This is a genomic window from Streptomyces natalensis ATCC 27448 (genome assembly GCF_000935125.1).
Classification (GTDB): Bacteria; Actinomycetota; Actinomycetes; order Streptomycetales; family Streptomycetaceae; genus Streptomyces; species Streptomyces natalensis.
In genome coordinates this window covers 1-113,296 of sequence record NZ_JRKI01000025.1, presented here as the reverse complement: position 1 = coordinate 113,296, position 113,296 = coordinate 1, and the positions used below count along the sequence as shown (strand labels likewise).

Sequence of the window (113,296 nt, the reverse complement as noted above, 5' to 3'; positions counted from 1 at the left end):
GGCCGAACTGTCCCCGGAGGCACGCGAGGTGCTCGGCAACCGCGCGATCATCGCCGTCGACCAGGACCCGCTCGGCCGGCAGGGCGAGGTCATCGCGCAGGACGACGGCTTCACGGTGATGTCCAAGCGGCTGCACAACGGCGACCGTGCGGTGGCGCTGTTCAACTCCGGCGATACGCCGCGGACGCTGTCCACCACGGCCGAGGCGGCGGGGCTGCCGGAGGCGTCGTCGTACTGGCTGCGCAATCTGGTCACCGGGCGCGGCCGGCACAGCGACGGGCGGATCGCGGCGCGGGTGCCCGCGCACGGCACCGTCCTCTACCGGATCACCGCACGCTCCTGACCGCCCCTGCACCACACGCCCCGACCGGCCCTCGCCTCGCACGTGAGGAGACCGGCTACCGCCGGGCGGCGCGCTCCTGGCGCAGTGCCGCGACCCGGCGGTAGAGGGCGGTGGCCTCGTCCGTACGGCCGAGCTGTTCCAGGCACTGCGCCTCGTCCGTACGGCTGGCCAGCGCATCGAGATGGCCGGGGCCCAGGACGCGTTCGCGGGCGTCGGCGACCTGGCGGTAGTCGCCCAGCGCCTCGGCCCAGCGGCCCAGCCAGCCCAGCGCCACCGCGATCTCCCGGCGGCTGACGAGGGTGTCGGGGTGGTCGCCGCCCAGCACCCGCCCGCGCGCCGCCGCCACCGCACGGGCCTCGGCCAGGGCCTCCTCCCAGCGTCCCAGACGCCCGAGGTTGACGCCCAGGCCGTGCCGGGCGCGCAGCGTCTCGGGGTCGTCGGCGCCCCAGGCACGCGTACGGGCGGCCACCACATCGCGGTAGACCGCCAGGGCCTCGGCGCTGCGGCCCAGCCGGCCCAGGGTGATACCGGTCTCGTAACGGGCGGCGAGGGTGTCGTTATGGGCGGGGCCGAAGACCTCGGCACGGGCCGCGGCCACCTCCCGGTACGTCCGCAGCGCCTCCTCCCAGTGCCCCAGCCGGCCCATCACATGGGCGTGTTCGTAGCGGGTGACCAGGGTGTCGGGGTGCCGGGGGCCGAGCACCCGGGCGCGGGCCCGGGCCACCTCGTGGGCCATGGCGTAGCAGTCCTCCAGGCGGCCCAGGTCGGCGAGGCCGAAGGCGAGGTGGTGGCGGCAGGCGAGGGTGTCGGGGTGGTCGGGGCCCAGGAGGCGTTCGCGTCCGGCCAGCACCGCGACGCAGATCTGGTGCGCCTCGAAGTGCCGGCCCCGTCCGCCCAGCGCCAGCCCCGCCTCCAGGCGGGCGGTGAGGGCGTCGGGGTCGTCGTCGGGCAGCACCGGCCGGGGAATCCCGGCGGCCGGGGAGACCTCCTCGCGACGGCCCTTGTCGCCGGTCCAGGTGTCGGTGAGGACGGCGGTGGCCGGGTCGGCCGGGGGACGGCGGACCGGATGGGCCGGGGAGCCGAGGGTCATGCCCCGCGTCCACGAGGGCTGCCGCCGGGCCACCGTACCGCCGTCGCCCGCGAGCGGGGCGGTCCCGGGGGCGACCTGGCGGGCGTCGGCAAGGCGTTTACCCAGCTCGTCGGCGTCCTGCGGACGGTCGTCCGGGTCCTTGGCGAGCAGGTCGAGGATGATGCGCTCATACGGCTCGGGGAGCTCGGGGCGGTGGGTGCGGGGCGGTTCGGGGGCGGTGTCGCGGTGGCCGACGAGGACCGCCCAGGCGTCGCCGCTGCCGAACGGCGGGGCGCCGGTGGCGATCTCGTAGAGCACACAGCCCAGCGAGTACAGATCGCTGCGGTCGTCGACGGTGTCCGCGCCGATCTGTTCGGGGGACATGTAGTCCGGGCTGCCCATGGCCACGCCGGTGCCGGTCAGCCGGGCCGTGAAGCCGATGTCATGGCCGAGCCGGGCGATGCCGAAGTCGCAGATCTTGACCGTGCCGTCCAGGGTGCGCACGATGTTCGCCGGTTTGAGGTCGCGGTGCACGATGGCCTGGGCATGGGTGTAGGCGAGTGCCGCGGCGACCTGCTCGGCGATGTCGATGACGTCCGGGACGGGCAGCGGCCGGCGCCCGTTGTCGTCCATCAGCTGGCTGAGGTTGCGGCCGCTGAGCAGCTCCATGACGAGGAAGAGGGTGCCCTCGTCCTCACCGAAGTCATGGACGACGGTGATGCCGCGGTGCTGGAGGCCGCCTGCGGCCCGCGCCTCGCGGCGGAAGCGCTCCCGCAGCACGGTGACGAAGCCCGGCTCCTGCCGCGGCCCCCTGGGCTTGAGGCATTTGACGGCGACCTGCCGGCCGAGCGCTTCGTCCCGGGCCCGCCAGACCTCGCCCATCCCCCCGCGTCCGATGACGTCGAGCAGCCGGTAGCGCCCCTGGAGCAGCCGGTCCTTCGTCATCGCGTCTCGTCACCCCCGTCCTGATACCCGCGTTCAGTGGTCCCCCTGCGGGCCCTCCCCTCCGTCCAGTATGGCGGCCGACCGGCGCAGCTTGTAGGGCGCTGGGCGGGTGTCGGGGCCGAGCCGTTCGACCGCGCGCAGGATATGACGCGGTGGGAGCCGCCAGCGCGCGGAGGGGGGAATGGCGCGAAGGAGTCGGCCGGTGGCGCGCAGCCGGCGGGTGACGGTGGCGGGCCGGGGCGCGGGGCGTCCGTACAGGTCATGGGCGTACGACGGGAGCGCACCGTAGGCCAGCGCGGCCACCCGGTGCCACACCAGGGCGCGGGCGGGGACGAGCGGGGCGGGGGTCGGCGGTCTGCGCAGGAAGGCGTCGACCTGGCGCGCCCCGCGGGTCAGGTCGAGCCGTGGCCGTACGGACGCGAAGTAGGCGGCGTACCCGGCCCGGTCACCGGGGACTCGCTCCGGGTCGAGTCCGACCAGCCGGGCGCTGGTGCGCTGCTCGTCCAGATAGGCGTCGGCCTGGGCGTCGGTGAGCGGAAAGCCGGAACGCCACAGGACGTGCAGGTAGGAGGCTGCCTCGGCGCAGTGCACCCACAGCAGCAGCTCCGGATCGTCGATGCGGAAGTGCTCGCCGGTGGCGGTGTCGACGGCGGACAGCCGGCGGTGGAGGCCGCGGACGCCTGCGCCGGCCCGCTCGGCGGCCGCGGTGGTGCCGTAGGTGACGGTTCCGACGAAGTGCGCGGTACGCATCAGCCGGCCCCAGGCATCGCGTCTGCCCCTCGTATTCTGCTGGAAAGCGGCGGAGTTCTGGATGACGCCGGCCACGGCGCGCGGGTGCAGCGCCTGGAGGTACAGCGCGCGGACGCCCGCGATCCACATCATCGGGTCGCCGTGCATCTGCCAGGTCACCGAACGCGGCCCGAAGAGCCCGGGGTCGCCTGCCATCACCGCACCTCCGTCGCGGTCAGCGCCGCACGCGGGGCATGCCGAGGCCGATCCAGGAGATGATCTCGCGCTGGATCTCGTTGTTGCCGCCGCCGAAGGTGAAGATGACGGCGGAGCGGTAGCCGCGTTCCAGTTCGCCGCGCAGCACCGCACCGGCCGAACCCTCCTTGAGCGGGCCCGCGGAGCCGGCGATCTCCATCAGCCAGGCGTAGGCGTCGCGCCGGGCCTCGGAGCCGTAGACCTTGACCGCGGAGGCGTCGTGCGGGGTGAGCGTGGAGCGCTGGAGCGCGTCGACCATCTGCCAGTTCATCAGCTTCATCGCCTCCAGCCGGGTGTGGGTACGGGCCAGCCGGCCGCGCACCCAGCCCAGGTCGATGACCCGGCGGCCGTCGGCGAGCTTGGTCCGGGCGGCCCAGCGCTGGACGTTGTGGAGCGCGCGGATGGCCATGGTGCCGTGGGCGGCGAGGGTGACCCGTTCGTGGTTGAGCTGGTGGGTGATGATCCGCCATCCCTTGTTCTCCTGGCCGACGCGGCGGGAGGCGGGGACGGTGATGTTCTCGTAGTAGCTGGCGGTGGTGTCGTGCGAGGCGAGGGTGTTGATCAGGGTGCAGGAGTAGCCAGGGTCGCTGGTGGGGACCAGGAGCATGGTGATGCCCTTGTGCGGCGGCGCGTCCGGGTCGGTGCGTACGGCCAGCCACACCCAGTCCGCGGTGTCGCCGTTGGTCGTCCAGATCTTCTGGCCGTTGACGACGTAGTGGCCGCTTTCCTCGTCGCCCTCCCGTACGGCGCGGGTTTTGAGGGCGGCGAGGTCGGTCCCGGCGTCCGGTTCGCTGTAGCCGATGGCGAAGTCGATCTCGCCCGAGAGGATCCGGGGCAGGAAGAAAGCCTTCTGTTCGTCGGTGCCGAACTGCATGATCGTCGGGCCGACGGTGTTGAGAGCCATCAGCGGCAGCGGTACGCCCGCCTGCGCGGCCTCGTCGAAGAAGACGAACTGTTCCATCGGGGTCATCCCGCGTCCGCCGAACTCCTTGGGCCAGCCGACGCCGAGCCAGCCGTCGGCGCCCAGCCGGCGGACCGTCGCGCGGTAGAAGCGCTTCTGGGCGGCGGGGTCGGCGTACTGGGTGTGGGCGTCGTCCGGCACCAGTTCGGCGAAGTACGTGCGCAGCTCGGCGCGCAACTGCTGTTGCTCGGGGGTGTATTCGAGGTGCACGGCCCCTCCAGTTCGTCCGGTCCGGCCGGCCGGACGGGCGCACCTCACCGTTCTGACGGCGCGTCGGATGCCGGCCCGAGGGGCACAGTAGAACTTGTTTCAGAAATACGGAAGGGTCCGCCGCCGGAACGCACGGAAGCCCGGCCCGGCACCCTTGCGGTACCGGGCCGGGCCCTGCCGGGACGATCAGCCCGCGGCGTGCTTCGGCGACTTCGGAGACTTCGGCGACTTGGACGGCTTCGGCGGCTTGGACATCCTCGGTGCGCTGCTCACCGGGACGTGGTTGCGCCCGACGTCCTTGCAGAATTTGACGTTGCCGCTGTTGTTGACGTGCTTCGCCGAGACCCAGGTGTCCTCGTAGTCACGGATCAGGTACCAGATGCTGTTGCCGCCGATGCTCTGCCCGCGCACCTTGCACTGGAGGCCGACTTTCGCCTGGTGGCGGAAGTGCCCCCGGATCATGGCGTCGGTGCTGGGGTCCTGACGGAAGTTCAGGCCGCCACTGGCGGTGATGACGCCGTACGGCTCACCCTGGGGCGGCCCGGGGGGTGCGGAAGCCTGAGCCGGAGCGGCGGCGAGCAAGGTCGCCCCCAGAGCGAGGGCCGCGGTCAGCGCGCCCGCGCCGGCCGCCAGCTGCCTGCCCCGGACCGCGAGGATATCGGACGTGGACATATCGGTTCTCCTGTTCTTGACGCGCAATGCCACCCATTGGCGCGATGGGGACATTACGGGCAAAAAACGGGAATCAGACGACGCAACGACGACCGAGGAGCTATTCGTGTGACAAAAACATTTTTGCTCGGGGATTGCCGCATTCGGGCGGCAAGTGCGCCCGCAGAGAAGGAAGTCGGCGCCCTGCGGGCCCGCTCCGTCAGGCCCCGAGGCCGCCCCAGCCCTGCTCCAGAAGGGTGAAGATACGGTCCACCGCCGCGGCGGGGTCCTCGCTGCCGCCGGCCAGCCGGGGCGCGGCCAGGGCGTAGTGGGCCAGCGCGCGCACCGTCACCTCGTCCGCGTCCCGGCCGGTCTCCTCGGCGAGCGCCTCGGCCAGCGCCGTCTCGTGGCGCAGCCACATCCGGTGCGCATACTCACTGAGCGCGGGTGTGCCATCGATCAGCTCCCGGAACCCGCGGAACTCGGGATCCTGCACCTTGAGCACCCGCTCCCGCAGATGGCCGCACAGCCCCTCCAGCACCGACCGGCCCGGCGCCCGGTCCCGTACGGCCGCGACCAGCGCCTCGCCCCGCTCGCCGTCCCGGTCGAACACCAGGGCCTCTTTGCCGCTGAAATGCTTGAACAGGGTGGTCACCGAGACATCCGCGGCCTCCGCCACGTCCTTGACGCCCACCTGGTCGTAGCCGTGCTCCAGGAACAGCCGGAGGGCGGCGTCCGCGAGCGCCTTGCGGGTCCGGGCCTTCTTGCGCTCGCGACGGCCGGTCGTCGGATGGGTCATCACGTCTCACTCCCAGGGGTGAACGGGCCGGAGCGTGGATCCGGCGGGGCACCGGCAACGGTCAGTGGCGGCGGGCCAGATGGCGCAGCGTGCCCCGCGGCGCATCCGCGGCGAGGGCGGCGTCCAGACCACGTGCGGCGCCCTCGGCGGCCGCGGCCGCGCGGGGCAGCATGACGGCCTCGTAGGCGCGCACGGCCTCGTCCGCATCGGCGTGCCGGGCGAGGGACTCGGCCAGGTCACAGCCGTCGAGCAGGGCGAGGTTGGCGCCCCTCGCGGAGAACGGCGGCATCAGGTGCGCGGCGTCACCCAGCAGCGTCAGGCCCGGGGTGTGGGTCCAGGTGTGGGGCACCGGCAGCGCGTACAGCGGGCGGTTGACGAATCCGGCGCCGGTGTCGCGCAGCAGCGCCAGCAGCCGGTCGTCCCAGCCGGAGAAGCGCCGGAGCAGTGCGGCCCGTACGGCTTCGGGGTCGGCGAGATCCACCCCCTGCTCCAGCGCCCAGTCCTGGGAGCCCCGGAAGGCCGCGTACACGCGGATCCGGCCGCGGCCGGTGCGCCGGGCGAGCAGGGCCTTGTTGTCGTACGCGGCCATCATGCTGCCGTCGCCGACGAGGCGGGCGACGTCCGGGTGACGGCTGTCGGCGTCGTCGATTCCGGTCTCGACGAAGGTGACGCCGCAGTAGTGCGGGGTGTCGTCCGAGAGCAGCGGACGCACCCGCGACCAGGCTCCGTCGGCGCCGATGACCAGGTCGAAGGTGTCGTCCGGGCCGTCGTCGAACTCGGCCCGGTGCGGGCCGCCGCCGAGCGGGTGGAGCGTGCGCAGATAGCGGCCCCAGCGGACGGTGCCGGGCGCGAGCGCATCCAGCAGCAGGCGGCGCAGCTGGACGCGGTCGATCTCGGGCCTGCTCTCCTCGCCGGCCTCCGGGCGGTGCCGGAAGAGCAGCGCGCCGGTGTGGTCCAGCAGCCGCATCTCCTGCCCCTCGGGACGGGCCACGGCGGCACATTCCCGGTCCAGACCCGCTGCGCGCAGGGCCACTTGGCCGGTGTCCTCGTGCAGATCGAGGGTGCCTCCCTGGGGGCGGTCTTCGGCGTACGCATCGCGGTCGAAGACGGTGACGGGGATGCCGTGCCGCTGGAGGGCCCGGGCGCAGAGCAGCCCGCCGGGCCCGGCGCCGATGATCGCGATACGGGGCGTGGTCGTCATGACTCCAGAACAGCACACCCACTACGAAGGTGCCATCACTACACTTTTTCATCGACTCAACCGGCCCCTTTCAACCTTCGAAAAGCAGGCCGTACCCCCAAGTCCGCCAACAAAAGGGATTGTTGACCGCATCCCGCCCCGACGCTTGCACATTTAGGTATGCCTAACCTAACGTAGCGACGCGTGTCGATGACCAAACCATCTGCCACGTCAACCGCCGCGTCGGGCCCACACGCCGCCGCGCCGGCCTGGCGGCGCATCCCGCTCTTCGCGGTCGGACTGTGCGCGCTCGCGGCCTGTGCCGCGCTGAGTCTCGCGCTGGGAACCCGTTCCGTACCGCTGTCCACCGTGTTCGACGCCCTGACCGGCACCGCACACGGGCGGGACGCCCTCGTGGTGACGGGCCTTCGGGTGCCGCGGACCCTCATCGGCCTCGCGGTCGGCGCGGCGCTCGGCGTCGCCGGGGCCGTAGTCCAGGGCATCACCCGTAACCCGCTCGCCTCGCCGACCACCCTCGGCATCAACGCCGGCGCCGGCTTCGCCGTGGTCGTCGCCATCTACGCGCTGCATCTGAACCAGCCCGCCGAATACCTCTGGTTCGCCTTCGCCGGCGCCGCGGCCGCCGCGCTGTTCGCCCAGGCGCTGGCCCGCCGGGCCGGCGACCTCGACCCCGTACGGCTCGCACTGGGCGGCACCGTCCTCCAGCTCGTCCTGACGTCCTGGACATCGACGGTCATGCTGGCCAGCAAGCGCTCGCTGGACGAGGCCCGCTTCTGGCTCGCCGGTTCACTGGCCGAACGCCCGCTGTCGGTGCTCTGGCCGGTGCTGCCGCCGCTGCTGATCGGACTGGTCGTCGCCCTGGCCGTCACCCCGGCGCTCAACACCCTGGCGCTGGGCGACGATACGGCGCAGGCGCTCGGGGTGCCGGTCTCCCGCATCCGCCTGGCCGGCGGCCTCGCCGTCGTCCTGCTCGCCGCCTCGGCCGTCGCCGTCTCCGGTCTGCTGTCGTTCATCGGCCTGGCCGCACCGCATCTCGTACGGCAGACCTTGCGCACCTCCGACCACCGCATGGTGATCCCCGGCTGTCTGATCGCCGGACCGCTGCTGGTGCTCGCCGCCGACATCCTCGGACGGCTCGTCATCCGGCCGTCGGAGCTCCAGGTCGGCATCATCAGTGCGTTCCTCGGCGCCCCGCTGCTGGCCCTGCTGGCCCGGAAGGTGGCCCGATGACCGACGTCCTGCGTCCCGCCCCGCCAACCGCCGTGCACCGGCGCACCGTTCGCCGTATGCCGCTGCTCACCCTCGGCACCTCCGTGGTGCTGCTCGTCCTGGTGACGATGTCGGTGTCCACCGGTGATATGCCGCTGGCGCCCCTCGATGCACTGCGGGGGCTGTTCGGGGTGGGCGATACGGCCACCGTGCTGATCGTCCAGGAGTTCCGTGCCCCGCGGATGGCCGCCGCTGTCCTCGCGGGGGCCGGTCTTGCGGTGGCCGGTGCGCTGCTGCAACGGCTGTTCCGTAATCCGCTCGCCTCCCCGGATGTGATGGGGGTGACCGGCGGCGCCTCGTTCGGCGCGGTGGTGATGCTGGCCGCGGGCGCCTCGCAGGCGCTGATGCCGCTGGCCGCACTCGGCGGCGGGCTGCTCGCCGCGGTACTGCTGGGGCTGCTCGGCTGGCGCTCGGGCACCAGCGTGACCCGGCTGGTGCTGGTGGGCCTCGCCGTCCAGGCCGGACTGACCGCCGCAGTGAACTTCATGGTCGTCCGCTTCCCCACCGAACTGGCGGGCTCCGCCCTCCAGTGGACCACCGGCTCGGTGTACGGGCGGACCTGGACCGAGGTGTGGGCCGCGGGGGCCGCGGTCGCCGTGGCGCTGGTCGCCGCCTTCGCGCTGCACCGGCGGCTGGCCGTCCTCGACCTGGGCGACGACTCGGCCGGCGCGCTCGGCCTGAACACCGACGCCGCCCGCCTCCAGGTCCTGGTGACCGCGATCGTGCTGGCCTCGGTCGCCGCCGCGCTCGCCGGCCCGGTCGCCTTCGTCGCACTGGCCGTACCGCACCTGGTGCGGTTCCTGGCCGGCCCGCCCACCGCCGGCACGCTGGCCCTGTCCGGCCTCGCCGGCGCCGTACTGCTGCTCGCCTCCGACCTGGTGGCGCAGCACCTGCTGCCGATCAGCGGCCTGCCGGTCGGGGTGGTCACGGCCACCCTGGGCGCGCCCTGGCTGCTGGTGCTGATGATCCGTCAGAGCAGTTCCCTGAACACCCTGAACAGGAGTGCCCGATGACCGCCGAACAGCTCTCCCCGCATGGCGGCAGCCGTGGTGACGGCCGTAGTGAGGGCCGTGGCAACGGCCGGGGGTCGATGTCTGGGGGCGATGGGGGTACTTCGGTGGGTGGGGGGCTCGCGGGCTCGGGGAGTGGGGACGAGCAGGGGTCGGCTCACGGGAACACGCCGGTGGCGGCTCCCGGGGAGCGGCAGGTATCGGTGCCCGGGGACGGGCAGGCGTCAAATCCCGCGAGCGAGCGGGCGGCGACTTCCGGAGGCGGGCACGTGTCAGCTTCCGGAGGCGGGCAGGTGTCAGCTTCCGGAGGCGGGCAGGTGCCGGCTCCCGGTAACCAGCTCTCCGCGCACGGACTCGATCTGCGTTACGGCGACCAGCTGATCGTCGGCGGTCTCGACCTGGTGCTGCCCGGCGGCGCCGTCACCGCCGTCGTGGGCCCCAACGCCTGCGGGAAGTCCACCCTCTTGCGTGGGCTGACCCGGCTGCTGGCCCCCGCCGCCGGCACCGTCATGCTGGACGGCTCGGACATCCACCGCATGTCGGCACGGGCGCTGGCGCTGCGGATGGGACTGCTCCCCCAGCAGCCGGTCACCCCGGACGCGATCACCGTCGAGGCACTCGTACGGCTCGGCCGCTATCCGCACCAGAAACTGCTGAGGCCCTGGTCGGCGGCCGACCAGCAGGCCGTGGAGGAAGCCCTGGAACGCACCGGAACCGCCGAACTGCGCGACCAGCCCGTCGACCGCCTCTCCGGCGGACAGCGGCAGCGCGCCTGGATCGCCCTGGCACTGGCCCAGGACACCGATCTGCTGCTGCTCGACGAGCCCACCACCTTCCTGGACCTACGGCACCAGCTCGATGTCCTCGACCTGGTCGCCGAGTTGCACGCCGAGGCGGGCCGCACCGTGGTGATGGTGCTGCACGACCTCGGGCAGGCGGCCCGCTACGCCGATCACCTGGTGGTCCTCAAGGCCGGCCGACTTGCGGCGGCCGGCGCCCCGGCGGACGTCCTCGACGCCGAGCTGGTCAAGTCCGTCTTCGACGTGGACTGCCGGGTCATCCCCGACCCGGAGACCGGCACCCCCCTCGTCATCCCCAAAGGCACCACCAAACGCCCCACCAGCACACCCGCCTGACCGACCTCAGCTGCCCTGACCCCACCTACACCTACCTCGCCCAGCATGCCCGGGGCACCGGCCCCACCGGACACACCTGCCCCACTGGCCGACGACACCGACCCCGCACTTGCCCTCCCGGCTCGCCCCTTCAGCCCCACGCCAGCCCAACTGGGCCACCACACCGACCTCATTGACCACACCAGCCCCACAAACTCCCCGCTCTCACTCCACCCACCGCGCTCTCCCCCTCTTCTCTCCGCCCCCCACCCCTCGTCCACTCGTCCGCTCGCAAAGGAAGTCGAACCCTCATGTCCCTCATGCTGACCCGAACCGCATCCCGCGGCGCCCGTAGGCTGCCGGCCGCCCTGCTCGCCGTCGCCGTGGGGACCGCCGCGCTCACCGCTTGCGGCGGCGGCAAGTCCTCGGCCGACGGCTCGGCGAAGGCCGGCGCCGGATTCCCGCGCACCCTGAAGACCGCCATGGGCGACGTGTCGATCCCCGGCAAGCCCAAGCGCGTTGTCGTCCTCGACACCGGTGAGCTCGACGACGTCACCACCCTCGGTGTGAAGCCGGTCGGCGCGGTTTCGCCGCATATGAAGTCCGAGGGCGGCTTCCCCAGCTACCTCAAGGGCGAGATCGGGGGCGTCAAGGACGTCGGCCCGCTGCTGGAGCCCAACCTCGAGAAGATCATCTCCCTCAAGCCCGATCTGATCCTTTCGTCCAAGGTCCGGCACGGGAAGATCTACGACAAGCTCAAGGACATCGCGCCGACCGTCTTCACCGAGACCACCGGCGGCCCCTGGAAGGCCAATCTGAAGGTCCACGCCAAGGCGCTGGGCCTGGAGAAGGAAGCCGACCAGAAGCTCAAGGAGTACGAGTCGCGGGCCAAGGCGCTGGGTGCGGAGATCAAGAAGAAGTACCACGGCACGATGCCGTCGGCCTCCGTGGTCCGCTTTGTCGCCGGCCCGACCCGCCTGTACCAGAAGTCCTCCTACAGCGGCGTCGTCCTCGACGACATCGGCCTGGCCCGTCCGAAGTCGCAGAGCTCCACCGACCCGGCCAAGACGATGCTCGACGTCAGCCCCGAGGAGATCGACAAGGCCGATGCCGACCTGGTGTTTGTGACGGTCGCGGATCTGCCTGACAAGACCCAGAAGAAGGACGTCACCTCCAACCCGGTCTGGAAGGCGCTGCCGGCCGTCAAGAACCACAAGGTTTTTGACGTGCCCGACGAGACCTGGATGTCCGGCATCGGCATTCAGGCCGCCGAGCACATGCTGGCCGATGTGGCGAAGGCGACCGGCGTCCCGGTGCCCAACGCCTGAGCCGATGCAAAGCCTGTAGCCAATGCCATGCCGGTTCAGCGCAAGCCGGTTCAGCGTGGGCTTGCGGCACGCGGGCCTCGGTGAGGCATCGCGAGGCACAGGCACCGGTCACGTCGTACCGGGGGCTCGCGTGTGGTTCGTGTGCGGTGTCTGGGGTGCTCCATGTACATCCCGGTGCGCCATCTCTGCTGCGCCATACCTGCGCCATATCTCGGCCTTGTACCTCCCCGGTGGGTTGTACGTCTCGAAGGTCGTACGTCTCGAAGTGGGGTGGGTGTCGCGGGGTTTGGGGCGTTGGGCGTCTGCCGCGTGCCTTGTCCTGTGCCTCGCGATGCCTCCTTGTTCCGGCAACGAATACGGAGAGTGATTCATTCCCTCCGGTGTGTTGTTTTGCTCCGGTGCATCCGATGTTCCTCCGGAAAGGCACGCGGCAGCCGGGATGTTGATCCGGAGCATCCGAGGGCCGGAGCAACCCATGAGGTGTCGACGCTGCGGTGGAGTAGCCGATCCGGGTTTCTTCTCGATCCGGGTTTCTTGTCTGGTGTTTGGCCGTTGGGCGCGCCGGTCTTGGTTTCGTTCGATAGTGACTCTGAAGGGGTCCCGCTCATGCGGATGTATTTGCTCGCCCTCAACCCCACCGACTCGGTCACCGAGGGGTTTCTGCCTGCCGCTGCGCGTCTCGGTGTTGAGGTCACGATCCTGACCGATCAGCCCGAGGCGCACCGGAGTGACGTCCCACGGGGGACGGAGGTCCTGGAGTGCGATGTTCGTGACTTCCGGGCCGTGATCACCTGTGTGGCAGGTCGGCGGCCCGCCGATGCGATCTTCACCAACAGCGATCACCTCCAGGTCCAAGCAGCCCTGGCTGCCGACTACTTCGGGCTGCCCGGCAAGGACTGGCGGGCCGCGTTGTGTGCCAAGAACAAGGCCGAGATGCGGCGGCGGCTCGCGGTGGCCGGGGTGGACACCGTACGGACCGTGGAGCTGGAGCCCGGGCAGGACCCGAGCGTGCTGGCCGCCGCCGAGCTTCCGTATCCGTGTGTGATCAAGCCGCGGGAGGGGGTGGCCAGCGAGGATGTGATGCTCGTCGACGGGCCCGGCGAACTGGTCGTATGTGCCAAGGAGATCCAGACGCGGCGGCCCGAGGTGGCGCTGGTCGCGGAGGAGTTCCTGCCGGGGCAGCTGTACACGCTGGAGACGCTCGGTGACGGGCGGCTGCGCCATGTCCTGGGTGGGTTCCGTACCGCCGTTTCCGCGCCGCCGACCTTCATCGAGACGGGGCTTGAGTTCGTTGCGGCCCATCCGCAGTCCATTACCGATCAGGTGCTGGCGCAGCTTGATGCGCTGGGCGTCGGGTTCGGCGCCTGTCATACGGAGTTCGTGGTGCACGAGGGCCGGGCGCGGCTCATCGAGGTGAACTACCGCGTCATTGGCGATCAGTGCGATCTGTTGCTGGCGCATGTTCTCGGCATACCTCTCTTCGAGCTCATTCTGCGGGCGCATTTGGGCGAGCCACTGCCTGCGGACCTCGGTGCCCGGCACGGCGGTGCGGCTCGGGTGGAGTACGCCCTCGCCGACCGGGCGGGGACGCTGGTCTCGGCGCCCGGCGCCGTGGACCGCACCGTCGACGGTGTGCGGCTTGCCTACCGGCCGCTGCGCGCGGTCGGTTCCGAGGAGCCGCACTACCGCACCAACCGCGACTACATAGGCGTCGTCCGGGCCTTCGGTACCGAGCACGGTGCGGTGGTCCGCGCGGTGGAGGGCTTCTTCGCCACCGAGAGGTGGGAGATCGCGTGATGAGTGACGTGATGAGTTTGTCCGATCAGCCGGATCCCGAGTCGGGGCTGCTCGTGCGGGTGCTGAGTGCGCTCCTGCGGGAAGACGTTGTGGGGTTGCGTACGCGCGGTGCCGTGCTGGAGCGGCCGGACGGTCCCTGGCTGCGGTTGCCCGCGGGCGCAGCGGAAGGCGCGCTGTTGCTTCCGCTGGGTCCCGACGGCTATCAGAGCCGTTATGCCGCCCGGCTGCCGTTGCTGGTGCGCGAGGCCGACGGCGCCCGGCTGACCACGCTCGACGAGGTCATCTCCGCGCTGCGCGCGCTGGCGGACCCCGTCGACCGTCCCGGTTTCGATGCGTTCGCCGAGGAGTGCCGGCAGACGCTGGTGACGATGCGGCTGCACGCCCGGACACGGGATGAGGCCGACGGGGAGTTGGTGGAGCGTCATGGACGTGAGGTTGGAGGCTGGTTGGGGTTGGGTGGGGGGCTGGCCTTTGATGCGCTGGCGGCGCGTCTTGACCATCCTGTGTACCCGACCTCCCGGGGGCGGGCCGGCCTGGACGAAACGCAGGTGCGGGCGTACGCGCCGGAGTTCCGGCCGGACTTCGCGTTGCACTGGCTCGGCGTGCCGCGGGCCGCGGTGGCCGTGGCGGGCGGCGAGGCGGCGCTGCCCGACTGGTGGCCGACGCCTGCTGAGGTGGGGCTGGCACATCTCGGGGACGGGCATCTGTGTCTTCCGGTGCATCCGTTGACGCTGGGCGAACCGCTGCGCGGCGCGCTGCGCGAGAGCGGGCTGGAGGGTGCGGCGGTGCTGTCCGAGCACGCCTGGGTCGGTGTCGTACCGACGTTGTCGATGCGCACCGTGGCGGTGGCCGACGATCCCGCCCTGCATCTGAAGCTGCCGCTGGCCACCTCGACGCTGGGGCTGCGCAACCGGCGCACCATCAAGCCTCGTACGTTGATCGACGGCGCCGAGGGGCAGCGGCTGCTGGAGAAGGTGATCGCCCGCGAACCGCGGTTCGCGGAGTCGGTTCTTCAGGCCGATGAGACCGTGTATGCGCATGCCGGTCATGAGCTGCTGGCCGTGCTGTGCCGCCGCTACCCGGCCGGTCTGGACGGGAGTGTCGTGGTGCCGATGGCCGCGCTGCTGAGCCGGGCGCCGGGCGGGGGGCTGGTGATCGACCGTCTCGCCGACCGTTTCTACGGCGGCGATCCGCTCGCCCTGCTGGACGCCTGTCTCACCCTGCTCTTCGACTGGCAGACCACGCTCTTCGGCTACGGCATCGGTCTGGAGTCCCATCAGCAGAACATCTCGCTGGTGCTGGACCCGACGGCCGGCGGCACCCGGCTGCGGCTCCTGTTCAAGGACAATGACGGGCCGCGGATCAACGCCGTACGACTGCGGGAGGCACTGGGTGCGGACGCCCCCGACCCCGCGGATTTCACCGACCCGAGGATATTCGGGGACGGTGACCGGCCGGTGCTGGATCTGTTCACGACCATCACGCTGCACCTGTGTGCGGGCTCCTACGCCTTCGGGCTCGCGCGGCACGGGCGGGCGCCGCTCGGGCGGCTGCTGGGGCTCGTCCGCGACCGGCTTGCCGAGGCCGTCGAGCGGCAGGGCACGGGGGCGGGCGAGCCGGGGGCGGCACTGCGCGCTGCCGTGTTGGACGCGCCCGAGCTGCCGATCAAGGCCATGGTCAGCGCCGGGACCTTGCTCTCCAAGGAGCGGTCGGGTGCGGCCGACATCAACAAGCACTATGCGAGCGGGCCCAATTACCTGCTGATGCGGGCGGGGGCCGTGCCCGGGGATACGCGGGGGTCCGGCCCTCCGCTGCCGCAGTCTCTGACGTCGACGGGGAGCGCTTGATGGCCACCTCCATGTCTCGTATGACCCCAACGTCCAGTTCCACGTCCAAGTCCACGTCCAGTTCCACATCCACACCCGCGCCCAAGCACAGTCCCGCGCCCAGTCCCAAGTCCAGTTCCAGTCCCAGTTCCGCATCCGCCCCCACATCCGTCTCCGCCTCCTCCGCTCCCGCGACTGCGGCTCCAGCGACCGCTGCTACTTCAAAGAACACCGTTCGGTCACAGAGAGTTGCAGGATCGCGGACGGGCGCCGCGGACGCCGTCGAGGTCGCGTCGCGGCCGGGGATCGGGCGGCGGCAGGTGTATGCGGTGGCCGGGTGTTATTTCGTGGCGTCGTTCGCCGCGCTCGGGCTGCCGCCGTATCTGACCGAGATCCTGCCGGAGCTGGGGGACGGCGCGGCCCGCTGGGCCGGTCTGCTGTATGTCGTACCGACCATCTTCGGTGCGATAGGCGCCCCGCTGTGGGGCCGTCTTGCCGACCGTTTCGGACGTAAACGGCTGCTGTTGCGGGCGCAGTTGGGGCTGGCGGCGGCGTTTCTGCTGGCCGGCTGGGCGGATTCGCTCGGTGCGTTCGCCGCGGCGCTGGTCCTTCAGGGCGTGCTGGGCGGCACCTTTGCCGCATCGAACGGCTACCTGGGGGCGTCCCTGGAGGGCGGTGCGCTGTCCCGGGCGCTGACGCTGATGCAGGGCAGTGCCCGTGCGGCGCTGGTGTTCGCGCCGATCGTGGTCGGCGCGCTGTCGCCGTGGCTCTCGCCGCACCGCCAGTACGCGTTGCTGGCCGTCCTGCCGCTGACCGCCGCCGTGATGCTGGCGGCGCTCCCGGAGCCGCCGGCGAGCGACACTTCGACGACGCCGTCCCCGACGGACGCTGCGGCGACGCCGTCCCCGGAGGACGCCAGGGCGGCCGTACGGGCGGACCTTGCGTCCCCGGCTCCCGACGCCGGGGCGGCCGCCGCTCTGCGCAGGCTCTATGTCCTGGAGTTCGCGTTCGTCTTCTCGACGGTGATTTCGTTCCCGTATCTGATCTCGCTGATCAAGGAGCGCATACCCGGCACCGGGCCGTTGGTGTCCGGCGTGCTGTTCGCCCTGCCGCATATGTGCTATCTGGTCGCGGCGATGGCGGTCCACGCACTGTTCCGTACCCGCCCGCGGCTCGGTATCGCATGTGGCTTCGGCGCCATCGCGATCGGGCTGGCCGGGCATGGCGTCGTCGACTCCCTCGTCGGGTTCGTCGTGGTGCGGCTGGTGCTCGGCGCCGGTCTCACGCTGGGCCTGGTGTGTCTGTCCGTCCTGGCCGCCGACTGCGCCAAGGGCCGGGCCCCCGGCGGGCTCTTCGGCTCCATCGAATTCTTCTCCAAGGCCGGTGCGGTCGCCGCCGGTCTGGCCGCCGCGGCGGGCAACGACTGGTTCGGTCCGGCCGCGCCGCTGGTGATCGGCACCGGGATCGCCCTGGTCACCGTGCTGGCGACGGTCCTCCCGTCGCTCCTCCCGTCGGTCCTCCCCTCGCGCCTCCTCGCGCACTTCCGTCTCCCCCGCACCCGCAGGAGCCCTTGATGCCCCCGCTGAGCAATTCCCCCACCACTGCCCAGGACCCCGCCACCGCCCAGGACGCCGGCACCGCCCGGACCCCCGAGCCCCCCGCGACCACCGGCCCCACCCAGGCCACCCCTATGACCCCAGCCCCAGCCCCCGCCCCGCCCCCCGCCGGTCCGCCCACCGCAGACCACGCCGTCGCCCACACTCTCCTGAACTGCCTGCTGCGCGAGGTCTCCGGCCCCGAGCACCAGACGGCCGTCGACGCCGGCCATCTGCTGCTGCGGCTGCCGCGCCGTGGCGTTCTGCTGCGGGTCACGTTGCGCCGTACCTCACTGATCGGCGCGCACCGCTTCGCCGGCCCGGTGACGGAGGAGGCCGACGGCGGCTGGCGGGAGGTCGGCTGGCGGCGGCTGGCCGAGTACGTCCATGCGGAGCTGTCGCTGCGGACCGGGGTGCACAACGACGAGTTCCTGGACCAGATCGCCTCCAGCCATCAGGCCGTGGCCACCGCGCTCGACAGCCGGGCGCCGGGCGGCCGCGCGCCGGGCGGCCGGACACCGGACAGGCGGGCGCTCGCCCCCCAGGCTCTCGCCACCGGGGCAGCCGGCAGCACGGCACCCGACGCGGACCGGCAAGCCACCTACCTGGCGTCCGAGCAGTCCCTCGTCCTCGGCCACCGTTTCCATCCCACCCCCAAGGCCCGCTCCGGCGACCCCGTCTCCTGGCGGTCGTACGCGCCGGAAGCCGGGGCGTCGTTCCCGCTGCTGCTGCTCGCCGTACGCGAGGAGCTGATCGTTGAGGAGGCCGCCGACGAGGGCGCCGCCGCGCCTCTGGATGCGCTGCATCGTGGTGTCCCGGACGGCTTCCGGCTGCTGCCGGTCCACCCCTGGCAGTACGAGCTGCTGTGCGGCCATCCGGGTCTGAAGGAGGCGCTGGGCCGTGGCGACCTCCGCGTCCTGGGAGCCAGTGAGACTGTCTTCGCAGCGACCGCGTCCGTGCGCACGCTCTACGACGGCGCGTCCTTCCTCAAGTTCAGCCTGAACGTCAGGATCACCAACTGCCTGCGGAAGAACGCCAGTTATGAGCTGTCGGGCGCCGTGGCGCTCACCCGGCTGCTGGCGCCGGTGTTCGCCGATCTGGCCGCGCGCTTCCCGGGGAGCGCGGTGCTGCGCGAGCCCGCCTACCGCAGTCTTGCGCTGCCGGGCCCGGACGGCCGCCCCGACACCGGGCTGCTCGAAGGGTTCGGCGTGATCGTCCGCGAGGGCCTGTCCCAGCGGCTGCTGCCCGGCACCACGCCGCTGCTGGCCGCCGCGGTCGCCGACGAGTACCCGCACAGCCCGGCGCATGTCTCGCGTCTCCTGGACGGCGCCGGTCCGCAGGCCGCGCTCGACTGGTGGGCCGCCTACCTGAATCTGCTGCTGCCGCCGGTGCTCGCCGCGTACTTCGACCACGGGGTGGTGCTGGAGCCGCACCTTCAGAACGTCCTGGTCTGTGTGGACGGCGACGGTATGCCCGCCCAGGTGCTCTTCCGCGACCTGGAGGGCACCAAGCTGGTCCCCGAACACCATGCCGGGCTGCTGGCCTCGCTCCCGGAGGACGTCGCCGGGCCGATGACGTACGACGCACAGCGCGGCTGGGACCGGGTCGTGTACTGCCTGCTGGTCAATCACGTCGCCGAGATGCTCGCCGCGCTGGCCGATCTGCATCCGGGCACCGAGGCGGACCTGTGGGCGCAGGTGCGGCGCACCCTCCAGGTCCATGCGGACCGCCACGGCTGCCCACCCCGGCTCGCCGCGCTGCTGGCGGGCGTCCCGCTGCCCGCCAAGGCCAATCTGCTGACCCGGTGGGAGCGCAAGGCCGACCGGGAGGCCGGTTACGTTCGGCTGCCCTCGCCGCTGGCCGAGTCGGTCCTGAACGGCGCCGTGCGCACCGATGACACCGTACGCACCGATGACACCCCCTCCTGGAGCACCCGATGACCGCCCCCACTCCCCCGGTACGCGACCTGGTCCGCACTCTGCGCTCCGAGGAGCTCCCGGCCTATGTGTATGACCTGACGGCCCTTCGGGAGCACCTGGCCGGTGTCCGGGCCGCGCTTCCGTCCTCCGTGGAGCTCTATTACGCCGCGAAGGCGAACCCGGAGCCGGAGATCCTGACGGCGCTGCGCCCGTATGTCGACGGCTACGAGGTGTCCTCGGGCGGGGAGCTGATGCATGTCGGCAAGGCGGTCCCCGGGGCGCCGCTGGCGTTCGGTGGTCCCGGCAAGACGCCGGCGGAGATCGGCGAGGCGCTGGAGCGGGGCGTCGAGCGCTTCCATGTGGAGAGCGTGTACGAGCTGCGCATGCTGGCCGAGCTGGCCGCCCGGCACGCCGGTGACCGGCGGATCGCCGTACTGCCGCGGTTCAACCTCCCGGTGGGCGGCGGCGCCCTGGACGGCAGTGCGCTGGCGATGGGCGGTCGCCCGACGCCCTTCGGTCTGGATCCCGCGCAGGCGGACGAGGTCGTCGCGCTGCTGACCGACGGCGGCCTTCCGCATCTCGAACTGCGCGGCGTGCACGCCCACTTGGCGAGCGGGCTGGAGGCGCCCGAGCAGCTGGCCGTGGCCGGGGCGATCGTCACCTGGGCGGTGCGGCTGGCCGCGCGGCACGGGTTCCCGCTCACCGAGGTGACGCTCGGCGGCGGGATGGCCGTCGACTATGCGGATCCCGGTGCCCGTTTCGACTGGACGGCCTACGGGGTGGGGCTTGCCCGGCTCGCCGCGGCGCACCCGGGGCTGACGCTGCGGATCGAGCCGGGCCGTGCGCTCACCGCGTACTGCGGCTGGTACGCCACCGAGGTGCTGGATGTGAAGCGCAGTCACGGTGCGGAGTTCGCGGTGGTGCGCGGCGGTACCCACCATCTGCGGACCCCGGCGACCAAGGGCCATGACCAGCCCTGCACGGTGCTGCCGTCAAACGAGCCGTGGCCGCATGCGTGGCCCCGGCCGGAGGCGTCGGGCGACCGGGTGACGCTGGCCGGTCAGCTGTGCACGCCGAAGGACGTGCTGGCGCGGGAGGTGCCGGCGCCGGGGCTGCGGGCCGGTGACCGGGTGGTCTTCGGGGTGGCAGGGGCGTACGCGTGGAACATCTCGCACCATGACTTCCTGATGCATCCGCGGCCCGGTTTCCACTTCCTGGGCGCGGGCACGGGGGACGGTGCCGCGGCTGACGAGGTCTGACGCGCTCGGCCCCCGGCAACACCTTCGGCGGGATCGGCCCGGCCGCTCAGTGGGTACCTGTGGCCTGAAGTACGGGATCAAGGGAGCTGAGCGGGAATGGCCACGAGCAATGCGTTGGTGATCGCCGGAGCGGGGCTGGCCGGCGCCAAGGCGGCGGAGACATTGCGGGCGGAGGGGTTCGACGGGCCGCTGGTGCTGCTGGGTGACGAGAGCGAGCGCCCGTACGAGCGGCCGCCGCTGTCCAAGGGGTATCTCATGGGCACGTCGGAGCGCGAGTCGGTGTATGTGCATCCGGCGCGGTGGTACGAGGACCATGACGTCGATCTGCGGCTGGGGACGGCGGTCACCGCCCTCGATGCGGCGGCCCATGAGCTGACCCTGGCCGACGGGAGCCGTCAGGGCTACGCCAAGCTGCTGCTGGCCACGGGGGCCACGCCGCGCCCGCTCGCGGTGCCGGGGGCGGAGCTCGACGGGGTGCTGTTGCTGCGTCAGCTGGCGGACAGCGACCGGATCAAGGACGCCCTGCCGGCGGCGCAGCAGATCGTGGTGGTCGGCGGGGGCTGGATCGGGCTGGAGACCGCGGCCGCCGCCCGGGCCGCGGGGGTGGCGGTGACGGTGGTGGAGACGGCGGAGCTGCCGCTGCTCGGGGTGCTGGGCCGCGAGGTCGCGCAGATCTTCGCGGATCTGCACACCGATCACGGTGTCACCTTCCGTTACGGCGCCGAGGTCGCGGAGATCACCGGCACGCTCGGCCATGCGGACGGGGTGCGGCTGGCGGACGGCACCCAGATCCCCGCGGATGCGGTGATCGTAGGCATCGGGGTCACGCCCAACAGCCTGCTGGCCGAGGGCGCCGGGCTGGAGGTGGACAACGGTGTGGTGGTCGATGCGCAGCTGCGTTCCTCGCATCCGGACATCCATGCCGCGGGCGATGTGGCGAACGCCTTCCATCCGTTCCTGGGCAGGCATCTGCGCGTCGAGCACTGGGCGAACGCCCTCCATCAGCCGCAGGCCGCGGCCAGGGCGATGCTCGGGCAGGACGTGGCGTACGACCGGCTGCCGTACTTCTTCACCGACCAGTACGACCTGGGGATGGAGTACACCGGCCATGTGGAGCGGGGCGGCTATGACCGGGTCGTCTTCCGCGGCGATACGGCGCGCCGCGAGTTCATCGCGTTCTGGCTCTCCGGTGGCCGGGTGTTGGCGGGGATGAATGTGAACGTCTGGGATGTGGTGGAGCCGATCCGGGCGCTGGTGACCAGCGGCCGGACGGTTGATACGGAGCGGCTGGCGGACCCGGGCGTGCCGTTGACGGAGCTGGTGTGAGCCGCGGCGGGATCCGCGCCCGGTTTCTGGCCACGTTTACCCCTCTGGTCGTCGGTTAGCCGCCCGGCATGACCGCGCGCAGCTGCTTGGGCGCGCGCACCATGGTTGAGGAAGGAGGGGCGCCATGACCACCGAGCCGACACCTGACGGACCGGGCCCCGTGCCGCGCGAGCCGGATCCGTTGCCGCGCGATCCCCGCCCGGCCGAGCCGGAACCGGAGCCGGGGGGACCGGGCCCGAAGGAACCGCCGGGCACGGGGCCGGGCGAGCACCCGGCGCCGGAACCGCCCGACTGAGCGGTCCGCCCGACCGGGCAGACCGCCGGCCGAGCGGACCACCCGACCGACCGACACCGCCGGCCGGCACCACCGACCGGCACAGGGTGCCTCCGGTTGCGTGCGCCGGGTGACGGGTCCACCGTGGGACATCCCACCTCCGGTTGGCGCGAGGCGCCTGCGGGAGGGTTTCGGGACGGGCCTCGGGAGCGCTCACCACGCGGGAGACAGCATGCTGCTGCCGGACAAGACCGTGCTCGCCTCGCATCTGCGGCGCTACCGGCTCTGGGAGGACCTGGTGCACGCCGAGCCCCGCGATCCGGCCAGGCGCCGCCGGCTGGAGGATGTCGCCTACACCCTGTGCGTTCTGACGGGCCGCCGCACCGCCCGCGAGGCGGTCACCGCGGCGGAGAGCTATCTCGCGAGGAGATGAGCATGCGCGACGCAGCGACGCCGCCCGCCCCGACCCACCTCGACCCCGCCGAACTGCGCACCCTGGACGCCCACTGGCGGGCGGCCAACTATCTGGCCGTCGGCCAGATCTATCTGATGGCCAATCCCCTGCTGACCGAGCCGCTGCGCCCCGAGCACATCAAACCGCGGCTGCTCGGCCACTGGGGCACCTCGCCGGGCCTCAACCTCGTGTACACCCACCTCAATCGCGTCATCAAGGCCCGCGATCTGGAGGCGCTGTGCATCTGGGGGCCGGGCCACGGCGGTCCTGCCGTCCTGGCCAATTCCTGGCTCGACGGCACGTACGGCGAGACCTACCCGGATGTCGGCCGGGACCGTGCGGGCATGGAGCGGCTCTTCCGTCAGTTCTCGTTCCCCGGCGGGGTCCCCAGCCATGTCGCGCCGGAGACGCCGGGCTCGATTCATGAGGGCGGTGAGCTGGGCTATTCCCTCGCCCATGCCTACGGGGCGGCGTTCGACAATCCGCGGCTGCTGGTGGCCTGTGTGATCGGGGACGGCGAGGCGGAGACGGGGCCGCTGGCCGCGTCCTGGCACGCCACCAAGTTCCTCAACCCGGTCCATGACGGCGCGGTCCTGCCGATCCTGCACCTCAACGGCTACAAGATCGCCAACCCGTCCGTGCTGGCCCGGATCCCGCACGACGAGCTGGACGCCCTGCTGCGCGGCTACGGCCACGATCCGCTCTACGTCGTCGGCAACGACCCCGCGACCGTGCACGATGCGCTGGCCGCCGCCATGGACCGGGCGCTGGACCGGATCGGCGACATCCAGCGCCGCGCCCGTTCCGGCGGCGAGACGGAGCGCCCGCACTGGCCGGCGATCGTGCTGCGGACGCCCAAGGGCTGGACGGGCCCCCGCGAGGTCGACGGGCTGCCCGTCGAGGGCACCTGGCGGGCGCACCAGGTGCCGCTGGCGGGCGTACGCGACCATGTCGACCACCGCCGTCAGCTGGAGGGCTGGCTGCGCTCGTACCGGCCGGAGGAGCTCTTCGACGCCGCGGGCGCGCCGCGGCCGGACGTGCTGGCGTGTGTGCCCGAGGGGTCCCGGCGGCTGGGCGCCTCCCCGCACGCCAACGGCGGGCTGCTGCTGCGCGAGCTGCCGCTGCCGCCTCTGGAGCGGCATGCGGTGGACGTCGACAAGCCCGGCACCGTGCTGCACGAGCCGACCCGGGTGCTCGGCGGCATGCTGCGGGCGGTCATGGCGGCTACCGCGCGGCGCCGTGACTTCCGCGTCGTCGGCCCCGACGAAACGGCCTCCAACCGTCTGGAGGCCCTCTACGAAGCCACCGGCAAGGACTGGCAGGCCGAAACGGTCGGCACCGACGAGCATCTGTCGCGCGAGGGCCGGGTCATGGAGGTGCTCTCGGAGCATCTGTGCCAGGGCTGGCTGGAGGGCTATCTGCTCACCGGGCGGCACGGGCTGTTCTCCAGTTACGAGGCGTTCGCGCACATCGTCGACTCGATGGTCAACCAGCACATCAAGTGGCTGCGCACCGCCCGCCGGCTCCCCTGGCGGCGTCCCGTCGCCTCGCTGAACTATCTGCTGACGTCCCATGTCTGGCGCCAGGACCACAACGGCTTCTCCCACCAGGACCCCGGTTTCGTCGACCACATCCTCAACAAGAGCCCGGAGGTCGTGCGCGTCTATCTGCCGCCGGACGCCAACACCCTGCTCTGCGTGGCCGAGCACGCGCTGCGCAGCCGTGATTACGTCAATGTCATCGTGGCCGGCAAGCAGCCGTGCTTCGACTGGCTCACGCTGGAGGAGGCGCGCGCCCACTGCGCCCGCGGCGCCGGGGCGTGGGCGTGGGCGGGCACCGAGGACGGCGGCGACCTCGATGTGGTGCTGGCCTGCGCCGGGGACGTGCCGACCCAGGAGACCCTGGCCGCCGCCGGTCTGCTGCGCCGTCATCTGCCCGAGCTGACGGTGCGGGTGGTCAATGTCGTCGACATGGCCCGGCTGCTGCCGCCGGGGGAACACCCGCACGGGATGCCGGACTTCGAGTACGACGCGCTGTTCACGCCCGACAAGCCGGTGATCTTCGCGTACCACGGCTACCCCTGGCTGATCCACCGGCTGTGCTACCGGCGCACCGGCCACCCCCATCTGCATGTCCGCGGCTACAAGGAGGAGGGCACCACGACCACCCCCTTCGACATGGTCGTCCGCAATGATCTCGACCGCTACCGCCTGGTCATGGACGTCGTGGACCGCGTCCCGGGCCTGGGGGTGCGCGCGGTGGCCCTGCGGCAGGCGATGGCCGATACCCGTACCCGCCATCACGCCTGGATCCGGGAGCACGGGACGGATCTGCCGGAGGTGGCGGACTGGACGTGGACGGGGTGAGGGAGTGAAGGGTGACGGGGCGACGGAGACAGGAGGTGCACGGATGACTCGCCCGGCGGCGGCCGCGGCGCTCGCGGCCGGGGCCGAACTCCTGGGCTGGTGGGCGGCGTTGACCGCGCTGTGGATCGTGCTGATCAGCAGCGTCGGCACGCTGGAGTGGGTGGTCGGCGCCCTGTCCGCGCTGCTGGCCGCCTGCGCCGCCCGCGCCGCGCGGCGCGCGTCCCGCGACCGGTGAACGGCTGGATGGCCGCGGGCACGGCGCTGCTGCTGTGCGACGTGCCGGCCGGCTGGGCCGCGGCCACCGGTCCGGTACGGCGGCGGGTGATCGCCCAGAACGCCACGACCACGCTGCTCGGCCTGGCCGTGCTGCTGCTCGCCCAGGGCTTCGCCCGCCCCGCGTACCAGGACCCGGCGCTGCTGCTCGCGGTGCTCGGCCCCGCCGGGACGCTGTTGTATGTGCGGCTGCTCGCGGACGCGCTGGCGGCCGGCCCGCCACCGGGCCGCGCGCTGCGCGCCGTGACGTGGTGCACCTACGGCGCCGTGCCGCTGGTGGTGGTGCCCCTGTGCGTGGTTGCGGGACCGGGCCGTGCGCTGGCGAAACTGCTGGTCATCGGGGGGTTGTTGGCGCTGGGCAGCTGGGTGGCGGGGCGGGTCGTCACGGCCGCCTCGGGGGGCGGGCGGCGACTATGTGGCGTGCTTCGTGGCGGGGCTGGCGCTGGTGGCGGCGTTGGTGGCGTGACGGGTGGGGGCACGGCGTCGTCGGGGCTCAGCGCCCTCACCCCGCCGCGGCCTCCCGGACCTCCTCGGCGATCCCCCGGTCCAGGGCCGCCCGCACCAGCGCCGAGGCGAACGCGGCCTCCTCGCCCTCCTCGATCAGCCCCGCCAGCTTCGCCCCGTCGCGCGGCAGCCCCAGCCGCTCCGCGCCCTGTACGGCCTTGGGGTCGAGAAACGGGGCGAACTCCGTCCAGATCCCCTGCACCTCCCGCAGGAAAATGGCGGCGCCCGTGGGCCCGACCCCCGGCATCTCCTGGAGCGCACGGGACAGCGCGCGGGCCTCGCCGCCGGCCGCCTCCCGCATCCGCCGCAGATCGCCGCCGTATGTGTCGAGCAGCAGCTCGGCGCCCTCGCCGAGCCGGGTGGCGGTGCTCTCGTCGTAGCGCCGGTAGCCGCCTTCGCCCAGCGCGTCGACGCGCTGCTGCCAGGTGGCGTCCAGCATCCGGCGCGGTGTGCCCATCCCCGCGTCGAACAGCGCCCGCGCCGCGGCGACCGCCACCGAGGCCCGGATCCGCGTGCTGAGCAGATCGGCCAGCACCAGGAGCTGGTAGAGCGGCTGCGGGGTGTTGCGCAGCCTGATACCGCACTCCTCGGCGTAGGTCCGGCCGTACCGGTCCAGCAGCTCCCGGACGAGGACCCGTTGCCCGCCGTCACGCACCACGTCCGCACTCCTTTCCGCCGCGCATCCGCTTCCGTACCACCGAGGCTGGGTCACGGAAACCCGCCCCGCCCCCCAACGGCAAACTCAGCCCCTTGCCGCCGGCCGCCGCCGCGCGGCCCGCAGCGAGCGTCCCCGCCCCGGCACACCCGCCCACGGCCGCGACCGCAGCTGCTCCAGCACGCCCGCCACATCCCGCAACGACCACCGCCGCGCGGTCAGCTCCGGGTCCTCCAGCTGCCGCCGGCTGATCGGCGTCGCCGCCGGCGCCCCCGGCTTCGCCCGTACCGACCACGGGGCGACGACGGTCTGGGCGTACGCGTTGCGCTGCACATCGAGGTAGAGCCGGCCGCCCCGGGCCTCCTTGCGTACGGCGGTCGTCAGCCGGTCCGGGTGGCGCTCCGCGAGCGCCACCGCCCGGTGCGCACGCCGGCCGTTCCGGTCGTCGCGTCTCCCTCCGTATCGCCCATGGGGGCGGGTGTACCCGATCGGCGCGGCCGCAGTCCCGGGCGTACCGGGGGCCCCGCTCGGCTTCACCCTTTCGGGCCCGCGCGGCCGCGGCCACCCGTCGGCGCCATGAGATGTACGCCCCGGTCCCCCCACCTACGATGAATCTCAGCGCCGACGGAAAGCGGACCCCCATGCGCCCCACGGCGAAGTTCTCCATCAGCTTCGGGCTGGTCACCATCCCGGTGGCCGCCTATTCCGCCACGGACACGACCGCGTCGGTCAGCTTCGTACGGATCCATACGGCGGACGGCGGACGGGTGCGCAACCAGCCGGTGTGTTCCCTGGAGGATGTCGAGATCCCGCCGGACGAGATCGGCCGGGGCTACAAGGCCGACGGGGACACCGTCGTACCGCTGAGTGACGAAGACCTGGACGCGCTGCCGCTGCCGACCGCCAAGACACTGACGATCCTGGCCTTCGTCGACGGCGGCGCGATCGACCCGCTCCAGATGGACAAGGGCTACTACCTGAGCGCCGACGGCGCGGCGGCGGCCAAGCCGTACGTCCTGCTGCGCGAGGCCATGGAACGCCACCGGCGCGTCGGGCTCGGCAAGGTCGCGCTGCACGGCCGGGAGACGCTCGCCATGATCCGTCCGGTCGAGGATGCACTGGTGATGCAGATCCTGCTCTGGCCGGACCAGATCCGTCCGATGGAGGGCGTGCTGCCCGAGGGCGAGGCGGCTCTCGGTACCAAGGAGGTGGCGGCCGCCGAGAGCCTGATGGCCTCCTACGGCGAGCTGTCGGAGGACGATGTGCACGATCACTACCGCGAGGCGCTCGAGGAGATCGTGGCGGCGAAGCTGGCGCATCGCGAACCGGACTTCGAAACCGCCGGGGAAGAGCCCGCCGCGCAGGTGATGGACCTGATGGCGGCCCTCCAGGACAGCGTCCGCGCCGCGAAGAAGTCACGCGGCGAGGAGACCGGCGCCGAGCCCGCCACCGTCACCGCGCTGACCGGCCACCCTGCGCGGGGCACGGCGAAGAAGGGCGCCGCGAAGCAGAGCGCCACGAAGGAGAGCCCCCCGAAGAAGACGGCGGCGAAGCGGGCGGGCGCCAGGTCGGCAGAGGCGAAGAAGTCGGCCGGCACCAAGAAGTCCGCGACGGCCGGGACAACCGGAACGGCCAGGGCCACCGCGGCCGACAAGGCGGCGAAAACGACGAAGGCGACGGGCCGGAAGACCACCGCCGCCAAGAAGACCGCGAGCAAACCCCGCCGCCAGGCCGGCTGATCCGCCGCTCCGTCTTCCCGCCCCTCCCCGTACACGAACCCCCGGCCCCCGGGTACCCGCCCCTCTGCACACCTGAGCGCACAGCGCGCCAGATCCCTTTCCCAACCGATCGCCTGACTGCCGGTTACGGAGGCGGAAACCATGGGTATCGGCGGGTGCATCGGCCTGCTCGCGGTGGGGGCGATCCTCACCTTCGCGGTGGACTGGCACATGGCCGGAGTCAACCTCGACCTCGTCGGCATCATCTTCATGATCGTCGGCGTCATCGGTCTTGCCACCTATGTGAGCATCCTCAAGCGGCGGCGCACCCAGCCTCCGTCCCCCGGCGCGCCGGTGGTCGACGTCGAGGACAACCGCCGCTGAGCTCCCCCGACATACGACGGGCCGGCCGGTGGCGTCGTCCGCCGCCGGCCGGCCCACTGCGCGAGGGCTCAGAAGCGCTCGGCCGGGCTGGGCAGCAGGGCCTCGTTCCAACGAACGTGGCTGAGATCGCTGGTGGTGTTCAACGCTTCCGCCACGATCGGCAGGACGACGGGCCCGGAGAACTCGGGCTGGCCGCCCGAGCGGCCACCGCCCGCGGCATGCGCGGGGGACGCGAGACCACCGAGTACTCCGGCGGCCAGGATGATCAGGCCGGACATACGACTACGACGCACTGAACTCTCCCAACTGAAGTCCGAGCAAAGGAACCGGCCCCGGCACCTGGCCGGAACCTGCGCTGCTAACGGGCCGGTGGTCGTTCGGTCACTGAGGTTTAGTCCTTTGGGCTGGTGGACGGCGGCCTCGGGCACGGACACAGGCTTCGGCAGGGGCTTCGACGTCAGTCCCCGGACAGCGCAGGCTTGAGCACATCCGCCGCGAACTCCTCCGCCGAGCGCGGCCGACGGCCCAGGACGCGTGAGACGCCGTCGCCGAGGCCGGCCACTCCCTCGCGGCGGTAGTTCGCGTACAGGCCGTGGAGCCCGTCGATGATCTGTGGGCCGACTCCGCGGGCCGCCAGTTCGGCACGCCAGGCGTCGTCCAGCGGTACGTCGACGTGGCGCACCGGGCGGCCGAGGCCGGCGGCGAAGCGGTCGGCGAGCTGGGGCAGGGTCAGGGACTCCGGGCCGCTGAGGGCGATCTCGCCGCCGACCGGGCGCTCCGCAAGGAGTTCGGCGACGGCGACGGCCGCGATGTCCCGTACGTCCACATACCCGCGGGCGCCGGGTCCGGCCGGGTCGGCCAGGGTGCCGTGGGCGAGCGAGGCGGCTGCGGGGAGGAAGTTCTGGAGGAAGCGGTCGGGTTGCAAGACCGTCAGTTCCCGGACGCCCGCGCTGCGCAGGCGTGCGGTGATCGTGTCGTGGGCGCCGGTGACGGGGTCCGGAGCCATGCCGTCACCCGTGAAAGGGCGGGCGCCGAGTTTGACGATCCGGCGGGCGCCGGCCTTGAGGGCGGCGAGGCCCACGGTCGTTTCGGCGGCGATCTGGTCCTCGGCGAAGGGGTGGGCGAGGTAGAGCCGGTCCACGCCGGCGACCGCGGCCCGGACGTCCGCCGCATCGGCGGCGTCCCCGCGGACGACCTCGCCGCGGACCGTTCCGAGCGCCTTGACACCGGCCTCGGAACGGACGAAGTAGCGCACGTCGGGGCGGTGGCGCAGCGCATCGGTCAGGTGGCGGCCGACCGAACCGTTCGGCGTGGTGATCAAGATGGTCATGGAAGTTCCCCGCGGGTAGCCCTGGTCAAGATCCTTTCCCTGTCAACGGCACGCAGGCGGTGGGGAATTCCCGCGTCGGGCAGGTGCGGTGGCGGCCCCGGGGGCATCCGTCGGCCCGATGGCTCACCGGTGCCCGTTCAGGCCGGCCAGCTCGGCCGCGCGGGCGAGCAGGTCGGTGAGCATGGCGGGGGTGAGTTTGCCGGTGAAGGTGTTCTGCTGGCTGGGGTGGTAACTGCCCAGGATGTGCAGCGGCCCGCGGTCGTCGCCGAGGGCGGGCAGGGTGAACTCCGCGCCGTGGGCGAAGGCGGGCCTCGGGCGGGGGATCCGCCGGCCCGCGTCGTCGAGGACGGGCAGCAGGGCCTGCCAGGCGAAGGCGCCCAGCGCGAGGACGGCCTTGAGGGTCGGGGCGAGGAGTTCCAGTTCCCTGGCCAGCCAGGGGCGGCAGGTGGCGCGTTCGTCCGGGGTCGGCTTGTTGCGCGGCGGGGCGCAGTGGACGGGGGCGGTGATCCGCACCCCGTACAGCTCCAGGCCGTCGTCCCGGTGGGTGGCCTCGGGCTGGGAGGCGAGGCCGACGGCGTGCAGCGCGGCGAAGAGGAAGTCGCCGGAGGCGTCCCCGGTGAACATGCGTCCCGTGCGGTTGCCGCCGTGCGCGGCCGGTGCCAGTCCGATCACCGCGAGCGCGGCATCCGGCGGGCCGAAGCCCGGGACCGGCCGCGCCCAGTACTCCCAGTCGCGGAACGCCGCGCGGCGGGCCGCGCCGATCTCCTCCCGCCACTCGACGAGCCGGGGACAGGCCCGGCACCGGATCAGCTGCGTCTCCATGGCGTCGAGCCCGCCGGAACGCGCCGCACAGTGCCCCGGGAAGGCGCGGTCGGTGGTGGGCGGGGGTGCGTCCGTCTCGCGGGGGTGGTGCATGGCGCCACGCTAGGGCCTGTCCGACGGGTCGGCGCGGGCCCACGCCGACCCGTCGGACAGGCTCTGGCCCGGGGAGCGGGCCGGGTTCGGTCACCCCGCGCGGGGCGGCGGGGCCCGGGATGCTCCGCCGGGCCGCGCGGCGCAGGGGTCAGGGTGCGAGGACCTTGTCCACGAACGCGTGCACGTTGGTGAGCGTGCGGTCGATGCGCTCCTCCAGGGTGAGCGATTCCTCGTAGCGCAGCAGGCCGGTCTGCTTCTTGCCGCGGAGGTAGAGGGAGCAGGCCAGGTCGGCGCAGAAGTACGCGCCGACGGTGTTGCCCTGGCGCCCGGAGGCGCCCGCCTTGCGCGCGGCCAGCAGGGCCACGCCCGACCCGGGGTGGCCGGTCAGGCACATGGTGCAGGCGGTGGTCTTGGTGAAGCTCCGGCTGACGCTCTGCGGGGTACGCAGGGTGACTCCCAGGAGCTTGCCCGCGCGCTCCGTCACGAGATAGCCGCGGTCGGGCGCTCCGGGATCGCGCCAGCCCAGGAAGTCCAGATCCGGCCAGTCGAGATCGGACAGGTCCCGCGGCAGGCTGATTCTGCTCGCCTCGCCCTTCGAGCAGTTCACGAAGGAGGCGCGGATCTGTTTTTCGCCGATCGGTTCCATGGTCGCGGAAGCTAACACGGCCTTCTGACCTGCGTCGCGGGAATATTTGGCGGGAACTTTCCGGGGCGCCGCCAGGGTGAGCCGTGTCTCACCTCGGGCGGTGCCGCTTGTCTATGCAACGAGTTGCATAGAAGGATCCGGGGCATGGCGCTCGAACACGCGATCCTCGTCTCCCTGCTGGAGAAGCCGGGCTCCGGCTATGAGCTGTCCCGGCGGTTCGAGCGGTCCATCGGATACTTCTGGACCGCCACCCATCAGCAGATCTACCGCGTCCTCAAGCGCATGGAGAGCGACGGCTGGATCGATGTCCGCGACGTGCCGCAGCAGGCCCGGCCGGACAAGAAGGAGTACTCCGTCGCCGCCCTCGGCCGGACGGTCCTCTCGCAGTGGCTCCATGAGCCGATCGAGCCCGAGAGCGTCCGGCATGAGCTCGCCGTGAAGATCCGCGGCGCGGCCTTCGACGATCCGGCCGCTCTGATCCGTGAGGTCGAGCGGCATCGCCAGGCGCACACCGAACGGCTGGCGCACTACCTCGCGGGGGAACGGCGCGACTTCACCGGCCACGAGGCCCCCGAAGCGCCCGACGCGGGCCGGGAGCTCCAGCACGTCGTGCTGCGCGGCGGCATCGCCTACGAGCGGATGACGCTCGACTGGCTCGACGACGTACTCGCCACCCTCCACCGGCTCGCACCACAGCACTGACCCTCACTCCGGAAAGGCATCCACCCATGGCCGACCCGTTGCTCTTCAACCCGCGCACCTACGACCCCGCGCACTTCGACCCCGAGACCCGCAGGCTGCTGCGCGCCACCGTCGACTGGTTCGAGGACCGCGGTAAGCGCAAGCTCATCGAGGACTACCGCTCCCGCGCCTGGCTGGCCGATTTCCTCGCGTTCTCCGCCAAGGAAGGGCTGTTCGCCACCTTCCTCACCCCGTCCTCCGCGGCCGACGGACACCAGGACAAGCGCTGGGACACCGCCCGTATCGCCGCCCTCAACGAGATCTTCGGCTTCTACGGGCTCGACTACTGGTACGCGTGGCAGGTGACCATCCTCGGCCTCGGCCCGGTCTGGCAGAGTGACAACGCGGCTGCCCGCACCCGCGCGGCCGAACTCCTCTCCCAGGGCGAGGTCTTCGCCTTCGGCCTGTCCGAGAAGGCCCACGGCGCGGACATCTACTCCACCGACATGCTGCTGGAACCCGACGGTGACGGTGGCTTCCGGGCCAGCGGCTCCAAGTACTACATCGGCAACGGCAACGCCGCCGGGCTCGTGTCCGTCTTCGGCCGCCGCACCGACGTCGAGGGTCCGGACGGGTACGTCTTCTTCGCCGCCGACAGCCGCCACCCGGCGTACCACCTGGTGAAGAACGTCGTCGACTCCTCCAAGTACGTCAGCGAGTTCCGCCTCGACAACTACCCGGTGGCCGCCGCCGACATCCTGCACACCGGCCGCGCCGCCTTCGACGCCGCCCTCAACACCGTCAACGTCGGCAAGTTCAACCTCTGTACCGGCGCCATCGGCATCTGCGAGCACGCGATGTACGAGGCCGTCACGCATGCGCAGAACCGCATCCTCTACGGCCGTCCGGTCACCGCCTTCCCGCACGTCCGCCGCGAGCTGACCGACGCCTACGTCCGCCTCATCGGGATGAAGCTCTTCAGCGACCGCGCCGTCGACTACTTCCGCTCCGCGGGTCCCGACGACCGCCGCTACCTCCTCTTCAACCCGATGACGAAGATGAAGGTGACCACCGAGGGCGAGAAGGTCATCGACCTGATGTGGGACGTCATCGCCGCCAAGGGCTTCGAGAAGGACACCTACTTCGCGCAGGCCGCCACCGAGATCCGGGGGCTGCCGAAGCTGGAGGGCACGGTCCACGTCAACCTCGCCCTGATCCTCAAGTTCATGGGCAACCACCTGCTCAACCCGGCCGAGTACGCCCCGGTACCCACCCGCCTCGACGCGGCCGACGACACCTTCCTCTTCCAGCAGGGACCGGCCCGCGGCCTGGGCTCCATCCGCTTCCACGACTGGCGCGCCGCCTACGACACCTACGCCCAGGTGCCCAACGTCGCCCGCTTCCGCGAACAGGCCGACGCGCTCTGCGAGTTCGTCACCACCGCCGCCCCCGACGAGGAGCAGAGCCGCGACCTCGACCTCCTCCTCGCCGTCGGGCAGCTGTTCGCGCTGGTCGTGCACGGCCAGCTGATCCTGGAACAGGCGCATCTGACCGGCCTCGACGAGGACCTGCTCGACGAACTGTTCGCCGTCCTCGTACGCGACTTCTCCGCGCACGCCGTCGAACTGCACGGCAAGGACTCCGCCACCGCGGACCAGCAGCGCTGGGCACTGGGCGCGGTCCGCCGCCCGGTCATCGACGACGCCCGCTCCACCCGCGTGTGGGAACGCGTCGAGGCCCTGGCCGGGACGTACGAGATGGCCCCGTAACCACAAGGGCGCTGCCGCTGCCCCCGGCGGGCAACGGCCGGGCCTCCACCGGCCGGCCCCACAGGCTCAGCCGACGTCCATCGGCGTCGGCTGAGCCTGCTGCTTCACCCGCAGCCCCCGCCCGCCGCCCGCTGCCCGCCCCGCGCATCAGCACACTCGCTCCATGACCAGCTGTTCCTCGATCAGCTCCACGGCGCGGCGGGTGCCGCCCTCGGCGCGTACCTCGGCCCACAGCCACGCCGAGCGCGCGGCGACCTGGGGATCGCCGATGAGTTCCATCAGGGCCGTACGCAGCGCCGCGGCCGTGACGTCCGCGGTGTCGATGCGGCGGGCGACGCCCAGTTCGACGAGGCGGTCGGCGTGGAGGCACTGCTCGGCCCCGTGCGGTACCGCGATCATCGGCACACCGGCGTACAGGCCCTCACCGCTGCTGCCCATACCGGTGTGCGTCACCCACGCGTCCACCTGCTCCAGGATCGTCAACGGCGGTACCCACGGCCGCGCTTCGAAGTTCGGCGGAACCCGTTCCCCCAGCTCGGCCGGATCGCCGCCGGTGGCGATCTGCAGCACCACATGCCACCCCGGAAGATCCGCGAAGGCCGCCACGCACTGCCCGTAGATCTCCCGCTGCCTGCGGTACGACGAGCCGCCCAGCGACACCAGCAGCACCTTCTCCACACCGGCCGGCCGCATCCAGCCGCCCTGCTGCCCACCGGCGCCGAAGCACGGGCCGACGAACGTCACCGCCTCGGTGTCGACCCGGTCCACATACGGCTGCATGGCGCGCGGGATCATGGCGAGCACCCGCGGCGGCCGGCCTGTGAACTCCTCCACGTTCGTGGTCACCGCACCGCAGCGGGCCAGCCAGGCGGCGAACCGCGCCCGGTGGGCGGAACCGCCGGGCAGCCTGGCAAACGCCGCGCCGACCTCCTCCAGGGCACCTTCCCAGGCCACATGCGCCGGTGAGAGCTGGACGAGGCCGCGGCCCTGCGCCTCGGCCAGCGCGCGGCCCGCGTACGCGCCGTTGTCGTAGAGGTAGAGGTCGGCGGGGGCGTCGTCGTACGCGGCGTGCAGCTGCGGCAGTACGGCCATCGCCTCGTCGAGGAAGAGGGAGGCGGAGGCGATGGGATCCTGCGGCCAGTCGCTGTCGGCGACCGGCAGGGTGGAGGCCACGTGGACCAGCTCGGCACCGGTGTGGGCCATCAGCTCGGCGACGTGGCCGGCGGTGGCGTACGTGACGCGATGGCCGCGGGCCACCAGTGCGCGGATGATGTCCAGGCTGGGCAGCACATGGCCGGCCATAGGCGTGCCGATCATGGCGATATGGGCAGGACGGGACATGTCAGCACTTCCTTGAATTGAGGTCTACGGCAGGGAAACGCTGACGGGTGCACGGAGGAAACGCGGCAGCGCGCAACGGAGCAACGCAGGGCGCCGGCCGCGGGAGCACCGCAGCGAAGGGGGCTGGTGACGAAGGCCCCCGGGCCACGGGCGTGTCCACCCGGTCCAGCGCATCGGACCAGGTGGCCTGCGAAGCCCCCTAGGACCGGCGCCCGCCGAACTGCCAGTTGTGCACCTCGATGTCGGCGTACCGGTCCGGGGTCAGCAGGGCGCGTGCCGTTTCCGGGTCCGGTGACCGGACCAACGCCGCCGTGCCCAGCCAGATGGCGCCGTCGTCGGACAGCAACGGCCCGTAGGCGATCAGCCCGTCCCGGTCGGGCGGCACCGCGAGGTCGGCGGCCTGCCCGGTGCCGAGGCCGAGCACCAGGTACCGGTTGCCGCCGGTCGGTCCGCCGGGGAAGTCCCACATGGTGCGCCCGAGCGCGTTGCGCCACCGTCGCAGCAGCACGTCCCGGTAGACGCCGGCCCGGTGGTTCGGCTCGTCGAAGGCGAACGCGCGGGCAGCGGCGGGATCGGGCAGGCCGACGATGTGCACACTGCCGGTGGGTGTGGCGCCGTCGTGGGAGAGGGTCGGGCCCCGGGCGATCATCTCCTTCCCGTACCGGTCCATATAGGACCAATGCTCTTCCAGCAGCTCGTCGCGCAGCGGCAGGGAGTCGGGCCGGTCGCGGTGGTAACAGAGGAAGTCCATGCCCAAGAATCTCTTCACGGAAGTCACCGGGTCGAGCGCGTTTCGCGGCGATGGCTGCCCGGCGGCCTGGCGCAGCAGGGCGAGGGGCCGGGTGATGCCGTGCAGCGGAGCGCTCTTGCCGGTGCAGCCCCGGAACTCCACCGAACCGAAAGAGACCCGCCCACCCTCGTCCGGTGCTGCCCGCCGCCCGGAAACTCCGTCTCTGCTCACGTGACCTTGGTGGTGCGAGCGCAGATACTGCACTTGGAGCGGTGTGGAGGCCGTTTCCGACCGCCAAGGGCCACCAAAGGCCACCGAGGACCGCCGAGATCAATAGTCGAGACCAATAGTGGTGCATACGCACTCTGAATCGCCAAGACGCTGACTGGAAAGCCCAGCCGCTCATGCCACCCGGAGGTACCCGTGAAGATGCTGATCAACGTTCCCGAGACCGTCGTCGCGGACGCGCTGCGGGGGATGGCGGCCGCGCATCCCGAGTTGGTGGTGGATGCGGAGAACCGGGTGATCGTGCGGCGGGATGCGCCGGTGGCGGACAAGGTGGCCCTGGTGTCCGGGGGCGGGAGTGGGCACGAGCCGCTGCACGGGGGGTTCGTGGGGCCGGGGATGCTGGATGCCGCGTGTCCCGGGGAGGTGTTCACCTCGCCGGTTCCTGATCAGATGGTGCGGGCCGCGGCGGCCGTGGACAGCGGGAGCGGTGTGTTGTTCGTGGTGAAGAACTACACCGGGGACGTCCTGAACTTCCAGATGGCGGCGGAACTGGCGGAGGACGAGGGGATGCAGGTGGCCAGTGTGCTCGTCAATGACGATGTGGCGGTGACCGACTCGACCTTCACGGCCGGGCGGCGCGGGACCGGGGCGACGCTGTTCGTGGAGAAGATCGCCGGGGCGGCGGCCGAGGAGGGCATGCCGCTGGAGCGGGTCGAGGCGCTGGCGCGGCAGGTGGTGGAGTCGTCGCGGAGTTTCGGGGTGGCGCTCAGCGCCTGCACGACGCCCGCGAAGGGCGGACCGACCTTCGATCTGCCCGCCGGTGAGCTGGAGTTGGGGGTCGGCATCCACGGCGAGCCGGGGCGGGAGCGGCGGGCGATGATGACGTCGCACGAGATCGCGGACTTCGCCGTCGACGCGATCCTGGAGGATCTCCGGCCGCGGCTGCCGGTGCTGGTGCTGGTGAACGGGATGGGCGCGACGCCACTGCTGGAGCTGTACGGGTTCGCCGCGGAGGTGCGCCGGGTGCTGGACGAGCGGGAGGTGGCGGTGGCCCGTACGCTCGTGGGGAACTATGTGACGTCGCTGGACATGGCGGGCTGCTCGGTGACGCTGTGTCAGGTGGACGGAGAGCTGTTGCGGCTGTGGGAGGCGCCGGTGGAGACGCCGGCGTTGCGGTGGGGGCGGTGAGCGGGCCTGTCGGAACGTACCGAGCCTCGGTCCCGGCGGACCCCGACAGGCCCCGACAGGCCCCGACAGGCCCGGCAGAGCGTCAGTGCACGGAAAGAGCAGATCGGTGCACTGAACGAGCAGAGCTGACAGAGCGGACAGAGCAGAGGAGCAGTGCGTGAGCGACAGCGAGTTGGATGCCGCGTTCTTCGTCCGGTGGATGGTGGCGGCGGCGGCCTCGGTGGAGCGGGAGGCCGGCCGGCTGACGGAACTGGATTCCGCCATCGGGGACGCCGACCACGGGAACAATATGCAGCGGGGGTTTGCTGCCGTGGTGAAGGCGCTGGAGGCCGATGCGCCCACGGCTCCGGGGGCGGTGCTGACGTCAGCCGGGCGGCAGTTGATCTCGACCGTGGGCGGCGCGTCCGGGCCGCTGTACGGGACGTTGCTGCGGCGCAGCGGAAAGACGCTGGGCGACGCGGCGCGGGTGACGAGACAGGAGCTGCGGGCGGGGCTCCGGGCGGGGGTGAATGCGGTGGCGCAGCTGGGCGGTGCGGCGCCCGGCGACAAAACGATGCTGGATGCGCTGGTGCCGGCGGTGGCCGCGCTGGAGACGTCGTTCGAGGCGGCGGCCGAGGCGGCGGAGGAGGGGGCGCTGGCGACCGTACCGATGCTGGCCAGGAAGGGGCGTGCGAGCTACCTGGGGGAACGCAGCATCGGGCATCAGGACCCGGGCGCGACGTCATCGGCGCTGCTGTTCGCTGCCCTCGCGGAGGTGGCGGCGTGACGGAGGGGGGGCAGGGCTCCGGGCCGGTGGGGATTGTGCTGGTGTCGCACAGCGGGCCGGTGGCCGCATCGGTCGCGGAGATGGCGGCGGGACTGGCCGGCGGCGGGGCGACGGCGCCGGTGGCCGCGGCGGGAGGCACACCCGACGGCGGGCTCGGTACGAGTGCCGAGCTGATCGGCGCGGCGGCGCGGAAGGTGGACCGGGGTGCCGGGGTGGCGATTCTGGCCGACCTGGGCAGCGCCGTACTGACCGTGAAGGCCATGGTCGCCGAGGGGGACGAACTCCCTGCGGGGGCACGGCTGGTGGACGCGCCGTTCGTGGAGGGCGCGGTGGCCGCCGTGGTCACCGCCTCGGCCGGCGCGGACCTGGACGCGGTGGCGGCGGCGGCCGGGGAAGCGTACGGCTACCGCAAGGAGTGAGCGGGCGGCGGGGCGCGGCGCGGCCGATCACGGCTTGCGGGCGACGGCCGCGTAGCAGCCCGCCTCGGCGTCGGCGACGTAGGTGGCGTCCTCGGGGCGGTCGGGGCGCCACTGGTGGGGGAGGGCGACGCCGGGCGCCAGCAGCTCCCAGCCGTCGAAGAAGCGGAGGAATTCGCCGCGCGAACGGAATTGGAGGACGGTGCCCGCACCGCGGTAGATCTCGACGATCTTCTCCATGGTGCCGGGGCCGAAGTCCGGCGTCGCATGGGTCATGGCGAGGGTACTGCCGCTGGGCAGGGCGGACTTGAGGGTGTCGACGATGGCGTGGGCGCGGTCGCGGCCGTCGTCGGTGACGAAGTGCATCAGGGCGTTGAGGCTGAGCGCGACGGGTTCGCGCAGATCGAGGGTGTGGCGCAGCTGCGGCGCCGCGAGGATGGCCTCGGGGTCGTTGACGTCGGACTGGACGTACGCCGTGCGCCCCTCAGGGGTGCTCAGGAGCAGGGCGGCGGCGTGGGCGAGGACGATGGGGTCGTTGTCGGTGTAGACGATGCGGGCGTCGGGGGCGATGCCCTGGGCGATGTCGTGCAGATTCGGCGGGGTGGGGATGCCGGTGCCGATGTCGAGGAACTGGCGCATGCCCGCCTTCACGAGGGCGCGGGTCGCGCGGTGCATGAACTCGCGGTTGATCCGGGCCGCGATGAGCGCGGAGGGGAAGACGGACAGCACGCTGCCGGCGGCCATCCGGTCGGCCAGGAAGTTGGTCTTGCCGCCGAGGAAGTAGTCGTAGATACGGGAGGAATGGGCGCGGTCGAGCTGGAGGTCGACGATGGGGCCGGCCGGGCGCCCGGGCCGGTGGTCGGCCGTCCCGTCGCTCGTGCGGTCGGCCGTCCCGTCGTCGATGCCCGCGTCGAAGCCCTCGTTCATGCCTTCGTTGATGCCTTCGCTCATGCCCGCGTTCACGCCCTCGTTCCTGCCGTCGCTCAACCGTCGCTCTCGCGGTCGCTCGTGCCGTCGTCGTTGCGGTCGCTCATCGTAGGGCGTTTTTGCGGTGCGGCCCGCACCGTCGCGGCGTTCCGATTGCCGTTTCCCGTACGGCAGTTGGAGACCTGCCCCGTACCGCACGGAGCATGCCCGAACGGCGCCGTGCGCCCCGGCGTACGCCCGGCGCATGCGCATGCCGACTGAACATGCCAGCGGCACGGGTAGTCATATGAATACGCAGCGGAAGATTTTCTTGCGCCCCGGTGCCACAAACAGGCGCACTTTCCTGTTCATTAGAAGTGAGGGCAGACAGTCCTCCCGCTGCGACCGGCATCCTCGGTGCGGCAGCAGCGGCGCACGGCGAACGGAACGAGGACGGCTCGTGGGCGCAAACCGGGACCGACTCCTGCCGGCGTGCGCTGAGGCGCATGGCCGTTGCGCGGACTTAGCGGCCTCGGATCCCCCGGACCGCCAACTCTCCATAGCCCTGGAGGCGTTCCACGCCACGCATGCCCGCAAGTGGCTGACGTATGCCTATCTGCACACGGGCAGCGAGGACGCGGCCCGCGCGGTGACCCGCTCCGCCTTCCGGCGGCTGGGCCGGCTGTGGCCGCATGCGCTGCGGCAGGCGTCGGTGGAGGCGTTCGCCTGGTCGGTGCTCAAGGAAGGCGTGGTGGAGTGGCTGTACGACCACCGGCAGCCCACCGCGCTCACCGAAACGGCGGCCTTCGCCGTCGTCGCCCAGGCCCTGCTGCGCGAGTGTCAGCAGCGGTTCGCGCTGCTGGAGAGTCAGCTGGGGCTGTATGCGGCGATCGCGCGGCTGCCGGAGCGGCAGTGCGATGTGATCGTGCTGCGGCATGTCATCGGCTACAACGACGCGCAGATCGGGGCGCTGCTCGGCGTCGACGAAGTCACCGTCCGCTCCTATGCCAGCCGGGGCAAACGCAGGCTCGCCGCCGCGCTCGGTATCGATCGGGGCACGGCGGCGGCCGGGGACGGCGAGCCCAGCCACGGAAACGACCACGAACGGGCCGCCCACCACGACCAAGGTGACGAGCCCACGCACCACCACGGACACGACCGGCACCACGGACACCACCGGCAGCACGACCACGACCACAGTCACGACCAAAGCCACAGCCACAGCCACGAGGAATCAGCAGGGGGGAATTGACCATGCCGCACGCCGATCACACCGGTCGCGCAGAGCACGCCGGCCGCGTCTGCCGCGCCGATCACACCGGCCGTCGCTCCGGCCATGCCGGACGGAACGACCGCCGCCGTCCCATCGGGCGCCGGGACACCGTGGAGACGCTGTTGAGCGCCGCCGCTGCGGTGTCCGGGATCGACGGCCTCGCCGGGTTCAGCGATCTCGACGATGCGGGGGCGCTCGACGGGCTCGGCTGCTTCGAGGGGGTGACGGACGGGGCGCTCGGCGGGCGGCCGGGCCCGGCACGCGCCGACCGGGGCGCGCCCAGCGCGTATCCCAGCGCCCGCGACGAGGCCACGCATGAGCTGGAGCTGGCCTGTGCGCTGGTGGTCAATGCGGCGGCGGCCGCGGCCAGTCTGGAGCGGCTGGTGGACGAGCATCACATCGACCCCGAGGGCGCCCTGGTCTTCGGCTGTCTGCTGCACATCACCGGGCGCTTCGAGGCCGCGCAGTTCTGGTGGCACTTCGGCGCGGGCGCCGGGAGCCGGACCGCCGCGTACTGCCTGTATCTCTCCCACCGGCGCAACGGCGAACACCGCGATGCGGACTACTGGCGCGGGCAGGCCGCGCATACGCCGGACGAGGAGCGTCCGGCGGTGGCCGCGTTCGACGAGAAGCAGTTGCTGCCGGACGCGGCCCGGCACAATCTCCTGGTCCAATGGCACAGCGGGCTGGCCCCGACGCTGCCGGCCGCACTGGAGAACGTGATCAACCGTCTCGTGGTGGACGGCGACGACGAGGATTTCGGTGAGATCCCGCGGCCCTCGCCGACGCTGGTACGGGATCTCGGGCGGGTCACCTACTAGCCCACGGCATCCGTCCGGCCGGCCGCACGGGAGCGCGGCCACGGCACGCGGAGGTCTGCCCCGGTCGGGTGGATCAAGCCCGCGGGCGGTTCGCCGGGACGGCGCTTACCTTGGCGACGAGGCTCGTGTCCCTGCCCCGCCGCCCTGGAGGTACCGGTGAAAGCCGTCCGTCCGGCGAGAGCCGCCCGTTCCCTGTCGCTGGCCGTCCTCCTCGCCACCGGCACCGGTCTGGCGTCGGCCACCCCTGCGGCCGCCGCCCCTCCCCCCGATCCCGCCGCCCCCCTCTATGAGTCCACCGACCTGGCGGTCTCCGGCGAAGGGGCGCACACCTACCGCATCCCCGCGCTGGAGACGCTCCCCGACGGCACCCTCGTCGCCGCCTACGACCGGCGTAACGACAGCGCCTCCGACCTGCCCGGCAATGTCGATGTGATGGTGCGGCGCAGCACCGACGACGGGCGGACCTGGAGCCCCCCGCAGGCGGTCGCCGACTACGACGGCGGGGCCGGCGCGGGCGATCCCAGCCTGATCGCCGACCGCTGGACCGGCCGCCTCTTCCTCTTCCACATGTACGGCCCCAGGGGCATCGGCTTCGGCAACGCGGGCATGGGCAACGACCACCGCAGCACCACGATCCTGCACACCGACTACCACTACTCCGACGACGGCGGCCGCAGCTGGCGCGCCCGGCGGCTGACCCGCGACCTCAAGGACCCGACGTGGCTGGGCATCTTCGCCTCGTCCGGCACCGGCATCCAGCTCTCCTCCGGGCGGCTGCTCCAGCAGTACGCGCTGCGCAAGGCCGACGCCAGCATGTGGGCGGCCAGTGCCTACAGCGACGACCACGGGAGGACCTGGCGGCTGGGGACGCCGGTGGGGCCGCTGATGGACGAGAACAAGACCGTGGAGCTGGCCGATGGCCGCATCATGCTCAACAGCCGTACCGGCAGCACCACACGACGGCTGGTCGCCTACTCCCGGGACGGCGGGCTGACCTACAGCACGCCGGTGGCGGACGACGAGCTGATCGACCCGGTCAACAATGCGTCGATCCTGCGCTACGACCCGACCGCGCCACCGGGCCACCCGCGGGCGCACTGGCTGCTGTTCAGCAATACGGCGAGCACCAGCGCCCGGCGGAACCTCACCGTCCGGCTGTCCTGCGACGACGGCCGCAGCTGGCCGGTCTCACGCGTCGTCACGCCCGGCCCGGCGGCGTACTCCACCCTGACCCGGCTCAAGGACGGCACGTTCGGGCTGCTCTACGAGTCGGGCCCGTACCGGAAAATCACCTTCGCGCGGTTCAACGACGCCTGGCTGGGCGCACCCTGTCCGGCCGGATGACCGCCCCCGTGGCCGTCACCCCGATGGCGCCGCCGCTCACACGAACGGGTCATCGCCGGGCAGCGCCGGTTCCTCGGGCGCGGGCGGCCAGGCCGGACGCGCGCCTTCGGGGACGGCCGCCAGCGCATGACCGACCGTCGGGAAGCAGGAGAAGACGCTCAGCGACTGGGTGCCGATCAGCAGCCGCAGCATTCGCACCCCGAGCGAGGCCAGGAACAGCCGGCCCTCCAGACGGCGGCACAGCCACTCCAGCGCCAGCAGACAGCTCAGCCCCCGCGAGTCGCAGAAGCGCAGCGCCGTCAGATCGAGCACGAGGAAACGGTGGCCGGCCGAGACGATGGACCGCGCCTCGGTGAGAAACGCCTGCTCGGTCCGGAGATCCAGCTCCCCGCTGACGCGCAGTACCGCGCACTCGTCCGCCTCGACGACCGTCGTGACCGCCAAGGACCGCATCTCCGCACTCATGGCGTCCAGACTAAGCGCCCCTTTCCCCCTCATCACCGGCACGGCCCGCCCGCGTACGCCGGTCGCCCCCGGATCGTACGGACGACGACGTCCGCGACGCGTGCGCGCCGGAGCGGGCGCCCGTACGGAGCCCTCCATCGGGGCGAACGGGCACCAGGAGGGGCGGCAGGCCAGGCCAGGACGGTGGGGGCCGGGCGGAAACGGGCGGATTTTCCCCCGTAACGGGCGAAGGTCCGTCGTCCTACCGTTGCTATAAACCTGCTGCGGGCAGAAACGGGCAGGGCCGTGACCGAACGGACCACCCGGACCGCCGCGGTCCGGCAGCGGCCGCGAGGATCACCGATACGGGCAGGAGCACACCATGAGGGCCGAAGAACGCCAGCGCCGCCTTCTCGTGCTGGCCCGGCAGTCGGGGCGGGTCGAGGTCGCCGAGGCGGCGGCGGAGTTCGGGGTCGCCCGCGAGACCGTACGGCGCGATCTGAGCGAGCTGGAACGGCGCGGGCTGATCCGGCGGACGCACGGTGCGGCGTATCCGGTCGAGAGCGCGGGGTTCGAGACCACGCTGGCGCGGCGGGAGACCCAGCAGGTGGCCGAGAAACAGCGGATCGCGGCGGCCGCGGTGCAGCTGATGGGCGAGGCGGAAACGGTGTTCGTGGACGAGGGCTACACCCCCGAGCTGGTCGCGACGCTGCTGCCCACCGACCGCCCGCTGACCGTGCTGACCGCCTCGCTGCGCACCGCCTCGCTGGTCTCCGCGTCCGAATCCACCACCGTGCTGCTGGCCGGCGGCCGGGTGCGCGCGGGAACCCAGGCGACGGTGGGCTCCTGGGCGCGGGACATGCTCGCCGGTTTCGTGATCGACCTGGCCTTCATGGGCGCCAACGGCATCTCCCGGGAGCACGGTCTGACCACCCCCGATCCGGCGGTCGCCGATGTGAAGAGGCAGGCGGTGCGCTCCTCGCGGCGGCGGGTGCTGGTCGGGGTGCACAGCAAGTTCGGGGCGAGCAGCTTCTGCCGGTTCGCCGAGGTCAGTGACTTCGACACGATCGTCACCGACTCCGGGCTGTCCGCGCCGGAGGCCCATCGCTACTCCCTCCTGGGGCCCCAGGTGCTCCGGGTCTGACCCGGGCGGGGCCCCCGGACGACCGGCCCCCTACGACTCCCCCACAGCCGCCGCGGTCGCAGCCTGCGCCGCCGTGCGGTCCCCCGCCGTGCCCACGGCGTGATCTCGTACACCCGAAATGAGAGGTAAGTGCCGTGAACGCACCCTTCCCCGGGCGAGGCCGCACCGGCCGCGCCATAGCGCTGACGTCGGCCGCCCTGGTCATGTCGCTGTCCGCCACCGCCTGCTCCGGCGCCGGTCAGGTGGGCAAGGGCGACGCCCAGGCCATCAATGTGCTGATGGTGAACAACCCGCAGATGGTGGACCTCCAGAAGCTCACCGCCAAGTACTTCACCAAGGAGACCGGCATCAAGGTGAACTTCACCGTGCTGCCGGAGGACGATCTGCGCGACAAGATGAGCCAGGACTTCTCCAGCCAGGCCGGACAGTACGACGTGGCCAGTCTCAGCAATTACGAAACGCCCATCTACGCCCGCAACGGATGGCTCGCCCCGCTCGGCGAACGGGCCGACAAGGACCCGGAGTTCAACCAGAGCGACATTCTCGCTCCGGTCCGCACCTCACTGACCGCCGCCGACGACAAGGTCTACGCGGAGCCGTTCTACGGCGAATCGTCGTTCCTGATGTACCGCAAGGACCTTCTCAAGGCCGCCGGGCTGACGATGCCCGCGCATCCGACGTGGCAGCAGGTCGCCGACATGGCCGCCAAGTTGGACGGCTCCCGCAAGGGCCTGAAGGGCATCTGTCTGCGCGGCCAGGTCGGCTGGGGCCAGCTGATGGCCCCGCTGACCACCGTCGTCAACACCTTCGGCGGGACCTGGTTCGACAAGGACTGGAAGGCGAAGCTGGACAGCCCGGAATTCGCCAAGGCCACCCAGTTCTACGTCGATCTGGTCCGCAAGCACGGCGAGGCGGGCGCACCGCAGGCCGGCTACGCCGAGTGCCTCAACAACATGCAGCAGGGCAAGGTCGCCATGTGGTACGACGCGACTGCCGGCGCCGGCTCGCTGGAGAGCGCCGACTCGAAGGTCGCCGGGAAGGTCGGCTACGCCCCGGCGCCGGTCGACAGGACCGACAGCTCGGGCTGGCTGTACACCTGGGCGTGGGGCGTGGAGAAGGCCAGTCAGCACCAGGACGCCGCCTGGAAGTTCATCCGCTGGGCCTCCGGCGCGAAGTACGAGCAGCTGGTGGGCCGGGAACTGGGCTGGTCGAGGGTGCCCGGCGGCAAGCGGGCCTCCCTCTACCGCAACCCGCAGTACCTGAAGGAGTCCGGGACCTTCGCCCGCGCGACCCAGCAGGCGATCAGCTCGGCGCGGCCCACTGACCCCGGCGTCCAGCCCCGCCCGGCCCCCGGGATCCAGTTCGTCGACATCCCCGAGTTCGCCGACCTGGGAACCAAGGTCTCCAACGAGATCAGCTCGGCCATCGCCGGCAAGGAGAGCGTGACCGAGGCCCTCAAGAAGAGCCAGCAGCTTGCGCAGGAGGTGGCCGATGCCCACCGCCACTGAAACGACCCGACGCGGCCCACGCGGCCAGGCGGCCGTCGCGGTACCTGGCAGGCAGGCGGCCCGGGCCCGGCGCGCACAGCGGGCCAGGGACTGGGCGCGGCGCGCGCCCCTGCTGCCCGCGCTGGTCTTCCTGGTCGTCGTGACCCAACTGCCGTTCGTGGCAACCGTGGTGATCTCCTTCACCCACTGGAACGCGCTGGCCCCCGGGAACCGCGGGTTCGCCGCCTTCGACAACTATGTGGCGGTCTTCGCGGACTCCGCGATGCGGTCGTCGGTGGTGACGACGGTGCTGCTGACCGTCACCGTGGTGCTGGTCAGCCTGCTGCTGGGGCTGGGCCTGGCGCTGCTGCTGGACCGCAGCTTCCGCGGCCGCGGCATCGTGCGCACCCTGCTCATCACCCCGTTCCTGGTGGTGCCGGTGGCGTCCGCCCTGCTGTGGAAGCACGCCCTCTACAACGCCTCGTACGGGCTGCTCAACGGCGCGCTGACGTGGATATGGGGGCTGTTCGGCAGCCATGATCCGCCGCAGCCGGACTGGATGACCAATTCGCCGCTGGCCGCGGTGGAGGTGTCGCTGATCTGGCAGTGGACGCCCTTCATGATGCTGATCCTGCTGGCCGGGCTCCAGAGCCGGGCGGCGGATGCGATCGAGGCGGCGCGGATGGACGGCGCCTCGGCCTTCGACATCTTCCGCTATCTGACGCTGCCCCATCTGCGGCGCTATCTGGAGCTGGCCGCGCTGCTCGGGACCATCTACGTCGTCCAGAACTTCGACGCGGTCTTCACCATCACCTCCGGCGGCCTGGGCACCGCCAACCTCCCCTACACCATCTACCAGACCTTCTACCAGGCCCACGACTACGGACGGGCGTCCGCGCAGGGCGTCGTCGTGGTGCTGTGTTCGCTGGTCGTGGCCACCTTCGCGCTGCGCACCGTCTCGTCCCTGCTGCGCGAGGAGGTCACCCGATGAACAGCGCACCCCTGATCCGGCGGCGGACCGGAAGTCTGCTGGGCCTGGCGGCCTGGCTGTGCGGGATCGCCTTCTTCCTGCCCGTCGCGTGGATGGTGCTGACGTCCTTCCACAGCGAGACGGATGCGGCGACCAACCCGCCGAGCATCGTCGCCGGGCTCAGCCTGCACGGCTACCGCGAGTTCTTCGGCGCGGGCACCGGCGTCAGCCCCTGGCCGCCGCTGATCAACTCGCTCACCGCCTCCGTCGTCTCGACGCTGCTGGTGCTGGCGCTGGCCGTCCCGGCGGCGTACGCGCTGTCGATCAAGCCGGTGCGCAAGTGGAGCGATGTGATGTTCTTCTTCCTGTCCACGAAGATGCTGCCGCTGGTGGCCGGGCTGCTGCCGGTCTATCTCGTCGCGCAGAACAGCGGGATGCTGGACAGCATCTGGCTGCTGGTCATCCTCTACACCTCGATGAATCTGCCGATCGCGGTGTGGATGATGCGCTCGTTCCTCTCCGAGGTCCCGGGCGAGATCATGGAGGCCGCCTCGATCGACGGGGCGGGGCTGCACACCACCCTGACCCGGATCGTCGCGCCGATCGCCATGCCGGGCATCGCGGCGACCGCCCTGATCTCCTTCATCTTCAGCTGGAACGAGCTGCTGTTCGCCCGGGTGCTGGCCGGCGTCGTGGCCGGTACCGCGCCGGTGTTCCTGACCGGTTTCGTCACCAGCCAGGGCCTGTTCCTGGCCAAGCTGTGCGCCGCCGCCACCGTCATCTCCCTCCCGGTGCTCATCGCCGGATTCGCCGCCCAGGACAAGCTCGTCCAGGGCCTCTCCCTCGGTGCCGTGAAGTGAACCGCACTCGTGAAGTGAACATAAGCCGTGAAGTGATCGGAGTCGTGACATGAAAGCCGCAGTGATCAGCGCCCCCGGGAAGGTCGAGGTCACCACCGTCGACGATCCCTCCCCCGGCCCCCGCGAGGTGGTGGTCGCGGTCGCCTCCTGCGGGCTGTGCGGCACCGATCTGCACATCCTCCAGGGCGAGTTCGCGCCCACCCTGCCGGTCGTCCCGGGCCATGAGTTCGCCGGTACGGTCGTCGCCACCGGCAGTGCGGTCACCGAACTGGCCGAGGGCGACCGGGTGGCCGTCGACCCGTCCCTGTACTGCTACGAGTGCCACTACTGCCGCACCGGCCGCAACAATCTCTGTGAACGCTGGGCCGCGATCGGGGTGACCACGGCGGGCGGCGCCGCCGAGTTCGCGGTGGCCCCCGTCGCCAACTGCATCAAGCTGCCCGACCACATCCGCACCGAGGACGCGGCCCTGATCGAACCGCTCTCCTGCGCCGTACGCGGCTATGACATCCTGCGCTCCCAGCAGCTGGGCACCCATGTCCTGATCTACGGCTCGGGGACGATGGGCCTGATGATGCTCGAACTCGCCAAGCGCACCGGTGCGGCGGGCGTGGACGTGGTCGACATCAATCCGGACCGGCTGGCCACCGCCCGCACCCTGGGGTGCAGCACCGCGGCCGCCTCCGCCGACGAGATCGACCGCCCCCGCGGCTGGGACGTGGTCATCGACGCCACCGGCAATCAGCACGCCATCCAGGACGCGCTGGGCCGGGTCGGCAAGGGCGGCACCTTCCTCCAGTTCGGGGTGGCCGACTACGCGGCCCGCGCCGTCATCGAGCCGTACCGCATCTACAACCAGGAGATCACCATCACCGGCTCGATGGCCGTCCTGCACAGCTTCGAGCGCGCCGCCGAGCTGTTCGCGACGGGTGTGGTGGATCCGCAGGTGTTCATCAGCGACCGGCTGCCACTGACCGAGTACGGGGCGGCGCTGGACCGCTTCCGGGCCGGGCAGGGCCGCAAGATCCAGGTCCTGCCCTGAGCGGCAGCGGGGTCACGGCGCTTTGACGGGCGCCAGTTCGCCGTGCAGCAGCGCCGCGCCCAGCGGTGTGAGCGCATGGACGACGCAGCAGCCCTCGCGACGGCTGTGGGCCAGACCGGCCTCGCGCAGGGCGCTGACGTGCTCGCTGGCCGAGGGTGCGGAAACCCTCAGCCGGCGGGCCAGTTCGCCCGTGGTGGCGGGTGCGTCGAGGGCGGCGAGCACCCGGGCGCGGGTGCGGCCGAGCAGCGCGGACAGGGCCTGCGGATGGCAGGCGCGAGTGGTGGCGGGCGCCCAGCCGGCGGTGTGCTCCACCGGGTAGACCAGGACGGGTGGCAGCTCCGGGTCGGCGAGCGCTATCGGACGGCGCCAGCAGAAGTGGGACGGGATCAGCCGCAGTCCGCGTCCGTGCAGCCGCAGATCGCGGTCGCAGGGGTAGTCGACGGACAGCACCGGCGGCTCCCACCGAAGGTGCGGGCGGAAGGAGTGGAGCATGGCGTCGACGCCGCCGTGGCACAGGGCGCGGGTGCGGGCCGCCCGGTCGCGGTCGGCGGTGGCGGCCGCCTGCGTCCAGCCGGGGGCGATCACCGCGCGGTGCACCTCCTGGAAGGCGGCGGCCAGTTCGTCCAGCGGCTGCCGGCTTCCCTCGGCCACCGCTTCCGTCCAGCGCGGCAGCCGGGCCGCGCTCCCGGCCCGGCGCAGCTCCGCGGTCAGCCGGGTCCTGGGGGTCTCGCGCAGGGCCCGCAGCCCCGCCGCCAGGCCGTCGCGGGAGGCATCGGGCGTCAGGAAGTCCGGGAAGTAACCGGCGGCCGGGGCCAGCGCGTTGATCAGCCGGGCGGGGCGGGCCAGTTGGCGCTCGGCCAGCTCGCCCAGGGCGCGGGCCCGCCAGGCGGCGAAGACCGGCACGCCGCCGCCCGGCGCCGTCAGATGATGCAGCGCCAGCACCGTTTCCCACAGCGGATCCGGTCCGGACGCGATCTGTACGCGTGCGATGTCCCGGTCATCGAAATGAATGCGCAACATGCGGCCCCCGCAGCATGCTCATGACCCCGTTCCCAGAGCCCCCCGTCGTTCCCCGCCCACAGATTGCCCGGCCGGTCGGGGGGTGTCCAGCGCGGGCCGTGCCCAAGGGTGGCGCGTTCAGTCGGCGTCCCCGCCGGGCCGTTCGGTTCCGGCGGCGCCTGTGCCGAGCCGTTCGGCCAGCCGCTCCAGGAACGCCCGCTGCCCCTTCACCAGCCGCTCCGCCGCCTCCTGCGGGGTCCACCACGCCACCCGGTCGATCTCCGGGAAGCTGCGGAGCCTCCCCGAGCCCCTCGGCCACTCCATCTCGAAGGTGCCGGGCACCACGCGCTGCGGATCGAGATCGCTCTCGACGGCCCAGACGGTCACGACCTTGCCGCCCGCCTGACGGACGTCGCCCAGCGGAAGGTAGCGCCCGTCCGGCGGCTCCAGCCCCAGCTCCTCCGCGAACTCCCGCCGGGCCGCGTCCCGCGCCTCCTCCGGCGCTACGTACTCGCCCTTGGGCACCGACCAGGCCCCCGCGTCCCAGCGGGCCCACAGCGGCCCGCCCATATGCGCCAGCAGCACTTCGAGGCCGCGCGGGCCGCTGCGGTACAGCAGCAGCCCGGCGCTCCGCTTGGCCGTCACGGCCGCCGCCCCTGCGCCAGCACCGTCTCCACGGTGTCCGCCTCCGCCGCCGTCTTGTCCTCCCGATAGCGCAGCACCCGGGCGAAGCGCAGGGTGACGCCCGCCGGATAGCGCGTGGACGTCTGGAGTCCGTCATGGGCGACCTCGACGACCAGCTCCGGCCGTACGGTGACGACGGCGCCGCGCCGTGCCACCGCCAGTTCCAGGAGCCGCTCGGTCTGCCAGGCGAGGGTGGCGTCGGTCAGGCCCTTGAACGTCTTGCCGAGCATGACGAAGCCGCCGTCCGGGCCGCGGGCCCCGAGGTGGAGGTTGGAGAGCTTGCCGGTGCGGCGGCCGTGGCCCCATTCCGCCGCCAGGACCACCAGGTCGAGGGTGTGCACCGGCTTCACCTTGAGCCAGGAGGCGCCGCGGCGGCCCGCGCTGTACGGGGCGTTCAGGGCCTTGACGACCACGCCCTCGTGGCCGTCGCGCAGGGTGCGCAGCCAGAACTCCTCGGCGGCGGCGCGGGCCCCGTCGTCCTCCGGGTCGGCCACCACCTGGCGGCGCACCCGTACGTCCGCCGGGGCCAGTCGCGCCAGCCGTGCATGCCGTTCGGCGCCCGGCAGTTCCAGCAGGTCGCGGTCGTCGAGCGCGAGCAGATCGAAGAAGACGGGCAAGAGCGGCAGCGCGGCCTGCGCGGCGGTGACGTCGACCCGCGAGCCGAAGCGTCCGGCGACCCGCTGGAAGGGCACCGGCCGCCCGTCGTCGTCCAGGGCGATCACCTCGCCGTCCAGGATGAAGCGCGCGGCGGGCAGCGAACGGGCGACGGCGCCGACTTCGGGGAGGCGGGCGGTGACCTCGTCCAGGGTGCGGGTGTAGATCCGTACGTCGTCGCCGTCGCGGTGGACCTGCACCCGGATGCCGTCCAGTTTCTGCTCGACGGCGCAGGGGCCGAGCCGGTCGATGGCCTCGGCCACCGAGGCGGCGCTGTGCGCGAGCATCGGTCCGACGGGCCGGCCGACCGTGAGCCGGAATCCGGCCGGCGCCGGCGGCCCCTCGGCCAGCAGCGCCCGCGCGACGTCCGGCAGCGATCCGGCCAGCATCACGGCCCGCCGTACGTCCGCCGCGGGCACCTGTGTCGCCGCCGCGAGCCCTTCGACGGCCAGGGCGTCCAGCGCCCCCTGCCGCACCTCCCCGGTCAGCAGCCCGAACAGGAACCGCTGCTCCTGCTCGGTGGCCGCGGCCAGCAGCTCCCGCACCCGCCGCCTGCGCTCGCCCTGCGCCCCGGCGCCGGCCACCCGGGCCAGGCCGGTCAGCGCGGCGTCCACCTCGCGCACGGTGAGCGTGGCCCGCTCCGCCGGCGGCACCGGCTCGCGCAGCACGCTCCAGCCGACGCCGATCCGGCCCTGCGGCAGCCGCCCGGCCAGATACGGGATGACGACCGGCACGTCCGGCGGTTCGGCGGCCCGGAACAGCCCGGCCAGCAGCGCGATCTTCCGGTTGCGCGCCGTGGTCGCGGCGACCTCCGCGGAGACCCGGGCGAGATCGGCCAGCAACATACGCTCATCGTGCCCCCGCGGCGCCGCCGCCGCGCGCCGGCCTGCCGTCGCCCCCACCCCCTCACTCGTACATGACGTACTCCGGCCGCGGCGTGAGCGCCAGGACCTCTTTCGGGGTCATCAGCCGGCTGCCCTTGGCGTCCTCCTCGTAGAACAGCTTGAAGCCGCTGTGTACGCCGTCCGGCAGCTGTGACACGAGCCTGCGCCAGGTGCCCCGCTTCAGGCCCGGTGAGCCGATCCCGTCGACGCTTTTGATCAGCGCCACGCCCGGCTGCGGCCGCAGTGCCGCCTCGTCGTGCAGCACGGAGGGGGCGACCTGATGGAAGACCAGCGGTTTCGTCGGCAGGTCGTGGCGCTCGACGAGCCGGGAGAGCCAGCGGGCGACGGCGGTCAGTTCCTGCCCGCTGGTGTGCCCGAAGGTCCGGCCGGGTATCTCCCCCGGCCCCATCTCCCATTCGGGATCGAGCGCGATCCCGACATCAGGATGGACCAGCCATCCGCGCAGCGCCTTCACCTCGTCCAGGGGCGCGGCGCGGCCCGGCTGGATGTTCAGCAGGAGCAGGGCGCGCCGGGCCCGGGCGAGTTGATGAAAGCGGCGGATCGTGGCGGCCGGGGTGCGGGAGCGGTAGCGGCCGTCGGGGCCCGCGGTGGCGTTGGCGACCACCGCCAGCAGTTCCAGTACGGGCAGGGGCTCGCGCCCCGCGGCGTAGGTGTGCGCCACCTTCTCGATCTCGGCGGCGCGGGCGCGGGGGTCGCCGATCCCCAGCCGTCCGAGCGCCGCCGCACCGGGCAGGCCGCAGAATCCTATGAGCCGGTGACGTGGGAACAACTCCCGGCCGCCACGCGGTAGTTCGGGGCGGTGGCGGGCCGGTCGGGTGGCCGGGGAGGAGGGGGAGGGAGAGGGGGATATGGAGGACGGCGGGGTCGAGTGGTGCGGCGTGGTCGGCCCGCCGGGCTCGGGTGACCTCGCGGGCGGCGGCGCGCCGTTCGCCGCGTCATGGGACCGCGCGGCCGATTCACCGCATGCCGCGAGGAGTCCGATGCCCGCCGCCGCCCCGACCGCAAGGACCCCGCGACGGCTCACCTTTTCCGCGCTCACCTTTTCCGCGCTCTTCTTTTCCGTCCTCGCCACCCTGTCCGCCCTGTTCATTACGCTGCCTCCGTCCGTGGTCGCACCGCCCCGCACCGCCCGTCTCTCCACCCCGTACCCCGCAAAACCGCGGAGTAGGTGGAGTTGGCGGAGAATGGTTCCACCTATGAGAAAAATGCGAGCAATGAGGGGAATTCGACGTGATCATCGTGTCCGGTTGGCTTCAGGTCGCACCGAGCCGGCGTACGGAGTTTCTGTCCGGGTGCCGGGAGGTGGTCGAACAGGCGCGGGCCGCGGACGGCTGTCTGGATTTCGCGCTCTCCGCGGATGTGCTGGAGCCGGGCCGTATCAATGTCTATGAACGGTGGGCCTCGGACGCGCAGCTGATGGCCTTCCGCGGCGCGGGGCCGGATCCCGACCATGCGGCGAAGATCCTCGCCTCCGAGGTGTCGCGCTATCGCGTTTCCGCCGCGGAAGCGGCCTGACCGTGGCGGCGCACACCCGCGTCTGGTACGCGGCCTACGGCTCCAACATGCATCTCGACCGGCTCACCGCCTATCTGGCGGGCGGTCGGCCGGAGGGCGGACTGCGCAGCCATCCCGGCTGCCGGGACCCCCGTCCACCCGCGCACTCCCAGCCGGTCATCCTGCCGGGACTGCTCTACTTCGCCACCGAATCCCCGGCGTGGACCGGCGGCCGGGCCTTCTACGACCCGGATGTGGACGCCCAACTTCCCGCCTGTGCACATCTCCTGACACTTGGTCAGTTCTCCGATATCGCGGCCCAGGAGATGTACCGCGCCCCCGGCGAGGACCTCGACCTGACGGAGGTGCTCCGGCGGGGACGGGCGCGGCTGGGCCCCGGCCGCTACGAGACCCTGGTGCACACCGGTGACGTGGACGGCCGGCCCGTACTGACCTTCACGGCCCCCTGGAGCAGCTCCGACATCCCGCTGAACGCCCCCTCCGCCGCCTATCTCCACCACATCGCGACGGGCATCGTCGCCGCACACGGCTGGAGCGCACGGCGGGCGGCCGAGTATCTGGCCGGGTGCCCGGGGGCGGCGGGCCGGTGGTCGGTATCGGCCATCGAGACGCTGGTCAGCGAGGGTGGGGCGGCCCGTCCGGGGACGTATCGTCCGCCGTCGTACCGGGAACAACGGGGAGCCCCAGCAGATCAGGCAGATCGGCGAAGGAGCCGATGACGTGGTCGGGGGTCCCCTCGGCCGCCCGATGTGTCTCGGGCAGATATTTGCCGGTCCTGACGAGCACCCCGGTGATCCCGCAGCGCTGGGCCGCCAGTACGTCCGACTCGATGTCGTCGCCCACCATCAGCGCCTCCTCCGGCGCCACGCCGAGGTGTGCCAGGGCGGTGGCGAAGAACGTCCCGGCCGGTTTGCCGGTGACCTCCGCCTCGGTGCGGGCGGCCCGTTCCAGGCCCAGGAGAAAAGCCCCGGTGTCGAGGTCGAGCCCCTGCGCCGTACGCCAGTACAGATTGCGGTGCATGGCCACCAGCCGCGCCCCGCCCTGGAGATGACGGAAGGCGGTATTGAGCGCCGCATAGCCGAATTCGGGGCCCGCCCCGCCGAAGACGACCACGTCCACGGTCCCGTCCGCGCCCTTCCCGTCCGCGCCCCTCTCGTTCCCACCGTCCTCGACGAAGGTCACGCCCGCCAGATCGTCGCGCACCTCACCGGAGTTGAGCAGCAGACAGCGCGCACCGGGGTGGTGCTCGCGCAGATATCCGGCGGTGACGGCGGGTGCGGTCAGGATGTCGTCTGCGTCGATCCCGAAGCCGGCCTCGGTCAGCCGTGCGGCGATGGCGGCGCGGGTGCGCGAGGTGGTGTTGGTGACCAGCGCCAGCGGCAGTCCGGCGACGCGCAGCCGCGCCATGGCCGCCGCGGCGCCGGGCAGCGGCTTCCAGGAGACGGTGAGCACCCCGTCGATATCGATCAGGGCGCCCCGGACGCGCCCCGGGCCCTTGCGTTCCATACGCGTCACCTTCCCTCGCCTCCGTACCCGCCGCACCTCCTTGGCCCCGGACCGGCGACTGCCGTCGTCGCGGACCGGGTGCTACGGGCGGTCGACGGGTGGAAACGGTGCGTGCGCCCGACTTGCGAAACCCGCTCGGACGGTGTTGTTTCGAAAGAGGTGTGGACGTGGCTTCTGTCTCCCCTGGGTAGGGGGTGCCCACTGTGCTGTTCACCGATCGCACGGATGCGGGGCACCGCCTTGCCGAAGCGCTCCGCCATCTCGCCGGGGAAGATCCTCTCGTGCTCGGCCTGCCCCGCGGCGGCGTCCCGGTCGCCTACCAGGTGGCCCTGGCCCTCGGCGCCCCCCTCGATGTGATCGTGGTCCGCAAGCTCGGCGTCCCGTACCACCGTGAGCTGGGCTTCGGCGCCATCGGCGAGGGCGGGGTACGGGTGATCAGCGACGATATCGTCCGTCGCGGCCGGATCCGGCAGGCGGACCTCCAGGCCGTCGAACGCGCCGAGGAGACCGAGCTGGTACGCCAGGCGCGCCGTTTCCGCGCCGGCCGGCAGCGGCTGTCCCTCAAGGGCCGCACCGCCGTCCTGGTGGACGACGGGATCGCCACCGGGTCCACGGCGGCGGCCGCCTGCGAGGTCGTACGGGCGCAGGGCGCGGCCCGGGTGGTGCTGGCCGTGCCGGTGGCGCCGCCGGATGCGGCCGCCTGGCTGCGCACCCAGGCCGACGAGGTGGTGTGCCTGTCCACCCCGGCGTCGTTCTCCGCGGTCGGCGAGTGGTACCAGGACTTCTCCCAGACCCCCGACGAGGAGGTCATCGCGCTGCTGACCGAGGCGGCGGCCCGCCCGGTGTCCGACCGGCCGGCTCCGGTCCACGGCTCCGGTATCACCGAGCCGGTGGAGGTGGATGCGGACGGCGTACGGCTGACCGGGGACCTCACCCTCCCGGAAGGCGCCGAGGCGGTGGTGATGTTCGCCCACGGCTCGGGCAGCAGCCGGCACAGCCCCCGTAACCGGATGGTGGCCGGGGTGCTGAACCGGGCCGGTCTGGGCACCCTCCTCTTCGACCTGCTCACCCCGCCCGAGGAAGCCGATCGGGCGAATGTCTTCGACATCGAGACCCTGGCCGGGCGGCTGGCCGACGCCACCCGCTGGCTGCACGGCCGAGTGGCCCTCCCGATCGGCTACTTCGGCGCGAGCACCGGGGCCGCGGCCGCACTGCGCGCCGCCGCGGCCGCCGATGTCGACGTCGGCGCGGTGGTCTCCCGCGGCGGCCGCCCCGACCTCGCCGGGCCGCATCTCGTCGAGGTACGGGCGCCCACGCTGCTGATAGTCGGCGGTGCCGACGCCCTGGTCCTCGATCTCAACCGGCAGGCCATGGAGGAACTGCGCTGCGAGAACCAGCTCGAGGTCGTCCCCCATGCCACCCATCTCTTCGAGGAGCCGGGGGCGCTGGACGCGGTCGCCGATCTGGCGCAGGACTGGTTCACCCGGCATCTCGCCCCGCAGGTGGAATAGGCGCTCCGGACAGCCGTCGGTACAGCCGTGCGGACAGCCGCCGGCGTCACCCGGCCGGGCGGCTCCGACGTCCTCACACGATCGGCCGAGATCGCGTTTGGGGCCGGGTCGGCGAGGTGATCCCTGGAAGGGCCGGTATGACAATACGACCCTCTAGAGGAGTACATATGCGTATCCGCACGACACTTGCCACCTGCGCGCTGGCCGCCTCCACCGTCCTCGGCGGCGCCACCGCGGCCCTCGCCGACAGCGACCACGACCAGCAGGGCCACCGCCCCCACGCGGGCCACCAGGCCGCCATCGACCACAGTGTCCGCCACGACTGCCGCATCTACAAAGAGTCCCTCAACGGCAAGGTGACCTACAGCGAAGGCTGTTCGGACAATGACAACGGGGACGGGCACGGCCGTGGCGACGGCCGTGGCAATGGCGGCGGCGGAGGCAGGGGCGACGGCCGCGGCAACGGAGGCGGCGGGGGCGGGAGAGGCGACTGCGGCGGGGGCGGTGACGGCCACGGCAATGGCGGCGGGGGCTGCGGCGGCAGCGGCGGGGGCGGGGGTTACGGCGGCGGTGGTGGGGGCTACGGCGGCGGCGACGGCGGGGGCGGCGGCGGTGCGGGCTACAGCGGCCTCGGGAGCGAGGGCGGGGGCGGGGGCGGCGGCGGTGCGGGCGTCAGCGGCCTCGGGAGCGACGGCGCCCTCGGCAGCGACGGCGCCCTCGGCAGCGGCAACACCGGGGGCTACAGCGGCCTGGAACGGTAGTCCGACACAAGCCCGCCGGGCGGCCGCGACGGGGCACCGTGGCCGCCCGGCGCTCGGACGAAAGGGCGTCAGGAGAAGGCGGGGGAAGGCGGGGGACCGGCGGTCAGAGGCGCTCACTCCTGCCGGAACAGCTCCTTCATGGACGGCCGGGCCTCCTCGGCGTCCCGCATCGCCTCGACGACCGCCTGGTGGAAGTTGCGGCTCTCCTCTTCCGAGCCGCAGGGGACGGGGCTGCCGGCCATGGTGAACCAGTCCGTGGCACCGGTGTACTGCACTGCCACATGAGCCTGGCCCTCCGTCCAGGTCGTGTGCACGCTGAGGTCGCCATCGATCACACCGACCTCTTCGGTGCGCACCACACCGGGCCGTGCGTAGATCCCGATGGTGGTCCAAGATGCCCAGGTCATGACTCTCCCCCTAGGTGGCAGGGGGCACCGGCCGCCGGCAGCCGATGCGGTGCCTCAAGTCTGACACCGGACGGGCGGGGGCGCAGCGTATCGGCGGGGTGATCCGGAACGTGGCGGTCCGCGCGGGGCCGCCCCGCCCGCCGCTGGGTAGCGCTGAATACCGCTACCCACGGTCACCACGAGGCGTCAGCCGTACCGCCAGTCGCTTGGGCCCCCGGAGGAACACCCCTGCCTCGGCGGGAGCCGTACCGTCCGCGAAGACGATACCGGGGAAGGCGTCCAGCAGCTGGTTCACGCCGACCTCCACCTCGGCCCTGGCCAGCAGCGCGCCCACACAGAAGTGCCGTCCGAGCCCGAAGGCCACATGGTCGGCGGCGGCGCTGAAAGCATGGGCCGCCGATACCTCCGTACGGAAGAGGTCGAAGGTGTCGGGGCGGTCGTAGCGCCGCTCGTCACGGTTGGCGGCCCCGATCATGCAGATGAGGGTGGCGCCGGCCGGAACCGTGCCGCCGCTGAGGGTGACGTCCTCGGCGGGCTGCCGGATGATCATCTGGACCGGCGGGGTGTAGCGCAGGGTCTCGACGAAGGCGGCGACGACGAGGCCGCGGTCGGCCCGTACGGCGGCGAGCTGGTCGGGGTGGGCGAGCAGATTGCGGAAGATGCCGGCGAGGACCTTGTCCGTCGTCTCGCCGCCGGCCGAGAGCAGCAGGCTGACGAAGGCGGTGATGTCCTGGTCGTTCATCCGGGTGCCGTCGACCTCGGCGGTGCACAGGGTGGACAGCAGATCGTCCCCGGGTGCGGCGCGCCGCGCCCGGATGATCGGGTGGAGATACGCGGACAGCTCCCCGCTGACCCGCAGTCCGGCGGCGGTGATCTCCGGGTCCTGTGCGAGGTTGCCGAAGAAGTCGACGACCGTCTTGTACCAGGCGTGGAAGCGGTCGTGGTCGGCGCGGTCCAGGCCGAGCATGTCCACGATGACACGGATCGGGAAGCGGGTGGCGAAGGCGGCCACGAGGTCGGCCTCCGTGGCATCGCGGAAGTCGTCTATCAGGTCACGCGCGTTGCGCTCGATCACCGGCAGGAACTTCTCGCGCAGATCCCGCCCCCGGAAGGCGGGCGCCACCAGGGCGCGGCGCACGGCGTGCTCGTGGCCGCTCATCCGGAGCAGGGTCCGGCCACCGTGCACCGGCTCGATCTGCCACTCGTAGTGGTCAGTGGTGAACACCGGCTCCCGGAAGGCCCGTTGGACGTCCTCGTAGCGGGAGATCAGATAGCTTCCGGTGGCCGGGTCGTGGAGCAGCGGGTAGTGCTCCCGCAGGATGCGGTACGCGGAGTAGGGGTCGGCTTCGAATTCCGGGGAGAGGATGTCGGGCGGCTGCGGAATCGTGGTCACGAGGCGTCCTCGGCTTCCGTGAACGAGCCCGGGTCGGGCGGCGGTTCCTTGCGAACGGTGCGGTCGTCCAGGTACACGGGGGTGGCTTCCGGCACCCGGGGGTCCGTGCGGCGCCGTCCGACGCTAGGGCAGCGGGAGGGGCCGGTCCAGGGGCTCTCACCACGCCGCTTCTCATTCAACTGCGTTGCACAGCAGGTCAGTTGACTGCCGAGCATCTCCTCGTCGAAGGGCGCATTCGCCCGGCGCGCGGGAGCGAATGCGGGGCGCGTCCACCGTGAGCGAGTGGCCGGAAATCCCCCTGACGGCGGGCGTCCCGCTCCCCTAGTTTTGACCGTATGACCAGATCTGAAATCTGGTCATGAAGCCGCAGCCGAAGGGGAAGAGAAGCAGGTCGTGGCGCAGAAACAGCGTGGTGAACGCATCCTGGAGGCCGCTGGTGAGCTGCTGCTCGCCTGGGGCTACCGACGGGTGACCATCGACGAGATCGCCCGCCGGGCCGGGGTCGGCAAGGGCACGGTCTACCTCCACTGGAAGACCAAGGACGCCCTCCTCCTGGCCGTGGTGCTCCGCGCCAAAGCGCGCAGTCTGCACCGTCAGCTGGAGCGGATGCGTGCCGACCCGCTGGAGGTCCTGCCGAGCCGGATGATGTGCGGGCTCTATCTCGACTATCTGGACGACCCGGTGCTGCGCGCCCTGTACAGCGACGACTCCGACGTCCTCGGCCGCCTCAACGACACCGCCAAACAGGAGCTCGCGGAGCTGATGGCGCACGGCGACCGCATCCTGCGCCGCCATCTCGGCGTGCTGCGCGGGCACGGCCTGATGCGCGACGACGTCGAGGTCGCCCACCAGCACTACGCCATGATGGCGGTGACCGCCGGTTTCTTCATGACCGAAACGCTCCAGGCCGGTCCGCCGCTCCCGCCGGCGGTCCGCACCGGCATCCTCGCCCATACGCTCCGCGGCGTACTGGAGACCCCGGACGCCACGGAACACCACGACCCCGCCACCGCGGACGCCCACCGCGCGCCCGCTGTGGCCGCCGTCGCCCCCGAGATCATCGCGCTCTACGAGCAGTTGGAAGAGCTCAGCTCGGCGGAAATGCGACGGCAGCTGCGGGACTGACACCGACTCCCGACCCGGAGGACGCCACCATGTCCGTATCACCCACCACATCCCCCACACCCGACTCCCCCGACACGGGGGCGTCCCCCGCCCCACCCGCCAACCCCCTCGCCGTGCACGTGGGAAAGCACCCCGGCGAGCCGAATGTGATGGAACCGGCCCTGCTCGCCGACCCCGTCAAGGGCTACGGTGCCCTGCGCGAACAGGGCCGTGTCGTCCGCGGCCGCTTCATGGACGATTCGCCCGTGTGGATCGTGACGCGCTTCGACGACGTCCGCGAGGTCTTACGCGATCAGCGCTTCGTGAACAATCCGGCCGCGTCCCAGGGCGGTGCGGACGACGGACCGCTGGGCCGGCTGATGGAGACCATGGGGCTGCCCGACGAGTTCCGCCCCTATCTGCTCGGGTCGATCCTCAACAACGACGCCCCCGACCACACCCGGCTGCGCCGTCTGGTGTCCCGCGCCTTCACCGCACGCAAGATCACCGATCTGCGCCCGCGGGTGGAGCGGATCGCCGACGACCTGCTGGCCCGGCTGCCCGAGCACGCCGAGAACGGCGCCGTCGACCTCATCGAGCACTTCGCCTATCCCCTCCCCATCACCGTCATCTGCGAACTGGTCGGCATCCCGGAGGCGGACCGCCCGCAGTGGCGCGCCTGGGGCGCCGACCTCGTCTCGCTGGAACCGGGCGGTCTGGCCAGATCGCTCCCGGCGATGGTCGCGCACATCCACGAACTGATCCGGACGCGCCGCGCGTCGCTGACCGATGACCTGCTCAGCGAGCTGATACGGGCGCATGACGACGACGGCGGCCGGCTCAGCGACGTCGAGATGGTGACCATGGTCCTCACCCTGGTCCTGGCCGGTCACGAAACCACCGCCCACCTCATAGCCAACGGCACGGCCGCCCTGCTCACCCACCCCGACCAGCTGGCCCTGCTGAAGTCGGACCCGGCCCTGCTCCCGCGCGCCGTCCATGAACTGATGCGCTGGTGCGGACCGGTCCAGATGACCCAGCTGCGCTACGCCTCCGAGGACCTCGACCTCGCCGGGACCCCCGTCCGCAAGGGCGACTCCGTTCTCCTCACCCTGGTGGCGGCCAACTTCGACCCACGTCACTACGACGCCCCCGAACGCCTGGACCTCACCCGCCATCCGGCCGGCCACGCCGAGAACCACGTCGGCTTCGGCCACGGCATGCACTACTGCCTGGGTGCCACCCTCGCCCGCCAGGAAACCGAGGTCGCCCTGGGCAGACTGCTCGCGCACTACCCCGACGTCTCCCTGGCCGTCCGGCCCGACGACCTCGAACGCGCCCAACTTCCCGGCAACTGGCGCCTGATGGCACTGCCGCTGCGGCTGTAGTTGCCTCCGGTCGGCTCGCTTGTCCATGGCGGTGCCGCATAAAAGCGGGACCGGGCCGCCCGAAGGCGCGCCCGGTCCCGGCCGTGATCCGGTCGGCAGCCGGTCAGCTGATGATGCCCATGCCCAGCAGCCCGAACAGCAGGCCGCCGACGATGATCCGGTAGACCACGAAGGAGTTGAAGGAGTGCTTGGCCACGAACTTCAGCAGCCAGGCGATCGAGGCGTAGGCGACGACGAAGGAGACGACCGTGCCGACGGCGAGCGGGGCGATCGCGGCGCCCGAGCCGATGGCGTCCTTCAGTTCGTAGATGCCCGCACCGGTGAGCGCAGGGATGCCGAGGAAGAAGGACAGCCGGGTGGCCGCGACGCGTTCGAGGTCGAGGATGAGGGCGGTGGACATCGTCGCGCCGGAGCGGGAGAAGCCCGGGAAGAGCAGCGCGAGGATCTGTGAGCAGCCGACCCACATGGCGTCCTTGAGGGAGGTGTCGTCCTCGCCTCGCTTGTGGCGGCCCATCTGGTCCGCCGCCCACATCACGCCACTGCCGACGATCAGTGATCCGGCCACCACCCACAGGGAGGCGAGCGGGCCCTCGATCAGCGGCTTGGCGGCCAGGCCGACGACGACGATCGGGATGGTGGCGTAGATCACCCACCAGGCGAACTTGTAGTCGTGGTGGTAGCGCTCCTCACGGTTGCGCAGACCGCGGAACCAGGCGCCCACGATGCGCACGATGTCCTTGCCGAAGTAGACGAGCGCCGCGGCGATGGCGCCGACCTGGATCACGGCCGAGAAGCCGACGACGGCCTTGTCGTCGACGGAGATCCCCATCAGGCCCTCGGTGATCTTGAGGTGACCGGTGGAGGAGACAGGGAGGAATTCCGTCACCCCCTCGACTACACCGAGGACGAGGGCTTGGCCGATTGTGATCGCGCTCATGGGGTCCACTTCTGGGGAGGGTGCGAGCCGGTGATGCGTGCGGCGATCGTACCGGGACAGCGAAGGTCTACAACACTGTAGACGAAAACTGGGGGAAGCCGGACCGGGGCCAGCCCCCGGCCGCTCCCCTCCCGGGCCCCCGCCGCGACCCCCTGACCAGGCCAATTGCCCGTGCGGGGTGGCGGCCGGGGCCCTCGGCGCCGCCTGTACCGTCGCCGTGCTCAGCGCTCAGCGCTCCGAGGTCCGAGCTCTGTGCTCCGTGCTCTGCGCTCCGAGGTCCGTGCTCTGTGTTTCGTGCTCAGCGCTCGGCGCTCAGCGCTCAGCCGAGACCGGCGGACGGGCGCTGGAGGGCCTGGAGTGCCTGGCGGGGCGGGAGGCCCGAGCGGGGCGCGTCGTTCAGGGTGAGGTGCTCGGCGGGGAGGCCGGCGAACTGCGGCAGGAGCTGGGAGAAGCGGAGGCGGGTGAACATGGCGAGGTGCCGGTTGGCGTGCCGGGCCAGTTCCAGGACCTCCGGCCAGGCCGTGTAGCGGACCAGAAGGGCGAGCGGGGCGCGCGGGACGGGGGGAATGGGCGCGCCGTCCCAGCGGGACGCGGCCAGCACCACAGGGTGCCAGAGGGCGTCGGGTCGGGGGGCGAGCCGCTGCGGGTGGCCGAGCACGGGGCGGGCTCCACAGGCGCGGGCGGCCTGTGCCCAGGCGGCGCCGCGTTCGGCGTTGATCACGGGGAGCGCGGTGCGGCTGGCGGGGTGGGCCGCGTAGTGGAGCGCGGCCCGGGTGAAGGCGGTCTCGAACGGCGACCAGGTGCTCTGGTGGACGGCGATGAGCGAGGTGGCCGCGCAGGGCCGGCCGGCTCGCCCGAAGCAGGACGGTACGGCCGCCCGGACGGCCGCCGTGACGGAGGCGTCGTGCCGGACGACCAGCAGGCCCGGAGGCGCCAGGGTTTCGTCCTCCGGGCGAGGGGTGGCCGGACAGCACTGCGGGGCCCGCGCATCGGTGTGCTCGGTCAGCAGGGCGTGCAGGGCCCAGGCGGCGGCCGGGCTCCCCGGCAGCACGAACTGCCAGACGCCGTCCGGGAGTCCGGCGGCGCGGGCGTGCTGCGCCATCCGCAGCGCGGCCACCGCGGTCCGGGTGCTCAGCCGGGTGACGACGGCACTTCCGCACAGCAGGGCGGGCAGGGCGCCCTCCAGGAGGGACATCAGGGGGCGGGCGTCATCGGTGCAGGAGGTCACCACCGCGTGCCCCGGTCCGGACCGTGCGCCGGGGCGGCCGGTCAGGTGCGGCCGGGGCAGCCGGTAGCGGCGCAGATGCGCGCGGGCGGCGGCCTCGCAGACCGGGAAGTAGCGGTCGGCCGTGTGCAGTTCGGTGATCGTGTCCACGGAGCCGAGACCGCAGCCGTGCACCAGGGCGGGAAACAGTACGGCCTTCTCCGCCCGGAACCGGGCTCGCAGCTCCCGCAGCACACCGATGCGCCGCGACAACGGGGCGGTGTGCCACAGCTGTTGGGCGGCCCTCCCTCGCTCCACGGCCCGGTGGACGTCGGTGGGCACGGACGCCGGGATGGTGGCGAGCCGCCGCCCGGTGAAGGCGCTGGCCACCGGAGCGCGGTCGTCACCCCCCGAGGCAACCAGGCCGAGCGCCGCGGGGTCGGGGAGGTCCGCACACAGCTGCGCGGGGGGAGGAGGGGCCGAGGGGGTGGAGGAGGAGGTCATGCTGCCTGTTCTGGTCTTTTCCGGCGTGGGCTGATGATGGCGAAGCGGTGTGCACGAGGCGGTGTACAGCGGTGTACAGGTGCCATCGGTGTGTTAAGGGCGACCGGGCCCCGTGGATCACAGCCCTGAGCATGAATTCACCCGCCCGGCCGCCGACCGGACAGGTGAGGGGCCGTCGTCGCTGGTCATCGGCGTACGCCTGGGTGTGCGGCCGGGGGCGGTGACGGCGTGTGACCGGGGCCGGTGGCCGGGATGTGGCCGGGGCCGGTGGCAGGGTGTGGCCGGGGCCGGGGCCGTGGCCGGATGCTCGCCGCTCCCCCGCCCCTTGCCGGGTGCTTGTGCCCCGCCCACCCTGGCCCCGGGGACATCCCCTCCGCACGCCCATGCAACCATCCCGAGCCGGTCGGTGTTTTTCTCAGTGATGGACGAGACAGCCGAGCCACTCTGCGAACGCATGGCGACGGATCTGGACGACGGTTTCACCGAACTGGTCCGGGTCCACGCCTCAGCGGTCCATGCCTTCTTGCTCCGCATGACCGGAAACGCCGCGGAGGCGGACGACTTGGGCCAGGAGACATTCCTGCGTGCCTATACGGCGCTACAGGAGTACTCCGCGCAGCGGCGCCGTGCGCTGCGTCCCCGTGCGTGGCTGATGACGATCGCCGCGAACGTGTGGCGCAACCATGTGCGCACCTGCGTCCGCAGACCCGTCGCCGCCGTGAGCGTGGAGGAGTCCTGCGAAAGCTGGGCGGCCGAGGGACCGGGTCCGCAGGACCATGCGGACACGGTCGCCGACCGGGCGCTGCTGGTCGCGGCGCTCGCTCGATTACCCGAGCGGGCGCGGGTGGCGGTGGTGCTGCGGCATGTGGTCGGGATGAGCTACGCCGAGGTGGCCGAGGTGCAAGGGTGCCCGGTCGGTACGGTCAAGGCTCAGGTCTCCAGAGGGCTGAGCGTCCTGCGTGAAGTGCTGGAACCAGAAGTCGCGTTGCTGAGGGAGGTGACGATGTGAACCGAGGTGGGAAATGGACCCCGCAGCCGGAGAGCGGTGTGGAGGCTGCCCTGGCGGGGCTGATGGGTCCCGCTCCGGGTGACTTCGCGGCGCGGGTGCTGCACCGGGTGGGCATCCCGCGGGACCGCTACGACCTGTATCTGCATCTCGACGCGCCCGCCGGAGGACTGTACGTCGCGTACGGGACGGACGCCGTGACCGGCGCCGCGCTGGGCACGGCCCTGTCCGGTCCCCAGGCGTTCGAGGAGGCGCACCGCGCTCGTACGGGACGGAGCGCGATACCGACGACCAGGCCCCTGCCGGGGCTGCGGACCGCGCTGCGCACCGGGCGGGCCAGGGGGCTGGCGATCGACCTGCCGGAGCTCACCGAAGCCGAGCGGGCCGCGCTCGATGCCGTACGCACCATTCCGCGGGGGCAGTTGAGGCCGCTCGCCTGGGTCGCGCGGGAGGCCGCGCTGCCCGACAGTGCCGCCGTCACGGCCGCGCTGGTGGCCAATCCGGTGCCGCTGCTGATCCCCTGTCACCGGGTCACTTTTGACGACGGCGGACCGTGTGACCTGCGGTACGGGCCGATAGCGGGCGAGGCGTTGCGCCGTGCGGAAGGGGTGGACGAAGCGCTGGTGGGGCTGTCGCGGGCGGGGACGGTGTTCCTGGGCAGCGACACCACCCGGATCTACTGCCATCCGACCTGTGCCCATGCACGGCGGATCACCCCGGTGCACCAGGTGCCGTTCCGTTCGGCGCGGGATGCGCGGGCGGCGGGATACCGCGCCTGCAAGAGCTGCCGCCCGATAGCGGCGTAAGGCGCACGGCGGCGTGAGGTCCGCCGAGGAGTAAGGCCGGCCGCGGCGTGAGGTCCCTGGCGCCGGGCGGACAGCGGCGGCGTGCCAGGAGCCGCGGATACAAGGGACATCCAGTCATGTCACCCAGCCAGGAGGAGTACGTCATGCATGCCATGAGCCGCAGCGCACCGCGCGAGGCGGTGGGCTCCGTGGTCGTCGCGGAGCATCACACCCCCATCGGTCGTCTGGCGCTCGCCGCCACCGGCGAAGCCCTGCTCTACTGCGGATTCTTCCCGCCGGAGACCGTACGGCAGCGGCTCGCGGCGGGCGGGCGGGGGTGCTGGGACGAGGCAGGGGCCGACGCCGACCAGCTGGCGGTGATGGCTCAGGCGCGGGATCAGATCGATGACTTCCTTGCGGGCGGACGGCGTTCGTTCACCGTGCCGCTGGACCCGAGTCTGGCCACGCCGTTCAGCAAGGAAGTGGTGCTGGCGGTGGCGGAGCATGTGCCGTACGGCGGGACGGCCACCTACGGGGAGCTGGCGGCCGCGGTGCACCGCCCCGGGTCCGCCCGTGCGGTCGGCAAGGCTCTGGGGGCGAATCCGCTGTGTGTGGTGCTGCCGTGCCACCGTGTGGTGGGGGCGTCGGGGCGGCCGATGGGGTACGCGGGCGGCCTGCGGGCCAAGCGCTTCCTGCTCGACCTGGAATGCCGGGGCTGAGCGGGCGATGCGGCCGCTCATCCGCCCAGCCCCAGGCGTACGGCGAAACCGATGAACACCGTTCCGACCACCGCCTCGACCACCCGCGCCGCGCCGGCCCCGGCGTCGGGCCGCCGCGCGGTCACCCAGCGGCGCAGCAGATGGACGGCGCCGCTCAACAGGGCCAGCCACAGCGCCGCCAGCGACAGATGGACGGCGGCCAGCACCGCCATGGTGCGCGCCGGAGGCTCCCCGGGCGGCACGAACTGCGGCAGGAACGCCAGCAGAAACAACCCGACCTTGGGGTTGGCGCCGGTGCACAGCAGCCCTTGCAGCCAGCAGCGGCGCAGGGACACCGGGGGCGGCCGGCCGGGGGCAGGGCCCGGGGCGTCCGGTGGCCGGTGGCTGCGCACGGCGGACCGCAGGGCCCGCAGGCCCCACAGCAGCATGAGGGCCGCGCCGCACCAGCGGACCGCGGTGAAGAGCCCGGGGCGGCCGGCCAGCACCAGAGAGACACCGCTGATGGCGAGCGTCGCATGGGCGGCACCGGCCGTCAGCATGCCGGCCGCAGCGGCGAACGCCGGGGCGCGCCGTCCGGTGCGCAGCACGAGCTGGGTGACCAGCGCCGCGTCCGGCCCCGGAGTGGTGATGACCAGAAGGGAGCTGCCCAGGAACCACCCGCTGATCATGAACGGCCCCGGCGGCGCGGTGCCGAGGCGGCGGCCGGTGGGAGCGCGGGAATCATGCCGCGTCCGTCTCCGGGTCCACGGTCAGCAGCGATTCGATCCGCCGGATCTCGGCATGATCGGCGTCGAGCTGCGCCGGGTCCTGGTGGGCGAGGACGACGAAGCCGAGGGACAGCGTGCCCAGCAGATCCTTCGTCGGGGCGATCCGGTCGCCGGTGCGCACGCCCACGGCCGAGACATGATGGCTTTTCACCTCACTTATGGCATCGAGGACTTCGGCATTGCGGACCACTCCGGCCGACCGGCTGATCAGGAAGACGACGCGGACCCGGCGGCGCAGCTCGTAGCCGGAGGGCAGGGGCGTGCGGCCGGTGAAGTACGCCACCGCCCGGTCGATCTGACTGTCGCCGGTCGCTGTGCGGCAGAAACGGGGGTGGCCGCCGCCGTGGGGACGGGCGTTGACCTCGATCAGCCGCGGCCCGTCGGCGGTCCTCATCACCTCGACGTGCGCGGCGCCCCAGCGGAAGCCGACCGCATCCAGCACGCCCCGGGTGTAGCGGAGGAGTTCGGGCACCTCGGGGCGGTCCTCGGGAACCCAGTCCATGGACTCGTACACCGCCATCTGCCCGCCACTGTCGATCTTGCGGTAGCGGCACACGTCGGTGACGGTGTGGTGGCCGTCGTGGGTGAAGACGTCGATGACGTACTCGGTGCCGGTGGCGTACTCCTGGACCAGCATCTGGTCGTTGAGGATCCGCCACTGGTTGAGCCGGCCGAGCTGGGCCTCGAATTCCTTGCGCCAGCCGTGCCCTCCGGCGATCCGGGTCACGCCGTCGGTGCTGGCGCTCTTGGGCGGTTTGACCACCAGGTCGTGGCCGGTCAGTCCCTCCTTCTCCAGCCAGGCGGCGACCTCGTCGGGGTCGTCGGTGCACAGCTGGCGGATCACCGGCAGGCCGGCCGCGGAAACCGCCTGTGCCATTGCGTACTTGTGGCGCCGGGCCGCCGCCAGGTGGGGGACGTTCGCCACCTCGGGCACCACCCGCGCCGCCAGCCGGTCGGCGAGTTCCACGCCGATCTCGGCGCCGGGCAGCACACAGCGCGGCCCGAGCGCGCGCAGCCGTTCCACCAGATTGTCCCCGTCCCCGTCCCAGGTCAGGACCGCATCGAAGTCCTCGGGGCGGAAGGAGCCGGCATAGGCGGGCGGGATCTGCGGATACGACACGACCGCCACCACCGGCACGCCCGCGGCGCGGAAGGCCGGGGCGTACAGGCCACCGGAGGAGAAGGGATCGACGATGACGGCGGGGCCGCCGCCGGAAGGATGCGAAGACACGGCTGTTCCTTGTCCGCTCGGTGGGGTCTTCGGGGGTCTGGGGACCGGACGGGCGCCGGGTGTCGCACGGCCGCGGCCGGGACCGCCGGGGTCCCGGCCGCACCGCGCGGTCAGCCCGCCAGGTCCGCCGACAGCGGCCGGTGCCCGGTGCAGACCTCCGCGTCGGGCAGGCCGGGGAAGACCGCGGTGACGGTGTCGCCGCTGCGTACGGCGGGGATCTCCTGCCGCAGCCGGGTCAGCGACGTTTTGCGCTCGTGCCAGGGGCACACCAGGCGGTTTCCCTCGGGGGCCAGTTCGGCCAGGTGCAGGGGACCGCCGCGGTGCGGGCAGCGGGCCCGCATCACGAAGGAGCCCTCGTCGGTCCGCGCATACACATACGGCTCGCCGGCGATCACCGCGCAGTTGTTGCGGCCGGCGACGGAGAACGTCACGACATGCACTTCTTGTAGTCCCCCACCGAGTGGATCTGGTAGACGCACTCCTCGGACTCGATGATCGCGCCGTGCAGCCGGTTGCGCTGGATGACGGTGCCCTCGCCCGCCTCGAGGATCTGGTGCGAGTCGAAACCGGAGACGAACTTCATGGTCCCGGAGACGATGTGGCACAGTTCGTCGCCGTCGTGGCAGTGGGTGTTGGACAGTTCGCCGTACGGCTCGACGATATCGGCGACGGGGGCCGTGACGCGGCCGCTGGAGAGGGCGTCCCACACGGGTGCGTGCAGCTTCTTGAACTCCGGGCCGTTGTCCATCCAGGCGATCTGGGTGGCGAAGTCCTCGTCGGCGATCTCCTGGATGCGGCGGTACTCCTCGATGCCGCGGACGATCTCCGGGATGATCTGCTCGCCGTGCTCGGCGACGAGCGGGCGGATCAGCTTCTCCAGGGCCATCCGTCCGTGGTGCTGGTCGATGTGGACGTGCTCGGTGAAGTACTGGGTGTCGGCGCGGTCGCCGAAGACGTCCTTGAGCAGGGCGGTGGCCCGGCGGCAGAAGTCCACCAGGGTGGCCTCGGTGTAGTAGAGCGCGCCCACGTACCGGAAGAACAGTTCGTGGTTCTTGCCCAGGTAGTGGAAGTAGTTGTTCATCAGCAGGCTGCTGTTGAGGTAGTACTGCCAGTACCGGTGGACATCGGTTTCGAGCCCGGCCGACTCCAGGGTGCGCTCGAAGAGCCGGCTGTGCTTGGTGTCGTGGACGCCGTAGCCGTACTCATCGATGATGATCTTGAACCACTCGGACTGGGGGGCGCCGTAGTAGCCGAGGACGTTGCGGATCATCGGCGAGGCTTCGGAGAGGAAGTCCGGGATGAACTGGATCAGCCACATCCTGGCGGCGCGCTCGCGGTCGGTGGAGTTGCTGATGGCCTTCTCGGAAAGGGAAGGACCGGCCGCCTCATGGGCGTTGAGCGACTCCAGGTAGCTCTCCAGGCTCTCGGCCGTCCAGGTCCCGGAGGTCTCGATCTCGTCGTCCAGGAAGCCGAAGGCGTAGCGCTCCAGTGCGGGCCGGATCATCTCGCCGAGCACGCGGTTGGTCGGGCTGTAGAAGCGTTTGAAGTCCTCCCACCTGCCCTCGCCCTGGAGGCCGTTCTTCGGCAGGAAAACGAGGTCGGCCTCGTAGATGCTGGTCAGCAGGCGCTGGACGGCCAGGCTGGAGTAGTCGAGGATCTCGTCGCGGCCGGGCACCCGGTCGAAGTCGAGATGCCGCAGCACCTGGGGGCGCAGCTGGCGCCGGTAGGGGTTGTCGCTGTTCTGCCACTCCTCGTTGTCGAGGTAGAGGGGGTTGCTGGCATAGCGGACGACCGCGTCGCGCAGTTCCTGGCCGTGCAGCGCGAACGGTTCGTAGGGGAACGGAGCGTGGCTCATCGGATCGGATCGGCCTTCCTGTGAGGTGCGTATGAGCGCCTTTGTCAGACATGGGTTGTCAGCTGTCAGGCGTGGGTTGTCCAGCCGTCAGGCGTGGGTGTCCAGCCGTCAGACGTGGTTGCTCAGCGGGCGAAGAGGCTGTGGTCCGTCCAGTGCAGCTCGACGTCCAGCCGCTCGCCGGGGCTGACCGGGAGGGGTTTGTCGAACGGGATCAGCGCCTGCATCCAGTGGGATCCGACGTTGTCGGGCGAGTTGCGCAGGACGACCCCGGAGCCGAGGTCGAGTTCGAACCAGGCGACCAGCGCGGTGGCCGGTCCCGCGGCGGTGACGGGCACCGGGACGACCCGGCTGCCGGCCTCCAGTGGGCCCGCGAGCAGATCGAGGTCGAGCAGCTCGACGGGGCCGGAGAGCACCTCGTGCGGCCAGGTGTGCAGCCGTACGGGGAAGTGCCCGCGGGTGGACGCCATGTTCATCAGCGAGACATCGAACCCGCCGGCGTTGCCGACCCGGTTGAGACCGTCGGCCACCTCGCTGTGGATGAGCTGGCCGAGGACCCGCGCGGCGCCCGGGATCAGCACGCCACCGGGGGCGAGCAGCTGGCTGCGGGCGTGGCGCATGGTGGGCAGCAGCCCTTCGCCGATCAGTCCGCAGTCGACGATCTCGGAGATCAGGACGTCGACCGGGCGTTCCAGGTCGGTGCCCATCTCCAGATGCGTGGAGCGCTTGTTGACGACGGTGATGACGTCGGACATGCCGTGCTCGGCGATGATCTGCCGGGCGATCTCGGCGAGCAGCGGGTTCTCCTCGCAGGTGATGACCCGTCCGGCGCCGGCCCGGGCGGCGGCCATGGCCAGCAGGCCGGTGCCGGTGCCGATGTCCAGGACATGGGCGCCGGCCGGGATACGGCGTTCGAGCGCCACGATGAGGGCGTCATTGCGCTCGGTGTCGTTGAGCATCGCGAAGTGCCAGCGCGGGATCGTCCGGGCGGCGATCTCGGCGAACGCCGCGGAGTGCGGGGACAGGCTCTCGCGGGGCCGGGCCATGGCGTCGACCGTGGCGGTCACCAGCCGGCTGAGCTCCTGCGCCTGGGTCTGGAGCGAGGCGAGTGCGAGGCGCAGCCCGGGGGACGTATCGAGCCCGAGCGCGGTGAATTCATCGTCCCGGAATTCGGTATTCCCGTTGGTCAGGGAGTTGGCGGAAATGCTCATGGCAGTGTGTGCACGCTCCTCCGGAATACTTTCCGAATTGACGGCCGCTGGGTGTGAAGTGCCCATGGGGGCGAAGCGGGTCGTTCTCATCCTCAGGACACCATCCGCCGCAGCGGCCCGGCAAGGAACCTTTCGGGAGTGCGGTCCTACTGCGGTACTTGGAGATTTCCCGATGGAGATTTCCTGAAGGCGGCGGCGGTGATTTCGCTCGACTTTCCGCAGGCTGCGAGGTAACTGGGCCATGGAGAAACCAGGTTACGGAGCAACTGGGTTACGGAGGAGCTCCTAGGAGTTCACCGCCCGCTCATACGCAATCAGCGTGGGCGCCGCCGCAAGAGGAATGTCGGCGCGCCGGATACCGGCCGGACGGCAGCCCGGCGCGGCGCCCGTGGGGCGTCGAACCGGGCTGCCCGTAGGCCGGTGCGCTCAGCCGGCCCGGTCCAGGGCGACCGTATGGGCGGCCAGGGCCAGGAGGGAGAGGGTGGTGTGCCGGTACCAGGCCGTCCAGGTGCGGATCTCGTGCCGGTCGAGTCCGGTGTGCATCCGGGCCGCATCCAGGTGCCGCCGCGCATTGCAGCAGGCCCCGGCGGCGGCCACCATCGCCTGGCCGGTGGCGCCCCGGGGGGCGTGCACCAGATAGCAGTCGGTCCGTCGGCCGTCGGGCCAGCGGTGCAGCAGCAGGGTGCGGGTGAAGCCGTCGCGCAGTGGTGCCGCGGAGCCCCAGTGCGAGGTGGCGGGCACGGTCAGCCGGGCCCAGGCGCCCGGTATGGGGCCGGGATGGCTCGGCACTTCGGGGGACGGCCACCAGCGCTGCCGGGGAATGGCGGCAGCCGCCGAGGCGGCGCCGAGCCGTCGGGCCGGTACGGCGAACGCGTAGCCGATGCCCTGTTGCTCCAGCCAGCCGCGCAACGCCTCGTCCTGGCCGTAGTCCTGGCCCCCGCACACCCACCGGAAGGGAACGGACGCGTGCATGGCACGCTCGATCATCATCCGGGCCAACTCGGCCTTGGTCCGGTAGGCGAGACGCCCCTCGGGGACACCGGCCTTCAGGCAGCGCTGCGGATCGTCGGTCCAGGTCTCCGGCAGCAGCAGTTCACGGTCCATCAGGGCATCGCCGTGCGGGGAGATATAGGCGGTCAGCACGGCGGTCTGGCAGTTCTCGACGCGGCGGGTGACCTCGGTGTACTGGCGGGCCGCGGCGACGGTCTTGGCGCCTTTCTTCAGGGTGTCGCTCTGCCCGAGGACGAGCATCGCCTCGGGGTGGCCCAGGTGTTCGGAGAGATAGCCGCGGACGGTGTCCTGGACGGCGTCGGCGTCCCAGCGTGCCCGGGTGAGCAGGCGCTGCATCCGCCAGGGGGACGCGTCGCCGACCCGCTGGGCGAGCTGCCAGGTGGTGCTGCGTCCGCCGTCGGCGAGCAGGCCCAGGGCGTACTGCATGGCCTGGGCGCGCGGTTCGGGGCGGGCGAAGAGCGGGCCGATCCGCTCGCCGAGTTCGGCGAGGACCGCGGTGAGCAGGCCGCCGTCGACTTGGGCGATGCGGTCGGCGTCATCGCCGCGGTCGGCGCGGTCGGCGCGCCGTCCGGCGGTGGGCACCGACCAGCCGGTGTCCGTCGGCAGCGGGTCCGGTAGCGGGACGGCGGCCGTCCCGGCCGGTGCTGCGGATGCCGGCGATGCTGAGGGTGCCGGAGCGGCGACGGCTTCCGGGGTGGATGTGCCGCTCGGTAAGGCGAGTTCCGTCGGTCTGGTAGCGCACTGGGTAACGATCACTAGAGCTCCTCCGTCGGGCACACGGCGATGGGGCCGCGTACCTGCTCTGGCGCGGTACGTGCTTCATTCCAGGTGGGGTAAAAAACCGTCAGAGGGCCGCGAAGAAAACGGACAGTCGCCTTCCGGTATTCGTACGCTCAGATACGCGCAGGCGAAACCCGGTCGTTCCGGCCCGGTCCGTCGTGAAGCCCCCGTGATGTCGAACGGTCCGGCGGGGCGACAGAGAAACAAACTATTCGGTCAGTTTGTTCTCCGATCGCCCGAAGATGCGCCCCCGCACACTTTCCGGACCAACCCCAGCGAACCCCACCATCGAAGGCCCGGCAACTAAAAGATAAGTCAATGAAACCTAAAGCGTACCCCATGAAAAGCGATCTTCAGTGGTCGAACGGACGGACATATGCCCAGGTAGACGCGTTACCGTCGGCAGAACGGGCGGATAACTGCCCGGATCAGAGAAATGATCGAGTCAGGCGGTTTGACTCGAATGCCGTTCCTGAAGCGCGACCTCCGCAACCTTTCGGGGCGCTGCGGTGTTCCAAGGGCGTGGGGCGGAGATTTGACGGCGGCGGGCGACGGGGCCGTATACGGGACCCGGCCTCGGAAAACTCCTCGGAATTCCTTCCGAACGGCTCCCGGCGCCGCCCGGGGAGCGGCTCGAATCCGGCCACATTCCGTGGGCAAGAGGGGCGGGAATCCTCCGGAGGGACCACAGAGAACCGGCCCCCTGGAGGCCGGGGCCTTCCAGGGGGCCGGAGTGCGCCCGGGAGCACGCAAGGGGGTGCACAAGCGGAACGCGCACGGGGAACCCGCCGCAGATCAGGCTGACTGATGGCCCGTCAGGGCAGCCTCGACGTCGTAGCCGTGCAGCCAGTCCTGCCGCTCCGGGGCGGGCGTGCCCATCGCCGCGTCCCGCTCGCGCTGCGCCTCGCCGTCCGGCAGATGGAACGCGGTGCTGTTGCCCCGGGACCGCTCCTGCACCAGCGTGGTCCGCGGCCTGCGCAGCGACTCATAACGCCGGAGCGCCGCGGGCAGCTCCCCGGCGCCGGCGTCCCGCAGACACACCGCCAGGGCCACGGCGTCCTCGATGGCCTGGTTGGCGCCCTGGCCCATGAACGGCAGCATCGGATGCGCCGAGTCGCCCAGCAGCGTGATACGTCCGGTGCTCCACCGCGCTATCGGGTCACGGTCGTGCAGCGCCCACAGACTGACCTGGTCCGCCGCCCCGATGATCGAGGTGACCTCCGCGCACCACCCTTCGTACGCCGCGGCCACATCCGCCACCCGGCCCCGGCGCGACCACGACTCGCTCCCGGAACCACTGGTGGGCACCGTCGCCACGAAGTTGACCAGCCGTCCACCCGACACCGGATAGCACACGAGATGCCGTCCCGGCCCCAGCCACAGCTGCACCCGGGGCTCGGCCACCACCTCGGGTATGCGCCGACCGTCGACCAGGCCGCGATAGACGGACTGGCCGGAGAAGCGTGGGCGGTCGTCCACCAGTGCCGGGCGCAGGACGGAGTGGATGCCGTCGGCCCCCACCGCCGCATGCGCCTCGGCGTGCGAACCGTCCGCGAACCGCAGCACCACCCCGTTGGGACCCTCTTCGGTCCCCGTGCAACGGGCATCGAGCCGCACCATGCCCGCCGGCAGTGCCTCGACCAGCGCCCGGTGCAGATCGGCGCGGTGCATCGCGTAGTACGGAGCGCCGTACCGCTCCTCGCAGTGCTTGCCCAGCAGCCCGCGGCTGATCACCGAACCGTCCGCCCAGCGACGGAACTCCATGGCCTCGGGCAGCACCGCCGCCGACCGCAGCGCGTGCTCCAGGCCGAGCCGGTGCAGAAGCCTGGTGGCGCTCGGCGACAGCTGGAGGCCCGCTCCCACCTCCCCCAGCTGCGGCGCCTGTTCGTACACCCGGCACTCCAGCCCGGCGCGGTGCAGCGCGAGGGCGAGCGTCAGACCCGCCAGCCCTCCTCCGACCACAGCGATATGCGTCGGTGCGTCGTTCCTCATCGGCCCCTCCTCTGCCGGCACGGTGGCCCTTCGGACCCCTTTACCGGCAGAACACCGGCGAGCCCAACTCCGTTGCGTTCGCCGGGAAATTGACCTCCGCCGGGCCGCGAAGTACCGCTGTAGCCGCCAACTTCTCCCCCGTTCGGCGCCGCAGCCCCAAGGATGTTGCTCCGGGCACCGCAAGGCCTTAAGAATCTGTGTCCGGCGGGAACGTACACGGGCTGAAGCCAAAGCGCTCCAAAAGTCTTTCACCCGCCCGGTCGGCCCGTTTCCCAGGAGTTCATCATTCTCCGGGTCCCTATCAATCCGCGGTTCCGACTGACGGTTCCCGTATCACCCGTGCTTACGGAGGGTGCTGTGCCCCTACTACCTTTGAGCGGAAAATCGCTGCGCCTCACCCGGCTTTCCAGGCCCGGCGACGGAAAATTTCTCATCGTACCCATGGATCATTCCGTGGCCGACGGACCAATAGCCGACGCCACCGGATTCAGCCGCCTCATCGGCGATGTGGTGGCCGCCGGCGCCGACGCCGTCGTCGTCCACAAGGGGCGCGCCCGCACCATCGAACCGCGCCTGCTCAACGGCGCCGCCTTGATAGTCCACCTCAGCGCCAGCACTCCGCACGCCCCCGACGGCGACGCCAAGGTCCTCGTCGGCGGCGTGGAGGAGGCGGTGCGCGCCGGGGCGGACGCCGTCAGCGTGCACATCAACATCGGCTCGGACACCGAGAAACGCCAGCTCGCCGATCTCGGCACGACAGCGGCGGGCTGCGAGCGATGGGGTATGCCGCTGCTGGCGATGATGTACGCGCGGGGGCCGCGTATCCAGGACCCCCGCGACCCCGCACTCCTCGCGCATGTGGTGAGCATCGCCGTCGACCTCGGCGCGGACCTCGTCAAGACCGTCGCGGCGGGCTCCGCGGAGGACATGGCGGGCATCGTCGCCAAGACCCCGGTCCCGGTCGTCGTGGCCGGCGGCGCCGGCGACGGCCGCAGCCTCACCGATTTCGCGCATTTCGCGATGGACGCCGGCTGCCGCGGACTCGCCGTCGGCCGCCGGGTCTTCCACAGCCCCGACCCGGGGGCGGCGGTCCGCGCCCTGTCCGCCGCCGTCCATGCACCACGACCGCAATCCGCCCCGAATTCAACCTCCCTACCCGAACTGGCAGGTGCGATGTGAAGTTCGCCTGGATTGACCTTCGTTCCGTTTCCGCCGAGCAGCGCGAGGCGCTGGTCGAGGCGGCCGTGCACGCCCGGATCGACGGCATCGTCGACGACGGACCGGAGATCCTGGCCACCCTCCCCCCGACCGTGCGCAAGGTACTGGTCGCCAAGGGGCCCGGCGACGGGGCCGCCGCGGACTGGGACGGCTACGACGTGCTGCTCACCGACGTCACCGACCAGAACGGCCTCGCCACGCTGCAAGGCCGCGTCCTGGAGGGCCAGGATTCCGTCGCCGCCCATGTACCGGTGCGCGACGACGCCTCGCTCACCCTCGCGTGCGAGGCCGCCCGGGCCCTGCCCTACACCGCGGTCACCTTCAAGGACCCCACCAAGATCCCGCTGGAAATCGTGATCGCCGCCGCCGACAAGGCCCCCGGCCAGCTGATCTGCCGGGCCGACTCCCTGGAGGAGGCGAAGATCATCCTCGATGTCCTGGAGAAGGGCTCGGAGGGCATCCTCCTGGCGCCCACCTCCGTCGCCGAGGTGCTGGAGCTGGCCGAACTGCTCCGGACCGACACCCCGCCGCTCCAGCTGACCGAGCTGACAGTGGAGTCCATCGAGCACAGCGGCCTCGGCGACCGGGTCTGCGTGGACACGTGCAGCTATCTGCACAAGGACGAGGGCATCCTGGTCGGTTCGTACTCCCACGGGTTCATCCTGTGCTCCAGTGAGACCCACCCGCTGCCCTATATGCCGACCCGGCCGTTCCGCGTCAACGCCGGTGCCCTCCAGTCGTATGTGCTCGGCACCGACAACCGCACCAACTACCTGAGCGAACTCGGCGCCGGCGACACCGTCCTGGCCGTCAGCACCACCGGACGTACCCGCCGCGTCGTGGTCGGCCGCGTCAAGCTCGAATCGCGCCCGCTGCTGACCATCAAGACCCGCGCCGAGGACGGCACCCTGGTCAGCCTCGCCGTCCAGGACGACTGGCACGTCCGGGTCCTGGGCCCCGGGGACGCGGTCCGTAACGTCACCGAGCTCAAGAAGGGCGAGAAGCTCCTGGGCTACCTCGCGACCGACCAGCGCCATGTCGGCTGGCCGGTGGGCGAGTTCTGCGTCGAGAAGTAGGCCAGCGCGCCGGCCCGGGCGCCCCGTACGGACCGTCTCCCACGGGGCCGTACCGGGGCGCCCGGGCCGGGTGCGCGTCAAGTAGAGGGAAGTCGCACCATGGATGAACTCGCCTATCAGCCGGCCGCCCGCCTGGCCGGAATGATCCGCCGCCGGGAGCTGTCCCCGGTCGAGCTGGTCGAGTCCTGCCTCGACCGCATCGAGCGCCGTAACCCCGCGGTCAACGCCTTTGTCACCGTCTGCGCCGACGAGGCCCTCCAGGCCGCCCGGCGAGCGGAGCGCGAGGTGCTGACCGGCAATCCGCTGCCGCCGCTGCACGGGCTGCCCGTGGGGATCAAGGACCTCGACCCGGTGGCGGGAATCCGCACCACCCAGGCGTCGTACGCCTTCGAGAACACGGTGCCCGAGGCCAACGGCATCAGCGCCGAACGGCTCCAGCAGGCCGGCGCCATCGTCATCGGCAAAACGAACACCCCGGAATTCGGCCACAAGGCCATCACCGACAACTTCCTCTTCGGGCCGACCAGTACACCCTTCGATCTGACCGCCAACGCGGGCGGCTCCTCCGGGGGCGCCGCCGCGGCCGTCGCCGAGGGCCTGGTGCCCCTCGCCCAGGGTTCCGACGCCGGCGGCTCGCTGCGCGTCCCGGGATCGCTGTGCGGGGTGTTCGCCCTGATGGGCACCTTCGGCCGGGTGCCCACCGTGGTGCGGCCCAATGCGTTCGGCCTGCTCAACCCCATGGTCTGCTACGGCCCGGTCACCCGTACCGTCGAGGACGGGGTGCTGATGTTCGAAGTGATGGCCGGCCCGCACCCCCGGGACCCGTACTCGCTCCCGTCGGCACCCGAGCGCCTGACAGAGGCCCTGCGCCGCCCACTGGCCGGACAGCGCATCGCCTACTCCCCCGACCTGGGCGGCTTCCCCGTCGAGGCCGATGTGGCCGCGGTCGTACGGGAATCGCTCGGCGCGCTGATCGACGACGGCGCCGAGGTCGTCGAGGTCGACATCAAACTTCCGCGTCCGCACCAGGAGTTCACCGCACTGTGGCGGCGGATGCAGGCCGTCCGCCAGGTGGAGTTCCTCACCCGTATGCGACGCGCCGGCGTGGACGTCCTCGCCCACCGCGACCGCATGGCGCCCACCTATCTGGAGCTCCTGGAGATGGGCGCGCGCCCCTCGGCCGTCGACTACCGCCTGGAGGACGTGCTGCGCAGCGAACTCCTCGACTCCCTGGAGGACGTCTTCGACGACTACGACCTCATCGTGAGCCCGGTGACCTCGGTGGCGCGGATCCCCAACGCCGCCGACCGCACCACCGTGGGCCCCTCCGAAGTCGCAGGACAGAGCGTCAATCCGCTCGTCGGATGGTGCCTGACGGGCCTGTACAACTTCATCGGCAGCCCCGCCGCCACGGTGCCCGCGGGCTTCACCCCGGCCGGGCTGCCGGTCGGCCTCCAGGTCGCCGCACGGCGCTTCGGCGAGCCCCGGGTCGTCGCGGCCTGCGCCGCGATGGAGCGCCGCCGCCCGTGGCACGAGGGCTATGAGCGCCTGGAGCTGCGGCGCGAGCGGGAAGGCTGAGCCACCGTGTCCCTCCACTCCCGCCGGCAGGCCGACTGGTGGGGCGCCGGGCTGCTGGAGAGCCGGCCGGCCGGTGCCCCTTGGGCGATCGCCCGCAGCACGGTCACGTACGGCCAACTGCGCGCCCAGGTCTCCTCGTTGTGCCACACCCTGCGGTCGTACGGCATCGGGGCAGGCCACACCGTCGCTCTCCAGGGCGCCCGCAGTTTCACCCAGATGTGGGCGCTGTTCGCGCTGTGGTCGTGCGGCGCTCAGGTCATGCTGATGGGTCCCGGTCTGCGCGGCCGTGAACTGGGCACCCTCCTGGACCGCTGCCGGCCGCAGTACCACCTCTCCTTCGACGCGCCCGGGTGGGCCGCCGGAACGTTTCACGACGAGTGCGAGGTCCTCGTCCGCCGTCTGAAGGGCGGCCGCCCGGCCGAAACGCCGCACTGCCTGGTGCAGTTCACCTCCGGCAGCACCGGTGTCGCCAAGGCCATCGGCCGTACGCCCGAGTCCGTGACCACGGAACTCGGGCGGTTCCGCGCGATCGGCGGCATGCCCCGGCCCGGTGAGAAGGCGCTGCTGCTGGCGCCGCCGGAGCACTCCTTCGGGCTCATCGGCGGGCTGCTGCACGCCATGAACACCGGAGCGGTGCCGGTGTTCGCCCGGGACACCGGTCCCCGGGCGGTGCTCGATGCCTGCCGGGTCCACGACGTCGAGGCGGTTCTGGGGGCGCCGGGGCATTTCGCGGGCCTGGCGTCCTGGCCGGCCGACTCTCCGGACTCCCCGGACTCCCCGGACGCTCCGGCCTCGTTGGACGCTCCGGCCTCGTCGGCGGGGCCCGCGCGGGGCGGCGTACCGTCGCTGCCCCGCCTGCGGATGGCGATATCCGCCGGCGATGTGCTGGTCCGGCAGGTCTCCACCCGTTTCGCCGAACGCTTCGGGGTACGCATCGGCCAGGCGTACGGGACGACCGAGACCGGCATCATCGCCGTCGACGCGGCCGGGGTGTACGGGCCGGGCACGGTCGGGGTGCCGGCGCCCGGCGTCCGGGTCCGCCTTGTCTCGGGGGAGCTACAGGTACGCCTGCCCGGCTCGCCGTATCTCGCGCCGGAGGAGCCGCCGGCGCGTTTCCTCGCGGACGGCGGGCGCGATCCGGGCGGCTGGCTGTGCACCCGGGATCTGGTCGAGGTCGATCGGTCGGGGGCGCTGCGGCTGCTGGGCCGGCTCGATCCGCCGGCGGACCGGCAGGTTCTGACCGCCGGCGCCACCCAGCGTCAGGTCTCCGACCGCACCGTCGTGCGGCGCCTCGACCGCGATGGTTCCTTCGCCCATTGACCAGGTATTTCAGCGCCTGCGCCAGGCATCCCGGGCCGTCCTTCGGCCCGGGATGCAACCGTTCGCGGCCCGGCGGTGTTTCCCCTTTGCATGCCACCGAACCGAAGACTCCGCGACAGAGCCTCTCCCTTCCGTACCGACCCGAGCTGGAGGCCCCATGACCGAGGCAACGAGGCACAAAGGAAAGGACGCATCCCCCGAGCGCCCCCAGCGGGTCCTGCACGTGCCCGCCGGGGAGGGCCGGACCGTCTGGGTCGACGGCGACACCTACACCATCAAGGCGAGCCATGAGAACACCGGCGGCCGCCTGGCCTTCATGGAGGCGTCCGTGCCCCCCGGGTGCGGCCCGGCCGCGCATATCCACCGCGGCGAGGACGAGGCGTACTACCTGCTCTCCGGCGAGCTCGAAGTCCTCGACTCGGGCCGGACGTTCACCGCTCACCAAGGCGACTTCGTCTTCATCCCCCGCGGGGTGACCCACCGTTTCAAGAACACCGGTCTGCACGTGGCCAAGATGGTCTTCATGTTCACCCCCGCCGGGTTCGACAAGTTCTTCCTCGAAGCCGGCGATCCCGCCCAGCCCGGTGTGCAGCCCCTGCCCTGGCCCGCGGAGCACTTCCCGCAGATCGCGGAGATAGGCGCCCGCTACGGCTGGGAGCCGGGAGAAGAACCCGCCGGCTGACCCGCCCGCCGCTTGTGGCGGCAGCCCTGTGGCCCGAGAGCCGCCCACGAACCGCACACCCCCGCCGGCCGCGTGCGCACGCGAGAAGCGCGCGGCACGGATCGCCCCGACAGCACGGAAGATACGGAAGGAAACGATGGAAGAGACCGCGGCGGCAGCCCCGCTGGAAGCCGATAACGCCCCGCGCACGGAGGCGCCCGCCGAGGGAGGCGAGCAGGCGGAGAAGGGCCTGCTGCCCATCGGCTCGACGCTGTCCTTAGGCGCCGTCATCGCCCTGCTCAGCACCACCATCGTGTCGGTGGGCATGGGCCGTCTCGCCGAGGTGTTCTCGGTGCCCCTGTCCACGGTGCAGTGGGTGAGCACCGCCTACCTCCTGGCGATCGCCGTCGCCATCCCGATCGCCGGCTGGGCGATGGACCGGTTCGGGGAGAAGACCCTCTGGCAGGCATCCCTGGTCGTCTATCTCGTCGGCTGTGTCCTGGCCGCCGTCGCCACCAGCGTCGGCACCCTGATCGGTGCCCGCGTCGTCCAGGGCATCGGCGGCGCCATGTTCGAGCCGATCATGCTGACGATGCTGGCCCGCGCGGCCGGCCCCAAGCGCGCCACCACCGTGCTGAGCATGGTGCAGATCCCCATCACCCTCGCCCCGGTCTTCGGCCCGATGGTCGGCGGTGTGCTGATGGACAACCTGGACTGGCGCTGGCTCTTCTGGTTCAACGTCCCGCTCGGACTGCTGTGCGCGGTGCTGGCCCAGCGCATCCTGCCCACCGACCCGCCCCGCGAGGAGCGTGGCGTCTCCCGGCTCGATGTGCGCGGTCTGGTTCTGCTGCCCGCCGCCCTGGCCGGACTGCTCCTCGGTTTCTCCCAGTTGGCCACCGGCGGCGGCATCGGAGCCCCGGTCGTGCAGATCTCGTTCGGCGTCGGCGCGGTCCTGCTGATCGCCTATCTGGTGCACGCGCTGAAGATGCGGGGCGTCCCCCTCATCGATGTACGGCTGTTCGCCACCGGCCGGTTCAGCGCCTCCGCCCTGGGCTCGTTCCTGTTCGGCGCCTCGGTCTACGGCATGATGTTCCTGCTCCCCCTGTTCTTCCAGCAGGCCGGCGGGTTCGACGCCTGGACCTCGGGCCTGTTGCTCGCCCCGCAGGGCGTCGGCACGGTCCTGATCCTGCCCGCCGTGGGACGCCTCGTCGCCCGCTTCGGCCCCCGGGCCGTGGTCCTTGCCGGTATGGCTCTCGCGGCGGTCAGCACCGTCGCCTACACCCAGCTCGATCCCGCCAAGGACACCGCGCTGCTCGTCATCGCGCTCCTGGTACGCGGCGTGGGCCTGGGCACGACGCTCGCCCCGGCGCTGTCCACGGGCTTCGCCAGCATCGCCCCGGAGAACACCGGCCGGGCCAGCAGCGCTCTGATCGCCTCCATCCAGCTGGGCGGCTCCGTCGGTACGGCGCTGCTCGCCGTCGTCGTCCAGCAGCAGCTCACCGACCGTCTGGGCCCGAGCGGTGCGTCCGCATCGGCCGCCAAGACGCCCCGACTGGCCGGGCCGCTCACCGAGGCGTTCGGCAGCGCCTTCTGGTGGACGCTGGGGATCTGTGTGGCCGGCGCCATAGTCGCCCTCTTCCTGCCCAGCGCCGAGCGCGGCGGCGCCCCCGCCGAATCCTGACCGCACGGACCGGGCCGGGCGCGGCACCGTCGCCCTCTGCGGCACCGCGCCCGCCACCCCGGCCCCACTCGCAGACCGCACCACCGCGGCGAGCGCACCACCGCGCCCACCGCGCCACCCGATAAGCCGCACCACAGCGGAAACAGCACCACCGAGAAACAGCACCACCTGAGATACGGCATCACCCGAGAAACAGCACCACCAAGAAATGCGAAACACCCGTGAGAGGACGCACAACGTGACGAACACGCTCAACGGCAAGGTCGCCCTGGTCACCGGGGCATCCCGTGGCATCGGGGCGGCGATTGCGCAGCGCCTGGCGGCCGACGGAGCCTCCGTGGCACTGACCTACTCCCACTCCAAGGACCGCGCCGAGGAGGTCGTCGCCGGCATCCGCTCCGCGGGCGGCCGCGCCCATGCCATCCAGGCCGACAGCGCCAGGGACGAAGACATCGCCGCGGCGGTCGACGAGACAGTACGAGCCCTGGGCGGCCTGGACATCCTGGTGAACAACGCCGGCGGCGGCACCTTCGGCCCCGTGCAGGAGCTGCCCCTGGACGCCATCGACACCATGATCAATGTGAATATCCGTGGGGTGGTCGTCGGGATCCGCGAGGCGCTGCGGCATCTGCCCGACGGGGGCCGCATCATCACGATCGGCAGCATCAACGCCGACCGCATTCCCTTCCCCGGCGGTTCCGTCTACGGCATGACCAAGTCGGCGGTGGCCGGCCTGACCCGCGGCCTGGCCCGGGAGCTGGGCCCGCGCGCCATCACCGTCAACAACGTCCAGCCCGGCCCGACCGACACGGACGCCAACCCGGCGGACGGTCCGATGTCCAGCAGCATGCTCGGCTGGATGGCGCTGGACCGGTTCGGCAGGTCCGAGGAAATAGCGGCGATGGTCTCGTATCTCGCCGGTCCCGAGGCCGGGTTCGTCACCGGTGCGAGCCTGGACATCGACGGCGGTTTCGGCGCCTGATCCGGCATGCCCTCCGGGGCCCGCCCGCCCGCAGCCGTACCGCCCGGGGCAGCCTGCTCCGGGCGGTACGGGGCACCTCGGCGCCTATCGCAGCGCCGAGGGAGACGACGACGGCGAGGCGCCGGCTACGGCAGGCGCACCGACTGGCCGTGGTGGAAGTGGTTGCCCGGGTCCCACTTCGCCTTGACCTGCTGCATCCGGGGGTAGTTGGCCCCGAAATACAGGGTGTACCACGGCACTCCGGAGGTGTTGTGCGCCGGGTCGTTGAGATCGATGTCGGCGTAATTGATGTAGCAGCCGTCGGTGGTCTCGTCCGGGACCGGAACGCCGCCCGTCTTCCGGTACACATCCTCGTAGAAGGAGCGCAGCCAGGAGATATTGGCGTCGTCGTCGGCCGGGTTGTTCCAGTACGTCTGATAGAGCAGCTTGAAACGTGAATCACGGTGCACGCTCGCGGTGTCGCCCGGCTTCACGCTGTTCACCGCGCAGCCGAAGGAGCTGAACTGCACCATGGCATGCGGGTTGACGAGATCGGTATGAGCGAGGTGCTCGTACATGGCCGCGATCTGTTCGTCGGTCACATTCCGCTTGTTGTAGGCGGACTTGTAATCCGCACGCAGTGTCGGGTCCACCAGGAAGTTGGTGGTGGTGCCGAAGAACCGGGTGGCCTGAAGCCACGGCAGCCGCTGCGGTTTGTGGTACTGCGGCATCGGCTTGTGTTCGCCCATGGTGTGAGTGACGGGGCCATGTTCGATATCGACGCCGTCGGTGATGGCGGCTATATACGCCTCCAGCAGTTTCTCCGCGCCCGGCGTGGTCGCGTCCATTTGGGAGACCAGGCCAATCTGGCCATTCGACTTGTGGTTGAGCAGCAGCGAACTCATCAGCCCGCTGTAGGCACTGCCGGGTTGGGCATTCTCGTCCGCCGTGTGCCAGGCGGAGTAGTTCCGGGCGAGCCGGATGAATGCCTCCTTCGTCATCTCCTCCCAGGACCAGGCGACGGCGCTGACCAGCACCTCGCTCGGCGGCTTGATGAGCGCCTGCTCCGGCTGGCGGCCCGTGGCGTGCGGGGAGCGGAACCAGTAGCGGGTGACCACGCCGAAGTTCCCGCCGCCGGTCCCGGTGTGGGCCCACCACAGATCGCGGTTGGGATCGGATTCCTCGCGGGTGGCGACCACGGTACGGGCGGTGCCGTGGGCGTCGACCACGACCACCTCGACCGCATAGAGATGGTCGACGATCAGGCCGTTCCGGCGGGCGAGCATGCCCCAACCGCCGCCGCTGACATGGCCGCCCACCCCGACCGAATAGCACATGCCGCCGGGGACGGTGACGCCCCACACCTTGTACAGCCGCTCATAGACGTCGAGCAGCGTCGCGCCGGCCTCGACCGCGAATGCGGAGAAGTGATCGTCCCAGGAGACCGATGTCATCTCCGACATATCGAGGACGATTTTGGTTTCGGCGTTGAAGACGAAGTTCTCATAGCAGTGCCCGCCACTGCGGACCGTCAGCTTTTTGTCGGCCCGGACCGCTTCTTGCACCACGGCCTGCACCTGCTGAGGGGAGTCGACCATCCGTACGGATTCCGGCCGGCCGACCCAGCGCTGGTTCATTCCGCGCACCAGATCGCCGTACCGCGGATCGACCGCGCCGATCGTGGTCGCGGAGAATTCCGCGGCAGGTGCGGGCTCGGGCCTCGGCTCCCTGGAGCCCCCACCCCGCGCCTGGTCCTCGTATGCGTTCGTCATTGCTCTCGTCGAGCCCTTCCTGAGTGAATTGCCCCGGACCTACTCGATTCCCGTACCACGGGAATCCCTGTGCCGTCCCACACCCACCGCAGCGGACAAGGGCGCCGCCACCAGGGCCGAAGGTGCGATCGTCGCGATCACATGCCGTATCCATGCCGTATCGCTGACAGAGAAAGCGCACGGAGCGCCAAGAAACAGATCTCCCCCCGGATCCCGGACTCCCCCACCACGCGCCGGGGTTCAATACCCGGCCCCAAATGGGGAGTCACCGAGATAATGAAGCGCGATCCACAGGATTTCAAGCCAATCGGGGAGATCCCTGCACAGTATTTGCCATTCCGGCAAGACGCCGCGACGGAACCGATGCACACCACTGCACGGTGAGCAGGGAGAACGTCGGAGTTCCGACCTCCGGGCCCGGCCCGGCCGCAACGACGCCCGCACGGCAACAGCTCAACGCGACTTCCTCCAGGGCAACATGACTAGGCGTCATGCTCTCCCGAGATCCCGCGCCGGTGGCATCCCACCAGATGTGTGTCGACCATGCCGATGGCCTCCATCAGGGCATAGCTCGTAGTGGGGCCGACGAACCGGAAGCCGTAGGAGCGCAGTTCGGCGGCCAGAGCCTTGGACTCAACGGTCTGCGTGGGCACTTCGGAGACCGTACGGGGCACGGGGGTGCGGCAGGGTTTGTGCGACCAGATCAGCCGGTCGAGTCCGCCGTGGCGGCGCAGCTCCAGCACGGCCCGGGCGTTGCCGCGCGCCGCTTCGATCTTCGCGCGGTTACGGACGATGCCGGCGTCTGCCATGAGGCGCGCGACATCGCCGTCCGTATACGCCGCAACGGCCTCCGGGTCGAAGGCGTCGAACGCCGTACGGAAGGCCGGCCGCTTGGCCAGAATCGTCAGCCAGCTCAGCCCGGACTGAAACGCCTCAAGGCTGATCCGCTCGAACAGCGCCTGTTCGCCGCGGACCGGGAGGCCCCATTCGGCATCGTGGTACTGCTGATTGAGCGGATGCGAAACGGCCCACACGCAGCGCCCGAGCCCGTCCTCCCCGACGACGGCCTCCCCCTCGGCGGACTCCCGCACGGCGGCCTTCCCCTCCGCCGGCCGGGCGTCCGACTCGCTGCCGGTTGTCGTGCTCACGCGCTCACTCTCTCTTCCAAGGCGGCCCGCCGGGGGCCACCCCTCACCACGCCGCCGTCCCCACGGGCCTTCCACCGCGCGTACTGCCGGGGCATACACACCGCACACGGCCGGTACCCCGCCGCCACAGCGGTCTCTTCATCGGCGAAGAAGACCCGGTGCCGTACGTAATGACCACGGGCGAGGGCCCGCAGCGCGGAGGGACAGTCCAGTCGCCCGTACAGTTTCCGCCGCCGGTATCCCCCCAAGGAGCCGGGCGTGGTACTCGCACAGGGCCTGCCGTCGCGCCCCGTCAGGGTGTATTTCGCGTCGGCCATGCGCCGAGTCTGCCCGCCCGACGGCCAGAGGTCCGGCGGTATTCGGACATCGCGTTGAGGGCCCCACACGCCCCGCACGAGGTGAAGCCCCCGCACGACACGGGCACCCCCACCTCACCCCTCATGCGCCGTCCACCCCCCGTCCATCACCAGCGACGCCCCCCTGATGAACGACGCCTGCGGTGTCAGGTCCAGGAGCTGGGGCGCGATGCTGCCGGGAGTGTCGTCGGGGAGGGCCGAGGCCGGGTCCGCCAGGCCAAGCTCGTCGCGGTCGACGGCCCGTACGGCGGCGCCCGCGGCCGCGAGGCGCAGGGCGCAGGGCGCAGGCGCGTCCGATGCCACTGGCTGCGCCGGTGACGAGGGCGGTGCGGCCGGTGAGGCCGGTGAGGCCGGTGAGGCCGGTGAGGCCGGTGAGGCCGGTGAGGCCGGTGAGGCCGGTGAGGCCGGTGAGGCCGAGGGATATCGGTCTTGAGGGGGTGCCGATCATCGTCATGGCGGCACCCTGGGCGGGGCGCTCCCCGACAGGTACCCGTCACCCGATCGGCCGCCCCGGATCGCCGCGCGCCCGGCCGGACTCCTACGGTCGATCGACGTGGCGTGTCGTGTCCGGCCCAGCGCCGCGGACAACGATGACCAGGCGCGTCGAGCCAAGGTTTCCGGTCCGCGTCCGGCCGACCGGTCCGGCCGGCCGGACGCGGAGAAGTCCGGCCGGGAAGCCCGATCGAGGGAGTCCGAACGAAGGAGTCCGACCATGCGAAGGCTCATCGCCGTGCCGACCGTGCTGCTCGCCCTCGCCGCCGCGGGATGCGGGAGCGGCGACGACAGCGGGGAGCGGCCGACCGGTGGGGCCGGCGGCAGCCGCGGTGAGGGCCCTGGCCCCGGGGCGAGCCCCCCGCCCTCCGGCCCGTCCGCCCCCGTGCCGGGGCAGCCGGTGAGCTGTGGCACGATCCACGACGCGCTGGGTGCGGCCCGTGACGTCGCCCTGTACGCGGACCCGGGTGCCGACGGCATGGTGGGCTGCGCCGAGGCCCAGGACGTGATGTCGGAGTTCTTTCTGCGGGCCCGCCGGCACCACGGCGAGGACCCGGGCTCGGTGTCCGTACGGGGCTGGGTGTGCCGGTACGAGAGCGGGCCGACCGGCACCTGGATCAGCACCTGCGGCAAGCACGAGCTGGAGATGCACACGGAGGATCCGTCGGACGAGGACAGCGGCCCCGACTCCTCCACCGGTCCGGACGGGCCGAGCGGGCCGGATGATCCGGGCGAGTCGCAGCTGCCGAGCATTCCCGACGAGCCGAGCGACCCGATGAACGAGCCCTCGAACGAGGAGCTCTAGGAGCGCGCACCGCCGACAGGAGCCGCCGGGCGCGCGCCGCGGAGCGCTACGCGCCCGCCACCCCGGGTGCCTCCGGCTCCGACTCCGGCTGCTCCCCCATCCCGTGGAACCACGTGGGCCCCGGCTCCATCGCCCGCTTGATACGGGTCAGTGCGTAGTCGTCCAGCTCCGGCAGGGCGTCCAGAGCGAACCAGCCCACCTCCAGCGACTCGTCGTCGTTGACCTTCGCCTCGCCGCCGATCGCGCGGCAGCGCAGCGTGACGTCCATGAACTGGCAGATATCACCGTTCGGGTACCGGACCGGCACTTCGCTCTCCACCAGGACGACACGCTCGGGCACGACCCGTACCGCCGTCTCCTCGTAGACCTCGCGTACCGCGGTCTCGGCCGGCTGTTCGCCGGGCTCGGGGATGCCGCCGATCACCGACCAGCCGCCGGTGTCCACCCGCTTGCCCAGGAGCACCCGGTCCGCGTCGTCGAAAACGACGGCGGTCACGCCGGGCAGCCACAGGAGCCGATTGCCGATGGAGGTACGGATGTCGCGGATGAAGTCCGGGGTTGGCATGTCTCGACACTACGGGACGGCGGCGGCCCCACGCCGCTGCGCACGCCCCCGGACGCCGGGAAACCGCCTGGTCAGGCCCCGGCCGGGGAACCTTTGCGCAGGCCCAGCCGGCGGCGGATGCAGCGCACGGCCGCCTCGGCGTCGTCGACCGTGACGGTGAAGGTGCGGCCGTCGCCGAGCTGGAGGACCAGGCCCTCGCCGCGGCGGACGACGACGGCGGTGCCCTGTTCGGGGCGCCAGCGGTAGCCCCAGCCGCCCCAGTGGCGGGGGGTGACGCGGGGTGCGAAATCGGCGCCGACCACCAGATCGAGCGGGATCCGGCGGCGCGGCACTCCTATATGGCCGCACCGCACTTCCAGATAGTCCTCATCGACCCGTACGGCGACATGGACGAAGGCCAGCGTGCCGAACAGCACCAGCAGACCGGCCGCGACACAGCCGACCACGGACATCACCAACGGCGTCAGCGAGGACGTCCAGGAGCTGTCGACGGCCAGCTCGATGCCCAGCGCCAGACAGCCGGCGCCCACGCCGGCCAGCAGCCACTGGGCGCGGTTGGTGGCGCTGCCGTGCCAGACCTCGGGAATCTCCGCATGGGCACCGCTCGGAGGGCGGGCGCCGCTGCCGGCGCCCTGCTCCGGGGCGTCGTGGGGGGCTGCTGCCCCCTCGTGGGGGTGGTCCCTCATGGGACGCAGGGTACGCGTCTTTGCACGCTACGGCAGTGCGCCGAGTGCGGTATTCCTGCGCCGGGCGGCGGTGGAGCTACGTCATGGCTGACGTCAGCCGCGTACGCCCACCACGGCCCCGTCGGCGCTCTGCGCGAGCAGGCGGCCCTCGGCGTAGGCCAGCGCCGTGGCGGGGAGAGCACCCGGGCGGCCGCTGAGGATCATCTGCACCCCGCCGGTCGGGGCGGCGGCGGGTGCAGGTTCGGCACCGATACGGCGCAACGCCTGGGCAGCGACGGCGTCGGCGGAGCCGTACAGGGCGAGCGCGGGGGCGCCGGGCTGCTGGAGGGCGGCGCGGATGCGTTCGGCGACCAGCTCGTAGTGGGTGCAGCCCAGGACGACCGTGCGGATGTCGCGGGGGGTGTGGCGGGCGGCCGCGGCGATGGCGGCGTCGATCGCGGCCTCGTCCGCCGTCTCGACGGCGTCGGCAAGGCCCGGGCAGGGCACGCCGGTGACGTCGGCGTCGCGGGCGAAGCGGTCGATGAGATCGCGCTGGTAGGGGCTGCCGGTGGTGGCGGGGGTGGCCCAGATGGCGATCGGGCCGCCGGCCGCGGCGGCGGGCTTGATGGCGGGGACCGTGCCGATGACGGGGATGGCGGGCTCCAGCTCGGCGCGCAGGGCCGGCAGGGCGTGCACCGTGGCGGTGTTGCAGGCGACGATCAGGGCCTCGGGGGCGTGGGCGGCGGCGGCGCGGGCGGCCTCGAGCGCATGCGCGGTGACGTCGTCGGGAGTCCGCGGGCCCCAGGGCAGGCCGTCGGGGTCGGTGGAGAGAACGAGGTCGGCGTCCGGCCGGAGTCGACGCACAGCGGCGGCCGCGGGGAGCAGCCCGGTCCCGGAGTCCATGAGCGCGATCTTCACCCGGACACTTTATCGGTTCGTCCGTCCTACTTGTCATACCAGCTCTGGAGATCCGCGCCACGGGACACGGGCACGGGACGGGACACGGGCACGGGACGGGACACGGGCACGGGACGGGGACGGGACGCGGGCACGGCATACGGCCCGTGCGCGGCTCCGGTACGGCGGCGGTCCGGTGCGGCACACTGCGGCCGTGGGAGCGATGGAGTGGATCGGCGCCGGGTCGCTGCTGGCCTGGACGTGGCTGTTGCTGCGCCAGGGTCTGTTCTGGCGGACGGACGTACGGCTGCCGGAACGGCGGGATCCGGAACGCTGGCCCCCGGTGGCGGTGGTGGTCCCGGCGCGGGACGAGGCCGCGGTGCTGCCGCAGAGCCTGCCGTCGCTGCTGGCGCAGAAGTATCCGGGGCGCGCCGAGGTGTTCCTGATCGACGACGGCAGTACGGACGGCACCGGCGCACTGGCCCGGGACCTGGCGGACGAACGGGGCGGACTGCCGCTGACCGTCTCCTCGCCCGGTGAGCCCGAGCCCGGCTGGACGGGCAAGCTGTGGGCCCTGCGGCACGGGATCACGCGGGCGCGGGAGCACATGGCCCCGGAGTATCTGCTGCTCACCGATGCCGATATCGCGCACGCGCCGGACAGTCTGCGGGAGTTGGTGGCGGCGGCCCGCTCCGCGGACCGGGACGTGGTGTCGCAGATGGCGCGGCTGCGGACGGTGACAGTCTGGGAGCGGCTGGTCGTGCCGGCCTTCGTGTACTTCTTCGGGCAGCTGTACCCGTTCCGCTGGGTCAACCGCCCCGGGGCGCGGACGGCTGCGGCGGCCGGCGGGTGTGTGCTGCTGCGGGACGGGGCCGCGGAACGGGCGGGCGTCCCGGAGGCGATCCGGCATGCGGTGATCGACGATGTGGCGCTGGCGCGGGCGGTGAAACGTTCCGGTGGCCGGATCTGGCTGGGGCTGGCGGACCGTGTCGACAGCGTACGGCCGTATCCCCGCCTGGCCGAGCTGTGGCGGATGGTCTCGCGCAGCGCGTACGCCCAGCTGCGGCACCGGCCGCTGCTGCTGCTCGGCACGGTGGCGGGCCTGGCACTGGTCTATCTGGCACCGCCCCTCACGCTGGCCGCCGGCCTGGCCCGGGGCAGCGTCCCGGCCGCGGCCCTGGGCGGCCTGGCCTGGGCGGTGATGTGCGGGACGTATCTGCCGATGCTGCGGTACTACGGGCAGCCGCTGTGGACGGCGCCCCTGCTGCCGTTCACCGCGCTGCTCTATCTCCTGATGACGGTGGACTCGGCGGTGCAGCACTACCGGGGGCGCGGGGCGGCGTGGAAGGGGCGGACTTACGGGGCGCCGTAGGCGCCGTGAGCGCCGTCACCTCCCGGCGCGGTGCCGTGCGCGCCGTCGCCTCCCGGCCGGTCACTTTCTGGCCGGCGACCAGTCCAGCCCCCATCCGTAGGCGTGATCGACGGTGCGCTGCGGGCTGATGCCCGGTTCGGGGACGAGATAGCGGGCCTCGCGCTGGACGACGAGTTCGCTGCCGGTGTTGATGATCAGGGCCAGTGCGCAGACGTTGGCGGGCACCCGGCACTCGTCCAGTGAGAAGTCGACCGGGGCGCCGTGCTGCGGCTGGAGGGTGACCGTGGCGTTCAGGCCCTCGAAGCTGCGGGCGCCGGCGTAGACGGTCACGAAGATCAGGATGCGCTTGAAGCGGGCCTGGTGGTCGAGGTTGATGGTCATGTTCTCGCCGGCCGCGACGGCGCCGGTGCGGTCGTCGCCGTCGAGCTGGATGTACGGCGGGGCGTGCAGGGCGCCGAAGCTGCCGCCGATGGGGTGCACGACACCGGCCGAGCCGTCGGTGAGCTGGTACAGCGCGCACAGGTCGAGGTCGATATCGCCGGACTGGGGCAGCAGCGCGCCGCGGGCGCCCATGGCCTCCAGGGCCTTGCGGCCGAGTTTCTTGGTCAGCCGTTTGCCGGCGCCGCCGCCGGACCAGTTGAGGTTCACCCGCATCACCCCCGAGGTGCCGCCCTGCTTCGTCAACGAAACGGCCGGAGCGTCCTTCGTGAGGGTGACTTTTGTCAGATGAACGGGAGCGGGCGCAGGGGGCGGCGCGGGCGCCCCCTGCGGCGGCGGAATTGACGCGGCGGGTTGACCGGACGGAAACGGGGGCGCCACCGGCGGGGCAGGGAGGGGGACAGGAGCCGCGGCAGGCCGGGGCGCCGGCTGCGGCGCCTCGTCCACGCTGATGCCGAAGTCCGTGGCCAGGCCCGCGAGCCCGGTGGCGTACCCCTGCCCCACCGCGCGGAACTTCCAGGCTCCCTGGCGGCGGTAGAACTCGCCGAGCACAAAGGCGGTCTCGGTGGTGGCGTCCTGGCTGTCGAAGCGGGCCAGCTCGGCGCCGCTCGCCGCGTCGAGCACCCGGATGTGCAGCCCGGGGACGCGGCCGAAGGGCCCGCCGTCGGCGGAGGCGGCGAGCACCACCGTGTCGACGGCGCCCTCGACGGCAGCGAGGTCGATGACGAGACCGTCCGTCATCCCGCCGCCGACCGGCCGTTTGCCCTCGTGGCGCACGGAGCCCGAGACGTGTGCGGGCTGGTTGTAGAAGACGAAGTCCGCGTCGGTGCGGACCTTCCCGGACGCCAGCAGCAGGGCGGAGGCGTCCACGTCCGGGGTGCCCGCCGGTGACTGCCAGCCCAGCTCCACCCGGACCGCCGGGGCCGGGACCGGAACATTGCCGCCCTTGAGCATCGGCATCGCCGCGCCTTCCTTTCGTCCGCTCGTCCACGCGCCCCGGATGTCCCGTACATGGCGACACCCGCCAACCTACTGGGCCCCGCCCTCCCCGAACGTGCCCTGCTCACGGGCCAGAAGCACCGGGAAAAGACGAGGTCTTTACAGGATCCCTACGGTCGATCGCGACCGATTTCCACAAGTTCGCTCACATTGCGGAACGAGGGCCGCTCGGAACACGTAAAACAACCCTCTTTCCAGGCTCCCCAATCGGCACATCGTGGGCTTAACTTATGAGGCATGACCTCCCCCCGCTCTACCTACGGCGGCGGCTACTACGCCTCGTCCTCCTTCCCGGACACCCCGATCTACGACAGCCTCGTCGCCGAACGCGGCACGCCGCAGATCGCACCGATCCAGGTGAACCCTTCCCCGTACGACACGGGTTCGTCCTACTTGCCGGCGCTCGCCTCGCGGCTGCCGGCACTTCCGGCCGCGCCCTCCTCCCCTTCCCCGGCGATGGGCTACCCGGGTGCCGCCGCGCAGCCGGTCGCCCCGCTCCAGCACGCGCCGGCTCCCTACATCCCCCAGCAGGCGGGCACCCGCGGCGGCTATCAGGCCCCGTATCCGCAGCAGCCCCAGCGCCCGTCGCCCGGTATGGGCGGCGGAACGGGCTACGAGGCGATGCGCCCGGCGGCCCCGGTCGCGCCCCGTCCGGCGGCGCCGCGGCCGGCCGCTCCGTACGACGACCCGTACGGCGGCCGGCAGTATCCGCGCGGGTACTGAGCGGGTACCGGGCGGGGCCGGGCGGACGGCAGGCGACGGCGGGCGGTGAAACGCCCGCCGAACATCTCCTGAACGGCCGCCGACCTGGCCCTTCGTCCGGATGTCAGAGGTGACTGGCAGGATGGATCCATGGCGAAATCGGCGCTTCGAGCGATCCATCTCTACCCGGTCAAATCCATTGCGGGGTCCGGTCCCGGCGAGGCGGTCGTGGAGCCCTGGGGGCTCGCCGGGGACCGACGCTGGATGGTGGTGGACGCAGGGCGCAAGCTGCTGACCCAACGGCCACTGCCGAAAATGGCGTTGGCCCGTGCCGAGATACTCGCGAGCGGCGCGCTCCGGCTGACCGCGCCCGGGATGACGCCCCTGACGGTCGAGGTGCCCGCGCCCGGGGAGACGGTTGCGGTCGAGCATTTCCAGGACAAGATCGATGCGGTGCCGGCCGGTCCGGCGGCGGCCGCATGGTTCCGCGAATTTCTGGGCGTAGAGGCCGAATTGGTGCATCTCGACGCCCCGGAGATACGCCGCCCCATCGACCCGAAGTACTCCGAGCCCGGGGACACCGTGACCTTCGCCGACGGCTACCCCCTGCTGCTGACGACCACCTCTTCGCTGGACGCCCTCAACTCCCTCATAGCGCAGGGCGACCACGCCGACGAGGGCCCGCTGCCCATGAACCGTTTCCGGCCCAATGTGGTGGTGGACGGCACCGCGCCCTGGGCGGAGGACGACTGGCGGCGGGTGCGCATCGGCGAGGTGGTCTTCCAGGTCGCCAAACCCAGCGCACGCTGCGTGGTCACCACCACCGACCAGCACACCGCCGAGCGCGGAAAGGAGCCGCTGCGCACGCTCGCCCGGCATCGCCGCTTCGGTGACCGGCTGGTCTTCGGCCAGAATCTGATTCCCCGTGGGGCCGGAACGATTCGCATCGGCGACCCGTTCGAGATACTCGAATGAGGGCCCGGCGCGGGCGCGCGACGGGCGGGGAGGCCACGGGGGGAGACCGAGAGCTGCGTGTCGATGCCTGCGAGGGACACCGGAGGGGGGCATCTCCTCCCTGTCCAGCATCTGCGGCCCGGGGACCACTCCTTTGTGAGCTACGGCGACGACGAGGTCCGCTGGGATGTCGTCACGGCCTTCGTACGGCTCGGACTCGCCCGCGGCGAGAAGGTGATCGTCCTGCCCTGCCCTGCCGTGTCCGAGGAGGAAGTGCTGGCCCGGCTCGACTTCCCCAGCCGCAGCCCCGCACCGGCGCGTGAGCGCGGCCAGTTGGTGCTCAGCAGCATGCGGTCGGTGATCCGGCCGGATGCGGAGTTCACCGCCGCCCGGCAGCTGGCCGGGCTGCACGCGGAGACGGACCGGGCACGGGCCGAGGGCTACTCGGGCCTGCGGACCTTCATCGACATGGGCTGGGTGGCCGCACTCGGCACGGACCCCGCGGCGGTCATACAGCGCGAGACCGGGGCGCAGTCACTGTTCGCCGGGCGGCCGTACACCGAGATCTGCGCCTACGACCGCCGCCGGTTCGACCGCGCCCTGCTCGCCGCCATGGAAAAGGCACATCCGCATGCTCTCCTGGAGCAGCTGGGCAGCCTGCGCGCGGTGCGCGGCGCCGACGACGCGGTGTGCTTCATCGGCGAGGCGGACACGGCCAATCAGGCCGCGTTCACCAGGTCGCTGGAGCTCGCACTGGCCCGTACGGCACGGGCCCGTCGGCTGGCCGTCGATCTGACCGGTCTGCACTTCCTGTCGGTCGGCTGCGCCACCCGCCTGCTCGCCCTGGTCCATGGCGCGGCGGGACACGAGCGGTTCGAGGTGCACTGCGGCCAGGGACACGGCCGGCTGCTGCGGCGGCTCGGCGCGGGCGAGGTGCCGGGGCTGACGGTGAGAGAGGTGATACGTCCGTGAGGAGACCGGATGCGGCCGGCCCCGCGCGGGCACCGGCCGAGGAGCGCGGCGTCCGGCGGCTGCTCCAGCGCCGCTTCACCGCCCGGTTGCTGCCGCAGCTGCGGCTCCTGGTCGAGGAGTGCGCGGCCCGCGAGGGACTGCGCGAGCCGCGCCGCGGCGAATTCGTCCTGGCCGTGGACGAAATAGCCGGGAACGCCGTGGAGCACGCGGGCGGTTGGGGACGGCTGGTGCTGCTGCGGGTGGGTGATGAGCTGGAGTGCCGGATCAGCGACGCCGGGCCCGGGTTCAGCGAGGCGGTGATACCCGAGCTGCTGCCGGGCCTCGACGGGGCGTCGAACGGTCGCGGGCTGTGGCTGGCGCGGCTGGTGGCCGACCGTTTCGCGGTGACGGACGCGCCCGCCGCAGCGGGAGCGGAGGACGGGGAGCGGACGGGCGCCCTGGTGACGGTGGCCGTACGGCTTCGCTGACCGGACGTACGGGGACGCTCACGGCATCTGGCGTGAGGAAGCTCTCTCTTCGCCGAACTCTGGCATGGACAGGGGGCAATGAGGTATTCACGGACACGAAGAGGGGGGAAGGGGAGGGGGAGCGGCGATGCGAGCGATCACAGGCGTCTGGCGATGGCGGCACAATCCGCTGCGACGCCCCACCGATCGGCTTGAGGCATGGGTGGCGCTGGCCGCCGCGCTCCTGATCGCCGTCGGCGCCACGACCGTGGGCCGCCTCACCGGGCAGACCGCCGACGAAGCGCTCCAGCAGGCCGCACGCGCACAGCACCAGGAGCGGCATCTGGTGTGGGCCACGGTCGACCGGCTGGCCTCCCGGGCCCCGCTCGACCCCGACCCGGAGACCTCGTCGCAGCGCGATGCCCACCGCCGGGCCATCGCCCGGTGGACGGCCTGGGATCACAGCGAACACCTCGGGCAGATCTCCACACCGCGGCCCGTGGACCCCGGCGACCACCTGCGGATCTGGACCGATGGCCACGGCCGGGTGGTGCCGCGGCCGATGGACACGAGCACCGCGCGGACGCATGCGGTGCTGGCCGGGCTGGGCAGCGCGGCGGCCGTCGGCGGACTGGTCGAGGGCGGGCGCCGGCTGCTCGTCTGGCGGCTGATGGTGCGTCGTTTCCGCCGCTGGGACCGGGCGTGGGAACGCGCGGGCCAGGACTGGGGACGGGCCGACGCGGGTGGCTGATTCCCACCCTTGCCGGGGGTCTTCCGTGAGGTGGCTGACCATGTCAACTGCCGCTCGCCAGGCGCGCTACGGTGGTGCAGCCAGCCTCTCGGCTGGGGCCTCGCAGACCCGAATGCGGACATCCGCGGACGGACTCTGCCATGCCGAACAACAGCCGCACGAGGTGGGGGCACGACAGCGCCATGGCACAGGGCTCGGTCCAGGTGACGCACTCCGGAACGTCGCGGTGGCGGCGCCGTACAGGGGAGTACAGCACGCTCGCCGCAGCCCTGGAGGCCGCCGGGGACGGTGATGTGCTCACCGTCCCGGCCGGTACGTACCGGGAAAATCTGGTACTGGAGCGCGCGGTGACGCTGCGCGGTGCGGACGGGGCGCGCGGTTCCGTGCGGATCGCCCCCACCGATGGCGTGGCGGTGACCATACGTGCGTCGGCCTCCGTCCACGATCTGCATCTGGAGGCGACCGATTCGGCCTCCCCCGCGCTCCTGGTGGAGGACGGCGCCCCGGAGCTGTCCGGGCTGCGGGTGGTGACCCGGTCCGCGGCGGGCATCGAGGTGCGCGGCGGTGCCCGGCCGACGGTCCGCCGGTGCACGGTCGACAACGCGGGCGGCGTGGGCATCAGTGTGCTGGACGAGGCCGGCGGGGTCTTCGAGGAGTGTGAGGTGGTCGCCGCCGGGCAGGCGGGGATCACGGTGCGCGGCGGGGCCCATCCGCGGCTGGAGAACTGCCGGGTGCACCACGCGTCCGGCGCCGGGCTCTCGGTGAACGGCGAGGGCAGCGCCGTCGAGGCGGTGGGCTGCGAGCTGTACGAGATCAAGGGCGCCGGCATCCAGGTGGCCGCGCGGGCCACCGGCCATCTGACCGACTGCACGGTCCACCGCACCTCCGCCGACGGCGTCACCCTGGACACCGATGCGGTGCTCACCCTCGCCGACTGCGACATCCACGACATCCCGGAGAACGCCATCGACCTGCGGTCGCGTTCGGTACTGACGCTGACCCGCAGCACGGTGCGGCACTTCGGCCGCAACGGCCTGTCCGTCTGGGATCCGGGCACCCGGGTGGATGCCGACCAGTGCGAGATCCACGACAGCACGGGCGACTATCCGGCGGTGTGGGTCAGCGACGGCGCCACCGCAGTCCTGGACTCGACGCGGGTGCACGATGTCCCTGATGCCCTGTTCGTCCTGGACCGGGGCTCCCGCGCCGACGTCGTGGACAGCGATATCTCCCAGGTCCGCAACACCGCGGTGTCGGTGAGCGACGGGGCGACCGTCCAGCTCGACGACTGCCGGATCCGGGAGGCGGCGACCGGTGCCTGGTTCCGCGACCACGGCAGCGGCGGCACGCTCGCCAACTGCACCATCGACGGCGCCCAGACCGGCGTGATCGTTACCAAGGGCGCCGACCCCACGCTGGAGGGCTGCACCGTCAGCTCGCCCACCGAGGCCGGGTTCTATGTGTCGGCGGAGGGCCGTGGCACCTTCACCGGCTGTCGGGTGACCGGGAGTTCGGGGTTCGGCTTCCATGTGATCGACGGCTGCCGTACGACGCTGACGCGCTGCCGTACGGAGCGGTGTGCGCGCGGCGGCTATGAGTTCGCCGAGTCGCTCGGGGACGGCAGCGGCGGCGGGCCGACGGTCGAGGACTGCACCAGCGACGAGAGCCGGGCTGCGCAGGCGCCGGATGTGACGGTGCCCGCGGGGCCCCCGGTGCAGCGGGCGAACCAGACCGCCGGGCTGCTGGGGAACGTACCGTCCCAGAGCCCGCCGCCGGCCGCGACGGCCGCCGCCGCACCGGCCGTCACCAGCCGTCCCTCCGAGGAGGTGCTGGGCGAGCTGGACACCCTCGTCGGCCTGGACAGCGTCAAGCGTGAGGTGCGCACCCTGATCAACATGATCGAGGTGGGCCGCCGGCGGCAGGAGGCGGGCCTGAAGGCGGCATCCGTACGCCGCCATCTCGTCTTCACCGGCTCCCCCGGCACCGGCAAGACGACCGTGGCGCGTCTCTACGGCGAAATCCTGCACTCGCTGGGGGTGTTGGAGCGCGGGCATCTGGTCGAGGTGTCGCGGGTGGACCTGGTGGGCGAGCACATCGGGTCGACGGCGATCCGTACCCAGGAGGCGTTCGACCGGGCGCGCGGCGGCGTGCTCTTCATCGACGAGGCGTACGCCCTCTCCCCCGAGGACTCCGGCCGCGACTTCGGCAAGGAGGCCATCGACACCCTCGTGAAGCTCATGGAGGACCACCGCGACGCGGTAGTGGTGATCGTCGCGGGCTATACGGCCGAGATGGAGCGCTTCCTGGCCGTCAACCCTGGTGTGGCGTCCCGTTTCTCACGCACCATCACCTTCGGCGACTACGCCCCCGAGGAGCTGCTGCGGATCGTCGAGCAGCAGGGCGAGGAGCATGAGTACCGCCTCGTCGAGGGGGCCGGCGAGGCGCTGCTCAAGTACTTCACGGCGCTGCCCAAGGGGCCTTCCTTCGGCAACGGCCGGACCGCCCGGCAGACGTTCGAGGCGATGGTCGAGCGGCACGCGGGCCGGGTCGCACAGCTGGCCGAGCCGAGCACCGACGACCTCACCCTGCTCTATGCGGAGGATCTGCCGGAACTGCCCTGAGCCGGCCTCGGCCGCTGGAGCGGCATCGCGGGGCCGAGCCGGGCGACGAGCTCGGCGCGTACGGCGTCGAAGGCCGGGTCGGACTGGTAGTCGCCATGGCCCAGGATCTGGGCGGGCAGCGGGTCCTGGAGGGTGCGGCCGAAGGCCAGCGGGTCGCGCAGCGGCCCCTGGTCGACGGTGCAGCCGTCCTCGGTGGCCAGCCGGATCGGGCCGCCGATGGGGTCGGTGAAGCGCCACAGATTGCGCCAGTCGTCCATCTCGCGGTGCAGCCCGGCGAGCACGGACGGGCCGAAGTACGCCGGGAACCAGCGCCCGTAGAGCCGCTCCAGCGGGCTGCCGTAGGTCAGCAGCGCGACCCGGCTGCGGGTGACCAGGTCCAGCTGCCATACGGCGGCCGCGGCCAGCACACTGCCCTGGGAGTGGCCGGAGATCACCAGGCGGCCGTCGAACCGCTCGGTCCAGGTGGCCATGCGCCAGGTCAGGTCGGGGACGGCGCGCTCGGCGTAACAGGGCGGCGCGAAGGGGTGCGCGGCGCGGGGCCAGAAGGTGCCGACGTCCCACAGGATGCCGATGGTGCGGCGGGCGGAGTGGTCGCGGTAGGCGCGGCGGCCCATGGTGAGCAGCAGTATGACGCCGGCGCTCATCAGCCAGGAGCCGAGGGCCTCCGCGGTCTGGGCGGCGGCATGGACCACGGGCGAGGCGCCTTCGGTGGCGCGGCCGGGTGCCAGACCGGTGAGCCAGGCACCGGCCACCGCGCCGGCTCCCAGGACGAGGGTGACGGCGGCGATGGCCGCCACCAGGACGGGCGCCGCGTCGGTCAGCCCGGCGCGGGCGATGGTGCCCGCGATACGCAGCGTACGGCCCTCGTCGGGGCGCTCCCGGGGGTCGTACAGACCCGGGACGTCGGCGGCGACATGGCGGCGGACGACGAGGATCCGTACGGCGGCGAGGACGGCCACCACGGCCACCACGACCAGGAGGGCGGGCAGGACCGACGCCTGCCAGGACAGCAGAACCGGCGGGCCGGGGATCGGCGCGTCCGCCTGCCCCGGGGTGGCGTCGCCGTCCATCCAGTCGGCGAACCGCTCGGCGACTCCCCCGGACAGCACCCCGCCCACCGCGCAGGCCAGCAGGGCGACGGCGGGCCCGCCCATTCCGTTGAGGGCGCTTCGGGCCGCGCCCACGGCGGCGCGCTGGAGGAACCAGGAGGCCACCGCCAGCGCGAGGACCACCACGCTCTGGAAGACGGCGATGGCCCCGAAGGCGGCGGCGCCGGGCAGCGGCCCGGAGCTGTGGGCGCCGGGCCGCGCCCAGGCGGTGTGCACGGTGACGACCGCCAGCACGCCGAGGGAGACATACGGCAGCGCCCGGACGATCAGGCGGTCGGACCGGTCGTCAGGCGCCGCCTCGCTACGGGCGGTGCGCCACACGATCACCACGGTGGCGGCGGCGAGCAGGACCAGCGCGGCGGTCAACATCTGCCCGCTGACGGCGAGAAGACTGCCCTCCGCCGCCCTTCGGTCCAGCTTCGCGGTGGCGATACGCAGGGCGGCGGCGATGGTGAGCACACCGGCCGTGGTGTGCGCGGCGCGCAGCCGGGCGACGAGCCGGCGGCCGTACCAGAAGCCGTGCAGGCTGAGCACGGTGCGCTGGTCGACGGGGGTGTCGCGGGAGGTGCCGGGGTCGCGGGGCGGCGGGGAGGCGGACTCGTAGGCGCTCCAGGTGCGGTGCGAGAGCCACCACAGGAAGCCGATGACGAGCAGCGGCAGCATGGAGGCGAGCGCCAGGCGGCGCCCGGGGGTGCTCCACCAGCCGGAGTTGGCCGGGCTGAGGAAGCCCAGCCAGGACTTGCCGTCGACGCAGGCCGCGGTGCCGGCGCACTGCCAGGCGGTGAGGTCGAGCGCCACCTCACAGGCCGCGGCGGCCAGGAGGACGGTCAGGGTGAGCGCCAGGATGCGCACGAGGACGTCGTAGATCCGCTGCGCCTTGTGCTCCTGCGGTGCGGCGGGCCGCATCCAGTGGGCGAGGTTGGCCACCATGAACGGCACCAGGATCAGCCAGAGGGCGCGGGCGCTGTTGCCCGAAGTGAGGTTGGACCAGCAGTACGCCTCCCGTACCGGCTCGCCGCGATAGTCGTCGGGGCGGGCCTCGGCGTCCGCGTCCTCCGTACGGCGGTAGCAGGCGGCGGTGTCATCGCCCGTAATGCGCCGGACGCGCGGATCGCCGAGCATCTCCTCGGGCGTCGCGCCGCCGACGCCGTGCACGAGCAGCTCCAGAGCGAGTTGCGGCTCGGGCAGAGCTCCGGGGGGCGAGGGTGGCGAGGGTGGCGAGGGTGGCGATGCAGGGGAGGGAGGTGGTACGGGGGGCGGGACCAGGGTCGGCCCAACTCCCTTGGTCTCTTTGTCGGGTGTGTCAGGCACGCCGAGCGTGTCAGGCGTGCGGGCGGGCGGTGTGGTGTCCGCGGTCTCCACTGAAGTTCCCCTGTTCCCCCGTTGTCAGACGGCACGGTGCGGTGCTGTGCGATGCCTTCAGGATTCTCCTTTTTCGGCGGGAGCGCATCTGTCTTCGCCGGGCTGTGGACAAGCGGTGGGGTGGGTGGCACGTCGAGCGGGACGAGCGGGCGGCCGGGTGAGGGGCGGGACGCATCGCTCGCGACTGTGCCGCTTCCCCCGGCCCCCGAAACCACACCCCGCCCCGCCACCCACCCCCGCTGTCAGTGCCTCATGCGAGGATGAAGGCACAGTGATCGCAGGCGGCGGCAGGCGCAGAGCGGCCCGAGCGAGCGAGTCGGGCGGAAGGGACGGGCCGGGGTGAGTGACAACCAGAATCTCCTCGCGGAGCAGCGGCGCGCCCTGATTCTCGATGAGGTGCGGCGGCGGGGCGGAGTGCGGGTCAATGAGCTGACCCGCAAGCTGAGCGTGTCGGACATGACCGTGCGTCGCGATCTGGACGCGCTCGCCCGTCAGGGGATGCTCGAGAAGGTGCACGGTGGCGCGGTGCCGGTCAGCGAGCCCAGTGCGCATGAGCCCGGGTTCGAGGCGAAGTCGGGGCTGGAGCTGAGCGCCAAGGAGGACATCGCCAAGGCCGCGGCCGAGATGGCGGCGCCGGGCAGTGCGATCGCGCTGGCGGGCGGTACGACCGCGTTCGCGCTGGCGCAGCAGCTGCTCGAGGTGCCGGATCTGACGGTGGTGACGAATTCGGTACGGGTGGCCGATGTGTTCTACAACGCCCAGCGGGCGGCGGCGAGCGGCGGCGGGGGGCCTCGCGCCGGGGCCGCGACGGTGGTGCTGACCGGCGGCGTGCGGACGCCGTCGGACACCCTGGTGGGCCCGGTGGCGGATGCCGCGATCCGGTCGTTGCACTTCGATGTGCTGTTCCTCGGGGTCCACGGCATATCGGTGGAGGCCGGGCTTTCCACGCCGAATCTGGCGGAGGCGGAGACAAATCGGCACTTCGTACGATCCGCGCGGCGGGTGGTGGTGGTCGCCGACCACACCAAGTGGGGCACGGTCGGACTGAGTTCATTCGCCTCGTTGGACGAGGTGGATGTGCTGGTGACGGATTCCGGGCTGTCGGCCGAGGCGCGGGCGGAGTTCGCGGAGCTGCCGCCGGAACTGCTGGTGGCGGGCGAAGAACCGTCCGACGCGGACGCCTGACGGGAGAGGCGACGAGGGAAAGGACGGGGCCCGAGGGGGCGATTGCCCACAGACCACGGACATCTGACGAAGGGTCAGCTATGGTGTGCGCGACCCGCCGCCCACCGTCACCGGCCCGGGCCCGACAACCTGGGCCGTTGGCCGCCGTCCCGTAGGGGGTGCTCGTCCATGGCACGCCGACTCCGCCCCGTAGAGCTGGACTTCGTCGAGTCCGCGCCGCTGCGGCTGGTGTTCGCCGCGGAGGTCGCCGCGCCGCCCAAGGCGGTGTATGCCGCGCTGGCGGACGATGTGGCGGGCTGGTCGCGCTGGTTCACCGGCGTCTCACGGTCGGTGTCGACGGACGGTGGCCGAGGGCGGGAGGTACGGCTGACGGGCGGGACGCGGTTCACCGAGACGGTTCTGGCCACCGAGCCGGACGAGCGTTATGCCTATCGGGTCGACACCACCAACGCCCCGGGGTTGCGGGCCCTGTTGGAGGACTGGCGGCTGACGCCGACGGGTGGCGGGACCCGGGTGCGGTGGACGTTCGCGGCCGACGGTCCGGCACCGTTCCGGCTGGTGATGACGCTGGCCCGGCCGGGGCTGGGGCGCGCCTTCCGGGAGTCCGTACGGGCCCTGGACCGCCATATCGCCGGGGAGTAGCCCGTCGTGCGGAGCGCGGATCACGGTCATCGTCCGGCGTGACGGTGACCGGCCCACGGACCAACCCCCGCCGCCCGCCCGAGACCACCCCCCGGCCTCGCGCCCCTTCAGTCCTTCAGCCCCTCAGGCGCTCAGCCCCTCAGGCACTCGGCCCGTCAGCCCCTCACCCCGTCCAGGTCCCGTCCGCCAGGAATCTCTCGATCGTCCGCGCATAGGGCGCAATGTCCAGGCCCTGGGCGGCCAGCCAGTCGTCCGAGTAGTACTTGTCGAGGTAGCGGTCGCCGGGGTCGCAGAGCAGGGTGACGACGGATCCCGTACGGCCCTCGGCGACCATCTCCGAGACGATCTTCAGGGAGCTCCACAGCCCGGTGCCGGTCGAACCGCCCGCCTTGCGGCCGATCGCCGTCTCCAGCGCGCGCACGGCGGCCACGCTGGCCGCGTCCGGGACCTTCATCATCCGGTCTATGGCACCGGGGACGAAGCTCGGCTCCATACGGGGCCGGCCGATGCCCTCGATGCGGGAGGCGGTGGCGCAGTCGGTCTTGGCGTCGCCGGTGCGCCAGCCGTCGAAGAAACAGGAGTTCTCCGGATCCGGGACGCAGACACGGGTGTCGTACTGCATGTAGTGGACGTAGCGGGCGATGGTGGCGGAGGTGCCGCCGGTGCCGGCCGTGGCGACGATCCAGGCGGGCTCGGGGTAACGCTCCAGGTGCAGCTGCTGGTAAATCGATTCGGCAATGTTGTTGTTGCCGCGCCAGTCGGTGGCCCGTTCGGCATAGGTGAACTGGTCCATGTAGTGGCCGCCGGACTCGGCGGCGAGCCGGGCGGAGACCTCGTACACGGTCCGCGGGTCCTGCACCAGATGACAGGTGCCGCCGTGGAACTCGATCAGCCGGGTCTTCTCGCGGCTGGTGGTGGCCGGCATCACGGCGATGAACGGCACCCCGATCAAGGACGCGAAGTACGCCTCGGAGACGGCGGTGGAGCCGCTGGAGGACTCGATGACGGGCTTGCCGGGGCGGATCCAGCCATTGCACAGGCCGTAGAGGAAGAGCGAGCGCGCAAGGCGGTGCTTGAGGCTGCCGGTGGGGTGCGTCGACTCGTCCTTGAGGTAGAGGTCGATGCCCCATTCCTCGGGCAGGGGGAAGCGCAGCAGATGGGTGTCGGCGGTGCGGTTGGCGTCCGCCTGGACCTTTCGGACGGCTTCTTTCAGCCAGTCGCGGTAGTCCGGATCCGTGCGGTCCACGTCGATCGTCGCCATCGGGGCCGCGGTCGACATGTCGCGGTCCGGCCCGCTCTGCGGTTGCTGTGCGGTGCTCACCGGCGCACTCCTCAGGGGTTTTGACGCCCGCGCACAACGCCGGGCCGCATTCGACTATAGCCACCCTCCGCACGCTTCTCACCTGCATAAACATCGCTTTGAGAGGCCCCAAGGAGGGCTGGGGGAGGCACTGGGGAGCGCCTGACGGGTCCCCCGGGGAGGCGCGCGCAGGGGGCAGCGGAGCTCAAGGGGCGCTCGCCGAACGGCCGTTGCCACCGCTGCGACCAGGGCACTGGTGTACGGGGCGCCATGCGGGCAAACTTCCCTGGAGGGGCGGTGAAGGGCACCTGCCCGAGGTACCGAGGAGGTGGTGGCCATGGCAGAGCCGGAGTTCAACGCGACCGGCGTACGCATCGAGCGATGGCTGCGGTCCCTGACACGCGCCGGGCAGATCGTCATCAGAGACGGCCGGCTGGCGCTGCTGACCAGTTATGGCAGGGAGATCGACAGCGCGCCGCTCCAGGCCGTACAGGCCCATAAACCGCTGTTCGCGGCGCGGGACCGGGCGCTCGCCAGGCTCAACGGCCACCGCTATTCACTCACCCTCGGGGCCCCGGAGCGCCTTTTGCAGGCGATCCAGGAGGCGCGTCCGCCGCGTTCCTGACGGGCCGGGACGGCCGCGTCGGACGGGGAGCCGGACGGGTGACGTACGGAGATGTGCGGTTGCGGGACCCTGCGGGCCGCCTGACCCTGGACTCGTATCACTGAGGGTTCACCAGCGGTGACGCTGCGATGCGGTTGTCGTCGCCGTCGCTGTCGTCGCGGCCGTCGGAACGGCGGGGTCGGCGGGGTCGGCGGGACGCCAGGCCGACGGGGACGTCACGTCGGCGCGAGCGTCACGTCGGCGGGATCGCCGTGCAGCCGGCATCGCTGGATCCGATCTTCGCCCCTGCCATGTCGTCGGGGGCGCCCGGCCTCATCAGGGAGTCGCGGTCGTGATCAGGCAGCCCAGCAGACAGCCCAGCCGACACTGCACGGTGGAGCTCCAGGCCCTTCCGGCCCGTATCGGACATGTCCGCAGGATCATCTCGGCGCAATTGCGCTACTGGCATCTGGATGCGCTGATAGATCCGGCGGCGCTGGGGGTGACCGAACTGCTCGCCAATGTCCACCGGCACGCCCGCCCCAGCAAGCGGTGTTCGGTCGAACTGTATGCACTGCTGGGGCAGTTGACGGTCTCGGTGCACGATCGCGATCCGCGGCTCCCGCGGGTGCGTGCGGCCGAGTCCTGGGAGACCTGTGGCCGGGGTCTGGCGCTGATCGCGGCGCTGAGCGCGAGCTGGGGGATGCATCCGGACGCGGACGGCGGGGGGAAGGTCGTCTGGTTCACCCTTCCGGCCCCGACCGCCGCGCCGGGGGCACCCGCCGCACCCACCGCGTCCCTGGAGGTCGCCGGATCGGCGCACTGGGAGCCCATATCGGTTGCCCCAGAGACACCGGAGTACGCACCGCTGTCCCCGTCGGCACCGCAACCATTGGTTTCCGCACCATTGGTTTCCGTACCACCCATTTCCGCACCACTCACTTCCGCACCACTCGCCTCCGCACCGGGCGCCCCCGAGCCGTCGCGTTCCGCCCCACCGGCACCGGAACCACTGCGGTCCGCTCCCCTGGCACCCGCCCCCTCCATCGCGGCCTCCGCCGATCCACTGCCCCGTACCGGGGACGCCACGGTCGGCTGAGGCCCTTTTCGTGCCTGCGCCTCCCCATGACGAGCGTCCTGCGCTCGCCGGTTAAGGCCGCCTGACGCCCCCTTGTCCGCCGCAACGGCCCGCAGTACACCGAGCCGCCGCACGCCCCGCCCCCGATGGCCGCGATCCGGTCAGCGTCTCGCCGGTCAACCCGATCGGCGCAATCGCCGTCCACGAATACCGCCGCGGACGGGGCCGGTGACGGTTATGCCGGGCCGCCCTTGGGGCCGGCACCGAAGTGCTCCTCCAGGACGGACAGTCGGCGCCAGTACTCCTCCTCGTCGATCTCGCCCGCGGCGAAGCGGCGGCCGAGGACGGCGATGGGTGTGGGTGCATCCGTACGGGCGGTCGGCCGCGGGCCGCCGAACCGCCGGCCCGGGCCGCCGTGCCGCCATACGGTGCGGCGCAGCAGGGTCACCACGCCGAAGACGGCCAGCGCCCAGAGGAGGGGAACGAACAGGATCCAGGGGCCGGGGCCGCCTGCGGTCCAGGGGTGGGCCAGTTCGAGCATGACGCTCAGCTCCTTCGGGTCATCGGGACGTAGGCCCGTCGTTTCTGCCGGTCGTCCGGTCGTCCGTGTCACCTCCGAGGTTCGTCTTCCGGACGTCGCGCGTCGTCGTACGGCCAGCGGCTTTTCGCGTACGACGGGGGAAGTACGCGGGGCGAGAAGGGGAGCACGACGCGAGTGGCATGCGTCAGGGCCGGGCGACCGCGGGGACCGTCGGCACTTGCTTCTGTAACTACTGGTATGTACGGTGCGATCATGAGCAGTACGCGGAAACCACCCCCTGCCACCCGGGAACGCCTGGTCAGCACGGCCCAGGAGCTCCTCTGGGAGCGCGGCTACGTCGGCACCAGCCCGCGGGCGATCCTGGACCGCGCCGGCGTCGGCCAGGGCAGCATGTACCACCACTTCACGGGCAAGTCCGAACTCGCCCAGGCGGCGATCCGGCGCACCGCGGAGGAGATGAAGGAGTCCGCCGAGGAGTGCCTCTCCGGCCCGGGTACGGCGTACGACCGGGTGGCCGCCTATCTGACGCGCGAGCGGCAGGTACTGCGCGGCTGCCCCATCGGCCGGATGACGCAGGACCGCGATGTGGTGCAGGACCCGGAGCTGCGGCGGCCGCTGGACGAGATGTTCGGCTGGCTGCGGGGCCGGATCGTCGAGGTGCTCACCGAGGGGCAGCGGCGCGGCGAACTGGCTGCCGGCCTGGACCCGGTGGCGCTCGCGGCGACCGTCGCAGCCGTCGTCCAGGGCGGCTACGTGCTGGCGCGGGCGGCCGACGACGCCGCGCCGTTCGATGCGGCCGTACGGGGCGCGCTGTCACTGCTGGCGGCCCAGGTCACACCCGGCACCAAGAGCGACGGCACCGCTCCTGCCGACCGCCGCTAGCCGGCCCCACCCCCACACGGACCCCACACCGCCCCCGTTCGGAGCTCCCGATGCACGCCATGCAGTACGCCATCACCCTCCCCGCCGACTACGACATGCGGATCATCCGGCACCGGGTGAAGACCAAGGGCCCCCTGATGGACGACTTTCCGGGGCTCGGCCTCAAGGCGTACGGCATCCGGGAGCGCGGGGTCGACCGCTCGCCGGTCAACCAGTACGCGCCGTTCTACCTCTGGGCCGGCCCGGAGGCCATGAACCGCTTCCTCCTGGGCGACGGATTCCGCGGTGTCGTCCGCGACTTCGGGCGGCCGGCCGTCCAGCACTGGCAGGGGCTGTTCCACCGTACGGGCCCGGCCTCGGACCGTCTTCCGGGGGCCTTCTCGCGCCGTACGGAGACCGTCCCCGAAAGCGCCGACCCGGCCACCGCCATCGCGCACGCGGTGACCCTGCACGAGGAACTGGCCGCCACGGAGGGCGTCCACTCCACCTCTCTGGCGCTCGATCCCCGCCACTGGGAACTGGTCCACTTCACCCTCTGGGCCGATGCCGTCCCGGAGGAGGCCGGTGACCGCTATCAGGTGCTGCACCTGTCCGCACCGGGCGCCACCGGGCTGGGAGCGGGGTCCCAGTGGTGAACACCTCTGCGGCAATACAGGCTGCACAGGAGATACGGGAGACACAACAGATACCGGAGAAAAAGGTGAACACCTCCGCGGCGAAGGGGAATCGGAGCGCCGGGCCCGTCGTTCGCACGGTCCTCGGCGACCTCGACCCGGCCGGGCTCGGCGTTTGCGACGCCCACGACCATCTCTTCCTGCGCAGTCCCCAGCTGCCCGGCCAGGAGCTGGCCGACCCGGGGGCCGCGGCGGCCGAGCTGGCCGCCTTCCGCGCGGCCGGCGGCGGGGCGGTGGTCCAGTGGACGCCGTACGGGATGGGCCGGGGTGCCGCCGAACTCCCGCGGCTGGCAAGGGAGTCGGGGGTGACGATCGTCGCCGCCACCGGGCTGCACCAGGCGGTGCACTACCCGCCCGAGGTGCTGGAGCAGGTCCGGGCCGATCTCGCCGGGGTGTTCGTGGCCGAGCTGACCGAGGGGATCGGCACTACGGGCGTACCGGCCGGGATGATCAAGGTGGCCGGGGGCTTCCACGGTCTGGACCGGCACGCCCGGTACACCATGGCCGCGGCCGCCGAGGCCCAGCACGCCACCGGGGCGGCCATCGGCGTCCACCTGGAGCTGGGTACCGGCGCGCTGGACGTCCTCGATCTGCTCTGCGGCGAGCTGGAGGTTGCCCCGGACCGGGTGATCCTCGGGCATCTCAACCGCTCGCCGGATCCCGTCGTCCACCGGATGGCCGCCGAGGCGGGCGCGTATCTGGCCTTCGACGGCCCCTCACGGGCCAATCACGCGACGGACTGGCGGCTGCCCGACGCCCTGGCCGCGCTCGCCGACGCGGGCTTCGGGGACCGGATCCTGCTCGGCGGCGACACGACGACGGCCGCCGCCCGGTCGGTGAACGGCGGCCCCGGTATGCCGCATCTGCTGCGCCGCCACCGGGAGCGGCTCCAACTCACCCTGGGGGAGGACCTGGTGACGCAGTTCCTGACGGCCAACCCGGCGCGGGCCTTCGCCGCCCACTGGGGACGCCACCCGCACACCACGGGCCGACGGCGACATGCCACCGGCTGATGGCGACACGCCATCGGCCGACGGCAGTACGCCCCCGGCCGGCCAGGGGCGTCACAACCGGACGGCGATGCCCACATGCGGCCGCCTGCCCCGGCGGAGCAGCGCGCCGCCGGTGTCCATCAGCCGGAAGCGCAGCCCGTATTTGCCGGCCAGCGCCCTGCGCACCCGTAGGAGCGCATCGGCGCCTTCCAGGAGGCGGGCGGTGCCCTCCACGGTCTGCGCGCCCTCGGTGAGGCGGCCGCGGACATCGCACGGGGTGAGGGTCACCCGCGGGTCGTTGCGCAGCCGCTTCACCTTCCCGCTGTCCTCCCGCGTCCACACCAGGAGTTCGTCCCCGTCGGCCACCGCCCATACGGGGGTGGCCACCGGGGCGCCGTTCCTGCGGTGGGTGACCAGGCTGACGTACGGGCTGCGGGCGAGCGTGTCGGGAATCATGGCGGCAGCCTAGAGGCGGCCGCCCCGTATGCCCTACGGGTGCCGGACCCCGCCGGCCGCCGCGCCCGTCAGCGGTCGACGACCACCAGCGGATCGTCCAGCACCGGCTGCCAGGCCAGTTCCGCCGCGCCGACCAGGCTGTTGTGGTCGAGGCTGCACGGCAGGATCGGCACGCCGCCGCTGCGGCCCCACAGGCTGCGGTCGGCGACCACCGCGCGCAGCCGCTCGGGATCGGCTTCCACGAGGGCGCGGTGCAGGCCGCCGAGGATGATGCGGTCGGGGTTGAGGATGTTGACGAGGCCGGCGATGCCGAGGCCGAGGCGGTCGATGAGGAGGTCGGCCGCGGCGCGCACGCCCGGGTCGGCGTAGTCGTTGCGCAGCAGGTCGACGGCCTGGTGGAGCAGTGAGCCCTCGGGGCCCGGTGTGCGGCCGGCGGCACCGAGGAAGGCGAGCGGATCCGCCTCGACGTCCAGGCAGCCGCGGCTGCCGCAGTGGCAGGGCGCGCCCTCGGGGTTGACGGTCAGATGACCGACCTCCAGGGCGAGGCCCGAACTGCCGCTGTGCAGACGGCCGTCGAGTACCAGGGCGCCGCCGACGCCCCGGTGGCCGGAGGCGACGCAGAGCAGATCGCGGGCGCCCCGGCCGGCGCCGTGGCGGTGTTCGGCGAGCGCCCCGAGGTTGACGTCGTTGCCGGTGAAGCCGATGCGTTCGGTGACACCGGGGATGGCGGCGTCGGCCAGGGCACGCAGGAAGAGTTCGCGGACGGGGGCGCCGGGGGGCCAGGCGAGGTGCAGCGGGTTGAGGGCCTCGCCGTCCGGTTCGGCGACGGCGGAGGGCACCGCGAGGCCCGCGCCCAGGCAGCGCCGGCCGGTCTCGCTCAGCAGGGCGGAGCCGGCCGCGACGGCCTCCGCGAGGACGTGGGCGGGGTCGGCGGGGATGGTGCCGCAGCCGGCGGCGGTCGCCACGATGCGGCCGCCGAGGCCCACCAGGGCGACGCGGTAGCCGTCGGCGTGGATCTGGGCGGCGAGCACGACGGGGCCGCGTTCGTCGACGAACAGCCGGTGGGAGGGGCGTCCTTGGGCTCCGGCGGAGGCGGTCGGCCGGGAGTCGACGGTGATCAGGCCGAGCGCTTCGAGCTCGGCGGCCACCGCACCGGCGGTTGCGCGGGTCACGCCGAGTTCCGAGGTCAGAACGGCTCGGGTGGGCGCGCGGCCGGTGTGTACGAGCTCCAGTGCGGGTCCGAGGGCGCCACGGCCCCGCTCCAACCTGGTTGTCCGATTCTGGGTCACACCCCTATTCTGACTTTGTGCCGACGCTAAACAAAATACGGACGGCCCTTACGGGGGCCCGGATCCGTACGACGCGCTCCACATCCCGACCCGCCACCGACCCGCGGCTGCTCCGGCTCCGCCTCACGATCACCACATTCTTCGCCCTGGACGGCTTTCTGTTCGCCGGATGGGTCGTCCGCATCCCCGCGATCAAGGCGCAGACCGGCGCCGGGTCGGGCGCCCTCGGGCTCGCCCTGCTCGGCGTGTCGGCGGGCGCCATCGCCTTCATGACGCTCACCGGACGGCTGTGCCGCCGGTTCGGCAGCCATGCCGTGACGACCGTTTCCGGCGTCGCGATGGCGCTGAGCATCGTGCTGCCGCCGCTGACCCGCTCCGCGCTCGCGCTGGGCCTGGCCCTGCTGGTCTTCGGGGCCGCCTACGGCTCGCTCAACGTCGCCATGAACAGCGCTGCCGTCGATCTGATCGCCGCGCTGCGCCGCCCCGTCATGCCGAGCTTCCACGCCGCCTTCAGCCTGGGCGGGATGCTCGGCGCGGGAGTGGGCGGGCTGATCGCCGGGGCGCTGTCCCCCACCGTCCATCTGGCGCTGCTCGCCGTCATCGGCCTCCTGGTGGCGGGCGTCGCGGGCCGCGCGCTGCTGGCCCACCCGGCGCCCGTCGTACCGGAGCGGCTGCCCGCGTCCGGCCCCGGTGACGAACGGGTGCGCGGCCGTGGCCTCGTGCTCGTCTTCGGGCTGATCGCGCTGTGCACCGCTTACGGGGAGGGTGCGATGGCCGACTGGGGCGCGCTGCACCTCTCCCAGGACCTGGCCGCCGGGCCCGGCCTGGCCGCCGCCGGATATGCGGTGTTCGCGCTGGCGATGACCGCCGGGCGGCTGTCGGGCACCGCCGTTGTGCAGCGCATCGGTCCGGCCCGTGCGCTGATCGCGGGCGGGTCGACGGCGAGCGCGGGGATGCTGCTCGGCGCGCTGGCGCCCACCGCCTGGGCGGCCTGCCTCGGCTTCGCGGTCGCGGGCCTGGGGCTCGCGAACATCTTCCCCATCGCCATCGCCCGGGCCGGCGAGGCCGGCGGTCCCGGCGGGGTCGCCGCGGCGTCCACCGTCGGCTACGGCGGCATGGTGCTGGGCCCGCCTGCCATCGGTTTCCTGGGGCAGGCGTTCGGGCTGCCGCTCGCGCTGACGACGGTTGCCGGGCTGGCGGCGGTCGCGGTGGTCATCGCGTACCTGACGCGCGGGGCGCACCAGGGCCGACGGGGATGAAGCACCGGCGGCCGGGAACGGGGGACCCGGCCGCCGGACCCGCCGTGACGTGGCGGGCACGAACGGCCGCTGACGGCGGCATCGGCCGGGCGAGGCCCGGCGGGGCCGGGG

Annotated in this window: 103 protein-coding genes and 4 pseudogenes (1 of these 107 cut by a window edge); 62 read left to right on the top strand and 45 right to left on the bottom strand. The window is 72.0% G+C overall.

What is annotated here, in order from left to right:
• Positions 1–343: the 3' end of a glycoside hydrolase family 27 protein gene (locus SNA_RS15630; protein WP_030070679.1), read on the top strand. The gene continues 998 nt to the left of window position 1, outside the view; the window shows 343 of its 1,341 coding nt (coding positions 999–1,341); its start codon lies beyond the left edge, outside the window; it ends in the stop codon at positions 341–343.
• 55 nt (positions 344–398) lie between these two features.
• Here the strand turns inward: SNA_RS15630 and SNA_RS15625 are convergent, their stop codons facing one another.
• From SNA_RS15625 to SNA_RS15600, 6 genes are all read right to left on the bottom strand, one after another.
• The gene (locus SNA_RS15625) at positions 399–2,357 is read right to left on the bottom strand and encodes a serine/threonine-protein kinase (protein ID WP_030070678.1); all 1,959 of its coding nucleotides are present in this window, start codon (positions 2,355–2,357) and stop codon (positions 399–401) included.
• A 33-nt stretch (positions 2,358–2,390) separates the two neighbouring features.
• Positions 2,391–3,302, bottom strand: a complete 912-nt coding sequence (locus SNA_RS15620) for an oxygenase MpaB family protein (RefSeq protein ID WP_030070676.1) — start codon at positions 3,300–3,302, stop codon at positions 2,391–2,393.
• Positions 3,303–3,321: 19 nt separating this feature from the next.
• Positions 3,322–4,512: an acyl-CoA dehydrogenase family protein gene (locus SNA_RS15615; RefSeq protein ID WP_044365463.1), complete on the bottom strand. Its 1,191-nt coding sequence runs from the start codon at positions 4,510–4,512 to the stop codon at positions 3,322–3,324.
• Positions 4,513–4,698: 186 nt separating this feature from the next.
• Positions 4,699–5,184, bottom strand: coding sequence for an SH3 domain-containing protein (locus SNA_RS15610; RefSeq protein WP_063894079.1), 486 nt, complete (start codon positions 5,182–5,184; stop codon positions 4,699–4,701).
• A 199-nt stretch (positions 5,185–5,383) separates the two neighbouring features.
• Positions 5,384–5,962 (bottom strand): TetR/AcrR family transcriptional regulator, encoded by a 579-nt coding sequence (locus tag SNA_RS15605; RefSeq protein WP_030070669.1) that lies wholly within the window; start codon positions 5,960–5,962, stop codon positions 5,384–5,386.
• 61 nt (positions 5,963–6,023) lie between these two features.
• Positions 6,024–7,163, bottom strand: a complete 1,140-nt coding sequence (locus SNA_RS15600) for an FAD-dependent oxidoreductase (protein WP_037793121.1) — start codon at positions 7,161–7,163, stop codon at positions 6,024–6,026.
• 189 nt (positions 7,164–7,352) lie between these two features.
• On the opposite strand from SNA_RS15600, the gene SNA_RS15595 reads away from it, so the two are divergent.
• The 14 genes and pseudogenes from SNA_RS15595 to SNA_RS43860 all read left to right on the top strand — a co-directional run.
• Positions 7,353–8,393: a FecCD family ABC transporter permease gene (locus SNA_RS15595; RefSeq protein ID WP_044365461.1), complete on the top strand. Its 1,041-nt coding sequence runs from the start codon at positions 7,353–7,355 to the stop codon at positions 8,391–8,393.
• Positions 8,390–9,445 carry a FecCD family ABC transporter permease gene (locus SNA_RS15590; protein ID WP_030070664.1) on the top strand — a complete coding sequence of 352 codons (1,056 nt, stop codon included), beginning with the start codon at positions 8,390–8,392 and terminating at the stop codon, positions 9,443–9,445. Before SNA_RS15595 ends, SNA_RS15590 begins: the two co-directional genes overlap by 4 nt.
• A 290-nt stretch (positions 9,446–9,735) precedes the next feature.
• Positions 9,736–10,578 (top strand): ABC transporter ATP-binding protein, encoded by an 843-nt coding sequence (locus SNA_RS15585; RefSeq protein ID WP_241779673.1) that lies wholly within the window; start codon positions 9,736–9,738, stop codon positions 10,576–10,578.
• A gap of 299 nt (positions 10,579–10,877) precedes the next feature.
• Positions 10,878–11,885, top strand: coding sequence for an ABC transporter substrate-binding protein (locus SNA_RS15580; RefSeq protein ID WP_030070661.1), 1,008 nt, complete (start codon positions 10,878–10,880; stop codon positions 11,883–11,885).
• A 606-nt stretch (positions 11,886–12,491) separates the two neighbouring features.
• Positions 12,492–13,682, top strand: coding sequence for an ATP-grasp domain-containing protein (locus SNA_RS15575; protein WP_044365459.1), 1,191 nt, complete (start codon positions 12,492–12,494; stop codon positions 13,680–13,682).
• An 11-nt stretch (positions 13,683–13,693) separates the two neighbouring features.
• Complete coding sequence (locus tag SNA_RS15570) at positions 13,694–15,529, top strand: IucA/IucC family protein (protein WP_198535043.1); 1,836 nt, start codon at positions 13,694–13,696, stop codon at positions 15,527–15,529.
• Positions 15,530–15,837: 308 nt separating this feature from the next.
• The gene (locus SNA_RS15565; RefSeq protein WP_241779672.1) at positions 15,838–17,082 is read left to right on the top strand and encodes an MFS transporter; all 1,245 of its coding nucleotides are present in this window, start codon (positions 15,838–15,840) and stop codon (positions 17,080–17,082) included.
• A 116-nt stretch (positions 17,083–17,198) separates the two neighbouring features.
• The gene (locus tag SNA_RS15560; RefSeq protein WP_044365523.1) at positions 17,199–19,043 is read left to right on the top strand and encodes an IucA/IucC family protein; all 1,845 of its coding nucleotides are present in this window, start codon (positions 17,199–17,201) and stop codon (positions 19,041–19,043) included.
• Positions 19,040–20,281, top strand: a complete 1,242-nt coding sequence (locus SNA_RS15555) for a type III PLP-dependent enzyme (protein ID WP_044365458.1) — start codon at positions 19,040–19,042, stop codon at positions 20,279–20,281. The genes SNA_RS15560 and SNA_RS15555 overlap by 4 nt, the downstream gene beginning before the upstream one ends.
• Positions 20,282–20,377: 96 nt before the next feature.
• The gene (locus SNA_RS15550) at positions 20,378–21,607 is read left to right on the top strand and encodes an NAD(P)/FAD-dependent oxidoreductase (RefSeq protein WP_030064945.1); all 1,230 of its coding nucleotides are present in this window, start codon (positions 20,378–20,380) and stop codon (positions 21,605–21,607) included.
• 506 nt (positions 21,608–22,113) lie between these two features.
• Positions 22,114–22,314, top strand: coding sequence for a DUF5133 domain-containing protein (locus tag SNA_RS15545; protein WP_044365457.1), 201 nt, complete (start codon positions 22,114–22,116; stop codon positions 22,312–22,314).
• Positions 22,315–22,316: 2 nt separating this feature from the next.
• Complete coding sequence (locus tag SNA_RS15540; RefSeq protein WP_044365454.1) at positions 22,317–24,701, top strand: phosphoketolase family protein; 2,385 nt, start codon at positions 22,317–22,319, stop codon at positions 24,699–24,701.
• A gap of 43 nt (positions 24,702–24,744) precedes the next feature.
• Positions 24,745–24,936, top strand: a complete 192-nt coding sequence (locus SNA_RS15535) for a hypothetical protein (protein WP_030064947.1) — start codon at positions 24,745–24,747, stop codon at positions 24,934–24,936.
• A gap of 8 nt (positions 24,937–24,944) precedes the next feature.
• Positions 24,945–25,157: pseudogene (locus SNA_RS43860) on the top strand (monovalent cation/H+ antiporter complex subunit F); the annotation flags it as partial.
• A 319-nt stretch (positions 25,158–25,476) separates the two neighbouring features.
• Here the strand turns inward: SNA_RS43860 and SNA_RS15530 are convergent.
• Both SNA_RS15530 and ligD read right to left on the bottom strand, forming a co-directional pair.
• Positions 25,477–26,136: an endonuclease gene (locus SNA_RS15530; RefSeq protein WP_037789111.1), complete on the bottom strand. Its 660-nt coding sequence runs from the start codon at positions 26,134–26,136 to the stop codon at positions 25,477–25,479.
• 84 nt (positions 26,137–26,220) lie between these two features.
• Positions 26,221–26,589: pseudogene (ligD, locus tag SNA_RS15525) on the bottom strand (non-homologous end-joining DNA ligase LigD); the annotation flags it as partial.
• A 185-nt stretch (positions 26,590–26,774) separates the two neighbouring features.
• Between ligD and ku the strand changes: the two are divergent.
• Both ku and SNA_RS15515 read left to right on the top strand, forming a co-directional pair.
• Positions 26,775–27,872, top strand: coding sequence for a non-homologous end joining protein Ku (gene ku, locus SNA_RS15520; RefSeq protein ID WP_044365522.1), 1,098 nt, complete (start codon positions 26,775–26,777; stop codon positions 27,870–27,872).
• Positions 27,873–28,013: 141 nt separating this feature from the next.
• Positions 28,014–28,235, top strand: a complete 222-nt coding sequence (locus tag SNA_RS15515) for a DUF6458 family protein (RefSeq protein ID WP_030064950.1) — start codon at positions 28,014–28,016, stop codon at positions 28,233–28,235.
• A gap of 68 nt (positions 28,236–28,303) precedes the next feature.
• Here the strand turns inward: SNA_RS15515 and SNA_RS15510 are convergent, their stop codons facing one another.
• From SNA_RS15510 to SNA_RS15495, 4 genes are all read right to left on the bottom strand, one after another.
• Positions 28,304–28,528 carry a hypothetical protein gene (locus SNA_RS15510; protein WP_157879929.1) on the bottom strand — a complete coding sequence of 75 codons (225 nt, stop codon included), beginning with the start codon at positions 28,526–28,528 and terminating at the stop codon, positions 28,304–28,306.
• A 164-nt stretch (positions 28,529–28,692) separates the two neighbouring features.
• Positions 28,693–29,565 carry an NmrA family NAD(P)-binding protein gene (locus SNA_RS15505; protein WP_044365452.1) on the bottom strand — a complete coding sequence of 291 codons (873 nt, stop codon included), beginning with the start codon at positions 29,563–29,565 and terminating at the stop codon, positions 28,693–28,695.
• A 123-nt stretch (positions 29,566–29,688) separates the two neighbouring features.
• Positions 29,689–30,480, bottom strand: a complete 792-nt coding sequence (locus tag SNA_RS15500; RefSeq protein ID WP_037789114.1) for a uracil-DNA glycosylase — start codon at positions 30,478–30,480, stop codon at positions 29,689–29,691.
• A 148-nt stretch (positions 30,481–30,628) separates the two neighbouring features.
• Positions 30,629–31,126 carry an FBP domain-containing protein gene (locus tag SNA_RS15495; protein ID WP_030064954.1) on the bottom strand — a complete coding sequence of 166 codons (498 nt, stop codon included), beginning with the start codon at positions 31,124–31,126 and terminating at the stop codon, positions 30,629–30,631.
• Between the two features lie 144 nt (positions 31,127–31,270).
• Here SNA_RS15495 and SNA_RS15490 point away from each other — a divergent pair, with 144 nt between their 5' ends.
• A complete protein-coding gene (locus SNA_RS15490; RefSeq protein ID WP_030064955.1) occupies positions 31,271–31,828 on the top strand; it encodes a PadR family transcriptional regulator in 558 nt (185 codons plus the stop codon).
• A gap of 26 nt (positions 31,829–31,854) precedes the next feature.
• Positions 31,855–33,576 (top strand): acyl-CoA dehydrogenase family protein, encoded by a 1,722-nt coding sequence (locus SNA_RS15485; RefSeq protein WP_030064956.1) that lies wholly within the window; start codon positions 31,855–31,857, stop codon positions 33,574–33,576.
• 147 nt (positions 33,577–33,723) lie between these two features.
• Here the strand turns inward: SNA_RS15485 and SNA_RS15480 are convergent, their stop codons facing one another.
• Positions 33,724–34,917 carry a macrolide family glycosyltransferase gene (locus tag SNA_RS15480; protein WP_030064957.1) on the bottom strand — a complete coding sequence of 398 codons (1,194 nt, stop codon included), beginning with the start codon at positions 34,915–34,917 and terminating at the stop codon, positions 33,724–33,726.
• A gap of 199 nt (positions 34,918–35,116) precedes the next feature.
• Positions 35,117–35,668 (bottom strand): YciI family protein, encoded by a 552-nt coding sequence (locus tag SNA_RS15475; protein WP_030064958.1) that lies wholly within the window; start codon positions 35,666–35,668, stop codon positions 35,117–35,119.
• Positions 35,669–36,070: 402 nt separating this feature from the next.
• Between SNA_RS15475 and dhaK the strand changes: the two genes are divergently transcribed.
• The 3 genes from dhaK to SNA_RS15460 all read left to right on the top strand — a co-directional run bounded on the left by dhaK (position 36,071) and on the right by SNA_RS15460 (position 38,248).
• Entirely contained in the window at positions 36,071–37,063 is a 993-nt protein-coding gene (gene dhaK, locus SNA_RS15470; protein WP_030064960.1) for a dihydroxyacetone kinase subunit DhaK, read from the top strand.
• Between the two features lie 157 nt (positions 37,064–37,220).
• Positions 37,221–37,829, top strand: coding sequence for a dihydroxyacetone kinase subunit DhaL (dhaL, locus tag SNA_RS15465; protein WP_030064961.1), 609 nt, complete (start codon positions 37,221–37,223; stop codon positions 37,827–37,829).
• Positions 37,826–38,248 (top strand): PTS-dependent dihydroxyacetone kinase phosphotransferase subunit DhaM, encoded by a 423-nt coding sequence (locus tag SNA_RS15460; RefSeq protein WP_044365448.1) that lies wholly within the window; start codon positions 37,826–37,828, stop codon positions 38,246–38,248. Before dhaL ends, SNA_RS15460 begins: the two co-directional genes overlap by 4 nt.
• Before the next feature lie 27 nt (positions 38,249–38,275).
• On the opposite strand, the gene SNA_RS15455 is transcribed toward SNA_RS15460, so the two are convergent.
• Entirely contained in the window at positions 38,276–39,208 is a 933-nt protein-coding gene (locus SNA_RS15455) for an SAM-dependent methyltransferase (protein WP_241779671.1), read from the bottom strand.
• Between the two features lie 403 nt (positions 39,209–39,611).
• Between SNA_RS15455 and SNA_RS15450 the strand changes: the two genes are divergently transcribed.
• The 3 genes from SNA_RS15450 (at position 39,612) to SNA_RS15440 (ending at position 42,589) form a co-directional block, all read left to right on the top strand.
• Positions 39,612–40,403: an RNA polymerase sigma factor gene (locus tag SNA_RS15450; protein WP_241779670.1), complete on the top strand. Its 792-nt coding sequence runs from the start codon at positions 39,612–39,614 to the stop codon at positions 40,401–40,403.
• A gap of 2 nt (positions 40,404–40,405) precedes the next feature.
• Entirely contained in the window at positions 40,406–41,245 is an 840-nt protein-coding gene (locus SNA_RS15445) for a hypothetical protein (RefSeq protein ID WP_241779669.1), read from the top strand.
• A gap of 156 nt (positions 41,246–41,401) precedes the next feature.
• Positions 41,402–42,589: a sialidase family protein gene (locus SNA_RS15440; RefSeq protein ID WP_241779668.1), complete on the top strand. Its 1,188-nt coding sequence runs from the start codon at positions 41,402–41,404 to the stop codon at positions 42,587–42,589.
• 36 nt (positions 42,590–42,625) lie between these two features.
• Here the strand turns inward: SNA_RS15440 and SNA_RS15435 are convergent, their stop codons facing one another.
• Positions 42,626–43,054, bottom strand: coding sequence for an STAS domain-containing protein (locus SNA_RS15435; protein ID WP_241779667.1), 429 nt, complete (start codon positions 43,052–43,054; stop codon positions 42,626–42,628).
• A gap of 361 nt (positions 43,055–43,415) precedes the next feature.
• Here SNA_RS15435 and SNA_RS15430 point away from each other — a divergent pair, with 361 nt between their 5' ends.
• From SNA_RS15430 to SNA_RS15410, 5 genes are all read left to right on the top strand, one after another.
• Positions 43,416–44,177: a DeoR/GlpR family DNA-binding transcription regulator gene (locus tag SNA_RS15430; protein ID WP_030064972.1), complete on the top strand. Its 762-nt coding sequence runs from the start codon at positions 43,416–43,418 to the stop codon at positions 44,175–44,177.
• 203 nt (positions 44,178–44,380) lie between these two features.
• Positions 44,381–45,685 (top strand): ABC transporter substrate-binding protein, encoded by a 1,305-nt coding sequence (locus SNA_RS15425; protein WP_078969933.1) that lies wholly within the window; start codon positions 44,381–44,383, stop codon positions 45,683–45,685.
• The gene (locus SNA_RS15420) at positions 45,669–46,655 is read left to right on the top strand and encodes a carbohydrate ABC transporter permease (RefSeq protein WP_044365445.1); all 987 of its coding nucleotides are present in this window, start codon (positions 45,669–45,671) and stop codon (positions 46,653–46,655) included. The genes SNA_RS15425 and SNA_RS15420 overlap by 17 nt, the downstream gene beginning before the upstream one ends.
• Positions 46,652–47,494, top strand: coding sequence for a carbohydrate ABC transporter permease (locus SNA_RS15415; RefSeq protein ID WP_044365443.1), 843 nt, complete (start codon positions 46,652–46,654; stop codon positions 47,492–47,494). Before SNA_RS15420 ends, SNA_RS15415 begins: the two co-directional genes overlap by 4 nt.
• 49 nt (positions 47,495–47,543) lie before the next feature.
• A complete protein-coding gene (locus SNA_RS15410) occupies positions 47,544–48,536 on the top strand; it encodes a zinc-dependent alcohol dehydrogenase family protein (RefSeq protein ID WP_030073528.1) in 993 nt (330 codons plus the stop codon).
• A gap of 12 nt (positions 48,537–48,548) precedes the next feature.
• On the opposite strand, the gene SNA_RS15405 is transcribed toward SNA_RS15410, so the two are convergent.
• From SNA_RS15405 to SNA_RS15390, 4 genes are all read right to left on the bottom strand, one after another.
• Complete coding sequence (locus tag SNA_RS15405; RefSeq protein ID WP_044365441.1) at positions 48,549–49,556, bottom strand: winged helix-turn-helix domain-containing protein; 1,008 nt, start codon at positions 49,554–49,556, stop codon at positions 48,549–48,551.
• A gap of 117 nt (positions 49,557–49,673) precedes the next feature.
• On the bottom strand, positions 49,674–50,180 hold the full coding sequence (locus SNA_RS15400; RefSeq protein WP_030073525.1) for an NUDIX hydrolase: 507 nt from the start codon (positions 50,178–50,180) through the stop codon (positions 49,674–49,676).
• The gene (locus SNA_RS15395) at positions 50,177–51,718 is read right to left on the bottom strand and encodes an ATP-dependent DNA ligase (RefSeq protein WP_044365439.1); all 1,542 of its coding nucleotides are present in this window, start codon (positions 51,716–51,718) and stop codon (positions 50,177–50,179) included. The genes SNA_RS15400 and SNA_RS15395 overlap by 4 nt, the downstream gene beginning before the upstream one ends.
• A gap of 61 nt (positions 51,719–51,779) precedes the next feature.
• A complete protein-coding gene (locus tag SNA_RS15390; RefSeq protein ID WP_241779666.1) occupies positions 51,780–52,802 on the bottom strand; it encodes a hypothetical protein in 1,023 nt (340 codons plus the stop codon).
• Positions 52,803–53,008: 206 nt separating this feature from the next.
• On the opposite strand from SNA_RS15390, the gene SNA_RS15385 reads away from it, so the two are divergent.
• Positions 53,009–53,293 (top strand): putative quinol monooxygenase, encoded by a 285-nt coding sequence (locus tag SNA_RS15385; protein ID WP_030073520.1) that lies wholly within the window; start codon positions 53,009–53,011, stop codon positions 53,291–53,293.
• A 47-nt stretch (positions 53,294–53,340) separates the two neighbouring features.
• Complete coding sequence (locus SNA_RS15380; protein WP_078969932.1) at positions 53,341–54,012, top strand: histone deacetylase; 672 nt, start codon at positions 53,341–53,343, stop codon at positions 54,010–54,012.
• Here SNA_RS15380 and SNA_RS15375 read toward each other — a convergent pair.
• The gene (locus tag SNA_RS15375; protein WP_044365436.1) at positions 53,909–54,799 is read right to left on the bottom strand and encodes an HAD-IIA family hydrolase; all 891 of its coding nucleotides are present in this window, start codon (positions 54,797–54,799) and stop codon (positions 53,909–53,911) included. The two genes, SNA_RS15380 and SNA_RS15375, sit on opposite strands and share 104 nt — an antisense overlap.
• Before the next feature lie 203 nt (positions 54,800–55,002).
• Between SNA_RS15375 and SNA_RS15370 the strand changes: the two genes are divergently transcribed.
• Together SNA_RS15370 and SNA_RS43205 are read left to right on the top strand one after the other, a co-directional pair.
• Complete coding sequence (locus SNA_RS15370; protein ID WP_044365434.1) at positions 55,003–56,310, top strand: phosphoribosyltransferase; 1,308 nt, start codon at positions 55,003–55,005, stop codon at positions 56,308–56,310.
• A gap of 167 nt (positions 56,311–56,477) precedes the next feature.
• On the top strand, positions 56,478–57,071 hold the full coding sequence (locus tag SNA_RS43205; RefSeq protein WP_198535041.1) for a hypothetical protein: 594 nt from the start codon (positions 56,478–56,480) through the stop codon (positions 57,069–57,071).
• A 113-nt stretch (positions 57,072–57,184) separates the two neighbouring features.
• Here SNA_RS43205 and SNA_RS15360 read toward each other — a convergent pair whose 3' ends face one another.
• Together SNA_RS15360 and SNA_RS15355 are read right to left on the bottom strand one after the other, a co-directional pair.
• The gene (locus SNA_RS15360; RefSeq protein ID WP_037794107.1) at positions 57,185–57,478 is read right to left on the bottom strand and encodes a hypothetical protein; all 294 of its coding nucleotides are present in this window, start codon (positions 57,476–57,478) and stop codon (positions 57,185–57,187) included.
• A gap of 163 nt (positions 57,479–57,641) precedes the next feature.
• Positions 57,642–58,871: a cytochrome P450 gene (locus tag SNA_RS15355; RefSeq protein WP_030072641.1), complete on the bottom strand. Its 1,230-nt coding sequence runs from the start codon at positions 58,869–58,871 to the stop codon at positions 57,642–57,644.
• Positions 58,872–59,264: 393 nt separating this feature from the next.
• Between SNA_RS15355 and SNA_RS15350 the strand changes: the two genes are divergently transcribed.
• Together SNA_RS15350 and SNA_RS15345 are read left to right on the top strand one after the other, a co-directional pair.
• On the top strand, positions 59,265–59,996 hold the full coding sequence (locus SNA_RS15350; protein WP_030072639.1) for a TetR/AcrR family transcriptional regulator: 732 nt from the start codon (positions 59,265–59,267) through the stop codon (positions 59,994–59,996).
• 29 nt (positions 59,997–60,025) lie between these two features.
• Complete coding sequence (locus SNA_RS15345) at positions 60,026–61,363, top strand: cytochrome P450 family protein (RefSeq protein WP_198535040.1); 1,338 nt, start codon at positions 60,026–60,028, stop codon at positions 61,361–61,363.
• A 103-nt stretch (positions 61,364–61,466) separates the two neighbouring features.
• Here the strand turns inward: SNA_RS15345 and SNA_RS15340 are convergent, their stop codons facing one another.
• A complete protein-coding gene (locus SNA_RS15340; protein WP_030072635.1) occupies positions 61,467–62,300 on the bottom strand; it encodes an undecaprenyl-diphosphate phosphatase in 834 nt (277 codons plus the stop codon).
• Between the two features lie 319 nt (positions 62,301–62,619).
• Entirely contained in the window at positions 62,620–64,008 is a 1,389-nt protein-coding gene (locus SNA_RS15335) for an aldehyde dehydrogenase family protein (protein ID WP_052808920.1), read from the bottom strand.
• Between the two features lie 454 nt (positions 64,009–64,462).
• On the opposite strand from SNA_RS15335, the gene SNA_RS15330 reads away from it, so the two are divergent.
• The 3 genes from SNA_RS15330 to SNA_RS15320 all read left to right on the top strand — a co-directional run bounded on the left by SNA_RS15330 (position 64,463) and on the right by SNA_RS15320 (position 66,518).
• Complete coding sequence (locus SNA_RS15330) at positions 64,463–65,017, top strand: RNA polymerase sigma factor (protein ID WP_241779665.1); 555 nt, start codon at positions 64,463–64,465, stop codon at positions 65,015–65,017.
• Entirely contained in the window at positions 65,014–65,820 is an 807-nt protein-coding gene (locus SNA_RS15325; RefSeq protein ID WP_241779664.1) for an MGMT family protein, read from the top strand. Before SNA_RS15330 ends, SNA_RS15325 begins: the two co-directional genes overlap by 4 nt.
• A gap of 116 nt (positions 65,821–65,936) precedes the next feature.
• Positions 65,937–66,518, top strand: coding sequence for a methylated-DNA--[protein]-cysteine S-methyltransferase (locus SNA_RS15320; protein ID WP_241779663.1), 582 nt, complete (start codon positions 65,937–65,939; stop codon positions 66,516–66,518).
• 17 nt (positions 66,519–66,535) lie between these two features.
• Here SNA_RS15320 and SNA_RS15315 read toward each other — a convergent pair whose 3' ends face one another.
• From SNA_RS15315 to SNA_RS15285, 7 genes are all read right to left on the bottom strand, one after another.
• Positions 66,536–67,186 carry a LysE family translocator gene (locus SNA_RS15315; protein WP_051877536.1) on the bottom strand — a complete coding sequence of 217 codons (651 nt, stop codon included), beginning with the start codon at positions 67,184–67,186 and terminating at the stop codon, positions 66,536–66,538.
• A 52-nt stretch (positions 67,187–67,238) separates the two neighbouring features.
• On the bottom strand, positions 67,239–68,516 hold the full coding sequence (locus SNA_RS15310; protein ID WP_044365430.1) for an ATP-grasp domain-containing protein: 1,278 nt from the start codon (positions 68,514–68,516) through the stop codon (positions 67,239–67,241).
• Between the two features lie 110 nt (positions 68,517–68,626).
• Positions 68,627–68,947 (bottom strand): Rieske 2Fe-2S domain-containing protein, encoded by a 321-nt coding sequence (locus SNA_RS15305; protein ID WP_044365428.1) that lies wholly within the window; start codon positions 68,945–68,947, stop codon positions 68,627–68,629.
• Positions 68,944–70,371: an iron-containing redox enzyme family protein gene (locus SNA_RS15300; protein ID WP_030072619.1), complete on the bottom strand. Its 1,428-nt coding sequence runs from the start codon at positions 70,369–70,371 to the stop codon at positions 68,944–68,946. Before SNA_RS15300 ends, SNA_RS15305 begins: the two co-directional genes overlap by 4 nt.
• Before the next feature lie 122 nt (positions 70,372–70,493).
• A complete protein-coding gene (locus tag SNA_RS15295) occupies positions 70,494–71,579 on the bottom strand; it encodes a 50S ribosomal protein L11 methyltransferase (protein ID WP_078969927.1) in 1,086 nt (361 codons plus the stop codon).
• Between the two features lie 426 nt (positions 71,580–72,005).
• Positions 72,006–73,346, bottom strand: a complete 1,341-nt coding sequence (locus SNA_RS15290; protein WP_157879928.1) for an IS701 family transposase — start codon at positions 73,344–73,346, stop codon at positions 72,006–72,008.
• A gap of 819 nt (positions 73,347–74,165) precedes the next feature.
• Entirely contained in the window at positions 74,166–75,362 is a 1,197-nt protein-coding gene (locus SNA_RS15285) for an FAD-dependent monooxygenase (RefSeq protein WP_030072611.1), read from the bottom strand.
• 339 nt (positions 75,363–75,701) lie between these two features.
• On the opposite strand from SNA_RS15285, the gene SNA_RS15280 reads away from it, so the two are divergent.
• The 7 genes from SNA_RS15280 to SNA_RS15250 all read left to right on the top strand — a co-directional run bounded on the left by SNA_RS15280 (position 75,702) and on the right by SNA_RS15250 (position 83,878).
• Complete coding sequence (locus SNA_RS15280; protein WP_420823483.1) at positions 75,702–76,541, top strand: 2-amino-3,7-dideoxy-D-threo-hept-6-ulosonate synthase; 840 nt, start codon at positions 75,702–75,704, stop codon at positions 76,539–76,541.
• Positions 76,538–77,656: a 3-dehydroquinate synthase II family protein gene (locus SNA_RS15275; RefSeq protein WP_030072607.1), complete on the top strand. Its 1,119-nt coding sequence runs from the start codon at positions 76,538–76,540 to the stop codon at positions 77,654–77,656. Before SNA_RS15280 ends, SNA_RS15275 begins: the two co-directional genes overlap by 4 nt.
• 99 nt (positions 77,657–77,755) lie before the next feature.
• Positions 77,756–79,234 (top strand): amidase, encoded by a 1,479-nt coding sequence (locus SNA_RS15270; RefSeq protein ID WP_044365426.1) that lies wholly within the window; start codon positions 77,756–77,758, stop codon positions 79,232–79,234.
• 6 nt (positions 79,235–79,240) lie between these two features.
• Positions 79,241–80,554 (top strand): class I adenylate-forming enzyme family protein, encoded by a 1,314-nt coding sequence (locus SNA_RS15265; protein WP_052808917.1) that lies wholly within the window; start codon positions 79,241–79,243, stop codon positions 80,552–80,554.
• A 157-nt stretch (positions 80,555–80,711) separates the two neighbouring features.
• A complete protein-coding gene (locus SNA_RS15260) occupies positions 80,712–81,236 on the top strand; it encodes a cupin domain-containing protein (RefSeq protein WP_044365424.1) in 525 nt (174 codons plus the stop codon).
• Positions 81,237–81,372: 136 nt separating this feature from the next.
• Positions 81,373–82,896, top strand: a complete 1,524-nt coding sequence (locus SNA_RS15255) for an MDR family MFS transporter (RefSeq protein ID WP_051877532.1) — start codon at positions 81,373–81,375, stop codon at positions 82,894–82,896.
• Between the two features lie 208 nt (positions 82,897–83,104).
• Positions 83,105–83,878, top strand: coding sequence for an SDR family oxidoreductase (locus SNA_RS15250; protein ID WP_044365422.1), 774 nt, complete (start codon positions 83,105–83,107; stop codon positions 83,876–83,878).
• Between the two features lie 125 nt (positions 83,879–84,003).
• On the opposite strand, the gene SNA_RS15245 is transcribed toward SNA_RS15250, so the two are convergent.
• From SNA_RS15245 to SNA_RS42305, 4 genes and pseudogenes are all read right to left on the bottom strand, one after another.
• The gene (locus SNA_RS15245; protein WP_078969926.1) at positions 84,004–85,629 is read right to left on the bottom strand and encodes an FAD-binding oxidoreductase; all 1,626 of its coding nucleotides are present in this window, start codon (positions 85,627–85,629) and stop codon (positions 84,004–84,006) included.
• Between the two features lie 482 nt (positions 85,630–86,111).
• Positions 86,112–86,720 carry a DNA-3-methyladenine glycosylase I gene (locus SNA_RS15240; RefSeq protein ID WP_030072594.1) on the bottom strand — a complete coding sequence of 203 codons (609 nt, stop codon included), beginning with the start codon at positions 86,718–86,720 and terminating at the stop codon, positions 86,112–86,114.
• Positions 86,721–86,773: 53 nt separating this feature from the next.
• Entirely contained in the window at positions 86,774–87,094 is a 321-nt protein-coding gene (locus SNA_RS39570) for an Ada metal-binding domain-containing protein (protein WP_078969925.1), read from the bottom strand.
• Between the two features lie 183 nt (positions 87,095–87,277).
• Positions 87,278–87,473, bottom strand: a pseudogene (locus SNA_RS42305) (SDR family NAD(P)-dependent oxidoreductase); the annotation flags it as partial.
• Positions 87,474–87,845: 372 nt separating this feature from the next.
• On the opposite strand from SNA_RS42305, the gene SNA_RS15230 reads away from it, so the two are divergent.
• The gene (locus tag SNA_RS15230) at positions 87,846–88,430 is read left to right on the top strand and encodes a hypothetical protein (protein WP_030072590.1); all 585 of its coding nucleotides are present in this window, start codon (positions 87,846–87,848) and stop codon (positions 88,428–88,430) included.
• A gap of 46 nt (positions 88,431–88,476) precedes the next feature.
• Here the strand turns inward: SNA_RS15230 and SNA_RS15225 are convergent, their stop codons facing one another.
• The 3 genes from SNA_RS15225 to SNA_RS15215 form a co-directional block, all read right to left on the bottom strand.
• On the bottom strand, positions 88,477–88,995 hold the full coding sequence (locus SNA_RS15225) for an NUDIX hydrolase (RefSeq protein ID WP_030072588.1): 519 nt from the start codon (positions 88,993–88,995) through the stop codon (positions 88,477–88,479).
• A gap of 71 nt (positions 88,996–89,066) precedes the next feature.
• Entirely contained in the window at positions 89,067–89,681 is a 615-nt protein-coding gene (locus SNA_RS15220; RefSeq protein WP_030072586.1) for a hypothetical protein, read from the bottom strand.
• Positions 89,682–89,774: 93 nt separating this feature from the next.
• Complete coding sequence (locus SNA_RS15215) at positions 89,775–90,578, bottom strand: glutamate racemase (protein ID WP_030072584.1); 804 nt, start codon at positions 90,576–90,578, stop codon at positions 89,775–89,777.
• Positions 90,579–90,780: 202 nt separating this feature from the next.
• Here SNA_RS15215 and SNA_RS15210 point away from each other — a divergent pair, with 202 nt between their 5' ends.
• The gene (locus tag SNA_RS15210) at positions 90,781–91,929 is read left to right on the top strand and encodes a glycosyltransferase (protein WP_044365418.1); all 1,149 of its coding nucleotides are present in this window, start codon (positions 90,781–90,783) and stop codon (positions 91,927–91,929) included.
• Between the two features lie 60 nt (positions 91,930–91,989).
• Here the strand turns inward: SNA_RS15210 and SNA_RS15205 are convergent, their stop codons facing one another.
• Positions 91,990–93,327, bottom strand: coding sequence for a TerD family protein (locus SNA_RS15205; protein ID WP_044365416.1), 1,338 nt, complete (start codon positions 93,325–93,327; stop codon positions 91,990–91,992).
• 276 nt (positions 93,328–93,603) lie between these two features.
• Here SNA_RS15205 and SNA_RS15195 point away from each other — a divergent pair, with 276 nt between their 5' ends.
• The 6 genes from SNA_RS15195 (at position 93,604) to SNA_RS15170 (ending at position 99,812) form a co-directional block, all read left to right on the top strand.
• Positions 93,604–94,089 (top strand): DUF6643 family protein, encoded by a 486-nt coding sequence (locus SNA_RS15195; RefSeq protein WP_044365413.1) that lies wholly within the window; start codon positions 93,604–93,606, stop codon positions 94,087–94,089.
• A 129-nt stretch (positions 94,090–94,218) separates the two neighbouring features.
• The gene (locus SNA_RS15190; protein WP_030071059.1) at positions 94,219–95,043 is read left to right on the top strand and encodes an MOSC domain-containing protein; all 825 of its coding nucleotides are present in this window, start codon (positions 94,219–94,221) and stop codon (positions 95,041–95,043) included.
• 135 nt (positions 95,044–95,178) lie between these two features.
• Positions 95,179–95,994, top strand: a complete 816-nt coding sequence (locus tag SNA_RS15185; protein WP_241779662.1) for an MEDS domain-containing protein — start codon at positions 95,179–95,181, stop codon at positions 95,992–95,994.
• Entirely contained in the window at positions 95,991–96,461 is a 471-nt protein-coding gene (locus SNA_RS15180) for an ATP-binding protein (protein ID WP_030071055.1), read from the top strand. The genes SNA_RS15185 and SNA_RS15180 overlap by 4 nt, the downstream gene beginning before the upstream one ends.
• Positions 96,462–96,588: 127 nt before the next feature.
• On the top strand, positions 96,589–97,191 hold the full coding sequence (locus tag SNA_RS15175; RefSeq protein WP_030071053.1) for an Rv1733c family protein: 603 nt from the start codon (positions 96,589–96,591) through the stop codon (positions 97,189–97,191).
• Between the two features lie 182 nt (positions 97,192–97,373).
• Positions 97,374–99,812, top strand: a complete 2,439-nt coding sequence (locus SNA_RS15170; RefSeq protein WP_044365492.1) for a right-handed parallel beta-helix repeat-containing protein — start codon at positions 97,374–97,376, stop codon at positions 99,810–99,812.
• On the opposite strand, the gene SNA_RS15165 is transcribed toward SNA_RS15170, so the two are convergent.
• Positions 99,782–102,076, bottom strand: a complete 2,295-nt coding sequence (locus SNA_RS15165; RefSeq protein WP_104531979.1) for a hypothetical protein — start codon at positions 102,074–102,076, stop codon at positions 99,782–99,784. The two genes, SNA_RS15170 and SNA_RS15165, sit on opposite strands and share 31 nt — an antisense overlap.
• A 546-nt stretch (positions 102,077–102,622) precedes the next feature.
• Between SNA_RS15165 and SNA_RS15160 the strand changes: the two genes are divergently transcribed.
• On the top strand, positions 102,623–103,468 hold the full coding sequence (locus SNA_RS15160; protein ID WP_030071044.1) for a DeoR/GlpR family DNA-binding transcription regulator: 846 nt from the start codon (positions 102,623–102,625) through the stop codon (positions 103,466–103,468).
• Between the two features lie 168 nt (positions 103,469–103,636).
• On the top strand, positions 103,637–104,110 hold the full coding sequence (locus tag SNA_RS15155; protein ID WP_030071041.1) for an SRPBCC family protein: 474 nt from the start codon (positions 103,637–103,639) through the stop codon (positions 104,108–104,110).
• A gap of 163 nt (positions 104,111–104,273) precedes the next feature.
• Here SNA_RS15155 and SNA_RS15150 read toward each other — a convergent pair whose 3' ends face one another.
• Positions 104,274–105,389: a PLP-dependent cysteine synthase family protein gene (locus tag SNA_RS15150; RefSeq protein WP_030071040.1), complete on the bottom strand. Its 1,116-nt coding sequence runs from the start codon at positions 105,387–105,389 to the stop codon at positions 104,274–104,276.
• A 358-nt stretch (positions 105,390–105,747) separates the two neighbouring features.
• Between SNA_RS15150 and SNA_RS15145 the strand changes: the two genes are divergently transcribed.
• The gene (locus tag SNA_RS15145) at positions 105,748–106,035 is read left to right on the top strand and encodes a hypothetical protein (protein WP_030071038.1); all 288 of its coding nucleotides are present in this window, start codon (positions 105,748–105,750) and stop codon (positions 106,033–106,035) included.
• 334 nt (positions 106,036–106,369) lie between these two features.
• Positions 106,370–106,798: pseudogene (locus tag SNA_RS39560) on the top strand (ATP-binding protein); the annotation flags it as partial.
• Positions 106,799–107,327: 529 nt separating this feature from the next.
• Here SNA_RS39560 and SNA_RS15135 read toward each other — a convergent pair.
• Positions 107,328–107,633, bottom strand: coding sequence for an SHOCT domain-containing protein (locus SNA_RS15135; RefSeq protein WP_044365409.1), 306 nt, complete (start codon positions 107,631–107,633; stop codon positions 107,328–107,330).
• A gap of 252 nt (positions 107,634–107,885) precedes the next feature.
• Between SNA_RS15135 and SNA_RS15130 the strand changes: the two genes are divergently transcribed.
• The 3 genes from SNA_RS15130 (at position 107,886) to SNA_RS15120 (ending at position 110,202) form a co-directional block, all read left to right on the top strand.
• Positions 107,886–108,515 (top strand): TetR/AcrR family transcriptional regulator, encoded by a 630-nt coding sequence (locus SNA_RS15130; RefSeq protein ID WP_044365489.1) that lies wholly within the window; start codon positions 107,886–107,888, stop codon positions 108,513–108,515.
• Between the two features lie 50 nt (positions 108,516–108,565).
• The gene (locus SNA_RS15125) at positions 108,566–109,150 is read left to right on the top strand and encodes a DUF4865 family protein (RefSeq protein WP_030071031.1); all 585 of its coding nucleotides are present in this window, start codon (positions 108,566–108,568) and stop codon (positions 109,148–109,150) included.
• Positions 109,151–109,215: 65 nt separating this feature from the next.
• Entirely contained in the window at positions 109,216–110,202 is a 987-nt protein-coding gene (locus SNA_RS15120; RefSeq protein WP_030071029.1) for a phosphotriesterase family protein, read from the top strand.
• 51 nt (positions 110,203–110,253) lie between these two features.
• On the opposite strand, the gene SNA_RS15115 is transcribed toward SNA_RS15120, so the two are convergent.
• Both SNA_RS15115 and SNA_RS15110 read right to left on the bottom strand, forming a co-directional pair.
• Positions 110,254–110,637 carry a PPOX class F420-dependent oxidoreductase gene (locus SNA_RS15115; RefSeq protein ID WP_030071027.1) on the bottom strand — a complete coding sequence of 128 codons (384 nt, stop codon included), beginning with the start codon at positions 110,635–110,637 and terminating at the stop codon, positions 110,254–110,256.
• Between the two features lie 68 nt (positions 110,638–110,705).
• Complete coding sequence (locus tag SNA_RS15110; protein WP_044365407.1) at positions 110,706–111,926, bottom strand: ROK family protein; 1,221 nt, start codon at positions 111,924–111,926, stop codon at positions 110,706–110,708.
• Positions 111,927–111,943: 17 nt separating this feature from the next.
• Between SNA_RS15110 and SNA_RS15105 the strand changes: the two genes are divergently transcribed.
• Positions 111,944–113,185 carry an MFS transporter gene (locus SNA_RS15105; protein WP_044365405.1) on the top strand — a complete coding sequence of 414 codons (1,242 nt, stop codon included), beginning with the start codon at positions 111,944–111,946 and terminating at the stop codon, positions 113,183–113,185.
• Positions 113,186–113,296: the final 111 nt, after the last annotated feature.

What these genes read in the sequence shown, in the direction of transcription:
- SNA_RS15625 (WP_030070678.1), bottom strand. Translation starts at nt 2,357, where the DNA reads ATGACGAAGGACCGGCTGCTCCAGGGGCGCTACCGGCTGCTCGACGTC.
- SNA_RS15620 (WP_030070676.1), bottom strand. Translation starts at nt 3,302, where the DNA reads ATGGCAGGCGACCCCGGGCTCTTCGGGCCGCGTTCGGTGACCTGGCAG.
- SNA_RS15610 (WP_063894079.1), bottom strand. Translation starts at nt 5,184, where the DNA reads ATGTCCACGTCCGATATCCTCGCGGTCCGGGGCAGGCAGCTGGCGGCC.
- SNA_RS15605 (WP_030070669.1), bottom strand. Translation starts at nt 5,962, where the DNA reads ATGACCCATCCGACGACCGGCCGTCGCGAGCGCAAGAAGGCCCGGACC.
- SNA_RS15600 (WP_037793121.1), bottom strand. Translation starts at nt 7,163, where the DNA reads ATGACGACCACGCCCCGTATCGCGATCATCGGCGCCGGGCCCGGCGGG.
- SNA_RS15595 (WP_044365461.1), top strand. Translation starts at nt 7,353, where the DNA reads ATGACCAAACCATCTGCCACGTCAACCGCCGCGTCGGGCCCACACGCC.
- SNA_RS15590 (WP_030070664.1), top strand. Translation starts at nt 8,390, where the DNA reads ATGACCGACGTCCTGCGTCCCGCCCCGCCAACCGCCGTGCACCGGCGC.
- SNA_RS15580 (WP_030070661.1), top strand. Translation starts at nt 10,878, where the DNA reads ATGCTGACCCGAACCGCATCCCGCGGCGCCCGTAGGCTGCCGGCCGCC.
- SNA_RS15575 (WP_044365459.1), top strand. Translation starts at nt 12,492, where the DNA reads ATGCGGATGTATTTGCTCGCCCTCAACCCCACCGACTCGGTCACCGAG.
- SNA_RS15570 (WP_198535043.1), top strand. Translation starts at nt 13,694, where the DNA reads ATGAGTTTGTCCGATCAGCCGGATCCCGAGTCGGGGCTGCTCGTGCGG.
- SNA_RS15560 (WP_044365523.1), top strand. Translation starts at nt 17,199, where the DNA reads ATGACCCCAGCCCCAGCCCCCGCCCCGCCCCCCGCCGGTCCGCCCACC.
- SNA_RS15555 (WP_044365458.1), top strand. Translation starts at nt 19,040, where the DNA reads ATGACCGCCCCCACTCCCCCGGTACGCGACCTGGTCCGCACTCTGCGC.
- SNA_RS15550 (WP_030064945.1), top strand. Translation starts at nt 20,378, where the DNA reads ATGGCCACGAGCAATGCGTTGGTGATCGCCGGAGCGGGGCTGGCCGGC.
- SNA_RS15545 (WP_044365457.1), top strand. Translation starts at nt 22,114, where the DNA reads ATGCTGCTGCCGGACAAGACCGTGCTCGCCTCGCATCTGCGGCGCTAC.
- SNA_RS15540 (WP_044365454.1), top strand. Translation starts at nt 22,317, where the DNA reads ATGCGCGACGCAGCGACGCCGCCCGCCCCGACCCACCTCGACCCCGCC.
- SNA_RS15535 (WP_030064947.1), top strand. Translation starts at nt 24,745, where the DNA reads ATGACTCGCCCGGCGGCGGCCGCGGCGCTCGCGGCCGGGGCCGAACTC.
- ku (WP_044365522.1), top strand. Translation starts at nt 26,775, where the DNA reads ATGCGCCCCACGGCGAAGTTCTCCATCAGCTTCGGGCTGGTCACCATC.
- SNA_RS15515 (WP_030064950.1), top strand. Translation starts at nt 28,014, where the DNA reads ATGGGTATCGGCGGGTGCATCGGCCTGCTCGCGGTGGGGGCGATCCTC.
- SNA_RS15505 (WP_044365452.1), bottom strand. Translation starts at nt 29,565, where the DNA reads ATGACCATCTTGATCACCACGCCGAACGGTTCGGTCGGCCGCCACCTG.
- SNA_RS15500 (WP_037789114.1), bottom strand. Translation starts at nt 30,480, where the DNA reads ATGCACCACCCCCGCGAGACGGACGCACCCCCGCCCACCACCGACCGC.
- SNA_RS15495 (WP_030064954.1), bottom strand. Translation starts at nt 31,126, where the DNA reads ATGGAACCGATCGGCGAAAAACAGATCCGCGCCTCCTTCGTGAACTGC.
- SNA_RS15490 (WP_030064955.1), top strand. Translation starts at nt 31,271, where the DNA reads ATGGCGCTCGAACACGCGATCCTCGTCTCCCTGCTGGAGAAGCCGGGC.
- SNA_RS15485 (WP_030064956.1), top strand. Translation starts at nt 31,855, where the DNA reads ATGGCCGACCCGTTGCTCTTCAACCCGCGCACCTACGACCCCGCGCAC.
- SNA_RS15480 (WP_030064957.1), bottom strand. Translation starts at nt 34,917, where the DNA reads ATGTCCCGTCCTGCCCATATCGCCATGATCGGCACGCCTATGGCCGGC.
- SNA_RS15475 (WP_030064958.1), bottom strand. Translation starts at nt 35,668, where the DNA reads ATGGACTTCCTCTGTTACCACCGCGACCGGCCCGACTCCCTGCCGCTG.
- SNA_RS15445 (WP_241779669.1), top strand. Translation starts at nt 40,406, where the DNA reads ATGCCGCACGCCGATCACACCGGTCGCGCAGAGCACGCCGGCCGCGTC.
- SNA_RS15435 (WP_241779667.1), bottom strand. Translation starts at nt 43,054, where the DNA reads ATGAGTGCGGAGATGCGGTCCTTGGCGGTCACGACGGTCGTCGAGGCG.
- SNA_RS15430 (WP_030064972.1), top strand. Translation starts at nt 43,416, where the DNA reads ATGAGGGCCGAAGAACGCCAGCGCCGCCTTCTCGTGCTGGCCCGGCAG.
- SNA_RS15425 (WP_078969933.1), top strand. Translation starts at nt 44,381, where the DNA reads ATGTCGCTGTCCGCCACCGCCTGCTCCGGCGCCGGTCAGGTGGGCAAG.
- SNA_RS15420 (WP_044365445.1), top strand. Translation starts at nt 45,669, where the DNA reads ATGCCCACCGCCACTGAAACGACCCGACGCGGCCCACGCGGCCAGGCG.
- SNA_RS15415 (WP_044365443.1), top strand. Translation starts at nt 46,652, where the DNA reads ATGAACAGCGCACCCCTGATCCGGCGGCGGACCGGAAGTCTGCTGGGC.
- SNA_RS15410 (WP_030073528.1), top strand. Translation starts at nt 47,544, where the DNA reads ATGAAAGCCGCAGTGATCAGCGCCCCCGGGAAGGTCGAGGTCACCACC.
- SNA_RS15405 (WP_044365441.1), bottom strand. Translation starts at nt 49,556, where the DNA reads ATGTTGCGCATTCATTTCGATGACCGGGACATCGCACGCGTACAGATC.
- SNA_RS15395 (WP_044365439.1), bottom strand. Translation starts at nt 51,718, where the DNA reads ATGTTGCTGGCCGATCTCGCCCGGGTCTCCGCGGAGGTCGCCGCGACC.
- SNA_RS15380 (WP_078969932.1), top strand. Translation starts at nt 53,341, where the DNA reads ATGCATCTCGACCGGCTCACCGCCTATCTGGCGGGCGGTCGGCCGGAG.
- SNA_RS15375 (WP_044365436.1), bottom strand. Translation starts at nt 54,799, where the DNA reads ATGGAACGCAAGGGCCCGGGGCGCGTCCGGGGCGCCCTGATCGATATC.
- SNA_RS43205 (WP_198535041.1), top strand. Translation starts at nt 56,478, where the DNA reads ATGCGTATCCGCACGACACTTGCCACCTGCGCGCTGGCCGCCTCCACC.
- SNA_RS15360 (WP_037794107.1), bottom strand. Translation starts at nt 57,478, where the DNA reads ATGACCTGGGCATCTTGGACCACCATCGGGATCTACGCACGGCCCGGT.
- SNA_RS15345 (WP_198535040.1), top strand. Translation starts at nt 60,026, where the DNA reads ATGTCCGTATCACCCACCACATCCCCCACACCCGACTCCCCCGACACG.
- SNA_RS15340 (WP_030072635.1), bottom strand. Translation starts at nt 62,300, where the DNA reads ATGAGCGCGATCACAATCGGCCAAGCCCTCGTCCTCGGTGTAGTCGAG.
- SNA_RS15335 (WP_052808920.1), bottom strand. Translation starts at nt 64,008, where the DNA reads ATGACCTCCTCCTCCACCCCCTCGGCCCCTCCTCCCCCCGCGCAGCTG.
- SNA_RS15330 (WP_241779665.1), top strand. Translation starts at nt 64,463, where the DNA reads ATGGCGACGGATCTGGACGACGGTTTCACCGAACTGGTCCGGGTCCAC.
- SNA_RS15320 (WP_241779663.1), top strand. Translation starts at nt 65,937, where the DNA reads ATGTCACCCAGCCAGGAGGAGTACGTCATGCATGCCATGAGCCGCAGC.
- SNA_RS15315 (WP_051877536.1), bottom strand. Translation starts at nt 67,186, where the DNA reads ATGATCAGCGGGTGGTTCCTGGGCAGCTCCCTTCTGGTCATCACCACT.
- SNA_RS15300 (WP_030072619.1), bottom strand. Translation starts at nt 70,371, where the DNA reads ATGAGCCACGCTCCGTTCCCCTACGAACCGTTCGCGCTGCACGGCCAG.
- SNA_RS15295 (WP_078969927.1), bottom strand. Translation starts at nt 71,579, where the DNA reads ATGAGCATTTCCGCCAACTCCCTGACCAACGGGAATACCGAATTCCGG.
- SNA_RS15285 (WP_030072611.1), bottom strand. Translation starts at nt 75,362, where the DNA reads ATGAGGAACGACGCACCGACGCATATCGCTGTGGTCGGAGGAGGGCTG.
- SNA_RS15270 (WP_044365426.1), top strand. Translation starts at nt 77,756, where the DNA reads ATGGATGAACTCGCCTATCAGCCGGCCGCCCGCCTGGCCGGAATGATC.
- SNA_RS15260 (WP_044365424.1), top strand. Translation starts at nt 80,712, where the DNA reads ATGACCGAGGCAACGAGGCACAAAGGAAAGGACGCATCCCCCGAGCGC.
- SNA_RS15255 (WP_051877532.1), top strand. Translation starts at nt 81,373, where the DNA reads ATGGAAGAGACCGCGGCGGCAGCCCCGCTGGAAGCCGATAACGCCCCG.
- SNA_RS15250 (WP_044365422.1), top strand. Translation starts at nt 83,105, where the DNA reads ATGCGAAACACCCGTGAGAGGACGCACAACGTGACGAACACGCTCAAC.
- SNA_RS15245 (WP_078969926.1), bottom strand. Translation starts at nt 85,629, where the DNA reads ATGACGAACGCATACGAGGACCAGGCGCGGGGTGGGGGCTCCAGGGAG.
- SNA_RS39570 (WP_078969925.1), bottom strand. Translation starts at nt 87,094, where the DNA reads ATGGCCGACGCGAAATACACCCTGACGGGGCGCGACGGCAGGCCCTGT.
- SNA_RS15230 (WP_030072590.1), top strand. Translation starts at nt 87,846, where the DNA reads ATGCGAAGGCTCATCGCCGTGCCGACCGTGCTGCTCGCCCTCGCCGCC.
- SNA_RS15225 (WP_030072588.1), bottom strand. Translation starts at nt 88,995, where the DNA reads ATGCCAACCCCGGACTTCATCCGCGACATCCGTACCTCCATCGGCAAT.
- SNA_RS15220 (WP_030072586.1), bottom strand. Translation starts at nt 89,681, where the DNA reads ATGAGGGACCACCCCCACGAGGGGGCAGCAGCCCCCCACGACGCCCCG.
- SNA_RS15210 (WP_044365418.1), top strand. Translation starts at nt 90,781, where the DNA reads ATGGAGTGGATCGGCGCCGGGTCGCTGCTGGCCTGGACGTGGCTGTTG.
- SNA_RS15205 (WP_044365416.1), bottom strand. Translation starts at nt 93,327, where the DNA reads ATGCCGATGCTCAAGGGCGGCAATGTTCCGGTCCCGGCCCCGGCGGTC.
- SNA_RS15195 (WP_044365413.1), top strand. Translation starts at nt 93,604, where the DNA reads ATGACCTCCCCCCGCTCTACCTACGGCGGCGGCTACTACGCCTCGTCC.
- SNA_RS15190 (WP_030071059.1), top strand. Translation starts at nt 94,219, where the DNA reads ATGGCGAAATCGGCGCTTCGAGCGATCCATCTCTACCCGGTCAAATCC.
- SNA_RS15175 (WP_030071053.1), top strand. Translation starts at nt 96,589, where the DNA reads ATGCGAGCGATCACAGGCGTCTGGCGATGGCGGCACAATCCGCTGCGA.
- SNA_RS15170 (WP_044365492.1), top strand. Translation starts at nt 97,374, where the DNA reads ATGGCACAGGGCTCGGTCCAGGTGACGCACTCCGGAACGTCGCGGTGG.
- SNA_RS15155 (WP_030071041.1), top strand. Translation starts at nt 103,637, where the DNA reads ATGGCACGCCGACTCCGCCCCGTAGAGCTGGACTTCGTCGAGTCCGCG.
- SNA_RS15150 (WP_030071040.1), bottom strand. Translation starts at nt 105,389, where the DNA reads ATGTCGACCGCGGCCCCGATGGCGACGATCGACGTGGACCGCACGGAT.
- SNA_RS15145 (WP_030071038.1), top strand. Translation starts at nt 105,748, where the DNA reads ATGGCAGAGCCGGAGTTCAACGCGACCGGCGTACGCATCGAGCGATGG.
- SNA_RS15135 (WP_044365409.1), bottom strand. Translation starts at nt 107,633, where the DNA reads ATGCTCGAACTGGCCCACCCCTGGACCGCAGGCGGCCCCGGCCCCTGG.
- SNA_RS15130 (WP_044365489.1), top strand. Translation starts at nt 107,886, where the DNA reads ATGAGCAGTACGCGGAAACCACCCCCTGCCACCCGGGAACGCCTGGTC.
- SNA_RS15125 (WP_030071031.1), top strand. Translation starts at nt 108,566, where the DNA reads ATGCACGCCATGCAGTACGCCATCACCCTCCCCGCCGACTACGACATG.
- SNA_RS15115 (WP_030071027.1), bottom strand. Translation starts at nt 110,637, where the DNA reads ATGATTCCCGACACGCTCGCCCGCAGCCCGTACGTCAGCCTGGTCACC.